The following is a 115,343-nucleotide window of genomic DNA, read 5'->3' as shown; positions in this document are numbered from 1 at the left end:
GAACAACAACCTGAACGCATGAAGCGTTTAGATGCGACCCAAACGCCAGAACAAGTCTTTGCTCAAGCTTTGTCATATTTGGTCTAGGGGTTGATCGAATTTCCTAGTGTCGATCATTCCATAATCTTTTATAGTGATGATCGTATAGGGAATACGGATAACAATACGCAATGAATATGCAAAGTAAACAAGCTGAAATTATTCAGTTTTTGATGCAACATTTTCCACAAAGTTTAGAAAAATGTGACATTGAATCCGTGATGGATCGCGGAGCAACGGTTCTATATCACATAGATGAACGTGATTTACGTCCAGGCGTGACGGTGTCGGGACCGACCATGATGACGGTTGCAGATTATGCCTTGTATATTGCGATACTGGGCGAGATCGGTATTGTCGGGCTAACCGTTACCACCAATTTGAATATCAATTTTTTGCGTAAACCCGCAGCTTCACAAGATTTGCGCGGCGTCTGCAAACTGATGAAAGTGGGCAAAGCCTTAATCGTGGGTGAGGTTTGGATTTATTCAGTCAATGAAGATGAACCCGTGGCGCATGTCACAGGAACTTATTCAGTACCACCGCAGCGCACGGTCATATAACGACACATTGGGTTAATTGTTTTAATCTTCAATGGAATTACTTAAAACACAGGTATAGTCGATGAAAGACTGTACCTGTGTTGTTTTGATTTAAACATTGACCAGTGGTGTTTCAACTTGGAAGTTAGGCGGTGTGAGTACGGTTTTACGTAATTCAGGTGCTAATTCTGGATAATCCAAGGTGAAATGCAAACCACGCGATTCTTTGCGTTCCATCGCGCAGCGCACAATCATTTCCGAGACTAAGACCAGGTTACGCAATTCAATCAGGTTTTTGCTGACTTGGTAATCTTCATAGTATTCGGTAATTTCACGCTTGAGCATTTCAATACGGTGTAGTGCACGTTGTAAACGCTTAGTCGTGCGAACAATGCCGACATAGTTCCACATGGTTTGACGTAATTCATCCCAGTTTTGCAGAATAACGACATCTTCATCAGGGTTCATGACCTGAGAATCATCCCATTCTGGTACTGCTGGTGAATGGTAGTCGGCGATATATTGCGATTTGATATGCTCCGCGGCACTCATGCCATACACGAAACATTCAAGTAGGGAGTTACTCGCCATACGGTTTGCACCATGCAGTCCTGTATAGGATGTTTCACCCACAGCATATAAGCCCTGAATATCGGTTTGGCTATGCTCATCTACCACGACACCACCACAGGTGTAATGTGCGGCAGGGACTACTGGAATCATTTCCTTGGTAATGTCGATGCCTAATTCGAGCAATCGTGCATATAAAGTCGGGAAGTGTTCTTTCACAAAAGCTTCTGGCTTATGCGTAATGTCTAACCAGACATGGCGTATCCCTAAACGTTTGATTTCATAGTCAATTGCACGTGCGACAATATCACGAGGTGCTAATTCAGCACGTTCATCAAAACGTAGCATAAAGCGTTCGCCATCAGGCAGTCTTAAATATGCACCTTCACCACGCATGGCTTCGGTAATCAGGAAAGAGCGAGCTTGTGGGTGGTATAAACAGGTTGGATGGAATTGGTTAAATTCCATATTTGCCACGCGGCAACCTGCACGATATGCCATGGCAATACCGTCACCTGTAGCAATGTCAGGGTTTGAGGTATAAAGATAAGCCTTCATTGCACCGCCGCAAGCCAGTGCAGTAAACGGTGCTAAAAAGGTATGAACTTGTTCGGTTTTTTCATCCAGCGCATACAGACCGAGTGCTCGATTATGGCTTTCTTCTAGACCAAGTTTTTGCGAGGTAATCAGATCAATCGCAATGAAATTTTCAAAAATCGTAATATTGTCTTTTTCTTGTGCACGTTGTACCAGTGTGGTCGAAATGGCACGACCTGTGGCATCGGCTGCGTGAATAATACGACGCTGCGAATGACCACCTTCACGGGTTAAATGTAACTGCGATTGTTCATCTAAAGTGAACTGTACGCCGTTATTGAGTAGGAAATCGACAGAAGGTTTGCCGCCTTCGACGGTTTGTTTGACTGCATCAAGTTCACATAATTGTGCACCTGCAATCATGGTGTCATCAATGTGCTGTTGAATGGAATCCGTTTCATCCAAAACAGCGGCAACCCCACCTTGTGCATAGTAAGTACTGGCATCCGTCAGGGTCGATTTTGCTAAAACTGCAATGTTGAAATGATGAGGTAATGACAGTGCTAAACTTAAACCTGCGCCACCACTGCCCACAATAATCACATCAAATTGATGCGTTGAGCTTAAATTAGACATTTCCATCAGCTAATTTTAAAAAAAGTTTGGTAATGACAACGCTTTTTGCGATAAAAGGCAAGTGTAAAATAGTCGAGTCTTAATCAGAAAAAGCAATCAAGGTGCACAAACATTATCTAAAAATAAGTACTTGTTTTGCTAAAACATAATTGAACATATTATTACGCAAGAATAACAAGTTTTATGATAAAAATTTTTTTGTCAAAGACGTAACAATAATTGAGTGAATGAGTTTTATGAATAGTGGCTATCTACAAAAAGGAATGTATGCTGCGGTATTTACGATGGCGGCAGTACAAACACAAGCCGCACCTGCCGTAGATTTTTCAAATTTAGTTGAGCAAGTCAGTCCTGCGGTTGTGAGTGTGAATGTGGTCAAAAAAATGACCCAAGAAGAAATCATGCAACAACAAGTCCCTGAAATCCTGAAGCGTTTTTTTGGTAATCAGGTCATCATTCCACAGCAACAGGTTCCGCAAGAAAAAACTGCTTATGGAAGTGCTTTCTTTATTAGTAAAGATGGTTATCTGTTGACCAATCATCATGTGGTAGAGAATGCTTCAAAGGTCACCATTATGTTGAATGACCGTCGAGAACTGGATGCTACCGTTGTGGGGAGCGATGAACGTACCGATGTGGCGTTGCTGAAGGTCAAAGGTGATCAATTTCCGTCACTCAAAACGGGTAATGTAGATCAATTGAAAGTGGGCGAGCCTGTGTTGGCGATTGGTTCACCTTTCGGCTTTGACTATTCAGCTTCGGCGGGTATTGTCAGTGCCAAAATGCGTAACATGATGGGTGAAACATCCGTACCATTCATTCAAACCGATGTGGCGTTAAACCCGGGTAACTCAGGTGGTCCACTATTTAACCAGCGCGGGGAAGTGGTGGGTGTCAATTCGCGCATTTTCAGTGGAACAGGCGGATATATGGGCTTGTCGTTCTCTATTCCAATTGATGTCGCCATGGATATTGCAGATCAGTTGAAAAAGAATGGTAAAGTGACTCGCTCTTATCTTGGGGTGTCCATGCAGGATATCGACCGTAATTTGGCAGAATCCTACAATTTGCCAAAACCTGAAGGTGCCTTAATCACGGATGTAACAGCGAACTCGCCAGCTTCCAAAGCAGGCTTAAAGTCGGGTGATATTGTACTGAAATATAATGGCGCATCGATTTCACGCACATCTGAATTACTCAATTATTTAAACCGTTCAGCTCCAAATCAAACCATTCAGCTTGAAGTGTTGCGAGATGATAAAACACGAAATATTTCAGCAACTTTAACCACAGCACCTGATGATACACCAGCTAAAGCTCAGCAAGTGTCTGAAAGTACGGGGCCGAAAATTGGCGTTGCCATTCGTGATTTAACACCAACAGAATTGTCACAGATGAATATTCAGGGTGGCGTACTCATTCAGGATGTGATGCGTGGTGGCGTGGCATCACAGGCGCGTATTTTACCAGGAGATGTTATTACGCAATTGAATAGTACGACCATTAAGAATGCGAACGATTTTGTAAAAGCCGTTTCAGGGTTGAAGAAAGAGACCGTGGTGCGTGTGTCACTGATTCGTGAAGGACAGCGTGCCATTGTCGGTATGCGTATTTAAAGATCTGATTTTCAAGAGCGTGTTGAACTAGAAAATGCCAGTCTATTCAGTTTAGACTGGCATTTTATTTGGCTGATATACAATTCAGCAGACAACTTGATGGAAATAAAAACATGGTTTTTAAAACTCGAATGAAACCATGGAAAGGATGAGCGAATTAATGAGTGCGATTTTTGATTTAGATTTAACGGTTCAACCTGAGCATATCGATGCTTTGGGGCATGTCAATAATGTGGTGTATGTGCAGTGGATGCAAGATGTCGCAACAGCACATATTGACCAGTTAGGACTGGGGATCCAGCAATATTTAGAGTTGAAACATGCCATGGTTGCAGTGGAGCATCATGTGCAATATCGAAAAGCTGCATTATTGGAAGATCAAATTGTTCTGCGTACATGGTTAAGCGATATCAATAGCATGTATTTATTTCGTCAGTATGCGTTTTATCGTCCAGCCGATCAGGCCGTGTTATTTATGGGGCAAACCAAGTGGGCATGCGTAGAAATTGCGACAGGTCGGCCAAAACGTATTTCACCCACCTTCTCGCAGGCCTATCAACCGTTAAACGAGCAGATTAATCCGCTGGATTTTAGTATTTCTTATCTTGCTTAAGGGCTTAATAGCGTAATGTTTGAAAAATGTACAGTCTTAAAAACCTAAGCGTTTAAACGAATTTATCACTTTTTCATTTTTGCAATCTGTTATAATCGGCAGCAATTTGTTTAACCGCTTACGCTTAGTACCTCTGCTTTGTACTTGGCACTATTTTTTTCTTAAGGTAACTCATGGCGCAAGCTAAAAAATCCGTTGATATCAATAACATCCGAAATTTTTCGATTATTGCTCACATTGACCATGGTAAGTCGACTTTGGCTGACCGTTTTATTCAAATGTGTGGCGGTTTACAAGATCGTGAAATGCAAGCCCAAGTTTTGGACTCGATGGAGTTAGAACGCGAACGTGGGATTACCATTAAGGCAGCATCTGTAACGCTCTATTACACTCATCCAAATGGTCAAGAATATCAATTGAACTTCATTGATACACCAGGACACGTAGACTTTTCCTATGAAGTTTCGCGTTCATTGGCAGCGTGTGAAGGGGCATTATTGGTTGTGGATGCTGCACAGGGTGTAGAGGCACAGTCAGTTGCAAACTGCTATACCGCGATTGAGCAAGGTCTAGAAGTTCTACCAATTTTGAACAAAATTGACTTGCCGCAAGCTGAGCCTGAGCGTGTGATTCACGAAATTGAAGAAATTATCGGCATTGAAGCGACAGATGCGCCAACATGTTCTGCAAAAACAGGTCTGGGCGTTGAAGGTGTGCTTGAGCGTTTAGTGGATGTCATTCCTGCACCAGTAGGTGATCGTGAAGCACCTTTACAAGCCTTAATTATTGACTCATGGTTCGATAATTACCTTGGCGTTGTGTCTTTGGTCCGTATCAAGCAAGGTCGTATCCGTAAGGGCGACAAAATGTTGGTGAAATCAACTGGACAAACCCATCCTGTAACCTCTGTCGGTGTGTTTAATCCAAAACATACAGAAACTGACATGCTTGAAGCGGGTGAAGTTGGTTTTGTGATTGCAGGGATTAAAGACATTTTTGGTGCGCCAGTGGGTGATACCATTACGCTTGCAGCTACGCCTGAAGTAACGACTTTACCAGGTTTCAAAAAAGTGAAACCACAGGTTTACGCAGGTCTTTTCCCAATCGATTCGAGTGATTTCGAACCGTTCCGTGAAGCATTACAGAAATTACAAATTAACGATTCTGCTTTATTCTTCGAACCTGAAAGTTCAGATGCACTTGGTTTTGGTTTTCGTTGTGGCTTCTTGGGGATGCTACACATGGAGATCGTTCAAGAGCGTCTTGAGCGTGAATATGACCTTGATTTGATTAGCTCTGCACCTACAGTTGTATATGAAGCTTTGACTAAAAAAGGCGAAACGATTTATATCGACAGCCCATCGAAAATGCCTGATGGCTCGACGGTAGAAGATTTACGTGAACCAATTGCAGAATGTCATATTCTCGTACCGCAAGAATACTTGGGTAACGTGATGACCTTATGTATCGAGCGTCGCGGTGTACAAAAGGACATGAAGTTCTTGGGTAATCAAGTGTCTGTGACTTTTGAAATTCCAATGGCAGAAGTGGTGATGGACTTCTTCGATCGATTGAAGTCTTGCTCACGTGGTTTTGCCTCTTTGGACTACAACTTTGTGCGTTTTGAAAGCTCATCTTTGGTTAAAGTTGATGTCTTAATTAACAGTGAAAAAGTGGATGCCTTGGCGATGATTTGTCACCGTCAAGATGCTCGCCATCGTGGTATTGCACTGGTTGAAAAGATGAAAGATTTGATTCCACGTCAAATGTTCGATGTGGCAATTCAGGCAGCCATTGGCGCACAAATTATCGCGCGTTCAACCGTCAAGGCAATGCGTAAAAACGTCTTGGCGAAATGTTATGGCGGTGACGTTTCACGTAAGAAGAAACTCCTTGCTAAACAGAAAGAAGGTAAGAAACGCATGAAGCAAGTGGGTAGCGTTGAAATCCCGCAAGAAGCGTTCTTGGCTGTGTTGAAAGTAGAAAGATAAGAATTAGAGGTCGTTTAGCTCATGGATTTTGATTTTAATTTAATACTCGTGCCTGCCACGCTGATTTTTTTCTTGGTGTGGTTGCTGGATAAGTTTGTATTTAAACAAAGACAAACCAAAGGCAGGGGAAATGAAAATTTCATTATCACATGGGCATATGACTTCTGGCCAGTTCTGGCGGTAGTTCTGGTATTGCGTTCATTCCTGTACGAGCCATTTAATATTCCATCGGATTCTATGGTGCCAACCTTGGAAACGGGTGACTTTATTTTGGTGAATAAGTTTAACTATGGTGTACGCTTACCGATCGTCAATAAAAAAATTATTGATGTAGGTGAGCCTGAGCGTGGAGATGTGATTGTATTCCGTTATCCACCTCAGCCAACCATTAGCTATATCAAGCGTGTTGTTGGTCTACCAGGGGATCATATTATTTATGATCATGGGCAATTGACGATTAATGGTCAAAAGGTTGCGAAAGTACCTGTTGAATTTAGTCGTGAGAAGGATGCATTAGATACACCAACTTCGATCTATCATAAAGAGACTTTAGGTCAGCATACATTTACGATGCGTGAACTAGAAGGGGTGAATGTTGCTCGCCAAGCACCATTCATTAATTATGTTGAAAATGGTAAATACTCAACTGAAAATGGTTTATATTGGGAAGTGAAAGTTCCAGCAGGGCACTATTTTGCGATGGGGGATAACCGCGATCAAAGTGCGGACAGTCGTTTTTGGGGATTTGTGCCTGAGGAAAACTTAACTGGGCGAGCATTTTATGTGTGGATGCATAAAGAGCCTGGATTCAAACTACCGTCATTTAGCCGTAACGGTAAAATTGATTAATTGACCAAAATGGAAAATAAAAAATGCGTCGAAATCAAAAAGGTGCGTCTTATATTGGATTTTTAATTGCAATTATTGGTTTTGCTTTCTTAGCAAAAGTCGCCATTGCAGTGTGGGCTCCCTATTGGGATGATCGTGTGATTGATACTCAAATCACAGAGTTATTGCAAAGTAGCCCCAAAGAGATTGGTTCGGATGAATTTAATACTCAGATGGAGCAGCGTCTGACAATGAATAATATTCGAGATGTCAATTTTAAAGATATTGCACAAGTAACCAATACTGATGGGATACAAGTGAAAAAGAGTTATGAGGTAAGAAAGCCGTTCTTACTGAATATTGATTTAGTGTTAAAGTTTGAGAAAAGTTTTGATCAAAGGTCAGTCCAAACTAAGTGATATGCGCTTAGCGAGTCGTATCGGTTACCAGTTTAAGCAAGCTGAATTATTACAGCTTGCATTGACACACCGTTCGGTGAGCCACAAGTATAATTACGAACGCCTTGAGTTTTTAGGTGATTCGTTGTTAGGAATGATCATCGCCAATTATTTATATCATGCCTATCCACAGGAAAATGAGGGGCGTTTAACTCGAATGCGTGCCACTTTAGTTAGGCAAGAGGCGTTGGGTAAAATTGCCAATGACTTGAAGCTCAGCACCAGTTTGATTTTGAGTACGGGTGAGTTAAAGTCAGGTGGTCATCATCGTGAATCCATTTTGGCAGATACTGTAGAAGCAATTATCGGTGCAATTTATGTAGATTGCGCTGATTTAACTGTCCTACAAGCAATCGTGTTAAAATGGTATGAACCGTATTTGGATCATATAGAGCCAACCGATCAGCTCAAAGATCCGAAATCGAGATTGCAAGAATATTTGCAAGCGCGTAAAAAGCCGTTGCCGCTCTACGAGGTAGTCGATATCCAAGGCGATGCACCGAATCAACATTTCAAAGTGCATTGCACGGTAGATGGATTACCTTTATTTAAGGGCGAAGGCTCAAGTCGTCGTTTTGCAGAACAAGCTGCAGCGGCGGATATTTTAAAACTATTGGAGCAGTAAACTGCATGACCATGAATTCCGATCACATTGATGCTGATCACGAGTCGCCAAGCGACAATAATGATTTAATTAGCCAGTTTTTCAGTGAACAAGGCACAACCATTCCTGCTGATTTTAGAAGTGGTTTTGTTGCGATTGTCGGTCGTCCTAATGTGGGTAAATCGACCTTAATGAATCACTTACTGGGTCAAAAGCTTTCTATTACTTCACGTAAACCACAAACGACACGCCATAAAATTGTCGGAATTGATTCACGTGAAAAATCTCAGGCGGTGTTTGTGGATACCCCAGGGATGCATAAAAAAGAAGTGCGTGCCATCAATAAAATGATGAACCGTGCTGCACATTCGGCTTTGCGCGATGTTAACTTGGTGCTTTTTGTGGTGGATGCGCAAAAGTGGACACAAAACGATGAACTGGTTTTAGAAAAGCTGAAAAATGCTGAAATGCCTGTGATTCTTGTGATCAATAAATTAGATACACTAGAAAATAAAAATCAGGCATTACCACTCATTCAAGAGCGCGCAAAACTGATGAATTTCGCTGAGATTGTTCCAGTTTCTGCACTTCGTGGTGCGAACCTTGAGCATTTGCGCAATACCATTGAACAGTATTTGCCATTCCAACCACCGTTGTATTCACTTGATCAGATTACAGACCGTTCAGAGCGTTTCTTGGCATCTGAAATTATTCGTGAAAAGATCATGCGTCAATTGGGTGAAGAATTACCTTACGATTTAACGGTACAAATTGAATCATTCCGTACCGAAGATTCGGTGATTCATGAAAAAACAGGCAGACTCAAACCTGCTTGTACCTATATTGATGCGACGATTTTTGTTGATCGTCCAGGGCAAAAAGCCATTGTGATTGGTGAAAAAGGGACCAAGTTGAAGAAAATTGGTATGGATGCGCGTACCGATATGGAAAAGATGTTTGAACAGAAAATCATGCTGACACTTTGGGTGAAAGTGAAAGGTGGTTGGTCTGATGATGAACGTGCACTGAAAAGTCTTGGGTATAGCGATATCTAAGATTTAACTGCGAACAGGAATTGTAATGCTAAAGGCTTGGTTAATTGTGGCGAGTGTATTTTGTTTACAAGGCTGTATTTATAAAGTCGTTACAGTTCCTGTGAAAGTGGCTTACAAAACTACAAAAGGTGTGGTGAAAGGCACGGTTGCAGTTGTGGGTGCTGTGATCCCTGATGGGGATGATAAGGCTGATGAAACTCATCAAGATCAGTAGGATTAATGTTGATTCATGCGTAATGAAGTTCTACATGGCTATTTGATTCACCACCGTAAGTATCGTGAGCGGAGTCACATCGTCCATTTATTCACTCAAGAATACGGCCGTGTAGATGGTATCTTGCGTCAAACACCCCCTCCACAATATCAGCCGCTGCGTTTACAGGCATCGGGCAAATCTGAATTGAAAAACTTCAGTAAGTTAGAAATTATGCATCATCCGATTTTTTTCTTCGGTGATGCATTTTTTTCAGGCTTCTACCTCAATGAAATTCTATTGCGCCTGTGTCCATTAGAAGTTGAAATGCCAGAGACCTTTGCTCAGTATGCGTCGACAATTCAGTCATTACAGATCCTGAACGAACAAGCGCATCCTGCGCTGTTTCTAAGACAAATCCTGCGCCAATTCGAATATGCTTTGCTGGAAGAGCTGGGTTATCCACTTGATTTCACAACAGATGCGAATCAAGCAGAAATACAGGATCAGCAAAATTATACCTTTCAATTAAGTGATGGATTTATTCCCACTATTCGTGCTTCATCTTCAACCTTGGTGGGTGCACAGATTCTATCGATGCAGCACTATGAAAAGGGTAGGGAATTTAATCCAGAACAGCTACAATTATTGTCAAAGCTGTATCGGCAAATGATCACATCCTTGTTGGGAGATCGACCGCTTAAAAGTCGCCAACTGTGGATTCAAAACACTCAATCTAAAACATGATTAGGAAAAAATAATGGCTGCTTTACTTGGTGTAAATATTGACCATGTTGCAACATTGCGTCAAGCGCGTGGGACAAGTTATCCAGACCCTGTTAATGCTGCTTTAATTTGTGAGCAGGCTGGTGCAGAAGGGATCACTTTACATTTACGTGAAGATCGTCGTCATATTCAGGATGATGATGTACGTCGTATGCGTCCAGCCCTAAAGACACGAATGAATTTGGAGCTTGCAGTCACAGCGGAAATGATTGCCTTTGCCAAAGAAATTCAACCACAGCATGTGTGCTTTGTACCTGAAAAGCGTCAGGAAGTGACGACTGAAGGTGGATTGGATGTGGTGGGGCATTTTGAGGATGTTAAAGCTGCAACGCAAGAATTGATGGCTATCGGGTGTGATGTCTCGTTGTTTATTGATGCTGATTTTGCCCAAATTGACGCAGCTGTGGCTTGTGGCGCACCAACCATTGAAATTCATACAGGTGCTTATGCAGATGCTGAAACGGCTGAAGCGCAGCAGCATGAGTTGGACCGAATTGTAAAAGCCGCACGTTACGCTGCGGAAAAAGGTTTGGTGGTCAATGCGGGGCATGGTTTGAACCTTGAAAATGTCACACCGATTGCTCAAATTCCTGAGATTTATGAATTAAATATTGGACATTCTTTAATTGCAGATGCTGTGTTTGTGGGCTTGGCGCAAGCTGTGCAGCAAATGAAAGCTGTCATTAAAGCTGCGCGTTAATACTGAGTTTAGCTTAAATTATGTCAACAATCGATTATGATGACTTGATGAAGCCTGTATTGGGTTTCTTGGGTTGTACTACGCCACAAGCTTGGTTAGATGAAGCATTAAATCATCTTGATATTTTGATGCAAGATCATGCCAACTGTGAAAAGAAAGCCGCAGGGACAGCAATGAACCTGATGTTTCGCTACAGTTTTTTTACGGATTTACAGGTGAAATTAGCTCAACTTGTCCGTGAAGAAATGCTGCACTACGAGCAAGTTCTTGAGTTGATGAACAAACGTGGTCAAGCGTGGTCAAATTTGAGTGCAGGTCGCTATGCGGGTGGATTGCGTAAAGAAGTGCGTACTTATGAGCCAGAAGCTTTAATTGATATTTTGATTATAGGTGCATTTGTTGAAGCACGTTCGTGTGAGCGTTTCCATGCGCTTGCGCCGCTCGTAGATGAAGAGTTGGGTCGTTATTACCGCTACTTGCTTAAATCCGAATCACGCCATTTTGAAGACTATCTATCTTTGGCTTTGGATGTTGCGCGGACAGGAAAATTGAAAAATCCTGAAGAGGATATTCAGCAGAGAATTGAACATATTCGTGAAGTGGAAAAAAATCTGATTTTATCTCCAGATGAGACTTTTCGTTTTCATAGTGGAATACCTGTGCAAGCAGCGTAAACTGAAGAAGGTGCTTAAGAAATTAAGCGCCTTTTTTAATTTTTATAAACCTAATTTTTCGTCCGAAATGATTTAACGTTAAAGCGTATACCGTAGTGCCTAGAGTTTCATATCGCATAGAAAATGAAAAACAATAGGCATAAAAAAGCCCGCTTTAATGCTGCGGGCTTTTTTGTATTTGGCTCTCCAACCTGGGCTCGAACCAGGGACCTGCGGATTAACAGTCCGTCGCTCTACCGACTGAGCTATTGGAGAATCTGAGTGCGATTATAAGCAGATTTTAAAATGGGTCAAGCCTTAAGAACAGAAAAAAGTGGATTTAGAGTGTGTGTGTCGCATATTTAGGCAAACAATTCAAAATTTAGGAAAAATAGGAAAATGAGCTTGTGCTTTGAAAAAAGCATTGTTAGATTAATTACAGAAAGTTGTTGAGGTGAAAAACTTCAACAGTGTGGATTTAAACCAACTTGCCAGCACTAAAATGGCTAAACGGAGTAAGCGAATGAATACGCTCAGCATCCCTGAAATTTTTTCTCAATTCTCATACTATCAAGACAACTACCTGTCGCTTATTCAACAGCCAGAGTTATATTACACTGCAGTTGAAGGTGCTTTTATCTCTGTGCGTCCTTTTGCGCCTGTGCAACTTTATCTAGGTGATTTACTACAACTCTGGTTTTCAGAAAAATGGTTGGTTGAATCTGAACGTCAAAGTTGGATTGCATCTTATTTTTCTAGCGAAACTGAAGTAAAAGAGCGTGTTTACGTCTATGCCTTAGACGGTCAGCTTTGGTCTAAGCCATTACAAGCTCAAGCGTGGTCTCAATCCCGTAATGCTGCATGTACGATTCAGCTCGAGCGAACATTAAAATACTATTGTTATTACAAAGCTTTAACTGCGCCACAATTTAAATTGGATGCTGCTCAAAAGAACTATCACCATGCCTAATTCATTGTATATGCACGACACATTCCAGTGTTGTGCTTATACATTTAAGCGCGAATAATCATACAGGTTGCAGTGGCATGGGCATAAAGTTTGCCATCTTCATCCACTATTTTACCTTCAGAAATTCCTAAATTTTTACTCATATTAATTACGGTGCCAATTGCAATCAGTTCCTTATCTTGAGGAATTGGACGGCACATTTTAATATTGAGATCAATGGTGCCATAGCCTACACCTGCTTCTAACATGCTATGAACAGCACAACCTGTGACTGAGTCCAGTACGGTTGCGGCAAAGCCTCCATGGACTCCACCCAGTGGGTTTAAATGTCGCTGATCTGCCTTGGCTTTAAAGTGAATACTTCCGAGCGTGACCTGATACGGTTGCATAGGAATGGTCGCACTAATACTCGGTGCAGGAATTTTCCCAGCACACATAGCTTCGAGTAATTGTAATCCTGTCATTTCTTTTACGTTCATTGCTTATCCTTTAATTAGAGAGTTCCAAAAAGGAACTTAATAATTAAGTTAATATGGATAACGAAATGAAGTCAAATAAAGATGAGAACTGGTGCGTTAGGCATCAAGCTCGTAAATTTTATCTAGGCTGTCTGCGCCCGTTAAAATATTTAAGCAAATACGTTCACCTGTAGCCCATGTCGCCTGATCGGAGTTAAGATCAACATCGACGATGTCGATGTCACGACAAAGGGTGAGGGCACTTTCAATCACGATAAATTGAGGAGAGCGGGCTTTTAAGCATTTAGCAATGTAACGTTTAATATTCTGTTGTCGGTATACATCGATAATCTTATAGCGCATGATGGACTCATAGGCATTCAGCTGTGTGTGAGCGTATCTTAGAAGATCGAAGCTTGGGTTGCCATGCCGAATATGTTGCGAAATGTATGATTCATAAAAATAAATAAGAATTACATTTATTTATACAATGTAGAAGGTGATCTATTTCTCGATATTGTTTCATTGGGATACAGCAAATATACAAACAATTTGCTAGAGAAAAATATATTGATCTGATGAATGACCAAGTCCATGTTTGTCACGGTTCACTTTGTTGATGTTAGGATAATAATGTGCCGATGATGAATGATATGAGCTGAACAGCTTGGGCTTTCAGTCGCGAGAACACAGGGGTATTCCAAACTTCAAAATGGGGGGATATGCGGCTTTAGAGCAATGCGGGACGGTATTTTTCAGGCGTTAGTAGGATCATCGTTTTGGTCATATGAAAATGTTTAGATTAGATGAATTTGCTTAAGCGTTAGTTTTGGCGATGTGAGGTTATATGGATCATCAACCCGATTTTTATGTGCTGCGCCAGCCAATAGATGCATTAACCGAGGAAAAGGCGGTTGAGATGTTTAATAAATAATAATAGCCATAGCTTTTCACAGCGTATAAAAAAAGAGCTCAAACCAAGTTGAGCTCTTTTTTTTAATAAACTGCTAAATTATTGAGCCGCTTTTTCAGCTTCAATCGAGGCAATTGCAGCGTCAACGCCTTCAATTGAGTCAGCCGCTTTCTTGATACGTGCAAGCGCATCTACAAGGACTTCGTCAGCAGTTGCGTAAGAGATACGCATGAAGCCGCCAAGGCCAAACGCATCACCAGGAACTACGGCTACGCCAGTTTCTTCTAATAACCATTCAGAGAATTCTGTGCAAGATTTCAAACCTTTAGCGCGAATCAATGGGCGGATGTTTGCATACGCGTAGAATGCGCCATCAGCTGGTAAGCAAGAAATCCCTTTGATTTCATTCAAACCATTTACCACTAAGTCGTGACGACGTTTGAATGCTTCAATCATTGGCTCAAGTACATCTTGAGGACCATTCAATGCAGCTTCAGCAGCAACTTGCGAAATAGAAGTTGGGTTAGAAGTTGATTGAGATTGGATTTTTTTCATTGCGCCGATGATTTTTGCAGGGCCCGCTGCATAGCCGATACGCCAGCCAGTCATTGCATAGGCTTTAGATACACCATTCAATACGATTGTACGATCATATAAGTCTGGTGCAACAGTTGCGATGTTGTAGAACTCATCATCCCAACGGATTGGTTCGTACATGTCATCAGATGCAACAAAGACTTGTGGGTGACGACGTAATACTTCAGCCAAAGCTTCAAGTTCAGCTTTGGTATAGATCATACCTGTAGGGTTTGAAGGGCTATTCAATACCACCAAACGTGTATTTTCAGTGATTGCCGCTTCTAATTGTTCTGGTGTGATTTTGAAACGTTGTTCTTCACCACATTTCACAATAACAGGTGTACCTTCAGCGATGATCACCATATCTGGATAGCTTACCCAGAACGGTGCAGGAATAATCACTTCATCACCTTTGTTTAACAAAGCTAACGCCAAGTTAAAGAACGATTGTTTACCACCACAAGAAACCAAAATTTGGTTCGCTTGGTAGTCAAGGTTATTGTCGCGTTTAAGTTTTGCAATAATTGCTTTTTTAAGGCCTGGCGTACCATCTACAGCGGTATATTTTGTAAAACCGTTGTTAATTGCTGCGATAGCAGCATCTTTGATGTGTTGCGGGGTGTCGAAATCTGGTTCACCAGCTCCCAAACCAATGACATTTTTACCAGCAGCTTTAAGTTCAGCAGCTTTGTTTGTCACAGCTAATGTAGGGGACGGTTTGATGGCATTTACACGATCAGATAGACGTACGTCCACGGCGGAATTCCTTCTTATGGGGATAAAAAATTAAAAGCACACTATCTTAGCTTAAAATCTAGGGCTAGTTTGTTTAAAATGCGTCCAAATTAATAAAAAATTGACCGTATTATTTGGGGAGAGCTATTTGCTGGGAAAAGGTTAGTTTAATGAAGTGCTCGCTATGTGGCATAAAAAACTTTAAAATAGTTGCAATTAAATTTGAGTCATCGTTATGAGTAAGCAACAGCCTACTTCCAAAAAGCCATTGGTAAAACTCCCATTTCCAATGCCGTCTCAGGAACAAGTGCAAGACGATGTTGCCCATAATCAGGTTCGTCCTAAGCCAGAGCAATACGCAGATCGTACGTGGATGCCACCGCGTGGTACACGTCGCTCCATGGGTAAACGTTAAAAAAAAGAAGTGCAAATGCACTTCTTTTTTTATCTGAAAAATTTAACGTGCACGGCGATCATATTGTGCATAGTACTGCTGTTTCTGCTGATACATCATGTGATCGGCACGTTTCAGCATCTCTTCTATACGTTCATTTTCTTTAACGGTGGCATAGCCTATTGCCAGACTAATCGGTTGGCTGGCATAAAATTGATTATCGACATGCAATAGCTCTTGCAGGCTGTGCAAGCAGTTTTGTAATGCTGCTTCATCGGCACCCGGAAGAAGTACCACCAACTCATCGCCCCCAATTCGGGAAGCCGAATATAGGGTATTTTGAATGAGTTGATTTAAAATTCCGCCCATGCGACGCAATAAGCCATCACCGACATCATGCCCGAAGTTGTCGTTGACTTCTTTGAGTCCATTCATATCGAGAAAAATACAAGAAGCAGGTCGTAAAGGGTTACGTTCTAAACGGTTCATTTCTTCGGTATAGAAAGAACGATTATAGAGTTTGGTGAGCACGTCGTGTTTGCCCAGATATTCCAAATAATTTTCGGCTTTCTTGCGGGCAGTGATATCGGTTAAGGCAACCTGAACCATGCTCCAGTCATCTTTATAATCAGGGAAAACCGTAAACTGTAGTAAGACATGCCGAATACTGCCATCAAGGGCATAATTCACGGCTTCACGTTGATGATGAATATTCCCATTCCATAATTCAATCAACTGTTCGCGGAAGGTTTGCAGCATTTCTTTGGAAAATATCTTATGGGTGTTTTTAAGCAGGGTTTCCTTATCTGCCGCACCAAATAAATCCAACGTGGCTTGGTTGACATCAATAATCACAATGTCCTGAATACATTGCAAAATAAAATCATTATGCACATCTAAAAAGGTCTGAAAGTCCTGAATACCCATGTGTTTCAGTTGATCTAGACGGTATTTAATCCGACTAAAATCTTCCACCCATAACGAGGTTGGAGAGTATTTAAAACGGGATTCCGCGAGTAAGCGGTTTTTTTCTTCAAGGCGACACGCTGTTTTATAAGGAGTGATATCTTCTGTGGTAATGAGTAATAAGGACAAATCATGTTCATGTTCTGGAATCACGGTGCCACGCAATTGAATATCTAAGCGTTGCCCAGAAATAGTGTAGTTCACGGTGCTACTCAGAAACTCGGTTTGACCATCCCATAAACTTAATAACTCTTGAATATGGGTTTTTGCCATATCTTGTTTAAAGATCAAATCCAAATTTTGTTGCAAGTGTTCGAGGTCGCGTGCCTGAAATAGCGCTAGGGTTTTGGTATTCACTTTCAGGATTTTAATTTTACGTGCACATGCTAAAACACGTGCTTCATCTTCAAGTAAAAATTGTTCTAAGTTTTGAATGCCTTGTGCGCGCCACAGATCAAACTGTTTTTTGACCTCACTGAAATCTTCAAGCCACATGGCAATAGGGGATAAATCAAAAATTGAGGAATCTAATAATTCCATGTGTTGCTCGTATTTATTTTTAAGTCGCGTCTAGTATAGGCACAATTTATTTGTTTTTAAATCATGTGATCAATAAAAGCATTAAATTGGGTTTTGTGATCATTCTGGCATTAAATTTGCCTAAATTTGAGGTTGTCTACCCATGCAGATAGACAACACTTCGTATGATAAGCTTGATTTAGCGGGTCGATTTACGGGCTTTATTTTCCGCTTTGGGAGCCGAGATTTCACGTTGATGATTCCAAACTTCCATGAAATCTTGCTCGTTGATGTTGTAAAGTTCCAACAGGGCAAGCACGACGCCACCAATCACCATGCGGCTCTCTACCGGCGAGTCAACGCGAAAACCTTTTTCATCTAAACGATGCACAATATCTTCGATTTCAAAAATACGGTCACGACCATTGCTATCGGTTGGATACATTGGTGTATTCAGGATGATTTTAGCCAGACTTTTTTCATTGTCTGCCAAATCAAGTCGTTCAATCACCTGATCCAGTGGTTCGTTCGGGAAAATGACCTGATCTTGCAACACGGCTTTTAAGAAGGCTTGGCGAAGTTTCGGTAAAGGTTGTTCAACAAAAGGTCGGAATGACACAGGGAAAATGACGTTGTGTGAAATGCCTTTAAACATCGGTGCGATTTCTTCGACTTTATAGCCTGCAACGCCACAACCAATAGAGGTAATGAAATATTTAGTTTTAGGGTGATGCTTGGTATAGATTTTAAAATCATCAATATAATGCTGAATTTGCGACAGCGGCATTTGTTGTAAATGCTCATTCATGGTCGGAATGGCATAACTTTGACCTGCCCAGCCACGACCAGCACCTTTCATGGCGCCAAAATGTAATAAAGCAATTTTGGCAGCGCCTCCCGCATGCGTACCCGCCATATTACTGCCAAAAACAAACACGGTATCTTCAGGTAAACTTTTAACAATGGTTTCGTCGTGGTAATGGTAGCGCATAAGTCATTTATCTAATCATCATTATTGATTCATGTTGCAACTGAATAGGGCATGGGTCAAGTAGCAGGCTGTGCTTTTTTAGTTGGATGCGTTGTACAGAATATTTGTTGATAGGCAGGTTGATCAATCTGATTAATGTGAAATGTACATGAAAGCTTATTGTATGTTGTCAAATTGCCCCCATACTATGTAGGTCAGAATGTGTCGAAGATGGAAACCATGCAAGAGCATCAAAAACCTGTGCAAGACAGTCAACAACCTTTTGAGTTGGTGACTCAATTTCAACCTGCGGGAGATCAACCGCAAGCGATTGAAAAACTAGTGCATGGTGTTGAGCACGGTTATCGCAATCAATTGTTATTGGGAGTAACGGGCTCAGGTAAGACCTACACCATGGCGAATGTGATTGCTCAGACGCAACGCCCAACCATTATCATGGCGCACAACAAGACGCTTGCGGCCCAGCTGTATGGTGAATTCAAGGCATTTTTCCCGAATAATGCGGTTGAGTATTTCGTCAGTTATTATGACTATTATCAACCCGAAGCTTATGTGCCATCTTCAGATACCTTTATTGAGAAAGATGCGGCCATTAATGACCATATTGACCAGATGCGCCTGTCTGCAACGCGAGCTTTGCTCGAACGCCGCGATGCGATTATTGTGGCTTCGGTTTCAGCCATTTATGGTTTGGGTGATCCGAATGCCTACATGAGTATGCTGTTGCATATTGTGCAGGGGGATCGCATTAACCGCGATGAAATTATTCGTCGTCTGGTGGAAATGCAATATAGTCGTAATGAATTGGAATTTTTACGCGCAACTTATCGTATCCGTGGCGAAATCATTGATATTTTCCCTGCCGAATCAGACCAGCACGCCATTCGTATTGAACTGTTTGATGATGAAGTCGATTCGATTCGCTGGTTTGACCCGCTGACAGGGAAAATGATTCGCAAAGTTCCACGTGTCACGATTTATCCGAAAAGCCATTATGTGACTCCCAAAGATAACTTGGAGCGTGCGATTGGTACGATTCGAGAAGAGCTGAAGGAACGATTGGTCTTCTTTCGTGAAAATGACAAATTGCTGGAAGCGCAGCGGATTGAACAGCGCACGCGTTACGATTTGGAAATGATGCAGCAGTTGGGATACACCAACGGCATTGAAAACTATTCCCGTCATTTATCAGGGCGTCCAGCAGGCGAAGCACCTCCGACCTTATTTGACTATGTGCCTGATGATGCCTTGCTGATTATTGATGAATCACATGTGACTGTACCGCAGATTGGCGCTATGTATAAAGGTGACCGTTCGCGTAAAGAAAACTTGGTGAATTATGGTTTCCGTTTGCCGAGCGCTTTAGATAACCGCCCAATGAAATTCGAGGAATGGGAGCGCATTGTTCCAAGTACCATTTATGTCAGTGCAACACCTGCACGCTATGAATTGGAAAAATCGGAACAAGTGGTGGAACAGGTGGTACGTCCGACAGGATTGGTTGATCCGGAAATTGAAATTCGTCCAGTGCTGACGCAAGTGGACGATGTACTGTCGGAAATTAATATTCGTAAAGAGTTGAATGAGCGTGTATTGGTTACCACCTTAACCAAACGGATGGCAGAGGATCTGACGTCTTACTTAAAAGAATATGGCGTCAAAGTCGCGTATCTGCATTCCGATATTGATACGGTAGAACGGGTGAAAATCATTCATGAATTGCGCTCAGGCATTCATGATGTGCTGGTCGGTATTAATTTGCTGCGTGAAGGTTTGGATATGCCAGAAGTGTCGTTGGTGGCCATTCTGGATGCGGACAAAGAAGGCTTCTTACGTTCAGAGCGTTCGCTGATTCAAACCATTGGTCGTGCTGCACGTAACTTAAAAGGCAAAGCGATTTTGTATGCCGATCGAATGACCGATTCCATGCAAAAGGCGATTGATGAAACTGAGCGCCGTCGTGCTAAGCAAATTGAGTTTAATCTGGAACATGGCATCACACCACGGAGTGCAGTGCGTCAAGTCGTTAAGGAAATTGACATGGGCGAAGTCCTGAATGATGATCAAATTGATGCCAAGCTTGCTGATCAGGCACAAGCCTTGTCTGCGGATGAGCAACATCTCTTGTCGAATCCAAAACTGTTTAGCAAACACATCGCTAAACTGGAAAAAGAGATGTTGAAAGCTTCGAAAGAATTACAGTTTGAGCAAGCTGCACGTTTAAGAGATGAAATTGTGCGTTTGAAAGCGCAGCTGTTGCAATAAAGTCGCAAACTTTTTACTGCAAAATCATTACATAACGCTACAGTGTGTGGGGTCAAAGCCCGTTATTTTTTTAAGAAATTACATTCGGGCTTGGTCCAAATCAATCTTTTAAAGGATGTTGTTATGAGTGAAAGTAATCTTCCTAAAGCAAGTTGGCGTATAACAAAAATAGTCATTGGTGGGGCAATTTTAGTGGGCTTGGGTGCTGCGACTTTGGCGTATGCACAAACCAAACCCATGCCTGTGGTTGAAAAAGTTGAATTAGACCGTTATTTGGGAGTGTGGTACGAGATTGCTCGGAAGCCCATGTACTTTCAAAATAAATGTGCACGTGATGTCTCTGCGACGTATACCTTAAATGAAAATGGCAATGTGAGTGTGGATAACCGTTGTTATTCTCAAGAAGGAGTATTGCAGCAAGCCATCGGTGAAGCCTTTGTGCAAAATCCGCCCTTTAATTCGAAGCTACAAGTCAGCTTTTTACCCGAAGCTGTGCGCTGGCTGCCAGTAGCGCGAGGGGATTACTGGATTTTAAAACTGGATGATGATTATCAAACCGTATTGGTTGGCGAGCCACGCCGTAAATACATGTGGGTACTCTCGCGTACCCCAGAAGCTAAGCCAGAAGTGGTGAATGAATATTTGGAGTATGCCAAATCGCTCGGCTATGACCTTGGGGATCTCATTCGAACACAACACAGCAAAGCAAAATCTGAAGAGTAACTCAGCTAGAAACTAGATTAATCGATAGACGCTGTGTGCTGTCGAAAATTTAAATTTGCGTGAAAGTTATTTTAATCCTGAAGTATTTTATTTCACGAATCGGTATACTAAGCCCGACAAAAAGTTAGGGTGAAAACATGTATAAAGGCGTAGCACTGTCGGTATTGGCATCCGTCACCTTTGGCGTGCTTTACGGCTATACAGAATTTTTAAAACCCTTAGACAGTGAACAGACTTTCGCATGGCGTATGTTAGCGACGCTGCCATTTTTGACTTTGTTTATGTGGTGGTCGGGTGAGCTAAAGCTGATTACTGAACTGTTCAAAAAAGTCATTCAAAAACCTATCTATTTGTTGTGGCTGTTGATTAGCTCGGTATTGTGTACCTCCCAATTGTGGCTGTTCCTATGGGGGCCGATCAATGGTCGAGGCTTGGAGGTGTCCTTAGGGTATTTCCTGTTGCCTTTGGTCATGGTACTGATCGGCTGCGTACTGCATAAAGAAAAATTGTCCCGCTGGCAGCTGGTTGCTGTGATCCTAGCTGCGCTCGGTGTAGGGCATGAGATTTGGCGAATTGGCGGTGTGGCATGGGAAACGGTCTATGTCGCCTTGGCTTATCCCCTGTATTTTTATCTCAGACGATTATTCAAGTCCGATCATTTGGGCGGTTTTTGGTGGGATTTGTTCCTGATTTTGCCTGTTGCTTTCTATTTATTATCGACGTCAGAGTCTTTAAGCTTGATTGCTCAATACCCACATTTAATTTGGGCAATTGTCGGTTTGGGTTTTTTAAGTGCGCTGGGCTTGGGAAGTTATATTCTCGCGAGTCGTTTTTTACCCTTTGTACTGTTTGGTCTGCTGAGTTACCTCGAACCCGTGTTATTGGCAGCAGCATCTATCGCCTTGGGTGAACAGGTGAAGCCTGATGAATGGCTGACCTATATTCCAATTTGGTTTGCCGTATTGGTTTTGGTGGTGGAAGGCTGCTTACATTTATATAAACAGCAGCGCCTGAAACAAAACTTGGCACGCAATATTGAAAAAGCAGAAGCTCGCTTAAACGATCAAGATTAGCCTTGCTAATATAAATGTTTAGGCAGAGCGAAGAATCAACAGCATGAGTTGATTCTCGTGTTCAATTGGGGGATTGAAGGCCAATCCCTTTTTTAAAAAATTTGGTAGAAAAAGTACAATCACCACAAAAATTACAACTATTTTGTAAATTTATAATGAATATGTAGGAAAATAGCAGCGACTGAACCAGCTTTTGATTCAATCTTGCCGACAATTCCTTTACAATTGTTGGGTTTTGAAATTTATGCCTAGATATACAATTTAATTAGAGGACGTATCTGTGAGCAAAGAGACTATTATCGCCCTACACGCAGAGCACCAAGGTCGCTGGAAAAACCGTGAAGAAATCGCGGAACAAATGATTGCTTTAATCGGTAAACTTTACCGTGAGCAAAACATCGTGACTTCAGTTTACGGTCGTTCTTTAGTTAACCGTTCTGTTATTCAGATTTTGAAAGCTCACCGTCGTACGCGTATGATGGATGTAGAACTTTCAGTTGTTCATACTTTCCCAATCCTTCAAGCATTGGCGAAAATCCAGAATATCGGTACTGCTGAAATTGATCTAGGTAAACTTGCTGTTGAATACAAAGCGCAAGGCGGCGATGTTGACGCTTTTGTTGCGAATGCAGTGAAATCATTGGAAGGTCGTCAAACTTCTGTAGAAGGTAAAGACGTTGTTCTTTACGGTTTCGGTCGTATTGGTCGTATCCTTGCACGTTTAATGATTGGTCAATCTGGTTTAGGTCGTGGTTTAAACCTTAAAGCAATCGTTGTACGTAAATCATCTGATGGTGATTTGGCTAAACGTGCTTCTTTATTACGTCGTGATTCTATTCACGGTACATTCTCAGGCACAATTTCTATTGATGAAGAAAACGAAGCAATCATTGCAAACGGTCAATTCATCAAAGTCATTTATGCGTCTAGCCCATCAGAAGTAGACTACACTGCTTATGGTATTCAAGATGCGCTTGTGATTGACAACACTGGTAAATGGCGTGATGCAGAAGGTCTTGCTCAACACCTTAAATGCCCAGGCGCTGCACGCGTAATTTTGACTGCACCTGGTAAAGGTGACATGAAAAACGTGGTGTTCGGTGTTAACCAAGCAGACATTCTTGATGAAGATCAAATCATTTCTGCTGCAAGCTGTACAACCAATGCGATTACACCAACATTGAAAGTATTGCATGACAAATACACAGTGTTAAATGGTCACGTTGAAACAGTTCACTCGTTCACAAACGACCAGAACTTAATCGACAACTACCATAAAGCAGATCGTCGTGGTCGTGCCGCAACTCTGAACATGGTTATTACTGAAACTGGTGCGGCTAAAGCAGTTGCGAAAGCGCTTCCAGCACTTCAAGGTAAATTAACAGGTAACTCTGTACGTGTTCCTACACCAAACGTTTCACTTGCTATTCTTAACTTGACGCTTGATAAAGAAGTTGATCGTGAAGAAGTGAACGAATACATCCGTCAAATCTCAATCAGTTCTAACCTTCAAGGTCAAATTGGTTATACCAATTCAACTGAAGTTGTATCTTCTGACTTTATTGGTTCTCGTACTGCGGGTGTGTTTGATGCGCAAGCAACAATCACTTCTGGTAACCGCTTAACTGCATACGTATGGTATGACAACGAAGTGGGTTATAGCTGCCAAGTATTGCGTATTGCTGAACAAATGGGCGGCTTAAGCTATCCAAAAGTTCCTGCTGAAACAAATGCATAATTTGTTCAGTTAAGAAAAAAGGGCTTCAGAAATGAAGCTCTTTTTTTGTCTTTAAAATTCTTAAGCTTGTTACATTCATTATTTAGTTGACCTAAATAACTGCAAACATTCAAATTGGGTCAATGTCATAATTCCGACAAAATTAGTAGTATTAAATTTATTGCGCTATGCTGGTGCAATGATCTAACGATGTTGGCCCATAACGGGCTTAGCAATTTCTATCTCGTCAATGCAGATTAAAGATAAAACAATGACTCAAATGAATTGAGTAAATCAAAAACGAACTTAAAGGATTAAGTCATTGCAATTAAAAAGAGTGTTTGCTGGTTTGGCATTTTTAGGCTTAGCCACGTTGAGTGGAGTTTTACTCGCCATTTGGGTTTTTCAACATTTCAATATTTATATTCCATTGCATAATCAGGCGGTGAATATTGATTTGCAAGAGCCGTTGCAGGCAAAGGTTAAAATACACGATGCCTTGGATGTTGGTGTTTCAGGACGAATTCATGCTGAAATTCCCATTCAAGAACAGTTAGAGATTCCTCTTGCTCAAACGCTGACTCCCCGTGTGTATTTTGATAATCAAGTCCCGATTAAGACCACCATTCCTGTACAGGAAACCTTGAAGGTACAGCAAAACTTGCCCATTGATACACGCGTGAATGTTGTGGTGATGGGCAAAAATATCAGTTTGCCGCTCAAAGGCTCGATACCTATCAATCTTGATGTACCGATTCATATTAATGTGCCCTTGGAGCAGAATGTACACCTGAAATTTGATGCTCCTGTTAAAACAGTCCTTAAAGAAAATTTGCATATACCTTTGCATGCGATATTAAAGACCGAGATCCCTGTGCAAGGTCAGTTAAATGTTCCGATCAAGACGGCTTTAAAAGCCACAGTCGATGTACAAAATACCTTGCCAGTCAAAATTCAGAGAGGGGAATTAAAAGTACCTTTGAATACCTTAAAGCTCTCATCGCCACAGTTTGAACAACCGCAATTGGTTCGAGCGGAATAGGAGGGTGAGTAGATGTTTTCTTCCTATCGATTTTTATTGGTCAGTTTTGTGGGATTGGTTCTCGCGATTGCGATTTCATTCTGGCTCTATCTCAATGTAATCGCATCTATGCAAATTTCGGCACAGCATTCTGAAATCCTGTTGCCAGATGCTTTAGCAACCAAAATTCATGTGGGTAACTATTTAGATATTCATTCAAAAGGCAAGCTGAACACGCAAATCGATATTGATCGTCAGTTGAATCTGCCTTTACAAGGAAAATATCTTGCAGATTTGCAGTTTGAAGTTGAAACGCCCATTACAGTAAATATTGACTATCAAACCATGATCCAGATTGATCAATTGATGCCTGTCGAAACCACAACTGATTTGATTTATCAGAATCAATTATTGCCCAAGTTTCCTTTAAAGCTCGAGATTCCTGTTCAGTTAGATGTGCCGTTTCAGCTTAAACGTGCATACACCATTCCTGTGAAGATTCTATTCAATGGACCTGTCCACTTCGAATTTGATGAACATGTTGGCTTGCATGTAGTGCATCATTTTGCACCCCAGTTAAATTTGAATGATCCGATGAAAATGGAGCGCATTGCCAGTTTCGATGCCACGATGATGAATGCTATACGTCAAACATCTGCAAATTTACAGATGAACATGCATTTACCAGTAAGCAATATTCATCCCTAAGTAAAACATTGTTTATTTAATGCTGAATTGAACGTACTGAAATTGAGGACTTAGCAGGTTAGGAAAGAATGAATCAGTTTCTTGATGGTTAAAGATTAATCTGATAGCTTACCGAATGAAAGTACAGATAAGAAAAGTAAGCAGCATCTGAGCAGGGGGAGTTTATGAGTACATATGCAACAAGTCATTTATTGGGGCAAGTTTTATCGACAGCTTGTCCTTCTCGCGAAATCCTTGAACATCTGTCCAGTAAGTGGTCGCTATTGGTACTGCATTGCTTAAGTGAAGGCGTACACCGCTTTAGTGAACTAAAAGTGAAAATTGAAGGGATTAGTGAAAAAATGTTGTCACAAACCCTGAAAACCATGGAGCAAGATGGTTTGGTGCTACGTACAGTTTATCCAATTGTGCCACCGAAAGTGGAATATCAACTGACAATTTTGGGTTCACAGGCGGCAACCAAGGTAAATGAGCTTATTTCTTGGATTGAAAGAAATATTCCTGAAATTTTGGCGAACAAGCCGAAGATCAATCTTTAAATTATTAGATCAGTAGCATTCTTATATTGAATTCCCTACCAGTAGCTGCGTACTCGGAACGTGACTTAAAATGCGGAAGGATTCACTTTGATTTATCCTCTCAAATAATATGAAGCTATAAAAAAGCTAAAACAACAATAAAAATAGGATGATACAGAACAATAATGAGCAATTTTAATATTTAGTTGAATAATTCTATTCGAGAAATGCTTTAAAATGTGGCAGAATAAGCGGTTTTAAAGATTTTAGAGGATTGGCAGTATGCGCTTTGTTGATGAAGCAGTCATTACCGTAGAGGCTGGCGACGGTGGCAATGGCGTAGCCAGTTTTCGCCGTGAAAAATTTGTACCCTTTGGTGGGCCAGATGGTGGTGACGGTGGTCGTGGTGGCAGCATTTATATTCAAGCCGATGACGACACTAGCACACTGGTAGATTATCGTTATACCCGTAAATTCCGTGCAGAACGTGGTAAAAATGGTGCAGGCGCAAACTGTGCTGGTCGTGGCGGTGAATCCGTTATTTTAAAAGTTCCTGTAGGTACAACCATTGTTGATACCGACTCTGGCGATATTATTGCGGACTTGGTTGAAGATGGTCAGCAAGTTCTTGTGGCTAAAGGGGGCGATGGTGGTTTAGGCAATACGCATTTCAAATCATCGACTAACCGTACGCCACGTAAATGTACCCATGGTTTTAAAGGCGAATTCCGTGAAATTCGTTTAGAACTTAAAGTATTGGCAGATGTAGGTCTGTTGGGTATGCCAAATGCGGGTAAATCAACCTTTATTCGTGCCGTTTCAGCAGCGAAACCAAAAGTTGCAGACTATCCGTTTACCACTATGGTGCCAAACTTAGGCGTGGTCGATGCTGACCGTCACCGTTCATTCGTTATGGCGGATATTCCAGGTCTGATCGAAGGTGCTGCAGAAGGTGCAGGTCTAGGGATTCGTTTCTTAAAGCACTTGGCTCGTACCCGTATTTTATTACACATTGTAGATGTACAGCCAATTGATGGTTCTGACCCTGCTTATAATGCCAAAGCCATTATGAATGAGCTGAAGAAATTCTCTCCAACTTTGGCAAAACTACCTGTGGTCTTGGTACTGAACAAATTAGACCAACTTTCACCTGAAACCAGTGAAGAATGGTGTAACCACATTCTTGAAGAATTAGATTGGAAAGGTCCAGTATTTAAAACTTCAGGTTTGTTGGCAGAAGGAACCAAACCTGTTGTGTACTACCTCATGGATCAAATTGAACAACAACGCGAACGCGAAGTTGAAGATCCTGATTATGCTGCAGAAGTGAAAGCATTCCGTGAGCAGTTAGAAGCTGAAACACGTGAACAAACCATTGCCGCGAAAGAAGCTTATCGTGAAATGCGTCGTCAACAGCGTCTCGCTGGTCTATTGGCAGATGATGATGAAGACGATGATGATGGCGACGACGGCGAAATGGAAGTGTATTACGTTCGCTAATTCCTGAGCGAACAACATGTAACTGAGGACAAGATGATAGAAGTGGTAGATGGGCAACGTCAGCTCAAGGCTTTAAAACGTATCGTTGTTAAAATCGGATCATCTTTACTCACAGCAAATGGGCAAGGTTTAGATTTAGAGGCAATTTCGCATTGGGCGAAACAAATCGCGGATCTACACAAAGCAGGGCATGAAATTATCCTTGTTTCGTCTGGTGCTGTGGCTGAAGGTATGGTTCGTATGAAGCTAGAGCATCGACCCACCGATCTACCCAGTCTTCAGGCATGTGCTGCCATTGGTCAAATGGGTCTTATCCATACATGGTCAAGTGTCTTAGAGCAACACAACATTCAAACTGCACAGGTTTTATTAACGCATGACGATCTTGCAGATCGTCGTCGTTATTTAAACTCGTGTGATGCGTTGCAAAATTTAATCGATTGGCATGTCATTCCAGTCATTAATGAGAATGATACGGTTTCTACCGATGAAATTCGTTTTGGTGACAATGACACACTGGCAGCAATGGTTGCAGGTCAGGTGCAGGCAGATTTGTTGATCATTTTGACAGATCAGCAAGGCATGTTTGATTCTGATCCACGTTCGAATCCTGATGCAAAACTGTTCCATACCGTGCGAGCTTTGGATGAGAGCCTGTTTGATATGGCTGGTGGTGGTGGCAAGTTTGGTCGTGGTGGTATGTTGACCAAAGTCCGTGCTGCACGTTTAGCTGCTAAGTCGGGCTGTCCAACCTTGATTGCCAGTGGTGAAAGTGATCATGTGCTTGCACGCTTAATGGCGGGTGAAATGCTCGGGACATTGTTTATTACTGACAATGATCGCATTACTGCACATCAGCAATGGTTGGCGGCACATTTGCAAACCGCGGGTCGTTTGGTTCTGGACGATGGTGCAGTCAAAGCCATTAAAGACAATCACCGTAGTTTGTTACCTGTGGGTGTCAAAGCGGTTGAAGGTCATTTTGATCGTGGTGATGTGGTGGAATGCGTTGACCCAACAGGTTATCGTGTTGCAGTCGGGCGTGTGAATTTCAGTTCACGTTCAGCCGAATTGGTGAAAGGCTTATCTTCGGATAAGGTTTACCAAGTTTTGGGTGAAGCACGTTCACTAGAAATGATTCATCGCAACAACATGGCGATTTACTAAATTGCTGCATAAAAAAATCCCGCTTTAAAGCGGGATTTTTTATTATGGAATGAACTACTTAATATAGCCTCGTTGAATTAAAGGCTTAAATAGATAGAAGTGAATGGTCAGCACCCATTGCATCAGTTTCTCTTTGTAATGGTTCCAGACGGTGAGCCCGAATAAATTGAGCGCACAGGCAATCATAAATGCGCCAAGCATATCTAAGGGGAAGTGTACCCCAACATAAATGCGTGACCATGCCACCAGCCAAGCCATCATGAGCATTAAAATACCAAGTTTGCGTTGTGTTGAGAAAAAGTATGAAAAGGCGATGCTGCTAAAGATCAGCATGTGGTCGCTGGGGAATGAGCCATTGGGTGCATGCTCAATCAGTGTTCGACCAATCTCCATGACAAATGGACGTGGGTGATAAAAAATATGGGAAATACACTGACTAATCAAAAGGGCAATGCTGGTAAAGATGAATGCCTTTAAGATTTGTTTTTTAATTTCATAGTTACCACGCAGCCAGAACCATGCAAAAACTGCAATCATGCAATACAGCAAATCATTGGCAATAAAAATCGCAAAGTGAATGGTGCTGTTACTGGCATCAGGAGAAGCATTGATCAAAGAAAAAAGGGTGAGATTGAATTCAGAAAGAGACATGAAGGCGGTTTATGTATACAAAGTGCATAGAGTGTAATAATTCTGTCATCTGGTTGAAATAAAAAAAGACTACGGAATTGTAGTCTTTTTTTAAGTCTAGAGTGAAGCGTGATTTACACGATATTCATCTTAGAAATCAAACGAGGTTTGTACGTAGAAGGTACGTGGTTGACCAACATATTTGCCAGCAGTTGCTGGATCGGTAGAACGAGTGAAATATTGCTTATCAAATACATTCTTGATACCACCGCCAATTTTTAAACCATGGAATTGCTCGCCAAAGTCATAGGCTGTACGCACTGCAAATGTTGAGTAACCTGGAATATCTCCATATATACCATTACTAGTTTCTTCTGTTTGGTAATAACCTTTAGGTTGATCTGGATTATTCGGGGAATGTTGTTTGGATTGTGCAAACATATCGGCATTGATGGTCCATTGATTCACTTTATAGCCTAAACCAAGATTGGCAGTATGGCGTGAATAGAAAGGTAAGTCTTTTCCTTTGAGTTCTCCCGCTTCAGCGACAGCTTTGGTGAAGGTATAGTTGCTATAGATTTTGAGTCCTTCTAGGGTGTCCATAAGGTAACCAAAGTCATATGCCAGACCTAGTTCGACACCCTTATGACTGGTTGCACCTAAGTCTGTCCAAATATTGTTATTTTGAGTGCCTGGTACTAAGCTAAGTTCTTTATCGAAATCTAAATAGAATGTCGTTAATTCAGCATTTAAACCATTGCCTAGATATTTGGTGCCGATTTCATAGTTGTTTGACTTTTCAGGATGTAAACCATCCGTTGTACTTACTGCTACGCCATTTTCAAAGCGAGCCAATTGGTTGTATTGCTGTGGACCAAAAGAAACGCCCGCATTGGCAAAAATATTCCAGTTGTCTGTGGCTTTATAAAGTATCGATAAGCTTGGTAAAAACTCATCAGAATCAATTTTAGGAGAAACGGTATTGACGTACACGCCTTGGTTGTAGGCAGTAAAGTTATTGTACGTTTCGATGGATTCGAAACGTAGCCCAGGCGTAATCACCCAACTACCTAAATCGAAACGGTTGTCGGCATAAATAGCATGAGCTTTGGTGCCGCCTTCACTTGATGAACGTGCTTTAATTTCAGAAACCGCTGCAGTTGAAGCATAGTTAGAAGATCGACCTGCATATTCAGAGCTGTCTTCTTCTAAATAGCGATAACCAATGGTAAACTCACTATTGGTATTACCGAGTTGGTAAGCACGAGAGAAGCGTGGCTCAATGGCAAAAACTTGGTATTCACGAGGTGAAATGTCCATGCGCTTGGTGGTGCTACTCAGGTCAGTTTCTAAATTACTGGTACGGAAAGAGTCAATATAATAGGTCAGTAACTCAAAATTATTTTGCTCATCTTGATGGGTGTAGCGCAAAGATACATCTGAACGACGACCCGCAAAATAATTGCGTGATTGATTGGATTGGTAAGGGTTTTCTGCATATTGTGCAGCAGTTAATCCCTCAGGCATTTCGCCACGACCTTCGTAGTGATGTAGGTTTAGGGCAATAGCATCGGCATCTGTCAATTGATAAGCCGTTTTTAACATGACATCGTCAATGTCAGTTTGGTTATTGGCTTCGCGATAGCCATTGCCTTTAGTTCCTGAATACAGCAGGGCAAGACCTAAGCCATTATCTAAGGTGCCACCGACAAACAAACTCGGGCTGAGTTTGGTTTGATCTGTGCCTGAAGCATATTCCGTGGTTAAGCTGACATTGCCTGCAAAATCTTTCGGAATAGCACGTGTTGCAAAGTTGATAATCCCGCCCACGTTTTGTGGACCAAAGCGTACAGAACCCGCACCACGGACCACGTCAACAGATTCGATATTACCCAATGAAACTGGGGCAAGTGAAAGTTGCGGCTGACCATAAGGTGCTACGGATAACGGTACGCCATCCAGTAATACGGTTGAACGTGGAGAAAGGCGTGAATTTAAACCACGCACACCAATATTCAGTGATACATCACTGCCGCCAGTACCATTGTTTTCTTGGACTTGTACCCCAGGAACTTGCTTAAGCGCATCTTTGATGGAGGTGGCTGCAACTTCATCAAGGCGGTTACGGTCAACAATAGTTCGCGCGCCAGCATGTTTTTGTACTTTTTCTACATTGGCATTTTCCAACCAGTTGCCTTCAGCTTGTAAGGTAATGGTTTGTAGGGTGCTGACCGTGTTGCTATCAGGCTCTGCTGCGAATGCAGTTTGCGTAGCAAGGCAAGTTAATGCAAGCTGAACGGCTACAGTTAATGGTGAGATTTTAGTGGGCTTGGAAATGCCAGATTGAATCAAGTGTTTTGACATGGATAATAAGATTTGCGAATTTCGCGGTATCTTATCGGGTCAATGCGTATTGTTGAATAATAATGGTTATCATTAATTACCATGATTTTTTAATATTATTATAATATTTCGATCTTAAATATGACCTAAATCAAAATAGAAATTAAAAAACCGTGCTTAGAACACGGTTTTAATGCTTACTACTACAAATTATTTAAACTGTACAGTTCCGTTCGCATTCACGGTAATTTTAGATTCGCCAGCAGCAACATCAGGAACTGGCGCAGCCTCAACATCGGCAAATTTCGCCATAGCGCCACGCATCATTACAGGTTGAGGATAAAAGTTACTGGTGTTGAGGTTAAGGTTGACGAGGTTATATCCAGATTTATTCCAAGACTGGCTGAGCAACTGTGCGCGTTGTTGGAAGTTTTTAGAAGCTTCAATCATAAGCTCATTTTCAACTTTTTTACGTTGCGCATCAGAAACAGTGAAGTTGATGGATTGAGTTTGGAAATTCTGTTGCAATTCACTGATGAGCTGGCTTGCCGCTTTAAAGTCGGTACTTTCAATTTGAATTTCTGCACGTCCACGCCATTCTTTCAATTTACGGCTGTCATTGTCATAAATGGGGTAAGTGCTTTGTGAACCTGTTTCCACTTTGACATTTAGGTATTTACGTGAAGTGGCAAGTGCCTGATTCATCAGTTGAGTCATTTGGCTCGCCAGTTCAGAAGGTTGTTTATTGCTCTTTTCAATATAAAGAACGGCATGCATTTCATCATTGGAAACCTGACGTGTTGCTTCCGCTTGAACGTTCACTAAATTGTAGTTTAAAGCTTCGGTTTGCTGTGCAAAAACGTTGCCGCTGAATAAGCCACTTAAAAGCAGGGAAGAAAGGACAAAATGACGCATAAGAAGTAACCTTTATTTGAATTTTCAAATTAATTTAATTCTGCTTATGGTAAAGGGGCTTCATGTGAAACTTTTGCAGAAATTGTGGTGAGTTTGTAATTTTTAAGCCTGAAACTGCATCAGACATAATTAAATTAAAATTCATTAAATCAGTAAGTTAATTTTAAAATGATTGACTGGGGCGCGAGGGGATACAGGAAATCTAAAAAAAGTTAAAAAAATCATATTTTCTTTCGCTTGTCACAATGTAAGATGATAATTGATGAACAAGTTAACAGTAGATTTTTTTTCGATAAAATTAGGGCGGAAATTTGCTAAAAGTTGTTTATTTTCCTGAAAAATTCGGTATCATGCCGCTCCTAGTTCTTAAATAGATACATACTGTCTAACTAGATTCTATAAAGCACCGAGTCAAAGGACCGCAAGTCACCAGACTTATTTCTTTCAACCCATATCAGAGATGGTAATTCGATATGAGCGTTTCTTCTGTAAACCCTGCCACTAATTCTACTAACGAATACTATTTGACTCGCCAAAGTCAGATGGAATCCAATGTTCGTAGCTATCCACGTAAATTACCGTTAGCGATAGCCAAAGCATTAGGTTGTTGGGTTACCGATGTTGAAGGTACAGAGTACCTTGATTGTTTAGCTGGGGCAGGAACATTGGCATTGGGCCATAATCATCCTGCGGTCGTTCAAAGTATTCAAGATACACTTACTAGTGGTATTCCATTACATACTTTAGATTTAACTACACCGTTGAAAGATGCTTTCACGGAAGCGTTGCTTTCGTATCTTCCAGGTGGAAAAGAAGAGTACTGCTTACAGTTCTGTGGTCCATCTGGTGCAGATGCAACTGAAGCGGCGATTAAATTGGCGAAGACATATACAGGTCGTAGCTCAGTGATCAGCTTCTCTGGTGGTTATCATGGTATGACTCACGGTTCTTTAGCAATGACAGGTAACTTGTCTGCTAAAAACGCGGTGAACAGTTTAATGCCAGGCGTACAGTTCATGCCGTATCCGCATGAATACCGTTGCCCACTTGGTCTAGGTGGTGAAGCAGGTGTTGACGCGTTAACGTATTTCTTCGAAAACTTCATTGAAGATGTTGAAAGCGGTGTAACGAAGCCTGCTGCGGTGATTCTTGAAGCAATTCAAGGTGAAGGTGGTGTCGTGACTGCTCCAACCAAATGGTTGAAGAAAATCCGTGAAGTGACTGAAAAGCACAACATCGTGTTAATTCTTGACGAAGTTCAAGCGGGCTTTGCACGTTCAGGTAAAATGTTTGCCTTTGAACATGCGGGTATCGAGCCAGATGTTGTCGTAATGTCTAAAGCAGTTGGTGGTGGCTTACCACTTGCTGTATTGGGTATTAAACGTAAGTTTGATGCATGGCAGCCAGCAGGTCACACGGGTACTTTCCGTGGTAACCAATTGGCAATGGGTACTGGTCTAGTGGTATTAAAAACCATTACTGAACAGAACTTGGCACAAAATGCGCAAGAGCGTGGTGATTTCTTACAAGCTGAATTTAAAAAATTAGCGCAAGAATTCCCATGTATCGGTAACGTTCGTGGTCGTGGCTTAATGATCGGCGTAGAAATCGTTGATGAGCGTAAACCAGCAGATCACATGGGTTCTTTACCTGCTGATGGTCAATTGGCTGCAGCGATCCAAGCGGCATGTTTTGATAACAAATTATTGTTAGAAAAAGGTGGTCGTAACGGTACGGTGATTCGTTTACTTTGCCCATTAATCATCACTCAAGATGAATGTGTGGAAGTGGTTGCTCGCTTTAAGAAAGCAATTGCAGAAGCGCTTGTTGCTGTGCGAGGCGCTCAATAATGGTTGATTTTGCAGAACACCGTAAAGCGTTACTCTGCAATGATGCCCAGTCTATTGCTGACTATGAGTCAGCAATGGAGCAAGCTACCAAAGCGGTAGCGGCATGGTTGCAAAATGACAAAATGTACACAGGTGGCAGCATCAAAGAATTACGTGATGCGATTGCTTTTAACCCGACCAAAGACGGTTTAGGTGTACAAAAGTCATTAGATCGTATGGTTGAGCTTTTCTTAAATAAAAGCTTGAAAGTACATCACCCTCACTCTTTAGCACATTTGCATTGCCCAACTATGGTTGCAAGCCAAATTGCTGAAGTTTTGATTAATGCAACCAACCAATCTATGGACTCATGGGATCAAAGCCCAGCGGGTTCTTTGATGGAAGTCCAATTGATTGATTGGCTTCGTCAAAAAGTCGGTTATGGCGCAGGTCAAGCTGGTGTGTTCACTTCAGGTGGCACGCAATCTAACTTGATGGGTGTACTCCTTGCACGTGATGCTTGCATCTCGAAAAACTGGAAAGACGAAAACGGTAATCCGTGGTCTGTTCAGCGTGATGGTATTCCTGCGGAAGCCATGAAAAACGTTAAAGTCATTTGTTCTGAAAATGCGCATTTCTCTGTGCAAAAGAACATGGCGATGATGGGTATGGGCTTCCAGTCAGTCGTTACTGTGCCTGTGAACGAAAATGCTCAAATGGATGTTGATGCCCTAGAAAAAACTATGGCGCATTTACAGTCAGAAGGCAAAATCGTGGCATGTGTAGTTGCAACTGCGGGTACAACCGATGCGGGTGCAATTGATCCATTGAAGAAAATTCGTGAAATCACCAACAAGTTTGGCGCGTGGATGCATATCGATGCGGCATGGGGTGGTGCACTGATTTTATCGAACGATTACCGTTCGATGCTTGATGGCATTGAGTTGTCTGACTCGATCACGCTGGATTTCCATAAGCACTATTTCCAAACCATTTCATGTGGTGCGTTCTTGTTGAAAGATGAAGCGAACTATCGTTTCATGCACTATGAAGCTGAATACTTAAACTCAGCTTATGATGAAGAACATGGTGTTCCAAACCTTGTATCGAAGTCTTTACAAACTACGCGTCGTTTTGATGCGTTGAAATTGTGGATGACTGTAGAAGCATTGGGTGAAGAGCTTTATGGTTCAATGATCGATCACGGTGTGAAATTGACACGTGATGTTGCGGATTATATTAAAGCAGCAGATGGTCTTGAGCTTTTGGTTGAGCCTCAATTTGCTTCGGTCTTGTTCCGTGTTGTACCAGCAGGCTACCCAGTAGAGTTGTTGGATACATTGAATCAAAACGTTGCAGATGAATTGTTTGCACGTGGTGAAGCGAATATTGGTGTAACCAAGGTTGGTCAAGTGCAATCATTGAAAATGACGACACTGAGCCCTGTGGCTACATTAGAAAACGTAAAGAACTTGTTGTCGCTTGTTCTTGCTGAAGCAGACCGTATTAAAGGTCCAATTCAAGCGGGTACTTATACGCCAGCAATTGACTAATCGTCATGTTGTTCGAAAAAGCCTGGAATTTTCCAGGCTTTTTTTATGGTTGAATGTTAATGGGGGAAATAATTAAGCGGAATGTGCGTGATGATAGTTAAAACCTTTGGGCTTTAGCAAAAAATGATTCTGTTCCTTCACTTTTTTCAAAACGATGTAAGATTTAATATGTCCAATAAATGGGTAGGTCAGTAGACGTTCCGTTACAAAATGCGAAAGCTGTTCTAAGTTTTCAGCCACCACTTTCAAAATAAAATCTGCATCGCCGCTGATGGAAAAAGCATCCTGAATATTGTCCTCTGCTTCAATGAGCTCTTGAAATGCTGTTTGCGAGGTTGCTTCATGGGTTCTTAAGTTAATGTGAATCATCGCGGTGACTTCCATACCTAAGGCTTGCTGTTGAATGCGTGCGGTATAACCTAAGATGATGCCTTTTTGTTCCAACAGTTGGCGTCTTCTAGAACATTGTGAAGCCGATAAACCAATTAAATCTCCAATCTCCTGATTGGTCAGCCGTCCATTTTTTTGTAGTGCCTGTATGATTTGCCAGTCAAACTTATCCATGCATAAAATCCTTTTGTGATACACAAATCTTGTATTTTTAATCAAATCCGTTTTCATTATGCACGAAATTCACCCGTTAAATGAAATATTATTTTTTCTATGGAATAAAAATTGGTCTCAAAGGATATCGAGCAATGTTCATGGAAATTGGTGAATTTTTAAATCTTCGTTTAAAACAAATGGGTATACAGCATCTGTTTGGTGTCCCGGGTGATTTTAACCTCTCTTATCTTGAGCAAGTCGAAGCAGATACGCAGTTAGAATTCATTGGTAATTGTAATGAGTTAAATGCGGCTTATGCTGCCGATGGTTATGCACGTATTAACGGTTTTGCGGCATTGGCAACCACCTATGGTGTAGGTGATTTAAGTGCGATTAACGGTATTGCAGGAGCCTATGCGGAAAATGTGCCGATGGTACATATTTCAGGCATTCCACCTTTGCATGTGGTGCAAAAGGGCATTCTGGTGCATCACACGCTGGTGGATGGTAACTACGATAACATTATGAACTGCATGAAAGAGTTCACGGTTGCACAGACACGTCTAACGCCAGCCAATGCAGCTGCTGAAATTGATCGTGTGTTACGTCAGTGCTTTATCGAGCGTCGTCCTGTGCATATTCAGCTGGCATCGGATATTACCCATGTGAAAATTCAGGTCGATGCACGTCCACTCGATTTAAGTTATCCAGTAGTTGAGCCTGAATTGCTGCATAGTGTGGTCGATCAACTGTGTGGCATTCTTGCTAAAGCCAAAAGCCCAGCATTGTTGGTTGATAACGAAGCTGCAGTGTTTGGTGTGACTTCTTTACTGCATGATCTCTCTATCAAATGCTCGATGCCTTTTGCCAGTATGAATACTGCAAAAAACATTATGGATGAGGGTTCGCCACGTTATATCGGAACCTATGTAGGGAGCGCGAGTCAGCCACATGTCAAAAATGTGATTGAACAGTCGGACTGTTTAATTGGTGTTGGGGTGCGCTTTACCGATGTAGGCTCCGCCGTTTTTACCCATCAAATTGCAACTGAAAACTATATTGAAATTAAGCCTTATGGTTTAAACATTTTTGGACAGGATGTACCAGGTATTGCCATCGGGCAATTATTGGCTGAATTAAATAAAAAGGTTGCTCCACGCAAAGCGCCGCAACCCGTTTTAAATCATCAGCCTGTGCAACGTATCGAAGTACCTGAACAACAGAAACTGAGTCAGGAACTGCTTTGGAATGCGATTGCAGGATTTTTCAAAGAGGATGATGTGATTATTGGGGAAGTAGGAACCTCAAATTCTGCATTATCGGGTTTGAAGCTGCCTGCGACTGCAAAATATATTGCTCAACCACTCTGGGGTTCGATCGGCTATACCTTGCCAGCCTTACTCGGAAGCCTGCTGGCTGCACCTGAGCGTCGACAAATCCTGTTTATTGGGGATGGCTCATTCCAGTTAACGGTACAGGAACTCTCGACCATTATCCGTCATGAGTTAAAGCCAATTATCTTCTTGTTGAATAATGGTGGTTATACCATTGAACGTTTAATTATGGGGGAAAATGCGGCGTATAACGATATTCAAAACTGGAACTATGCTCAAATTCCAGCAGTGTTCAATGGAAGAAAAGCTTATCAATCCCATGTGGTTGAAACGATTGGGCAGCTGAAACAGTTGTTGGAAAATGTGGAGCAACAAGATGGGCTGACTTTTGTGGAATTAAAACTCCCAGCCATGGATGCCCCGATGAGTTTGAAAAAATTTGCCAATGTGATTGCTCGTTTTGACTATGGCGATCGTGGTTATGAAATTTTAACGCAGCGTTCCCAAGCCATTGAATGTAAGAATGCAAGTTCATTTTAAGCAGTAACAGGATTTATCTGCTTAAAAGATAAAAGGAATGAATTAAAGAAAATTGAGTCTGAAGGTCGATGGCGACCTTCAGTGCTGTTGCTGAATAAAGGTGTACAGGAAGTGACACCAATAACGGAGAAAATGTATGGATGAACACAATCAGCATGCTTTGAAGCAGGGCTTGTCCAATCGGCATATTCAGCTGATCGCCTTGGGTGGTGCAATTGGAACAGGATTATTTCTAGGTCTTTCACAAACCATTAAACTCGCAGGTCCCTCAATCTTGTTGGGCTATGCCATTGCAGGTATTATCGCGTTTTTAATTATGCGCCAGTTGGGCGAGATGGTGGTGGAAGAGCCTGTCAGTGGTTCATTTAGCCATTTTGCCAATAAGTATTGGGGCAAAATGGCAGGCTTTATGTCGGGCTGGAACTATTGGGTACTGTATGTACTGGTCAGTATGGCGGAATTAAGTGCGATCGGGACCTTTATTCAGTTCTGGTGGCCTGAAATTCCGACATGGATGACAGCACTGTTTTTTTTCATCTTAATGAACGGCATTAATTTAGTGAATGTCCGCTTTTTTGGTGAATCAGAGTTTATCTTTTCCTGTATTAAAATCATTGCCATTCTGAGCATGATTGGTTTTGGTGCCTATTTGCTGTTTTCAGGTTCAGCAGGTCCACAAGCTGGTATTGCTAACTTATGGCAGCACGGTGGCTTTTTCCCACATGGTCTGCATGGTTTTGTCATGGCATTGGCTGTGATTATGTTTGCCTTTGGTGGTCTGGAACTGATCGGGATTACCGCGGCTGAAACCAAGCAACCTGAAACCACTATTCCGAAAGCAGTCAATCAAATCGTGTATCGTATTTTGATTTTCTATATCGGTGCGATTGGTATTTTACTGTGTCTTTATCCGTGGAATATGGTGGCAGAAGGCGGAAGCCCATTTGTGTTAATTTTCCAGTCCTTGAACAGTAATGGTGTTGCCAATGTCTTGAACTTTGTGGTGTTGATTGCAGCCATTTCGGTTTATAACAGCTGTATTTACTGTAATAGCCGTATGCTACATGGCTTGGCAGAACAGGGGAATGCACCTGCAATTTTGAAAAAGGTCAACAGTCGCGGTATTCCAGTGACTGCTGCAATGGTTTCGGCAGGCATTACTGCGGTGTGTGTATTGGTGAATTATCTTATTCCAGGACAAGCCTTCCAGTTATTTATGATGCTGGTGGTTGCTGCATTGGTGATTAACTGGTTGATGATTTCGGTCACACATTTGAAATTTAGCAAAGCGATGAAATTACAAGGCCGTCAGACCAAGTTTCAAAGCATTTTAAGTCCGTGGACCAACTACTTAACCATCGCTTTTGTCTGCATGATTTTGATTATCATGGCACTGACACCAGACATGCGTTTGGCTGTGATTTTAGGTCCAATCTGGATGGTGGCTTTAGCCATTCTGTATGTGCTCAAATATCGGAAAAAAATGCTGGTATTGCCTGAAGCTCAGTCCAATTAATCGCTTAAAAGTTTCATGATTTGGGGGCTACCTGACGAAAGTGAGGTAGCCTTTTTGCATTAAAGATTGGTTCCTTAAAATAAAAGCTGAAGTCTTTGCTACAGGGAAGCCTATCATTTGATATAGAAAATCAGGCTTAAAATACAAAGTATTTGGGGTAAAAGACTAATGTTTAAACGATAGCAAAGCGTAGGTTGGTGCGCTTTATAGCGTATTAAAATGACATCAGGATGAATTGTTACACTTTAGCGCTAGGAATCAAATCAGAAAAATAAGAATATATTTTGTGTTACATATTGAATCTAAAAGAATTTTAAATAAATCATCATTCAATCTTCAAATATCATAAAAGCGTCATATTGCTGTAACTTATTTGTCATATTTTAAAATCAAAATGCACATATCGAAAAAAGTACAAAACTGAATAAAAAAGTGGCGTACTTCACATTGCACACATTAAGAGAGATGAGCATGCGCTTAAACCACATCGCACTTGCATTGGCAGTAACTGGGGCAGCTGTAGCAACAACTGCAAATGCAGCACGTGACACAATCCAAATCGCTGGTTCTTCAACAGTATTGCCATATGCAAGTATTGTAGCTGAAGAGTTTGGTAATACATTCCCGCAATTCAAAACTCCAGTTGTGGGTTCTGGTGGTACTTCTGGTGGTTTAAAACAGTTCTGTGCGGGTGTAGGTGACAATACAATTGATGTAGCAAATGCATCGCGTAAAATTAAAGATACAGAATTAGCTGCTTGTAAAAAAGCAGGCGTAAACAAAATTCATGAAATTAAAATTGGTTATGACGGTATTGTATTTGCATCAAATGCAAACAAATCAGCTTATAAATTAAAGCCATACCATGTATTTGCGGCTTTGGCTGAAAAATTACCTTCTAACGGTAAATTAGTTCCAAACCCATATACACGTTGGAACCAAATTGACAAAACTCTTCCAAACGAACCAATCACTCTAGTCATCCCAGCATCTAACCACGGTACACGTGAAGTGTTCCAAGAGAAAATGGTTGAAGCGGGTTGTGAATCTTACGATTACTTCAAAAAGTTAGACAAAGATGCTCAGAAGAAAGCATGTTCGGCTTTCCGTAAAGACGGTAAAGTAATTGAAATTGCAGGCGATTATACTGAAACTTTAGCTCGCTTGAAAACTTCTCCAAGTGCTGTAGGTGTATTCGGCTTAGGTTTCTATGACCAAAACCGTGACAAATTACGTGTAGCAACAGTAAACAACGTAGCACCATCTGAGAAAACAATTCTGAATGGTTCTTACCCTGTATCACGTCCATTGTTCTTCTACGTGAAAGGCGAACACCTTCAGTCAATCAAAGGTCTACAACAATACACAGAATACTTCTTGAGCAAGAAAGTATCTGGTAAAGGCTCTAAGTTAGAAAAAGCAGGCTTGATCTCTATGTCAGACAAAGAGCGTGCAAAAATCCTTGCTGATTTTAAAGCAGGCAAAGCGGTTAAGTAATTCGGTGAATTAGGCAAATGGTGGGATCTCCCACCATTGGCTTTTTGTACTTAGTGAGTTTTTTCAAAGAATGAAAATTGAAAAAACGGTGGAGAATACATGAATCTGCTACTTATAGGCGTGTTACTGGCGTTAATTGCGATAGCCTACCAAATTGGTCTCGCAAAAAGTCGTAACTTAGCAGGTAAGGGAAATAACTCAGCAATGTTGCACTCGCGCCCAGGTTATTATGGGGCATTGGTTGCGCTGTGGTGTGGTATCCCTGCTTTTTTAATTTTGATTGTTTGGAATATTGTTGAGCCAAATATTTTGCGCCACATTGTGATGAATAATGTTCCTGCAAATGTGATGAATGGCTTAGATGCTGCTGGTGTTGAAGTTCTCCTAGATCGTGTTCAGGCAATTGCTTCAGGGTTTGGGGTAAGCGACCAAGCTGCACCTTATGAAATTGCAGCAGCACAGCAATTGGCAAAAGTAGAAAGCATTGGTTCTTTTGCAAAACTGGCGGTCGTAATTTGTGCGGCATTGGTTGGTTTAGTTTGGGCAAAGCAACGAGTACAAGGTCAGTATCGTGCGCGTAACCAAGTTGAAAAAATTATCAATATTGGTTTGGCATTGTGTTCGGGTGTGGCAATTCTGACGACAGTCGGTATTGTGATGTCAATGTTCACTGAGGCAATGCATTTCTTCCGTTTCGTAAGTCCAATGGATTTCTTCTTTGGAACCGAATGGAACCCTGGTTTCAGTACCTCGGGCAATGCAGAAGGCAGTTATGGTTTACTTCCATTAATTTGGGGAACCTTGATGGTCAGTGGTATTGCACTACTGGTCGCAGTGCCTTTGGGTTTAATGATCGCCATTTACTTAGCAGAGTATGCTTCTTCGGGTTTCCGTTCTTGGGCAAAACCTGCCATTGAAGTCCTCGCAGGGATCCCGACCATCGTTTATGGTGTATTCGCGATGATGATCATTGGTCCATTTTTCAGAATGCTCGGTGAACAAGTTGGCGTGAACATTAATGCGACCAGTGCGCTGACCGCAGGATTCGTAATGGGGATTATGATTATTCCTTTCGTATCTTCACTTTCAGATGACATTATTACTCAGGTACCTCGTGCTTTGCGTGATGGCTCTTTAGGTTTGGGAGCAACCAAGTCTGAAACGATCCGAAAAGTGGTGTTACCTGCAGCTTTACCTGGTATTACAGGTGCCTTCTTGTTAGCAGTTTCACGCGCAGTGGGTGAAACGATGATTGTGGTTTTAGCCGCAGGAAATAGTCCATTACTACATGCAAATCCACTTGAAGCAGTGTCTACCGTTACCGTAACGATTGTAAAGCAATTGACAGGGGATACAGATTTTGCGAGTCCACAAGCATTGGTTGCTTTTGCACTGGGTCTGACCTTATTTGTGATTACTTTGGGTCTGAACATTATTGCACTCTATATCGTGCGTAAATATCGCGAGCAATACGAATGAGCACATCAAATTCTTCTCCTATGGATCAATCAATTGATTCGCAATCGGCTGCTGCATTACGTGAAAAACGTAAGAAGACCATTGAAAACTCTTTGTCTAAACGTCATCGCAAAGAAAAGATCTTTCGTAGTTTTGGTTTGGCAGCAGTAATTTCTGGCTTATTCTTCGTGGTTTTACTGTTTGGCAGTATTTTAGCGAAAGGTTTACCTGCTTTTTGGCAAACTAGTATGACAGTTCCTGTGTATTTTGATCCAACTATCGTGAATGCAGGTGCTAAACCTGTACAGCGTGCTGGTGAGTCACCAGCACAGTTTCAAGAGCGTTATGTGGCTTGGCAAACTGAAATGGGTATGGTGGATTGGGATGCACTGATTGTAAATGGTCTGATTAAGAAAGACCCTTCACTGGCAACTGATCGTGACGAGTTAACCAGTATTTATACTGACTCCGAATCGTATCGTTTACGTGATATGGTGTTGGCTGATCCAACGTTGATTGGTAAAACTGAAGACATTAAGTTGTTAACAGAAGCTAACGTCGATGTGTGGTTGGCAGGGAACATTGATCGTGATCTTCCTGATGATCAACAACAATTAAGCCCAGAAGTTCGTCAGTTGGCGGATTCTATGGAGGCTAAAGGGGTGATTGAAAACACCTTTAATACCAATATTTTCACCAATCCTGACTCGCGCAGTGCGCCAGCAACTTCAGGTTTAGCGGGTGCGTTCATGGGCTCGTTGTTCATGATGTTGATTGTGATCTTTATCTCGATTCCAATTGGTGTAGCATCAGCAATCTATCTTGAAGAATTTGCACCAAAAAATCTTATTACCGATATTATTGAAGTCAACATTAACAACCTTGCGGCTGTTCCTTCGATTGTATTTGGTTTGTTGGGTGCAGCAATCTTTATCGGCTGGATGCAATTACCATTGTCTGCACCATTGGTGGGTGGTTTAGTGTTAAGTCTAATGACTTTACCTACCGTAATTATTACCACACGTGCTTCTTTAAAAGCTGTACCGCCCTCGATTCGTCAAGCGGCATTGGGCTTAGGTGCATCACGCATTCAAACTGTTTTCCATCATGTTCTTCCTTTAGCACTCCCAGGGATCATGACAGGTTCAATCATTGGTGTTGCGCATGCCTTGGGTGAAACGGCTCCACTATTATTAATTGGAATGAGCGCCTTTGTTGCCAGTATTCCAACTACACCGTTAGATCAAGCCACAGCATTACCTGTACAAGTTTATTTATGGCAGGGTAATGAGTTACGTAACTTCTTTGAAGGGCGTACTGCGGCAGCCATTATCGTACTTCTTGCATTAATGATTGGATTAAACAGTCTTGCAATTTGGTTACGTAAGAAATTTGAAGTCCGCTGGTAATTGAGGGCAATATATGAATACTGTAGTAAATAACTCTTTAGAGCAGGACAAGTCAGTGAATCCACAACAGACTCAATTTACATCTCCTGAAGCTGATTCCAAGCGCCAAACTTCGTTTATTTCACAGTTTGATACGCAGGCTTCTGCAAAAAAAGAAAACGAAACCGCCAAAGTAAAACTCAGCACTTCTGATGTTCATGTCTATTATGGTGAAGCTGAAGCGATTAAAGGGATTGATTTAGAAATTTACCAAAATGAAGTGATCGCGTTTATTGGTCCTTCGGGTTGCGGTAAATCAACCTTTTTGCGTACCTTAAACCGAATGAATGACACCATTGATTCGTGTCGTGTGACGGGCAAAGTCTTGCTTGATAATCAAGACATTTACGATCCGAACCTTGATGTGGTTTTGCTACGTGCACAAGTGGGTATGGTGTTCCAAAAGCCAAACCCATTCCCAAAGTCTATTTTCGACAACGTTGCCTATGGTCCAAAATTGCATGGCTTGGCACGTGATAAATATGACTTGGAAGAAATTGTTGAAAACAGCTTGCGTAAAGCAGGTCTTTGGGATGAAGTCAAAGACCGTTTAAATCAACCAGGTACTGGTTTATCAGGTGGTCAGCAACAACGTTTATGTATTGCACGTACCATTGCGGTGAGTCCAGAAGTGATCCTGATGGATGAACCATGTTCAGCGCTTGATCCAATTGCGACGGCAAAAGTAGAAGAATTGATTTCAGAGCTTTCAACGCAATATACCATTGCGATTGTGACTCACTCAATGCAACAAGCAGCGCGTGTATCAGACCGCACCGCTTACTTCCATTTGGGTGATTTGATTGAAGTGAACTCGACTGAAAAAGTCTTCACGCAGCCTGATCATCAGTTAACAGAAGCGTATATTACAGGTCGTTTTGGTTAATCAAAGCGACTGTACGCCAACCGCAAATTTGAATTTGCGGTTTTTTTTGCCTTGAATGATTTATGCTGGTTTTAAATGTAGAAAGTGGATGATTTTAAGGCAATTTTTTATCGTGATATTCTTGCAAAAACAACATTGAATTTTTGCTATAAAAGCCTCATCTTATAGTCAGTCCAAACAAAATTGAGAATTACTTACATATGTTATTTCAATTGCCGAAGTTGCCTGCGGAAATACGAGTTAGTCACTTAAACGCACGCGTAAATGAACAAAGAAAAAAAATTGCGCAAACCACCGCTTCAAAGTTAGAGTTTTTACAGCTCACGCAACAATTGGCGAAAGAAGCTCGCGCACGTAAAAAGAACAATCAAAAAGTCTATGTCTTGGACTTTAAAGGGGATACCGCAGCATCTGCTGTCGACAATATCCGTGAAGAAATTACCCTGATTTTAGCAACTGCGAAGGCAGGGCGTGACCGTGTTGTGGTTCGTTTGGAAAGCCCAGGTGGCATGGTACATGGTTATGGTCTGGCTGCTGCACAATTGGTGCGTCTACGCGATGCAGGCTTTCAATTGACCATTTGTGTCGACAAAGTGGCTGCAAGCGGTGGCTATATGATGGCTTGTATTGGCAGTGAAATTATTGCTGCGCCATTTGCGGTGGTTGGTTCTATTGGTGTGGTGGCACAAGTTCCGAATTTTAACCGTTTGTTGAAAGAACACCATGTTGATTTTGAACTGTATACCGCAGGTCAATTCAAACGCACTGTGACTATGTTTGGTGAAAATACCCCTGAAGGTAAAGCGAAATTTGAAGAAGAGCTGCAACAAACGCATGAATTGTTTAAGCACTTTGTCGAGAAATACCGCCCACAACTGAATATGGAAAAGGTTGCGACAGGTGAGCACTGGTACGGTCGTGATGCGCTAGATTTGAATCTGGTGGATAAGCTCCAGACTTCAGATGAATATTTATTGGGTTTGTTGCCACAGCATGATGTCTATGTGATTCAAACACGCCGTAAACCGACTTTGGGCGAGAAAATTGGCTTACAGGCAGCGCATATTGCAGACCAACTGGTTCCAACCGTGATGCATAAGGTAATGGAAAGTCTCAGCAAGGCAAATGCGAATCTCGTACAAATGCGTGATCCTAAATTATAAGATTATAGAAAGATCTGCATGGATAAGCTCACTTCGGTGGGCTTTTTAATTTCTGTGAAATGTTATAGTACTTTTAACTTATAAAAACACAGCATAATTTACATAGAGATGAGTATATTTTTAGGATTTCTCGGATTTTTAATTTTAATCATTTGTCCTGCATATTTTGCTTTGTATATGGAAGCAAAAGGAGGGAACGAAGATAAGAAAAAGATTATATTCATTCTGGCTTTTCTTCCAGGTGTTCTTGTTTTGGCTTTGGCTGCCTATTTAAAAGAAGATAAGCCAATAGAATTATCTCAAGCCTGCGGTGTGGTGAAGTTCTATAAAACCTATGCGGTTAAACGTGATCATTTTGAACGTATCACCATCCAATTTGAACATTCAAAATATAATAGACATCTAAGATTTGATGAGAAACTGCTCAGAAAATCTAAAGGGGAATATGTCTGTTTTGAATATTTGGATAAGTTTAAATATTCAGATTTAGCGGAGTCTAAAATTTTAAGATGGATTAATGAATAGAAAATATTACTCTTATATTTGCCTTAAGGTTGGGAGTGACTGATTCTATTGGGTGCTAAAATCAATTAGCAGTTATGAGTTTTAAACACTTGTCGTAGATATATGCCACCAGTAATTATGGCACCCACTGTTGCCAGTAGCATATCCATGTGTGCATCCCAAATATCACCTTGCTGTCCATTGTAATTCTCAGCATCTTCAGGGGAAAGTTGAATGGCAATCAACCATTCCACCCATTCATATATAAGACTGGTTGCCATTACAAACTGAATGACCAATAGGAACAGTACATAGGGTTTGAGCTTGGGGAGCCAAACTTGAAAGAGGCGATAGAAAAAAGGGTATAAGCATAGTCCATAGACCAAATGAACCAATCGATCATACATGTTACGTGTCCAACCCAAGGATTGGTTTAAATCAAAATTGAAAAGTTGCAGTATCCATTCGTTATAAGGTACATAAGAATATAAATAATGTGCCCCTAGAATATGAACCAACAAGAAGCCTAAATAGAGGCTAAAAGAAATAAAATCGAGTCCAATTTTTTTTAGTGTCAGGATCAGTGCAAGTAGCATAAATACAGTGCCTGCTTGGTGTAACAGATAAGACTCGAACTCTAAAGGTTGAATACTGGCGATGAAGATGGCGACTGCAATCAGTGCAAGACAAGTCCAGTGTTTAAACGTCAGTTGATATTCAATCATGTTGTTCTATTCGTATCTATTATTAAGCAGGGCACAAAAAAGCGAAGCCTGAGCTTCGCTTTTCAAATTAACAGCTAATTAGATTTTAGCAATTAAATCTTTAATTTGTTTTGCTTGGTCTGCTGCATTACCAGTGTAGCTTGCAGGTGTCATTTCAGCTAAACGCGCACGATCAGCCGCTGGTACAGCTTCAAGTTCAGTACCATTAACGAAGTCAACCATCATGTCACGCGTCATTGCTTGACCGCGAGTAAGGGCTTTTAATTTTTCGTAAGGTTTTTCGACGTTGTAACGACGCATAACAGTTTGAATTGGTTCAGCAAGTACTTCTTGAGCATTGTCTAAATCTTCAAGAATACGGGCAGCATTCAGTTCAAGTTTACCAACACCTTTTAAGCAAGCTTCAAAAGCAATCAAACTTTGCGCAAAACCAACACCCATGTTACGAAGAACAGTTGAGTCAGTTAAGTCACGCTGCCAGCGAGAAATTGGTAATTTTTCGCCCAAGTGTGCCAATACTGCATTCGCAATACCCAAGTTACCTTCAGAGTTTTCGAAGTCAATTGGGTTAACCTTGTGCGGCATTGTTGAAGAACCCACTTCGCCTTCTTTAAGTTTTTGCTTGAAGAAACCTAAGGAGATGTAGCCCCATACGTCACGGTTAAAATCGATTAAAATGGTGTTGTAACGACGTAACGCATCAAAAAGTTCCGCCATATAGTCATGTGGCTCAATTTGCGTGGTGTACGGGTTAAAGTCTAAACCTAAAGATTCAACAAATGCTTGTGAATGTGCAGGCCAGTCGATGTCTGGATAAGCTGACAAGTGTGCATTGTAGTTACCTACAGCACCATTGATTTTGCCCAGTAATTCTACATTTTGAAATTGTTTGATTTGGCGTGCTAGACGGTAAGCCACGTTCGCCATTTCTTTACCCAAAGTGGTAGGGCTTGCAGTTTGACCGTGGGTACGAGAAAGCATTGGTTGGTCAGCATGCTTTTCAGCCAATACTACAATCGCATCAATAATTTGCTGCATAGAAGCAACCAATACATCACGACCATTTTTCAACATTAATGCATGAGACAAGTTGTTGATGTCTTCAGATGTACAAGCAAAGTGAATGAATTCACCTGCATTTTTAAGTTCATCAATATTGGCAATTTTTTCTTTTAAGAAATATTCAACCGCTTTTACGTCATGGTTGGTTGTGCGTTCAATTTCTTTAATGCGGTTTGCATCTTCTTCAGAAAATTGAGCAACGATAGCATCTAAAGCTGCATTTGTTTCAGCAGTAAATGCTGGAACTTCAACAATTTCAGGGTGGTTCGCAAGCGCTTGCAACCAACGCACTTCAACAGTCACACGAGCATGGATTAAACCAAACTCAGAGAGGAAAGGACGCAAAGCATCACATTTGCTAGCGTAACGTCCATCTAATGGAGAAAGTGCAGTTAAAGCGTTCATGGTGATTCCTTAAACTTTGGAATAAAACGTAAAACGAAAATTTCGTGCAACATCAGGTTAGACCACCTGATACTGTAAACGAGCGAGATCTTGAATATCTTGGAGCAGTTTGCGTTTGCTAAAAATCATGCCCCAAGAGCTTCCACCCAGCTGACGCCACAAATGTGCCATTTGTAGACCAGTAAAGAGGGCAGCGCGAATTCGGTTGGTGTGTGCTGCATCCTTAAATGCTTCTGCATTGCCACGCACCATAATCCGAGGATTAATTTGTCCTGCAGTATCGACATAGGTTTGGGCTAAGTTGGCAAGAATGCTTGGATGCGTATAGTTATTATCGAAAAATGAGAGCTGTTTTAAGATTTTTTGTTGTGATTTTTCAATGATTTCTACAAATTTTGGATTGCTATACACTTTCTTTTCTAATTGTAATAACGCCATGGCATAGGACATTGGCAGTTTGGCATTGGAAAGTTTCGGTAAGCGAGATTTGGGTGCTGGATTAAACGGTTGGGTAATGCTGCTTTCCAGTGCTTTTAATCCAAGCGAGATATCAGCGAGTTGATTGAAAAAATCTAGAGTCTGGCAGGACTGGTTGGAGGTCGGACGAATATTCAGGCTGGCTTTAATGAGCTGCTCTAAATAGAAATTCCCGCTATCTCCGATGCTCTGTCGTCCAGAAATAGCGGTCATATGGGTGAGTTGCGTTGCCTGAAACACAGCCGCAAGCGCCAATGCTCGATTTTGACGTTGACTTAAAGTTTGAGGCTGTTGAAACGGTAACTCACCCATACCGAACAATCCTTTTATTCAATAAAATCTGGTTTAGGGGCATTGGTATGATGAATCACGCCACCACCTAAACACACATCATCTAGATAAAACACAACACTTTGACCAGGGGTAACAGCACGTTGCGCTTCATCAAACTCAACTCGAACACCATTTGGCATCGAGTCATCTTTATATAATACGCAAGCTTGGTCGGGTTGGCGATAACGGGTCTTTGCCGTACAGCGGAAACCTGTCTCAGGAATCGCTTGTTCACCTGCAACCCAATCAATTGCTTCACTCCAAAGCACCGTGCTTTGCATGAGTGGGTGATCATGACCTTGACCGACCACAAGGCGGTTATTTGCAATATCTTTGTATAATACGAACCAAGCACCTTCTTCAGCGCCTTTCATACCACCAATACCAATACCGCCACGCTGACCGAGCGTATAGTACATTAAGCCGTGATGTTCACCAACCTCTTTCCCGTTATCGAGGACAATTTTTCCAGGTTGAGCGGGCAAGTATTGTTTCAAGAAGTCATTAAAACGACGTTCGCCAATAAAACAAATGCCTGTTGAATCTTTTTTCTTCGCGGTGACTAAACCCAGTTCTTCTGCAATGCGGCGAACTTCAGGTTTTTCAATTTCACCCACAGGGAACAAGGTTTTATTAATTTCACGCCCATGCACGGCATGTAAGAAATAAGTCTGGTCTTTATTCTTGTCTAAACCACGCAGGAGTGGTGCATATTCTTCGCCACGAGAATTGGTCATGGTTTCACCATGACGGCAATAATGACCTGTCGCAATAAAGTCCGCGCCTAAATTTACCGCATGGTCGAGGAAAGCACGGAATTTAATTTCTTTATTACACAGGATGTCTGGGTTTGGGGTACGACCTGCGGCATATTCGGCAAGGAAGTGTTCAAATACACGATCCCAATATTCCATGGCAAAATTGGCGGTGTGTAATTTAATTCCAATTTTATCGCAAACAGCTTGTGCATCGGCAAGATCTTCCATTGCCGTACAGTATTCCGTGCCATCATCTTCTTCCCAATTTTTCATGAAAAGTCCTTCAACTTGATATCCTTGTTGAAGAAGAAGTGCTGCAGATACAGAAGAGTCTACACCACCAGACATACCGACGATGACACGTTGTTGCATAGGATTAAGCATCCAGATTTGAGATAAAAGGAGAGTTTTGATGCTCGTAAATGAGCGATAAAGGGTATTGCTGTCCTGCAAGCGCATCTTTGACCGCTTTAATGACTAAAGGGCTACGTGCACGAGCAGTTTCTTGAAGTTCGTCCAAGGTCATCCATTTAGGGCCGACAATTCCTCGATCGAGTTCAGCTTCAGGAAAATACTCTAAGACATGCGCTAAAAAACAAAATCTAAAATAAGTACGGTCTGGGAACATCGGTGGGGTGTAAGTATAAATACCTAACAAGGCATCCACTTCAACCGCATGACCTGTTTCTTCCATGGTTTCACGAACAGCCGCTTGAATAATGCTTTCACCACATTCGACATGCCCAGCAGGTTGATTAAACACGGTGTGTGTAATGCCTTCACTGTGCTCTTCAACAAACAGAAACTTTCCGTCTTTTTCAACGACAGTGGCTACGGTGACATGAGCTGCCCAAGCGGTCATAAAAAAGTACCATGGAATAAAAGGAGTATTCTACAAAATTTAGGGGGGGATGGCTATGTTGATAGGCAGTTTTCTTTAGGAGTAATTATTTCGCTATTGTTAAATCATAAGATTTATTTCTTTTAAGCGGTATTGTGTTAATTTTAGGAAAATTAAACAGATTTAGACTTAAAAATAAAATTTATTAAAGAGAAGAATAATGCAGAAAAAAATACTGCTTTCATTGTGTTTGATTTTCCTCACAGGATGTTTCCAGCGAGAGAATCCAGTGCTTCCCAAAGAGGGGGATATTGTGACATGGAAACAAAATGATCATTTGATTGTTAAAGCTATATTAGGTGAAAGACGAAAACATATAGTTAATACACATTGTAGACGATGTGAGGTTGAATTTTATCGTCCAGAGAGAGAGCATTTTTTAGGGCAATTTCCTATAGATTATATTCCTGAAAAATTTTCTAAGATTAATAAGCTAGAAGCAAATAGTCTGCCAAATCCTTATTCAAACTATCAACTTGAATTTAACTTTATGCTGAATGGATCAACCGGAACTGCTACAGATAAATCTATTTATAGTCAAGATGGTATGGACCATCCAGACCAAGTTAAAGTTATTGTAAATAATCGAGATATAAAAAAAACAACAGGTGAAATATTTAAAATTTTTTTAGAAAACAATAAAGATATTTTTGATGAAAAAATGTTTATAGAGTATGGGTTGTATTGTTACCCCAGAAAAGACATTAAAAATATTTGGTGTTTTGGTGAATCTGATAATAATAGGGTTTCAGGTTTGATGGTTGCATTTATGGGTAATAATAGGGTGGTTGTTCAGTCTAGAGAGAGTGTTTATGGGGGAGTTGAAGTTTATTGGGTTGTTAATAGGAAGAATCTAAAATATTGGAAAAAAATAGATGCTAAGATATGGGATCTTCTTGATGTATGGAATGTATCTCCACTTTCGGATTCAAGTCAGTGAATTAGTTAATTAAAAAGCCATGCCAATGTGCAAAATTATGAGTCTTTTTCTTTGAAAGATATTAGGGTGTGAAATTTAAAGCTCTTAAATCGACATATGGTATTGATTTAAAAAATAAATTTATGAAAGAAAAAGTTGTTGATTCTTGGGGAAGTGACTGGCGTTATATTCACTAAATTTGTATCTGCTAGCAAAGCTATTCGAGAATTTAACGCTCTTGCTATTTCTAGATACTTGGTCTATTTTAATTGTATGAATTATTCTTCTTTACCGAAACGACCTCGCGGCAGACCAACCAAACATGGTGGGAACTATGCCGACACGAAAGATGTGTTAATCCGCAGAGGGATCGAGTTACTGACTGAACGTGGTATGAACGCCATGAGCTTGGACGATCTGATGAAATCAGTCCAAGTGCCTAAAGGGTCTTTCTACCATTATTTTGCAAATAAAGAGGCCTTTATTATAGAAGTCTTAAATGCTTATGAGCTTTATTTTGTGAAGCGATTAAATCTGTTCTTAAGCCCACCCCATCTTTCTCCATTAGAAAGGCTGCAAAATTTTGTAAAAGATGCTGGTGAAAAACTGCAAAAATACGATTTTAAACGCGGTTGTATTTTAGGCAACTTAGGGCAAGAAGTTTCGTATTTACCACCTGAGATTATCGCTCGAATCGAAAGTATCTTTAAGGTCTGGGAGAAATTAGTTTCAGATTGTTTGTATCAGTCAGAGGCACAATATAGCGTTGTTGAGTGTGATGAAGCAGCTTATCAGTTTTGGATTGGGTGGGAAGGTGCGGTATTGAGAGCACGTTTGGTCAAATCTACCAGTCCTTTAGATGCCTTTTATCGCTTGTTTGCGGTCGGTGTAGAACAGCTAAATCGTGTTCAAAATTAAGTAAAAAATAAATGCAGATGTATGCATTTATTTTTTACTTAATTCTAGACACATAGTCTAATTAAATAAAGAGGAAGTTTTATGTACAAAGGTATTCAAATCACTAAAGATGATGCAGGTTACAGCTCAGAAATTACAGAGATAGCCGCAAAACCTTTGCAAGAAGGAGAGGTTAGAGTCGAGGTAAAGTATTCAACCTTAAATTATAAAGATGCGTTGGCGATTACTGGACGTTCTCCAGTGGTACGTAGCTTTCCGTTGACCCCAGGCATCGATTGTTCAGGTGTCGTGATTGAATCAAAACATTCAGCATGGACAGAGGGAGATGAGGTTGTACTAAATGGCTGGGGCGTGGGTGAAAAATATTCTGGAGGACTGGCTGAGCAAGTGACGGTCTCAGGGAATTGGCTCATCAGAAAACCTTCAGCCTTTTCTTTTAAAGATACGATGATCATTGGTACAGCAGGTTATACCGCTATGTTGTGTGTCATGGCTTTGCAAAAGCACGGGATCCAGCCGAGTGATGGAAAAATTTTAGTGACGGGTGCAAATGGCGGCGTGGGTAGTATCGCCATTATGCTTTTGAAGCATCTGGGTTATGAGATAACCGCCTCAACAGGTCGACCTCAAGAATCAGAATATTTAACCTATTTGGGTGCGAGTGAAATTATTGATCGTACTGAATTATCTTCGCCAGGAAAGCCATTAAGCAAAGAAGTTTGGGCAGGTGTGATTGATACTGTCGGTAGCCATACTTTGGCAAATGCATGTGCTGGAACCCAATATCGTGGTGCTGTTGCTGCGTGTGGTTTGGCAGGGGGGATGGATTTTCCAGCTACAGTTGCTCCCTTTATTTTGAGAGGAATCACGTTGTATGGAATTGATAGTGTGATGGCACCCATCGAATTAAGAATAGAAGCTTGGCAGCGTTTGGCTACAGAATTAGATCAAAGCAAATTGGAAACTGTAACGACTGAAATTCAGTTAACGGATGTTATAAATATTTCTAATGATATTTTAGATGGAAAAGTCAGAGGTCGAGTTGTTGTAAAACTATAGTCTGACACACTCATCCATAAGTGCTTATTCATCAAATGCCCCTCAGATGAATGAGCACTTATACTAAAGAATCAATATTTTAGTCCTCTAGAGCCATCTTTCTTAAACATACTAATTCATCTACAAAGTATTAAAAAAAGCCCCAGACTCTGGGGCTTTTTAATTAATCTTGTTCTCGGTAATTATTCGCCACTTTCACATAATGGCGCGCAGAATATGTGAGAAACTCTTTTTCTTTATCAGTTAATGGACGTACCTGCTGTACTGGACTGCCAACATACAGATAACCACTTTCCAGTCGTTTACGTGGTGGAACAAGACTGCCCGCACCAATCATCACGTCATCTTCAATAATGACATCATCTAATACAATCGTGTTAATCCCAACCAAAACACGATTGCCAATCGTACAACCATGCAAAGTGACATGATGCCCAATGGTGACATCTTCACCAATAATAAGGGGAGAACCATTCGGTTTAGCCTCATTTTTATGGCTGACATGCAGCATACAGTGATCTTGCACATTGCTGTATTTACCAATGCGAATGCTATTTACATCACCACGAATCACGGCAAAAGGCCACACGGAAACATGGTCAGCCAGTACGACGTCTCCAATGACAACTGAGGCATCATCCACATAACAACTAGCATCAATCTTGGGTTTGCTATCGAGGTAAGGACGAATATTTTTTTTCATGGGGTTACAGCTTCATTCAGCAATTTACATCTGAGTATAAAAGAAAAAAGCACTCGTATTTGCATACGAATGCTTTAACTTTAGTTTAAGCAGTTAAGGCTTAAAATAAGTTTGCGAAGAATTGTTTAATATGGTCGATTAAACGTGAGAAGAAACCAGCTTCTTCAACCGCTTGTAATGCAACCAATGGTTTTTCAGAAATCACTTTACCATCTAAGCTTGCAACGTATTTACCAATCACTTGACCTTTTTGTAATGGCGCAGTGAGTTTAGGCTGAACGACCAATTGAGTTTTAATGGCATCAGCTTTGCCTTTAGGCATAGTCACGTTGAAGTTTTCAGCCAAGCCAATTTGAACTTCGTTTTCTTTACCAAAGTAAACTTTCGCTTTCGCTAAAACTTGGTTCGCAGGTTGAACTTTAACAGTTTCGAAGTTTGCAAAGCCCCACGCCAATAAGGTACGTGTTTGGGTTGCACGCTCTTGGATAGTTGGTGTGCCAAATACCACAGAAATCAAACGCATTGGACCACGTTTTGAAGAGGTTGTGATACAGTAACCTGCTTCTTCGGTATGACCAGTTTTTAAACCGTCAACACTTGGGTCTGTATACAACAGGGCATTACGGTTGCCTTGTTTAATGCCATTGAAGGTAAATTCTTTTTCAGAATAGATTGGGTAGTATTTTGAACTGTCATGAATGATATGTTGCGCAAGCATTGCCATATCTTTAGCAGTTGAATAGTGACCGTCTGCAGGCATACCTGTTGAGTTAATGAAGTGGGTGTTGGTCATCCCCATACGTTTCGCTTCTTCATTCATCATGTAAGCGAAAGTACCTTCATTGCCTGCAATATGTTCAGCCATTGCTTTAGAAGCATCATTACCTGACTGAATAATAATACCGCGCAACATTTCTAAAGCAGTTGCAGTACCATTTAAAGGAACATACATACATGATTCTGTGCTACTGCCACGACACCATGCAGATTCGTTCATACGAACTTTTTCATCTTCAGTCAGCTCGCCCTTCAACAGTTTTTGTTCAATGATGTAACTGGTCATCATTTTTGTCATTGAAGCAGGTGCTAACTTTTCATTTTCATTTTTTGCTGCGAGGATTTGCCCCGTCTCATAGTCCATCAAAACATAAGATTTATTATTGAGTTCTGGTGGCGTAGATAAGACAGTTGCTGCGAAAGAGAAACTTGGTAATAGTAATGTTGCAGCAAGGGCGCTTTTACGGATCATTTCTAGCGGGTTCCAATATCTTGATGTAAGCACAAAGAGCTTAGCATTCTAGGATAAAGCATAGCCGACTTCTACCTGTGAAATCGGCTTATTTCAAAAGTATTGTAACCAATTTGTTTCAATTGCTATAGGTGGTCAATTCTTGACAGATTTCTTTATTTTTATCGTCGCCAGCACTTTTAGCATCAGATTCTGCTTCGGCTAAAATCGGTTTAAAACTTTTAGATTTGCTCAATTTCATTAAAGCACTTACAGCATCTTTTTCTTCAGGAAGATGTTCTTGTGCCAACTTGCTATAGCCTTGTTCAAAGCCATCTTTATTGTCGACTAACTTCGGGCAAATCTCTGAAAGTACATAAATCGCAGCCAGCTCTTGTTGAGTAACTGTTTGGTTTGGCGTGACTTCAATATTTTCGTCTTTGCTTTCTTCAGCATGCGTGAAGGAAAAAGTTAAAGCAGTTAGTAAAGCTAATGATGTTGTTTTTAACGCAGCAAATTTCATAAACAATAAACTCAAAAAAGATAAATCGACTTGAGCTTAGGTTAACCCGATTGAGCAGAAATGGAAGAGGGGAAATGTATATAAATGGTTGAAAGGATGGAGAAGAAATGAAAGATGTAATTGTCGGTTTTATGCTTACGAATGACTCAAGTACAAGTCATTCGTAAGATTTTTAGATTAAGCTTGATATTCAGCTACATCCATACACACAGCATGCTGTTCTTCTTTACTGGTTTCTTGAGCAGCTTTGCGTGTTTCTTGCAAAATTGATTTGTATTCAGGATCGGCTTGTAATTTATCTAAAGTCATTGACGCATCAGAATATTCTTTTAAATACATCTTCGTGAGTGTTTGTACATTTGCATCGAGTTTGGCATTATTTCCAATCACGGCAGGGCATACTTCAGCCATAATTTGGGTAGAGGCAATATCTTCTTTGACAATGCTGTTGGCTTCTTCTTGAGTTAAGCCTTCGTTGGCACTGATTGCTTGAGCAAATAAAACTGCAAAACCCAACCCCAAAACACGACGAAATGATAAAGTTTTAATCATTGTAAGACACTCATTTAATGATAGATATTGTGCGCTAATATATATAATTTCACATATAATTCAATGAAATGTTCTAGTCAGTCACGTTAAAAAGCGAGTTTTTTGTGAATATTCTAATTGCCAATGATGACGGTGTTTTTGCGCCAGGGATACAAGCTTTAGCACGAGCGTTAAAACCATTAGGTCGTGTTGTCATTGTGGCGCCTGAAAGTGAGCGAAGTGGTTTTTCCAGTGCTTTAACTTTAGACCGTCCATTAAGACCTATCTCGATTGCGCCAGATGTCTGGGCGGTCAATGGCACGCCAGCAGATTGTGTTTATCTGTCTATGAATGGACTGTTTGATTTTGAGTTTGATTTGGTCGTTAGCGGGATTAATAGCGGTGCGAACTTGGGAGATGACGTACTGTATTCGGGTACCGTGGGTGCCGCATTTGAAGGTCGACTCATGAAACAGCCTGCAATTGCGGTATCTTTAGCAGGTAGTAATGTACGTAGCTATGATCACCCTGATGATTATGCAGCGGCAGCACAATGGGTACATGATTTTATTCAAGCAGGACTACCAGAATTACCGCCACGTCATATTTTGAATATTAATATTCCAGATGTTGCAGAACTTCAGGGACAGAAAATTACCTATCAAGGTCGCCGTCATCAATCTAAACCGATTACCAGTCATGTCGATCCGCGTGGTCGCCAAGTTTATTGGATCGGACTTTCTGGAGAAGCTGTAGCCGAACCTAAACAGGGCATGACAGGCATTGAATCAGATTTTTTTGCAGTCGCGAATGGTTTTGTCAGCATCACGCCCATTCAAATGGATGCGACCAATTATGAAATCTTGCAGAGTTTGCATGAACAGTGCCGCTAAAAGCCTTGTAAATGTTGTAACTTTGTGAAAAAGTCCGTGAATGCGGATTTTTTCAAAATATTTTTGCTACTCTTACGCGCATGAAAACCAATAAAGACATATAGAGAGGAAGATTAATGCCTGCGATGTCGCAAAATCGGATCTTTGCTACGCCAACAGCATTGTTGAAAACCCTAGTGATCTCAACTGCTATTGTTACCACTGCCATTTTAAGTGGATGTGCATCCAAACCTCAAATTAATAATCCGACCCGTTACGCGACGGCACCTGACTATTACACTGTTCGTTCAGGGGATACCTTAAGTGGAATCGCGGCACGTTATGGGCTAAGTTATATCAGCATTGCCGATATGAATGATATTGCGCCGCCGTATCGTATCTATGTCGGGCAGTCACTAAAACTAAGAGGTTCTGGGAATAAACGTACAGCAACCACGCAGGCAGTGACCCAAACTGCACCGATTCAACGTCAGGCGATTACTTTACCAAGTAATCCTCCACCAGTAACAACGACGACCACAACCAAAACAGCCCCAGTCCCAGTTACTCCGCCCCAAGTCAGTGCATTACGTTGGGTGAAGCCGTCGAATGGCGCTGTGATTGAAAACTTCAATTTGACCAATAATGTCAAAGGTATTCGTTATGGCGGCAATGTGGGTGATGCAATTTATGCTGCTGCCAATGGACAGGTGGTCTATGCCGCGGATGGACTGAAAGAATATGGCAACTTGATTCTCGTGAAACATATCGATGGCTATATCACTGCATATGCACATAACAGCAAGATGCTGGTGAAAAGCGGAGAAAATGTAACGGCCGGTCAAAAAATTGCGGAGATGGGTTCATCGGGTACAAGCCGCACCATGCTTGAGTTTCAGGTACGCTTAAATGGTAAACCAATAAATCCGACTAATGTTTTACCAATAAATTAAATTAAGATCATTACAACATTTGAATTTCACCGTATAATCCAATGAGTTGCTTTTATCGAAAGGTAGGAGCATCTCATAAGTTTAGAGGGAAATTTATGTTAGATCAACTTCGAGCAATGGGAGTGTTTGCTTGTGTTGTGGAAAAATGTTCGTTTAGCGGAGCCGCACGAGAGTTAGGAATTACTACAAGTGCTGTAAGCCAGCAGATTCGTTCTTTAGAACAAGAGATGGAAGTGATCCTTCTGCATCGTTCGACACGAAAGTTGAGTTTGACTGAAGCTGGACAAGCTTTTTTTCATAGCTGCCAAGAGATGCTAGCTGCTGCAGAGCGTGGGAAAATTCGTATTAACGAATTACGCGATGACCTAGTCGGGGAGTTGCGTATTGCAACGACACCAGAGTTAGGTGCAAATCACGTTATTCCTGCATTATCACATTGGATGTCGGCCCATCGAGGTTTAGCTGTTCATTTGGAAGCGGACAATCATTATATTGATTTGATTGAAGGTCGAATTGATATTGCGTTACGCATGAGTCCGAAAATTGAAGATCAGAGTTTATATGCGGTTCCACTGGCCCGCGTTGAACAAGTGTTAGTTGCTTCACCGAGTTATTTAAATCAGACGGCACCTATTTCGCGTCCTGAAGATTTAAAGAATCATGATCTGATTCCCGTTAACTTAATGAAAAACTATGAAAGTTTTGCTTTCCAACATGGCATGTCTGGTGAAACAGTGAGTATAGAAATGAACTCGCGTTTAACCACCAATAATGTGTTGGTTGCCAAGTCTTTATGTCTGCAAGGACATGGAATTTCTCGAATTTTATATCTTGATGTTCAAAAAGATTTAGTCAATGGTGCATTGGTAGAAGTCTTACCAGAGTGGAAATTACCTAATTTCTATTTATATGCGATTACATCTAAGCGTGAACAACAGCCGATGAAAATTCACCGCTGTTTAGATGCATTGAAACAATATTTTTGCCAATTACCCGGTGGCAGGATATATCAAGAAGCTTCATAAAAAGCTGAAATAAAAAAGCCGCTAAACGCGGCTTTTTTTGTAGGTGGATGATTAAGCGAGATAAGCTTGAATCATCGTCACTAAACGTTGAATCAATTGATCTGCTTGCTCTTGAGTGATGTTTAACGGTGGTAATAAACGAACCACTGAACCCGCAGTGACATTAATAATCAACTGATGTTCATCACGTGCAATGTGAACCAATTCAGCACACGGTTTTGGTAAATCAATACCAATCATCAAGCCAAAGCCACGAACTGCGACTTTTTGATCGGATAATTTCTGCGCCAATTGCTGCACAATATAGTTCCCCATTTTCGCAGCATTTTCGACTAGATTTTCTTTCTGAATGACGTCAATCACTGTGTAGACCACACGTGAACCTAAAGCAGTACCACTATAGGTTGAACCGTGGTTCCCCGCAGTAAGCACACCCACAGCACGACCTTGAGTCATGACAGCACCAATCGGAAAGCCATTGCCCAAGCCTTTTGCTGTAGTGAGTACATCAGGCACAATGTTGGTATGTTGATAAGCAAAGAACTGACCTGTACGACCATTACCTGTTTGTACTTCATCCAGCATCATTAACCAGTTGTGTTGGTTACATAGGCGACGGATATCTTCTAGATAGCTAAAGCCTTGAGGTGCAGTGTTGACACCACCTTCACCTTGAATCGGTTCAACCAAAATAGCTACAATATCAGGGTGTTGAATCGCTGCTTCTTCAATCGCTTCAATGTCACCAAAAGGTACGCGAATAAAACCTTCAACCAACGGTTCAAAGCCTTCTTGGACCTTTTTATTGCCAGTTGCCGAGAGCGTCGCTAAGGTACGACCATGGAAAGAGTGATCGGCTACGATAATTTTTGGTGTGCTAATCCCTTGCAAATGCGCGAATTTACGTGCAATTTTAATTGCACCTTCATTTGATTCCGCACCACTATTGGAGAAGAAAACTTCTTCCATACCTGCAACTTGCGCCAATTTTTGCGCTGCAGCCGTTTGCCAAGGCACTTCAAATAAGTTGCTGGTGTGAATCAACGTACCCGCTTGCTCAGCAATGGCTTGAGTGATTTCTGGATGTGAATGTCCCAAACCACAAACCGCAATTCCTGTTAACGCATCTAAATATTCAGTTCCATCTGCGGTATATAAATACGCTCCTCGGCCTCGGACAAAGCTGATCGGCTGACGGCCAAACACAGGCATCAAATGAGATGGTTGATCAGTTTGTATAGGGGCTTGAGTAAAGGTATTCATAACTAACTCGTATTTGAAAAGAAATAATAGACTTCACTAGCATCGGCTTACCGAAAGTAGGGAGACGATAGTGGATTGGTTTTCCAATTCTGGACAGAACTGCAAAACAAACCCTATATAAGCAAAATCTCATCTAGAATTAAAGCCTGAATGTAAATAAAACTGGAAATATTGCTTTAAGCATACTGTTTTGTTGTGTTTTGGGTATAATGCAAGGCAGATTAGTTGAGGATTCATCAATGACTGAACAAACACGCGATACAGAAGCGTTAATTCGTGACCAGATTGCTAAACACGCAGTTCTTCTTTACATGAAAGGCACGCCGCAATTTCCACAGTGTGGTTTTTCTGCTCGTGCGGTAGAAGCACTCAGTCAAATTGGTCGTCCGTTTGCTTACGTTAATATTCTAGAAAATCCAGATATTCGTGCAACATTACCGCGTATTGCGAACTGGCCAACTTTCCCGCAATTGTGGATTAACGGTGAGTTAATCGGTGGTAGCGATATCATGCTTGATATGTTCCAAAAAGGTGAGTTAAAGCCTTTAGTTGAACAATACAGCCCAGCACCAGAAGCTTAATTTATTTCTGTTGTAAGTAAAAAGCCAACATGATGTTGGCTTTTTTTTTATGCTTGAAAATTAAAACTGATATTAGTCCTTAAGCCATTTTTAAATGTGCTGGCAAAGCTGGGAGTTTCTGGTCTCGTCCTACCATATAGGTGTATTGGGCAAGGCTAAACATTTCAAGATCTTCTTCACTATTGCCATAGGCATAAATGCTTGCATATTCAGCTATAGGATATTGCTGAGAAATTCGTTTTTTCTTTTCCATTCGGCTACAGTCGGCAGATTGATAATGTCCTGTAAGTCGACTTTCACGAACTTCTGTTTCAGTACAAATCAGATCAATTCCCAATAACTGGCACAGCGGTTTAAGATATAAATCAACGGAGGCTGAAACCAAAACCACATCATGCCCAAGTGCTTGATGCAGTTGTAACTGCTGCATGAATTTAGGATCCAATTCTTGAATCAGATGCTGCGCATATTCCTCAGCAATTTTTTGGATTTCAGCATAATCCGTGTCTTTAAACATACCATAAAACAGTTTTGGTCGCATGGCATGCGCTGGATAAACATTGAGGTAATAGGCTTGAATCCATGGCAGGAGCTTCAAGCCCTGTTTGACAATATGTCGCTTTGACAGCGCGTAAAAAATGAAGCCTGTAAAACTGTCTTTTTTACACAAAGTGCCATCAAAGTCGAATAATGCTAGATTTTTATGCGTTTCGCCCGTTGCATACATGTTTCATAACGTCCATTCACGCGGCTGGCAAACCAGTTGGTATTATAATCACGACTTAATTTAGGTCCTGAAATGACCACTTGAGGCATCATGGCATAGAATGCCTTTTTGCCTGATTTTTCTTCATAGAGTTTTGTGACTGCACGATAAGTTGCCGTGTCTTCAAAATCTTTCTCTTTTTCTTTCTTCAAGTCACTGCGAATTTGGCGTGGAGTGACTAAAACATTATTCTGAGCAAATACATTAATTAATTCGCGTTCAGACTCGCTCTTCGCAGAACGAATTGAGCCATCCTTATTATAAAGCAGCAAGTCACCATCAAGGCTAAGATCAGCAGTGGTCAAATCATTGAGCATGCTTTGGAAAGCCGCATTACGGCTTGAATACATGCCTGAGTTGTAGTCTGCAAAACGATAAATTGCTTTGTCATAATCGGCTGGGTACATCATTAAACGGTGTATGCCGTAATACAAACCACCATATTGACTATATAAATCGGTTCGTAATTCGGCAATACTGCCACCTTGACGTTTATGCGCTTTGGCATAGCCAATATGCACTTGCATCGAGCCCAAAGTGGTAATCGGATTCATTTTTTCACCGACATCTTGCCCAACCAGTTTAGCCGCACCTGTTAATGCACTGACATGGTAATGCTGCGACATATAGTCGAAAATTTCACGGTAAAGCTCATCCAATTGTCGTTCAGTTTTTACGCGACGCATTTGGCTTAAGTAGTTATCTTCTGGACTCGGTTGGGTTTTGAGTACTTCCTCAAAATAACCAGCTACTGTACCGCCAATCGTTTCACCTAATTTATCAGTAAATTTTTCAGTTAGACGATCTTGGACTTCCTTAACTGCTTTTTCACCCAAGCCTGGGACTGTTGGATCGGCTACAAAATTCGATTCTTGATCCACAACAGCCACAATACTGCAAATATTTTCTTTGCTTTGCGGAATACCGAGTTGCTCAGTAATGTCAAAAATATCTTTTGCCCATGAGCCACGATCATTCACGCGGGACGGAATAACGCGTTTAATTTGATCACTGTCTAAGGTTGGCTCATCATCTTTCCACCACGAATGATCCCCACACGCCGCAAGGCTGAATGAGAGTGCTAATACGCTTAATGGTTTGAGTGATTGAATTAGGGATGCAGGAAAAGCAGTTTTTCTCATAGTCTCGGGGCAATCGGTAAAGGATGAGCAAATAGAGCAGATGCAGTATACTATGCTGGTGATTAAAAGTTATGAATATATATGTATATTGGTCCCTATCAACTGTCAAATAATTTAATCGTCGCACCTATGGCAGGTGTGACGGATCGTCCATTTCGTACTCTGTGTAAATACTTTGGCGCAGGACACGCGGTCAGTGAAATGATGACGGCAGATAAAACCTTGCGTATGAGCAAAAAAAGCTTGTATCGGGCAAATTTTGATGGGGAACTGGCACCAATATCGGCACAAATTGCGGGCTCAGATCCGAAAGATTTGGCTGAGGCAGCACGATATCAAGTCGCCAATGGGGCACAAATTGTTGATATTAATATGGGCTGTCCTGCCAAGAAAGTCTGTAATAAGCTCGCTGGCTCGGCGTTGCTACAAGATGAAGATTTGGTTGCACGGATTTTAGATGAAGTTGTTGCAGCAGTTGATGTGCCTGTCACGCTGAAAACACGTTTAGGTTTCTTAAACGGTCATGAAAATATTATGCGTGTGGCACAAAGAGCTGAGCAGGCGGGAATTGCAGCTTTGGCTTTACATGGTCGTACCCGTGAAGACATGTATTTAAATACTGCACGGTATGGCTTAATTAAAGAAGTTAAACAGTTACTCAGCATTCCAGTCATTGCCAATGGCGACATTGATAGTCCTGAGAAAGCACAATACGTGTTGGACTATACTGGTGCCGATGCGATTATGATTGGACGTGCTGCGCAGGGACGACCTTGGATTTTTAGAGAAATCGCACATTATTTAAAAACTGGACAGCACATGGCTGCGCCACAAATTGCTGAAGTGAAAGATGTTCTACTCGGGCACCTCACCGAGTTGTATCAATTTTATGGGGAATATTCGGGTTGTCGAATCGCACGTAAACACATCGCTTGGTACACCAAGGGTCTACGCGCGAGCAATGAGTTTCGTCAAAATATGTATAAAGTTGAAACCACAGCAGCACAGGCTAAAGTAGTTGAAGAGTATTTTAATCTGCTCTTAAACGAAGGACAAACCATACATGATGTGCAAGTCGAGCAAATTAACTTACTTGATGTTTAAAAGTCATCACATATTCAAAGCCCAGCGATTGCTGGGCTTTTCTTTATCAAGTTTGGCTCAATTCTAAGACCAGTTGGTTGATGAGATCAGCCGCTTCCAGTTCACGAATTTGCGCCACATTAGAGCCTGCCCAAAATGCGCCATAGCCATGTTCGCCATGTTGGCTGGCAGCAGCATGTAATTGTTTCGCGAGATCATAAGTATAGGGATAGGCAGGTACAGCAGGGCGTAGTGGTAGATCAATTTTGGTATGCCATTGATTAATTAGGCCACGTGCGGGACGTCCCGAAATACTGTCTGTGATTTGGGTAATTGGTGAGTCAAATAAAGCTTTGCGATACACAGCATTGGCATTTGAGCTTTTACATTGTACAAAGGCCGTGCCCAATTGTACGGCTTGGGCACCGAGTTGTAGCATTTGGCGGGCTTGTTGGCCTTTCATAATGCCACCCGCGGCAATAATGGGAATACCACAATTTTTGTTGAGCAATTGAACCAGATCGGAAGTTTTAATTGCACTATCAATATGCTGATTGAATATCCCACGATGTCCACCTGCCTCAATGCCTTGGGCAATAATCATGTCTATACCAGCAGCTTCAATGGCTTGTGCCTCAGGTAAGTTGGTGGCAGAGACCATGGTCAGAATCCCTGCCGCTTTTAAGGCAGCAATTTGATGTGCATGCGGAATTCCAAAATGGAAACTCACTGCTTTGGGGCGAGTTTCCAGTACAAGATTTAAAAAATCATCATGGTCTAAAAAACTTGGATATATACATTCTAGTTTTTCTGGAACAGGCGCATTGAAGTGCTCAAATTGTGGTGCTAAGTAGTTGAGCCATTCTATTGTAATCTCAGGATTTAGTTTTTCACTGCGATGACAGAAAAAATTGACTTGGAACGGTGCATCAGTCAAAGCTTGAGTGGCGAGTATTTGCGCGCGTGCAGCAGAAATGCTACTCGCACCTAAGCCTAAAGAACCTAATCCACCTTGATTAGAAACTTCAGCTGCGAGTGCTGGTGTGGAAACGCCTGCCATAGGGGCTAAAAAAATAGGATGTTTAATTTCTAGTCGTTCTAATAAAGACATGATCAGGCTCCTTATGTTTATTTCACTGTGCCTAAGCGCTTCAAAATATGCAAATAATATTCATTATTTAATCGAGAAATATGAATCAGGGTAATTAATATTCAAGTAATGAGTTTGTTCTGGCTTAGGTTTCTTTTGATTATTCTTCTGCAAGTATTAACGATTCATCATAAAAAAAAACACCCTATAAAAGGGTGTTTTTGGAGTTCAGTCAGTTTACTGCTGTGCTTTTTCTTTCACATCACCAGCACCTTGTTCAACTGCACCCGCTACATGAGCGGTTGCATCTTTGGCAGCATCTTTTACATCATTCGCAGCAGCTTCAGTTTTAGCAGCAGCTTCGTCTGTTGCGGCATCAATTTTGTTTGCAGCATCATTTGCCGCAGCTTCAGTCTGCGCAGCAGCCTCACTTGCAGCATTTTGCATGTCATGACCTGCTTGTTCAGCGGCATTTTCTAAATGTTCACCTGTGGTGGCACCCGTTTCAGGTGGTTTTTCTTTACTACATCCAACCAAAGTAACAGCAGCAGCAAGACCTAAAGCAACAAGTAATTTATTCATAAGAAGTTTCCTTTTAGTTGTTTTATCCGCATAGGGATAGACAAAATATAAAGTAAAAATGACGAAATAATGATCTAAAAATGTTAAGTATATGTAATTGTTAGTAAAAAAATATAAGAAAATGCAAATTAGACTTGATCGTTAAAAGTAGGAAAATATGAGTATTCCAACCTATTTAAAATACGGCTCAATGATGGTCTGGATTCGATATGATGTAATAAAAGTCGATAATACAGTTAAATGATTATTAAATAGGATTAAATAAACCTATTTAAAATTTAATTAAACTAATAAATACAGTGATTTATGTTGAAAAAATGATGTTTATTGGGGTGAGCAAAAATGCCAATCCAATATAAAATTTATGGAATAAAGTGATTTTATTAAAATATATTAAAAAACATATATTTATTTAAATTTAGGAGAATTTATCTTCAAATAACGAAGATAAAAACCCTATAAAAAATAAGGGAATATGTAACAAAAAATTTAATAAAAGTTTGATTGATGATGTTTTATGCAAATCATTTTCTATATAATGTGAGATAAATCACATTTTAATAATTGAGCTGATTCATGATCTTGCAACAGTACAAAATTGTTTTTGGCGGGACGATGGGAGCAGGGAAGTCGGCTGCAATTAAGGCCATCTCTGACGTAAATGTCATTAGCACTGAAGCGGTCAATACCGATATTGAAGCACACTCCAAGCTTTTGACGACGGTCGGCATCGATTATGGCGAAATTGCTTTAGAGGATGGCACCCTGATAGGTCTCTATGGCACCCCAGGGCAAGACCGTTTCGATTTTATGTGGTCAATTGTCTGTAAAGGTGCGATTGGCATTGTGGTGTTAATTGACCATAGTCGTGCAGAACGATTGCTAGATCTCGAATTCTATTTAAGTGCATTTGAAAAATATGGTTCCAATATTGTGATTGGGATTACTCATATGGATCAGGTCGATGACTTAAAGCTCAAGGTTTATCGAGACTGGATGCAGATCCATCATAAAAACTATCCTGTTTTTGCAGTAGATGCACGTGTAAAAGATGATGTTTTGCTGCTAATCGAATCCTTGATTGCCATGCTTGAATGTCAAACGCTGGCTGTGAATTAAGGGGAGTAGTCATGTCGTTTTCACGTGAAATACCGCAAGCAATGAAAGAGCGAAGCCGTGTGCAAGTGCAAAACTTCTTGCATGAAATCAGTGGAATTGAATTTGTCATGCTGTGTTCTTCCTATGGCTTTGAGTTGGCAACAGCTTCAAAAAAGAACTTGGATAATCACGGCAAAATTGCAGCAGTCAGTAGTTCCATTATGGCGATGGTTGCAGCGTTTATTTCTGAAATTCAATTGGTCGGTTGTCAAGCCATCACGCTGGATGCGGAAAATGGAAAAGTGTTTCTATCTACGGTGAACCATCCTCAATTTCCAATGGTGTTAATTGCAGTGACGGACAATGATTTGTTAATTGGGCAAATGCGCTATCACTTCCAAAAATTAAGTGAAGCGTTGGCTCAAATGGATTTCGCACTGGCATCTATTTGAATGAGATGAAAGATGTACCCATAGATGGGTTCAGTAGTGCATGGATGTGTTTTTAAATCTTGAAAATTATGGTTAATTGGCAATGAAGAACATCTTAAATATTGCAGTATTCGGATTAAGTCTAAGTACATTAGATCAGATTAAAACGCAGGTATTACTCGCACTTCCGTCTTCAATTCAGGTGAAATGGGTCAATCTGGCAGAAAATAAAATTGATTTATTGCTGGTCAATGATGTGTTCTTCAATGCACCAGGCATTCAAAAGGTGCTCAATGATCAACGCATTGCGTATTTGCGTCTCGTCAAAAAAGTTGAACATGCGGGGCGTATTATTGGTGATCAGTTATTTTACCCTTTTTCAGATTTAGAACATTTACATGAATGGTTGTCTGATAAGTTATTGCCTGAAGGCGCTATGAAGTTTGCCATGCCGAAGATAGAGCCGAGTAGAACAGTCATATCACCGTCCTATAAGCCCCAAGCCGAAGTTTCGCTTGAACGGGTGATGACTGAAATTTTCACACCTCGAAATGGATTTATTCAGTTGTATGATGCACAAGGCTTTCTGGCATTGATTGATACGCGGACTGAGCGTGTTTGGGTAGAAGCGGGTAAAAGCATTCAATTTAATGCAACGCTGAATCAGACTTATGCGACCGCTCAATTTGTGCAAGAAGTCATGCAGAACAAAGAAGTATATGATTTAAGAGCATGGTTATGGAAAGTGGTCAATCAATCTACCGCTTTGGAATTACCTCATGTAGCGCTGAAGCAAAATTTTAAACTAGAGATTTGGCCACAATTTGAACGTGATCTGAAGCGTAAAGAATACCTAAAAATGGCAGCTTGTTTCTCGCATGGTGCAAAAATAAACGATGTAAAACAGTTTTTGGATTTAAGTCATGATCGGATATTGAATTTTGTATCTTGTGCTGTTCTACTGCAATTGGGGCGTTTTGTAGATCAAAATGAAGTGAAGTTTCAGGAAGATACAAAACAAGTAGAATCTGGTCAAGGTCACAAATTGCGTAGCTTTATTGGAAAATTACGTAAAAAACTTGGCCTATAAAAAATCTGCACCTTGCAATAATTTTAACGGGGTAATTCCCATATCAAGAGGAAACAAGAAATGGCACGTGTTAGTCTAGATGCTTTAACAAGTTTAGATGGTTTTGTAGCAGCAGCGCTGGTAGACAGCGACAGTGGTCTTGCTTTAGCTACTCAGGGGAATGGCGTAGATTTAGAACTTGCTGCGGCTGGTAATACAGAAGTAATTCGTTCTAAGCGCAAAGTGGCGAAAGCTTTGCAACTTAATGACGATATTGAAGATATTTTGATTACTTTAGGCAAGCAATACCACTTGATCCGTCCATTAGATACCAATGAGACTTTATTCTTGTATTTGGTTCTTGATCGCTCTAAATCAAACTTGGCGATGGCGCGTTATGAATTAAAAGGTTTTGAAAAAGGTCTCGATTTTTCTTAATAAAATCTGAACTTTTTAAATGCCAATGTGATTTCACATTGGCATTTTTATTTGTAGCTTAAGTCTTGGAATAGTAGGTTTCATATGCTGTTTTAAAGGTACTGACATGCAGTTCGACCAACTCAGGCAAAGCCTGATAGCCACCCGCTAAGACAAACATCAAGGGAATATTGTTCTTTTTTGCCAGTCGAAAAATCATTTCATCGCGCTTTTCTATCAGTTCAGTACTAAACCAAGAAGATCCACAAGGATCATCCTGATGACAATCCATGCCCGCTTGATAGACAATCAGATCCGCATTCCATTCCATAGCGCGTTTGAACGCATCATGAATCGCTAAAATATACTGGCTAAAGTTCCCTCTATGTTTATGTACGTGACTTGTCTCGGCACGTTCATAGGTCGGGCAACCAAAGGCAAGCCCATAAATACTGTAGTTAAATAGATTGTCATAGCGTTTGGTGAATTCCGCCGTACCATTTCCACCGTGTTGATCACAATCCAAGATAAAGATGCGTTTTTCTGGAAATTGCTCTGCAATCAGGGCTAAACCATTAAAGGTGCAAAATGAGCTGCCAAACTCATACACGGCATGATGAAATCCTTGAGCAATATTGGCTGAAATTTGGTGTTTCCATGCCAGTTCAGCAGCAAGAATTTGCCCCGAATTGATTTGATAAACTGCATCACGGAGTTGCGTATTCCAAGGTTTGAAGCCTTGAAAAGTTGCCATTTTTTCAGGTGTACCCGTATGAAAGGCATCGACATATTCAGGCGCATGCAACTGCTTAAAAATCTCTAACGGTAAATGCTCAGGGACATGAAACTGGGCAATGCCCAAAGGTTTCAATGCTTCAGCAACCGCAGTTAATTTTTCCATACTGTTGGTATGCGTTTGTGCATAGTACTGAGGAGAGTAACAGACCTGAAGCATGAGGTTAACCTTGGATTTGCATTAAAGCAATATCCTGTAATTGTTGAAGTTGGGTTGTTCCTGGGCTAAACAATCCATTGTCGACTTGTTGTTGATAATGGGTGGTAAATGCGCGTGCGCGGTTTTCTGGAGATACTGCAAGCGTGGTCAGGCGTAAAAACCAGAAACCATTAATCGCAGAATAGGGCATTACAAAACCTTTAAACTTCTGGTTTGGTGTCTTGTCTGTAATCAAGTCACGGTCGTAATCCACAGAAAACAAAGAACCCGCAGGTAAACAAACGCCATTCATTAATACAGGTTTTAAACTGATACAGGAGTGGTTATCCCCCATATTCAGTTTTTCCAATATAATAGGCTGCTGTTGTTCATCGACAAAAATATTGATTTCACCTTGTCTGAGCATACGACCATGGGCAATTTTCAGGAAAAAATTTTCCGCCATCGGGCATGAACCCACCTTCGGCTTCTCGGGGAGGGAGGTTAGGGTAACCAAGCCCGTTTGAGTGGTACTTCTTGGTAAAATAATATCGCTAATCAGGTCGCACAATAGTTTGCTTTCTTCCAGTTGTGCATGAGCAGAGATGTTACGCAGTTGTTGCTGTAGCGCAATGTGCTGTTGGACTTCAGTTTTAAGTTCCGAGGTTGTTGAGTCAGGCAGTGCTTGAGCTGCTGGGTTTTGATCGAGATTATGCCAATCTGAGATTTGAAACTGTGATTGTTCTAAGAGAGTTTTCAGGGTTTTGCTATCAAACTGGTCAAATAATTTTAAATCGCTAAAGTCCTGAGCGAGTCTGGCCGTATTGATATAGTCAGCCAGTACGCGGGTTGACTGGGTATAGCCACAACCTCTGCGTTCCGTTTGATGGGAAAAATGTTCATTCAACATATCAGTCAATTTAGATGATAGAGGATGAACATGTTGTTTGAATAATTGAATAATTTCGTGATCAGTTTCGCGCATCCTTGCCCCATTTTATGCATTCATATGTTGGTGATGTGCATTTTTAGCTGTATTCATGCACATTTTATTTTCAAGTTTCATTCGGATTTTTCGCATTCTACAATAACAAAAAAATGTTTAAATAAAATAGCTTATCAATTGTATATTACTTGTTTGCATATTTTGTAGTCGCTCTTTTAAAAACACAAAACCAGCCACGAGGGCTGGTTTCATATTCAACATGGTTACGAATTAACGATTCAGATTGGGTTGACTTGCCGACACTTCGACTACTTCACTCCCTTCTTTCAAGAGTTCATCGGTTAATTCCGCGGGTGCTTTGACTTTTTTCTTGTCCTTTTTGGATTTTTTCTTTTTCTTCTTTGGCTCTTCTTCAATTTCCGCACCATCTTCGATGGCTTGCCAGTATTCAAGTTGTTCCATGACGCCAGCGTAAATAGAGCCTTTGCTATAACGACCTTTTTTATCCAGTGTTCCAACTGGGCGTGCCATTAAGATTTCAAGCGCTTGATCAATGGTTTCGATCGCATGAATGTGGAATTGGCCTTGTTCTACCGCTTCACGAACATCTTGACGTAACATCAGGTGTTGCATGTTTTGGCGCGGAATAATGACTCCTTGCTTGCCTGTAAGACCTTGTAATTTACAGGCATCAAAGAAGCCTTCAATTTTGGCATTTACACCACCAATCGGTTGTACCTGACCCAATTGGTTCATCGAACCTGTGATGGCCCATGACTGATCGATTGGTAATTGGCTAATTGCAGAAATGAGTGCAGAGAGTTCAGCCACCGTTGCACTGTCGCCATCAACCTGACCATAGCTTTGTTCAAAGGCAAGTGCTGCGGAGAAATGTAGAATTTGCTCACGACCAAAATGTGCTTTTAAGAAGCTCGACATTAACAACACGCCTTTGGCATGTAATGAACCACCAAGTTCTACGCTACGTTCAATATCGAGAATATCACCACCGCCTTGGTATACAGAGGCAGTCAGGCGAGAAGGCAAACCAAACTCGACATCGGCATAGTGAATGACAGACAGGGCATTAATTTGACCTAGGCGATGACCACGGGTTTCAATCAGTTGTGTACCGCGTGAAAGATCTTGCCAATACAACTCACGCAAATATCCCAAACGATATTGGCGATGCTGTAGCGCAGTATTAATGTGCTTGTCTGCCACCATTTTGTCACCAGCTTGTGCAGCATGATGATGTGCTTCGCGGATCAAGTCACCCAAAGTTAAGGCATGTAGAGACAATGAACTCTGGTCTTCCGCTTGGCGGCTAGAATCCGTGAGTAGTGCAGCTAAGGCAGAGCGGTCAAAGGGTAACAATTTGTCAGCTTGTACGTAGTCGGCAATGAGCTGCATATAAGCTTGTTCATTATCGTCATTACGTTGCAATGTATCGGTAAAGTCTGCACGAATTTTAAACACGCTGCCCAGTTCTGGCTCGAGTTCCAGAATTTCGTAATAGACTTCTGGCTCAGCCAGTAAAATGACCTTGATATTCAGCGGAATGGATTCAGGCTCAATCGAAATGCTGCCTGTAAGGGTCAGCATATGCTCTAAAGAGGAAAGTTTTAATTTTCCAGATTTCAGCGCACGTTTCAAACCTTGCCAAGCATAGGGCTGTTCAAGCAATTGTTCCGCTTCTAGCATCAAGAAGCCGCCATTGGCTTTATGCAGTGCACCTGGGCGAATCAGGGTGAAGTCTGTGGTGATGGTGCCATTTTGTGTCAGTTGTTCGACATGTCCCAACAAGTTGTAATGGGTTGGGAAGTCTTCAAAAATAACAGGGGCACCACTGTTGGGTTTGTAGGTGACAATAATATTGGCTTGATAGCGTGCAGGCACTCGACTGAACAGACCTGGGCTAAAATCATCTTCTTCTTGTTCAAGCACAATTTCGACATTGTTAATAATGTCTTCGGCATAATATTTCAGGTAATCCGCCAGACCTTCAACTTTTGAAAACTTATTCAAAAGCAGATCAATACGTGGTATCACCACTTGATTGGCGATTTCGCGATTCAGTTCTTGAACCTTGTCACGTGCATCATCTTCCAGATCGCCCAAATGCAATCCTAAACGCTCAAGTTTTTTATCCATATAGCGCATATGGGAGACAATTTCAGCGCGTTGCTTACTGCTCAAGGCATCAATGTCTTGTTGCGACATCTCTACCAGTTGATCATCTTTGATATGAACAGGAATAAAGCAGTGCTCATCGTTACGCGTCACCAGTTTAAGGTCGAGTTCTGCACCTTCTTTGGTTAAGTCGACCAAGGCTTGTTGTTGTTCATCACCTGTTTGTTGCTGAATCAGCTCAATACGATTGTGATAAGTTTCCGCCGTAAAGCGACGTTCCAGTTGCTTCAAGATGGTTTGCCATGTTTGATGCAACATGGTTTGGAATTTTGGTGCTTGTCCTGCAGGGAGTTGCAGTGCAATCGGTTGGCGTGGTGACTTAAAATTATTGACATAAATCCAGTCATTTGGCGTCGGCATTGTCTTGGCATGTTGTTGTAACAAGCGTTTGACCATGGTGCGTTTACCTAAGCCCGCAGTGCCGACCGCAAAAATATTATAGCCAGAATAAGGCAAGGCAATCCCAGCTTCAACGGAAGCACGTGCACGGTCTTGACCCAGAAAATTATTCAGCGGCTTAATGCGTTTGGTTGATGTTGGAATATTGGTTAAATTCGGGATATGCGTGAGTTGTTCTGGTTTTAGACGTGTTTGATTCAGGGTATTTTGAATTTCTGTTTGTTCGAAGGCGGTAATCAAGTGGTTTTGCGGATCTCGTGAATTATTATTTGAAAGGTTGGTGGATAAAGAAGAATTCATCTGTTCAAGTTTTTGGGTCACTGTGAAATCCAAAACAAAATATTGCGGTAGAGATTTAAGGTATACAGGTTTGACATAAAAATTCAAGCAATGCCGCTGTTTTTCTCATCAAAATAGCGCAATGATTTCATAAATACTGTTGAAACCCGAGTACTTAAACGGTTGAATAGCACACATGATTTTTTTGTAGAAAATAATAACCGAATGACAACTCAAGCAAATGGATGGAAAGCTGCATTTCAGGCATTTCTAGATCGGCGAGCGGCAATTATGCTGTTCCTCGGTTTTTCTGCGGGTATCCCAATCTTGCTCATCTTTTCCAGCCTTTCATTGTGGTTAGGTGAAGCGGGTATTGATAAAAGTGCGGTGACTTTTTTTAGTTGGGCAGCACTTGGCTATTCCTTTAAGTTTGTTTGGGCACCTTTAATTGATGAATTGCCCGTTCCCTTTTTGACTCAGCGTTTGGGACGCCGTCGCGCGTGGTTGTTGATCGCGCAGTGTCTGATTATTTGTGCCATTTGTATCATGGCTTTTTCAGATCCTGCTTTAGGTCAGAGCTATTTATATCAAATGGCAGCAGGGGCAGTGTTATTAGGTTTTTCTGCCGCAACGCAAGATATTGTGATTGATGCCTACCGGATTGAATTGGCGGAAACCGAAATGCAGACGGTTTTGGCATCCACCTATAATGCAGGCTATCGGATCGGCATGATTGTGGCAGGTGCTGGGGCATTGTTTCTGGCAGCCTCATTAGGTACAGCAAAAGGCAATTATATCTACAGCGCTTGGAAAACCACTTATCTCGCAATGGCGGCAGTGATGTTGGTGGGTATTGTTACTACCTTGATCATTCGGGAGCCGAAGGTCAATCGAGTCTACAAAGAGTATCAACGTTCGGATTACTACCGTTTAGTCATGGTGTTTTTTGTCGCGGTAATCAGTTTTGTACTTTCGTATATTTATTCAGGGACCTTGATTGACGCTTTAAAAGCATCCTTAGCTATAAAAGACTCATTTTTGCTGTTTTGCTTTGAGGCATTGCGCTTTATCGCTTCAGCTGCGATTGCTCTGTTGATGGGGTCGCTGTTGGTAAAAATGGGTGCCGTGAATAAGCAAATGGCGTTTGAGACTTGGGTTAATCCTATTGCAGATTTCTTTAAACGCTATGGGGTGAAGCTGGCTTTAGTACTGCTGTTGCTGATCGGTTTTTATCGTATTTCTGACATCATCGCGGGTGTAATCTCTAATGTTTTCTATCAGGACTTAAACTTTACCAAAGAACAGATTGCAGAAGCTGTCAAAATTTACGGGGTGATTTTTAGTCTTTTAGGTGGATTCTTAGGTGGTTTGCTGGCGCAGCGGATGAACATCATGAAACTGATGTTTGTCGGTGCCATTCTTGCCAGTTCGACTAACTTGATCTTCATTGGCTTGGTGAAATCAGGTCAGCCGTTGCAGTCCGTTGACGTCGCTATTGGGACACAACACTATCAGGTAAAGGCAGATGAAGTGGGGTATTGGAAGCTGCATGTTCCTGCTCAGGTGCTGAATCAGTCCAATCAAGTTCAGGCTTCGGTTGCGTATACTGACCAGCCTGAAGAAAAATCATCAGTGGATATGCCTTATTTAACGGGTTCTACTGCTAAGTCAATGATCTTATTCCCTTTAACCGCAGATAATGCCTTAAGTCCGAAAGAAGCGCAGCAATCGGTGGTGGTCAAAGGTCAAGTTCAGGGTGTTGATGTTGCTCAATTACAGGCAGATCAACCTGTCAGTGTTTGGTTAGATGGTCAATCTTATCCAGCTAAACTTGATGCGCAGGGCATTTTTAGTGCTGCGATAGATGGGAAATTATTGCAAAATGCAAAAAATAAACAACTTACAGCCCAATTAAATGAACTGCATGCGGATTCGTCGCTCAAAGTCAGCCATGTGTATCAGGTGTTTGACCAACAGTCTGCTCTTGAGTTGATGGTTGATCCAATTAGCGCACCTACTGATGCTCAACAAGACGTATTGATTACAGGTAAGGTGATTAAGCCATACAGTTCTTTGTGGTTATATTTTGCGATTATTGTGGATAATCTGGCATCTGGTTTGGCAGGTGCAGCTTTTATTGCATTCTTATCGAGTCTGACCAGCGTTTCATTTACCGCAGTACAGTATGCTATTTTTAGTTCATTGATGACCCTGACACCTAAAATATTAGGCGGTTATTCGGGTACGATAGTGACCAATATTGGTTATCCAAACTTTTTCCTTATGACCACTTTAATTGGAATTCCGATTTTAATTTTGGTGGTTTGGGTCGCGAAATTACTCCGTGATCATCAACACACACAACTTCAACAGAAGGATGAATAATATGCGAATGCTCCATACCATGCTACGTGTAGGCAATTTAGAACAATCTTTAAAGTTCTATACCGAAGTGCTGGGTATGACTTTGCTTCGTAAACGTGATTATGAAGAAGGTCGTTTTACATTGGCTTTTGTTGGTTATGGTGATGAAGACAGCACCACTGTGCTTGAATTGACGCATAACTGGGATACAAATCAGTATGATTTAGGCAATGCTTATGGTCATATCGCGATTGGTGTAGAAGATGCCTACAAAGCTTGTGAAGAGATTAAAGCACGTGGGGGTAAGGTAGTACGTGAAGCAGGACCTATGAAAGGCGGTGTTACCGTTATTGCTTTTGTAGAAGATCCAGATGGTTATAAAGTTGAGTTGATTCAGCAAGATTCAAATGCACGCAATAACTAAGCCTCGTGTTATTGATTAACTAAATATTGAATATAGCCCTTGAAAAGCTAGCAATATTTGAACAGCCCAGTAAGATGAAGTTGACCTGCGGGTAAAATTTCTCTACTGGGTTTTATTTCATCTTTACTTTTTTAAAATATATATAACAGGATGTTAAGCAATGAACATGCTCAAGCTTCTTGCCTTGGATCGCTTTACTTTACTCTTAGTTGCCATGGTTCTATTGGCATCTTTTCTCCCTGTCTCTGGTTCTGCTGCACATGCCTTCAATGTCATCACCACCATTGCGATTGCCATTCTCTTCTTCTTACACGGTGCGAAATTGTCCCGTGAAGCAATTGTTCAGGGGATTATGCACTGGAAATTTCATGTACTGGTTTTTGCCTTTACCTTTGCAGTATTTCCAATTTTAGGCTTGTTAGCAAAACCTGTACTGTTACCCATGCTGGGGCAAGAGCTTTATTGGGGCTTCTTGTTCATGTGTTTTTTACCGTCTACAGTACAATCTTCCATTGCATTTACCTCAGTTGCCAAAGGTAATGTTGCCAGTGCGGTGTGTAGTGCCTCATTCTCCAATATCATTGGGATGTTTATTACCCCAGTCTTAGTGAGTGTATTTATTCTGGGTAAATCGGAACATGGGTTTGATCCAACATCCTCGATTATTCAAATTACCTTACTGTTATTGTTGCCGTTTGTGTTAGGGCAATTGTTTCGTCCGCTGGTTTACCCACACATGATGAAAGTGCCACGCTTGGTTAAAAGTTTTGATCAAGGCTCTATTTTGATGGTGGTTTATGGTGCTTTTAGTAGCGCCGTTGTTGCGGGGTTGTGGAATGAAGTGAGTTGGCAGACTCTATTGCTTTTGGTGCTGGCATGTTCGGTCTTTTTAACAGTGATTATGCTATTGGCATATTATCTTCCGAAGTTATTTGGCTTTAACCGTAAAGATCAAATCGCGATTTTTTTCTGTAGTTCTAAGAAAACACTTGCTAGTGGTGTGCCAATGGCACAGATTTTATTTATTGGTCAGCCTTTAGGAATGATTGTTTTACCGATTATGATCTTCCACCAAATCCAGTTGATGGTGTGTGGCATCATTGCAAATCGTTGGTCGAAACAAAATCCAGAGGAATGAACAGAATAGTTCGCTATCTTGATTTATTTGACGTATAATAACGCCCACTTGTTGTGCTTAGCTCTGACGGTATCCGTCTCGGTGGGCCAAAAGAATGGTCTGTTGTGGTGTTGACCTGCTTAATAGCGTTCCTTGCAATTTGCAAGAGTGGTCAATTGCGATGACAGCATAAGCCCTTCTTACACTTAGGAGTAATCGACGATGCGCGCCGATATTCACCCAAAATATGAAAAATTAGTAGCTACTTGTTCTTGCGGTAACGTAATCGAAACTCGTTCAGCTGTTGGTAAAGAAACTCTTTACCTAGACGTATGTTCTGCATGCCACCCATTCTACACTGGTAAGCAAAAGAACGTTGACACAGGTGGTCGTATCGACAAATTCAAACAACGTTTCTCTGGTATGTCTCGTTCTATCAAACGCGACTAATACCCCAGTTGTTAAAAAACGAGCCATTGGCTCGTTTTTTTATATCTTTAGATGCTTAAAAGTAGCAATTTTTAGCAGTGTACAAGACCTATTGGTCTTGTACATCAATCAAATGATCCAGTTTCTTCTGGAAATAATCCCCTTGAAGATAGCGTGCTTCAACGTTCCAAGCATTCGCAAACATGGTCATATTGTTCAGTTCACGTAATAACATCTGCATTGGCTTGATTTCATGGAAGTGATTAATCCGTTCCTGTAAATCTTCCGTCGATTTGTCTGAATCCAGCATTTTTGCTAGCTGTGAGTGCAGGGTGACTTGATGGACATTCAATTGATTCAAAATAGACTCGCTATAGATCGAATGACCAAAATCACGTAAAGAAATTTCTGCACCACTCTGAATTAATTGAGCGGTAAATTTCTGTGCATCATTCAAATTCTTGGAAATATCTTCTTCCGAGAACTGGAGTACTAAAGGATGAGCTTGCTTACTGCCCACAATCGTAATTAATTTGGCAATAAACTCAGGGAAGCTACGGTCAGAGTAGAGGACTTCTTTGTTTAAATTGACAATAATTTTGGCATCTGGATATTGAGTAATAAAGTTATGCAATTGTTTACATGCTTCAACCAAAATCCAGCGATCTAGTTTAATTGAAAACTCAGGATCGTCAGCTAACTCTCGAATTGCTGTAATATCTTGCCATGTATTCTTGTAAATGAAGCCGCTGGTGACTTCGTAAGTGTATAAGTTGCTGTCTTGCTTGTCATAGAGCTGTTGATATTTTAGATGAATCTCACCACGTTCCAAGCTTTTCTGTAAGGCATTGAGCAGGCTAGTCTCTCCTTGAGGGGTGAGATCTAGACTATGATCGACCAGCTCTATCTTGCTTGCTGAAGATGCAGCTAGTTCAATACTATTTTCTTGCTGTTCAGGTAAAGGTGTGTTGTATGCACGTTCCGTATATTGCTCAAATTGCTGCTCATCTTTAATTTCTTTATTGATGAGGGTGTAGCCAATGCGCAAATTTAATGGAAACGTTTGCTGATTGACACCTAATAATTGCGGTTTACTCAATGGGCTTAAGCCGATCAGTTTAGATTGAAGCACATCTTCACTTGCACCTTGGAATAGTCCTACATACAAGGCATGGTTGATTTTAAATAATGGAACATTGGTTTGTTCTTTAAGGAAGTTTTGAATATTCGCAAAATAGGCATTGGACGTAGACCAATCTTGCTGGAAGACTGATTCAGGGCAAGCAGCGAGCGAGAACAAAACCAAGGCATTAAAATCAGAAGGTTGCTTCGCAATAGTGCGGTTGATCTGTTGATAGGTATTGGGTTTTTGAGGAGTTGTTTCGGCTACTGGTGTGCTGACCAACGGCGATGCAATGACTTCATTTGCTGCTAACTCAATGGTGATTTGTAAAGCATCATCTTCACTTGCAGGTAAAAATTCAATTTTAAGTGGATTCAGTTTTACATGATCATTCAGCGTCGTGATTTCTAAACGTGCTTGATCAAATTGACCTTGCGAGATTTTTTTGAAGCGTACTTTAAAATCATTCAAATCTTTGGGTTGTAATAGATCGAGTAAAGGCAAGCCAATAATCTCATCTTCACTTTTTAAGCCAAATAAGTCGAGATAATCCTGATTGGCTTCAATATGAATACCTTCTTGGATAATCGCAACCGCTTTATTGCTTTCAGCAACTAGAGCCTGCGCTTGCGTTTGTACATTTTCCAATTCCTGCATTAAATGCTGTTGCCCTTGGTTTAGGCGGCTAAAGGAAAGTGCACGTAATAAAGATAGATAGAAGCGGTCAGGATAATCTAAGTTAGTGACATCGTAAATTCCTTTGCGAATATACGTTACATATTGATCTGGTTCATAATCATCAGGTTTGAGCAAAATCAGTGGAAGTTCGGGCTGTTTAGATAAGCGAATTAAACTTAATGCTTGCTCATACTTTAAATCGTAAGCACGACCAAAAATGACTAGGTCCCAATTTAAATGCAATTGTTTTTCGAAGGTCTGAAGATCATCCAGCAAAAATGCATGGACTTGATGTTCACTTGCGGTTAAAAGCTCACAAATTTTATTAAAACGAATTTGGTTATCATCGATAATGAGTAAACGAGTTTCCGTACGTTTTAACTTTTTGGACAATAGTGGATTTCTCACTTCAATGCTTCCCATAAATCATGATTTTTTATTTCATTGGACTGTTTTTGAATATAGTTTTCGACCAGATGCTCTTGCTGATCATTCAATAATTCAAAATCAAATCGCATAAAACTTTGTGTTATTAAATGTGCTTTTAGTAGATAAACTTTTAGTTCGTCTTGTCCTAAACGTAAATGGATGGTTTGTTTTTCTCTAAATAAATGTGAGCCTGGTAGGATCAGTGTTGTTGATACCTCATTGAGTTCCGAAGTCTGAACAAGTAAAGCAGGGTAGTAATTGCCTGTATTACGGTCATTTTTGACATAAACTGCACAAGGGAAAATATCCTGAGCGAGCATTTCCAAACCAAGTTCGAGACTTTTTTCGGTAGATTGCTTGATCCAGCGCACTACGCCACCACGCCACTCACTTTGTGCATTTTCTTGCACCAGAATGAATTCACCCGTTTTTAGATGTTTTGGTGTATTGCCTGACCACTTAATACGATAACCATTGACACTAATATCGAGTACTTCCGCAGGGTAAATTTGCTTGGCTTCTCGATCTAGGGTTTTAATGTTATTGGTACTGAGTAAATTATTGTCACTCATAGAGCTGAAAATATTACTCTCAGACTGCAAACCATAGTGGGCATCTAGCGCTAAGGTCTCGTTAAAGTTCCGTCCCTTAGACAAATAAAAGTGAGCCACGCTTAGACCAAAGCAAATATGCAATTGAGCCGAGTATTCATAACGTTCATGACGACGTTCTGCATTACTGGTCAGTAGGCTATGAATATGGAAATGTAAGGCAGGCGTTAGAAAAATTTTCTCATTGCGAGACAGATATTCGCCATGTTTACCTTGTGCTTCAGTAAGATGGTCTAATAAATTTTGGGTGGAGATATAAATCGATGGCTTAAAACTACTATTCTGATGCGCATTAAATACAGGAGGTAAATCCAAAGAAGTATCTACAACATAGCGCGATAAAGTGGTTTCTTTAGGCAGAATTTGAATCAGTTTTGCCCAATCATTGCTGCATAGAAACAGCCCTTGAATTTCAGAAGGTCGAATCTGATGTGGGTTCAAAATATCCAACAGAATAATTTGTGCATAGACCTGACTGATTGTCTGAAGTTGGTGTTGTGTGCCTTGCAATTGATTGATATTGGTCTGGCTGAAGTTGTGCTGTATGGCACTTTGCATCAGCTGGTGGGTTACTAGCCATTGACCCGATAAAGGGTTGGTATAAAGGATTTGCTGTTGATATAACAGTTGAGAAAGTTGTTGCAATCCATAGTAACTTGCCAGAATACGAGCAGTTTGCAGATTTTTCTTTTGATTAAAGGCAAAGATTGAAAACTTCTGCTGATTAAGTAACTGATCGCATCGTTTTGCAATATCAATATACGTTTTGGCAAAGCAGCTCCGCAACAACATCGCCAATTCAATAATATGATCATTACGATCCGTGGTAATGAGCCCCTGATTGAAAAAATGTTTTTCTAAACTGGTTAATACATTTTCAATGGTCGGATGAATGGCATGAATAAGATCAAAACGTAAAGTTTCACTGCATTGCAATTCAGAAATTTCGAGTAGGGCATTGAAAAGCGCGCGGGAAGAATCACCTAATTGCAAAATAGATAAATTGGACACCCAATCCTGAATGTCCGTCACCGTGCTTTGGCAAAAGCTCAATTTATCCAACTTTAATTCAGTTGGTGTTTGAAACATTTCTGCGGTGCTCATATTCATAATTGTTATTTAACTCAGAAAGTTGAAACTCCAAAAAGCGGTGTTTTGTTTTTTTCGCCCGCAATTTCCCTGACAAGTTTAGGTACCAAATATCCTGGCAAGTTCGCTAAAACCTCTTTGTAAATTTCATCAATTTCATTTGAAGCCAAATCAAAGTGCTGTGCACCTTTGACCTTGTCGAGAACATGCAAATAGTAAGGCATGACACCAGCTTCAAACAGTCGATAACTTAGATCGACTAAAACTTGTGCAGAATTATTAACCCCATTTAATAAGACTGACTGATTTAAAACGGTGATTTGATTTTGAACCAAAATTGCAAGTTTGGCGCAAGTAAAATCATCCAATTCTGCTGCGTGATTTGAGTGTACCACCAGAATAATGCGTAGCCTACTGTTTTTTAATAAAGAAACAAGCTCTTCATCGACACGGTTGGGGATTACGATAGGAACCCGTGAATGAATTCTCAAAAATTTAATTTGAGGTAATGACTCTAAACGTTCAATCCAGAGTTTTAACTTGCGATTGGTGAGAGTCAGTGGATCTCCACCACTTAAAATCACCTCATTTACCTCTGGTTGACTTTCAATATAGTCTCGGATATTGAGCCAATCTTCGTTTTTCGGCAAGTTTTCTTGATAGGGAAAATGACGGCGGAAACAATAACGACAATGTATAGCACAGGCACCCGTCAGCGTTAGTAAAAAGCGAGATTTGTATTTATGTAATACACCAGGTTGCTGGTTGGCTTGTTCTTCACCCAAGGGGTCAGTCACAAATTCAGGATGATCATTTAATTCGAGATGATGCGGTAAAACTTGCAATAAAAGCGGGTCAAAGCTATCGCCAATGTTCATTTTTCCGACGAACGCACGTGGAACACGCAATTTGAACTGTTCAGAAGCCAAGATTGCCCCTGATAATAATTGCTCTGGTGATAACTGGAGCGTTTCAAGCAACTCTAAAGGGTCTGTTATTAAGTCACTCAGTTGAGATTGCCAGTTTTGCTCTTGATACAAATAGTTTATCATGCCACGTGTTAAAAATAGTGCTAGTCTAGCATTAATCGACTATTCTAGCATGAACAGATTTTAAGTTAGCAAGTTTGGAGTGTGCCAGTCATGGCCAATTATTCTACAAATGATTTCAAGCAAGGCCTTAAGGTAATGCTTGACGGTAACCCATGTTCAATCATGGAAAACGAATACGTTAAACCAGGTAAAGGTCAAGCGTTTAACCGTGTTAAATTACGTAACCTTAAAACAGGTAAAGTATTAGAAAAAACCTTCAAGTCTGGTGACTCTCTTGAGGGTGCTGACATTGTAGAAGTAGAAATGAACTACTTGTACAACGATGGTGAGTTGTGGAACTTTATGGATCCTGTAACTTTTGAGCAAATCGCGGCAGACAAAAATGCAATGGGCGATGCTGCAAAATGGTTAAAAGACGATTCTAACGAACTTTGCACAATCATGTTATTCAATGGCGTGCCATTAAACGTGAATGCACCGAACTTCGTAGTATTAAAGATCGTTGAAACTGATCCAGGTGTTCGTGGTGATACTTCTGGCGGTGGCGGTAAGCCTGCGAAGTTGGAAACAGGTGCTGTTGTACGTGTTCCATTATTCGTTCAGCAAGAAGAAAGCGTTCGTGTAGATACTCGTACGGGTGAATACTTAGAACGTGCATAATAGTTTTGTTCAAAACTATTATCGAAGGGATGATCATCAATCATCCCTTTTTTTTGATCTGTAGAATTAAAAAAGTTTAATTATTTTGGTCGCTTATATTTATTTACATTGTGAAAGATATTCTACAAATACGGCATAAATAGTCAAAAATGCTTTCTATAATCCTCAAATGGTTTTGTATATCTTCCTTCTTTAATCCGAGCATCAAGTTTTAGATTCTATGTTGGGCATCTTTGTAAATACATAAAGAGATAAGCACTTAACTAAGAATAATGATGATCCGAATCGTAAACGCATATCAAAATGCTGAAGAGCTTTGTATCATGACTTACTAGACAATAGGCTATGACTCATTTAAAACAAGCTGCTTAATCTTCACGGCTTTTTCAAAGTGATCTAGTTTATGCTGCATGATCCACCAATGTGCTGCTTCCATCAACAGTTCAGGATTGTCATTTTTATTTTTAAAAAAAGCATAAAAAGATAAACCCACGTTGTCGCCTTTTTTCTCAATCTTTTCATTGCAGCCGCGAATAAAAATTTGTTTTAGTTCATCTCTCATATTTTGATTAGTTTCATATTATTGATAAGAATGGAGTACATCTTAACAAAAGCCCTCAGGTGAGGGCTTTTGTTCAATCAATTAATGCGCTTTGCTGTTTTCACCGTCAGGAGTAACTGCATGAGATTCCGTGGTTGGCTCTGCTGGGGGCACCGCCGCTGGCTGCGTTGCAACTTTCGGTTCACGGTTAGGCATATACTCTGGATCGCTAGACATCGCCAAATATAAAAAAGTAAAAAAGATGGTCGTGATAATTCCGACAATAACAACAAATTTCCAACCCAATACGGTTGATTCAGTGTCATTAGAAGATGATGTATTTTTCATAAAAAGCCCAGATGGCAAAAAAGTAAAAAAAGCGCCTACCTTATAGCATAAAATTGCATCAATTGAAAAATGATCGAAAACGGATTACTTGAGATTTCTAGGATTGGTTTCAAGTAATGGATTTTGTTTTGCATCATCAATGCACGCTTTGAGGTGATCAATACTTGCTAGTTTTACACTGGCATCTGCATTGGAGAATTTGTTATCTAAAATATGATCGACATAATGGAGTAACAGTTGATCTAGATCATAACCATCTAATTTTAATAAATTTACAAGAGCAGCTAAGGTTGTTTCTGCAAGTTCTTGTTTGGAATACGTCTCGACTGACATGATGTTCTCGTTGTAATTATATAATTATTAATATTAACAACTTTATTCCGCAAAAACCTCAGCATCCCGCCAAAATTCCCCATGTTTTCTTGCCAAATAGCCTTGAGTACTGAATCGATCCATAAATGTCATAGCATGTGTAGGATCTTTCACTCATGTATAACGTGTCATAAATTGAGCATCAATCTCTGAAGACTCTCAATGATCATCCTGATAGACCATGTTTCGACTCGATAAATATAGGCCTTTCTTTTTGATATACCACATAAAAATTATCCATGAATAGGTTAGATTGCTAGGTTTAAGAAGTCTTGGGGAAGAGCATTAGAATAAAATAATCATTGTTGTACTTTTTATAAAGTCACTGGCTCTTCACTGTATTTGTTTACACTTTTAAGGATTAAAAGCTTAGACGCTTCCAAGATTGTCCTGTTCAACAGCCTGATAGATTTCCTCAAAAATATTTGGGAATGCGGACTGCACTCTATTCCAACTTGGAATGAAGGGTTGATCGTTCGGTCTATCTATAAATGCTTGACCGGCTTCTAAAATGGACTGGGTAAATAACTCAACGGCAATCTCTTCAATATTTTGATCGAATGTCAGCCCATTCATTACGGCATCATGATGATAAATTTCGATCATATCTAGCGCACTACGATAATAGGTTGCTTTCAAGACGCGAAAGGAGTCGCTGGTTATATTTACACCCAATATCGCCAATTTACGTAATAACGATAAAATGATGTCCTGACTCATGCGTTTTAAGCCATCGCTTCCATCCTCGTGTGTTAAGAGTTGATGCTTATGTTCATAGTTATCTAGAATTTCGATTTGGCAGCTGCGTTTGGGGCTGTAGTTTCGATAGATTTCCGACAATATTCCAATCTCCAGCCCCCAGTCTGAAGGGATTTTAATGTTGTTTAGGACGCGGGTGCGCATTGCGAACTCCCCAGATAAGGCATAGCGAAAATGGGACAAATACGCCAGGAAATCATGATGACCATATACCAGTTGCAAAGAGTGTAATAAAGGACCCACAAGCAGTCGGCAAACACGGCCATTGAGTTTATCTTGTGCTATACGACAATAATAACCCTTGCAAAAAATGTACTGGAAAGAAGGATTGGCAACAGGGTAAATCAGCCGAGCCAGTAAAGAGCGGTCATAGGTTAAAATGTCACAGTCATGCAAAGCGACGCAGTCAGTTCGATCTGATGCTAAGTTGTAGCCCATACAAAACCAGACGTTGCGTCCTTTACCTGCTTCTAAGGGAGCAAGACCTTTCTCCTTTAATTTTTCATCAATGGCTTTTAAACGAGGACCATCATTCCATAAAATACGATGGCGTTGCGGTAGTCGTCCAAAAAACTCTTTTGCATATAAAAATTGCTCTCGATCCGCTTGATCAAGCCCAATCACAATTTCTTCTAAATAAGGGACTTTGGTGAGTTCATTAATAATGTGATTTAAAGCGGGTCCTTCAAGTTCGCTAAATAAGGAAGGTAAAATTAAGCCCATTTTTCGGCGTTTGGAAAAAGTCAGTAATTCTTGTTCTAAGTCTTCTACAGGTCGACGGGTAAGATTGTGAAAGTTAGTAAACATTCCATTTTGATGAAAATCAGACATATAGCCCTCCTTTTTTAAAGTACATTGCTATAGTAAAAAATGTCGAATACCTTCACACCATCCTTGGGGACCTTGATATTGACTATGATAAATATTGTGCATGTCTTTACGTTTTAAGCGCATCGTTGTGTCTAAGGCAGAACGAATAATGACTGCATAATCAGTCAGTTCTAAAAAAGATAAGTCATTCGGACTGTCACCTAGACCGATTGTTTTCCACGCTCTCTGTTGTTGTAGCTCGTGTTGCATAAATGCGTTGAATGCTGCACCTTTATGACTGCCAGCATTCATCACATGCCAAAAGCGACTACCTTGAATCAAATCTAGTTGTTTAGAAGCTAATAATTGCTGAAAAAGCGCAAAATTCTCAGTGGTGTCTTTCCATAAAATGGGTTCAGATGCGATACGGTCTTGCGAAAATCGTGCCTGTTCAAGGCTTAACCCTGTTAACTGTACAACTTGAGTAGTGTTAACATCATGAAATCCAAGGAATTGAAAGCCATAAGATGTTCTAATCTGAGTTAATATTTCTGTAATTTGAGGATAGCTTAGACCAGTCGCTGCCTCAGAAATAATCTGGATCTCATGATTTACAGACAATATTGCACCATTTTCAGCAATATAGGGCTGACCCAGTAAGCCCATTTGCCTTTGCAAGGTTTCAATCTCGGATTGGGTTTTACTGGTACAGAACACAATCGGAATGGCTTTATTTTTTAACTGACTCAAACAGGGTTCTGCCGCAACCCAATCATAATGACGATGATCGAGTAATGAACCATCTAGATCAGTGATGATCATGAATGCTGTTTCATGTCGACGGGTCGTTTTTATAATGTAAATCCTCTTTTAAGACATTTTTTTTGATCGAATCGTATTAACATTTTTATTCATAGAATGCCTGATCCAATTTCTAAAAAGTACGCCCTTTAGGTAACTCAGTTGTTGCTGATGCGTTTTGTAGAAATCATCAGGGCTATCAAACAATCCAAAATCTTGATTAATCCCTTTGTCCTGAATGTAGGTATTGCTGAGATTCCAGTCGATAGGTGGATGATCAAAATTCTCCGTGAAAACACCAAAACCACAAAATACGTTTGAGGTACTTTTATTCATTTTTTGAAGTTGCGCTAAGTATGGCTGATCTAGAATGACACCTTCTAGAATGTACCAATTGTCATGCAACAAGACTTCGACCCAGCTATGCAAAATATTATCTGGCGATAGTGCATACCAAATCCCATCAAGCGCACCTTTTTGTAATTTCTTATCGATAGTGAAGCCGTGTAGACGATTAGGAATACCTACAGCTCTTAATAGTGCCATCAATAGGGTGGCTTTGGTATTACATTGTCCATAGCCATCCGTTAATACTTCGGATGCGTTGATTACGTCACTGGTGTTGTAGCCGAACTTAATATCATCCCGTACAAAGTTGTAAATCTGTTTGACTTTCTCCACCTCATTCAGTCGATTCCAATCTTTTTGATGAATAAGCTCTTTTATTCGTGGATGATCAAAGTCCAATAAGGGAGTCGCTTTCAGGTATTTTTCCATCGTGATTTCTCATTCTAAAGTCAGTCCCTAGATTAAAAACCATGGAGTAAGACTCAGGTCAACATGCAAAGTAGAATGAGAATTTATGCGAGACTATTCGCAATCTGAATCTTTTTATGTAGGGCAATGGCTCAAAGCAGTTACATTAGAAATTAAGGGAAGAGCATTTTATGGCAAAGGCTCTCAATGAGAGCCTTAAAATACTCATGACTCGCAAAGTTCTGTACATGCACAGCCTATCGCATCGACAAAATGCCAGAAACATATATCTGCTGTGAGGTTTTGTGGCTTGTTGACAATCGTGATGTCAAATAATCGAGTGGAATTGATTTCTATGCCATTGTCATCACCGCCTAGAAATTTAACTTTTCCTTCGGTAGCAACATCGATTGAAACAACGGATGGGGAGCCATAACCTAAGTCATTGAGTGCAGCAAAGGGTTCAAAGATATGTATTATTTTTTTATTTCGATCGACTTGAACCGATATAGAATCATTACTACTACTGTCTATTAATCCATTAATTACATGTTTTAAATATAAGAAATCATTCTCTTCAAATGATTTTGCCCATGTAATTGAGTTTAAAGCTGTAATTCTGTCTTGATCTATAATTTCAGGCATTGTAATTCCTTATACCATTCTGAAAGCGATGAAGTAATTATTTGGGGAGGGGGTGTTCTATAGTTCTTATTCATGACACCAATCTAGGTGTACTTGTTATATTTGTGATTCTTGTCATCATCTGATCATCATTTTTCTCCTTTGTTGCCTTAGCGTCGTGACAGAATCCTCCATGTTTTTTTGCTAAGTCATCTCTTGAATTCATTCAATCTAATAAAAGATAAGAAACCTCCAGAGTATGGAGTCCAACCATAACGTGTTGCTGCCTGAGCGTCAATTTCAAAAATGTTCAAATAAGCATCTATAAGGGAGCAGGTCTAAGCCACCATAATTTTTGATTCTTACAAATGTGAAACGATCTATATAGTGATGATTTTTTAGCCGATTTATTGGTTTTTTACTTTTATCTCAGGGGTGGTTTCATGAAAGGCTTAATCAAAAGTACCTTGGCAATTTTGCCAGTTTTATTCATTTCAACGCATGTATTTGCACAAGAAGCGTGTCAAATTGCCTACATCACTAATCAAGAACTGGACAATATGATTATAGATAGAGGGCTTGAGCTAGAAGATTACGACAAGACATGCGCATTGTTGAAAGCAGCCAATGCCACAATTGATATTCAGTATGCTTATCAAATTACACCCCATCAAACTTCTGCTTCAGCATCCACTCGTTTACTGGCGAATGAGTTTTTGGAGCAAGATGTCGCTGTATATTCTACAGCAGATAACTGGATGACTTATGATGCTGAACGTACTTCTAAGGCTCAAAAAGATGTTTTATATGATGTTGCCATGATTGGAATTGATGATATTAAACAAGATGCGGTAGATAGCTTAAATGAGCAACGTGCTAAATTTAAGGCTTACCAAGTAAAGAAATAAATCACATTTAAGCCGAAGTGGATTGCACTTCGGCGATCATCATAACTTAAAAAATAGGTTGATTATTGAGGAGAGCTAGCCATTAAACCTCAAATATATATGATCATGTTGTTGAGTTTTAGCATTTTTGCACTTGCGCTGTATTTTACGTTGAAGCCCTTAAATAAAAAGACTTACCTTAAAGATTTTGTTCCTGCTGAAATAATAACTTTACACAGTCCACAACAAAGTCCTCGTGAAATACAGGGTGATGAGAGAATTGTGATATTACTGGATCGGTTTATGCGACAGTGTCAGGCAGTAACTTATTTAGAGACAAAGGCGCAGCCAAATTTTCACTTTGTCTTTGAAAATGACGCACGGATCGTCTCATATATGATTTATCAGATTGATGAAGACAATTTTCAGATGCAGATTAACCAGCAAGTGAAAGACTCAGTCTGGAGTAGTGTGAAAGCGCATTTTTATGAGTGTGATCAGAAGCCTTTATTTAGTTGATAAATTTCAATGCTTTTAACGCTTACGGGATGTTTAGATGGTAAAAATATAGAGATACGTTTTACTCTATAAATACTTCTAGTGGATGGTGTGCAACTAACCAAAGCATAATAATAGAGAGATGATCTGAAAACATAGCCTCTAAGATTGCTTTGACTGTCCATGACCATTGTATCAATGGTGCTATCGCCGTAGAGTGGTTCAAAGAAGAGTCAGAGAAGCGAAGCAGTCTGAAACTTATCAATAGAATCGAAGAGAGCATGAGTGATTGGAATCAACCTATATTTCATCACTTATCACGATCTATGGAATATCAATGATTTCTGCAATTCAATTAGAAGTTCTTTAAGTTCAGATCATTTATTATGAATCATTTTCAGATACTAAAACCTAGTAATACAACAGTAATCAAGGCGATTAAACCACATAGAATCCATAAGCCAAGAGCCAGAAATAACGATATAAAAACCTTCCTGAAATTTGAGAGCTTATAGTGTTCTAAGCTCCATACTACCGATATGTAAATGAAGATAAAACAAACGAGTCCAATTAATCTTGAATATGTGGAACTAAGGTCCTTAATTTTATTTAGATCAGTCGTGAGATAGGCAATATTGAGAATGATCCAGCCAATAGAAAGAACAATAAATAGGAGTAAAAATCTGAAACATTTTTTGTGAATTAAGGTCATTCTAAGCTTCTCTTTTCTTTAATTATTATGCTCTATCTAACATGTGATTAGCTTAACTCTATATCGAGAATTCATAAAATCATCTACGGTATTCTCTGGAAAAAAAGCAGGTTAAAGCGACTGATAAGAGAAATCTATTTTTTTATTAATGTATTACGTATGATTTGAGTTCGTTGGCTGATGAAATGGCTCTTACATCTTTATAGCCTATACATTTATAAGCATTGTAAATGCAACTTGTCTAAAATTACACAGAATACAGGTGAGATTGGTCAGCCATTTTTACCTTGATAGACTCCTGAATAACCCGCTTAAAAGTATTTGTACAAGTATTTTTAGCCCCCACTTTTTTTTCTGCACAATGAGTGATAGGGTAAATGTAATCAATACGCAAAGCCTTTGCTTCATCACGCTTTTTTTATAGCTTCAGCTCATCTGATGAGGGGATATTGACCAAGTGTAAGTATCTTTGGCATGGCTCAAGATCAGTAACGATAGTACCTACATTTCTTCCCAGTTAATTGTAGTTCTAAGCACGCGTCATCTGATCACGCTACATCTTTTCAGTTGGCTTTAAGGAGCAAAGTTTAGAATCACTCAGTATGATAACAATGAGTCTGAATGGAAGTACTCGCAAGATATGGTTTTACTAGGTTTGGTTAAAATTCTTCCAATTAACTAAACTGTTGCTTTATAAGAATAGAAGATCATAAGAGTTTTTAAAGGGTGATCTGGATTTACTTTAAAAATAATATGATTAATCAACCTTTTTTATCCCAAAGTCGTAGAGGAATACGAAAGTATAAGGAGTAGAGTGAATAAGGAATTCGGCAGACAACGCGAATAAGAATACAAACTGCTTAACGAATCTGAATGAGGTCATGAATGGATACGATTCAACAAAAATCTACGCTCCCCTCAAAACTTGTCTGGAGTTTAGTCGCGATTATAGGCGCGGTGTCTTTTGGAATATTAGCGGTTAGTCGTGGAGAGCATGTCAATGCAGTATGGCTGGTTTTAGCTGCCATCTGTGTATATAGCATAGCTTATCGCTTTTACAGTCTTTTTATTGCAACCAAAATCTTTGAACTGAATCCGAAGCGATTAACGCCAGCACATCGTTTAGCGGATGGTTTGGATTATGTGCCGACCAATAAATATGTATTGTTCGGACATCATTTTGCAGCTATTGCAGGTGCAGGTCCCTTGGTGGGTCCAATCCTCGCTGCACAAATGGGTTATCTGCCTGGTACACTCTGGTTACTGATCGGGGTGGTTTTTGCGGGTGCGGTACAAGATTTCTTGGTGTTGTTCATTTCTACACGTAGAGATGGGCGTTCACTGGGGGAAATGGCAAAACAGGAACTCGGTGCTTTCGCGGGCATTGTGGTCATGCTTGGGGCACTAGGCGTAATGATCATTATCCTAGCGGTACTGGCGCTGGTCGTTGTGAAGGCATTAGCTCATAGCCCGTGGGGTGTGTTTAGTATTGCAGCTACCATCCCAATCGCCCTGTTTATGGGTGTTTACATGCGTTACCTGCGCCCGGGTAAAATTGCAGAAGTCTCGATCATTGGTTTTGTGCTGATGATGATGGCAATTGTCTATGGCGGTCAGGTTGCAGCAGATCCGTATTGGGGGCCGTTCTTTACCCTGACAGGGACGCAACTTACATGGTGTTTAATCATCTACGGTTTTATCGCCTCTGTATTGCCAGTATGGTTATTGCTTGCGCCGCGTGATTATCTGTCGACCTTCCTTAAAATTGGGGTGATTGCAGGCTTAGCTGTCGGAATCATGGTCGCTATGCCAATGCTGAAAATGCCATCCGTAACGCACTTTATTGATGGGACAGGTCCAGTATTTTCAGGCAGTTTATTTCCATTCTTATTTATTACCATTGCCTGCGGTGCAATTTCAGGTTTCCATGCTTTAGTATCGAGTGGTACATCACCGAAACTGGTCGAGAATGAAGTCGATATTCGCATGATTGGTTATGGTGGTATGTTGATGGAGTCATTCGTCGCGATTATGGCGATGATCTGCGCCACGGTCCTTGATCCAGGTATTTACTTTGCGATTAATGCGCCATCTGCGGTATTAGGTACTACGGTTGAATCTGCCGCCGAAGCCGTGCGTAATCTTGGTTTTGTGGTTACGCCTGAAACGCTAAGCTTATTGGCACAAGAGGTTGGTGAATCAACCATCTTATCCCGTACAGGCGGTGCGCCAACCTTCGCGATTGGTATGGCACACATCATTTCGGAAATTTTTAATAACCGTTCGATGATGGCGTTCTGGTATCACTTTGCCATTCTGTTTGAAGCATTATTCATCTTAACTGCGGTGGATGCAGGTACACGTGCTTGCCGCTTCATGGTGCAAGATACGGTTGGTATCGTAATTCCAGCCATCAAAAAATCAGGTTCATTTTTTGGGAATGTCGTGGGTACAGTCGTAGCCGTTGGTGGTTGGGGCTTCTTCGTCTATCAAGGTGTGGTGGATCCACTCGGTGGGGTCAATTCATTATGGCCGCTGTTTGGTGTCGGTAACCAGATGTTAGCTGCGATGGCCTTGATTTTAGGTACGGTCATCCTGTTTAAAATGAAGAAAGAAAAATATGTTTGGGTGACTATCATCCCAACGATTTTCTTACTGATTACCTGTATGGTTGCAGGCTGGCAAAAGATTTTCCATGAAAATCCAAAAATAGGCTTCTTGGCACAAGCCAATCGTTTCTCGGATGCGATGGCACGTAATGAAATTTTAGCACCTGCAAAAACTGTATCAGAAATGCAAACTGTGATTCTTTCCAATCACATTAATGCAGCCTTATGTGGTTTCTTCATGATTGTTGCCGTGGTGATGGTAATTGCATCCATTGGGATTATTCGTCGCGCATTGGCAAGCCCAGTTCCGACTGTGCATGAAGCGCCAGCAGTGTATGCGGAAGAAAATGTTTCAACAGCAACTTCAAGAGGTGAGTAATCATGGAGTTGAAAATTGCTAAGAATGGTAAATCCATGATCGTGAAAATCATCAAGATGACCATCATGTCGCAGAAGGACTTGATTCTAAATCCAAAAAATTGGTCTCGAATCGCAACCTTGTGGCAGCGCTTACAGCAGAGTTTTCGCTTGATGGTGGGGGTGCCTGATTACAATCACTATCTGGAGCACATGAAAAAGCATCATCCAGATTTAACACCAATGGATGCTAAGACCTTTTATCGCCATTGTGTGGATGCTCGTTATCCTACTGCGGGCGGGAATTTGAAGAAGTGTCCGTGTTGAGTGTTTTTTAGAAAGTTACTGATTCCTTTGGAAAAAGTAGAAAACGGTGTATGTTAAGCATGCGCCGTTTTTTATTGGGGACGATTTGTGACTTGGGCAAAACAGAAAACTGAACAGCACCTTGCAGAAGATACACGAAAAATCGAGGCTGCAATTCAAGCCAATGCCACTAAGATTCAGGCATTTTTGACTCAAATTAATCAAATTATTCTCGATAAACAACAACAGACCAAATTGGCGCTGAGTTGCTTACTGGCTGGTGGACATGTCCTGTTTGAAGATTTACCCGGTTTAGGCAAGACCACACTCTCCAGTGCTTTGGCACACATTGCGGGATTACAATTTCAACGTATTCAGTTTACCAACGACATGCTGGCCAGTGATGTGATTGGTGTGAATATGTTTAACCAAAAAGAACATTCGTTTGAGTTTAAACAAGGTCCGATTTTTACTCAGATTTTACTGGCGGATGAAATCAATCGCTGTAGCCCCAAAACCCAGAGTGCTTTACTTGAGGCTATGGAAGAAGGTGCGGTGACGGTAGATGGCGTGCGTTATATTTTACCGCAGCCATTTTGGGTCATTGCTACACAAAATCCGTTATTCCAGAGCGGAACTTATGCTTTGCCAGAATCACAGCTAGACCGCTTCCTCATGCGTTTATCATTGGGTTATCCTTCACGCTCGGCTGAAAAGCTCTTATTACAGCAAGATTCAAGACAGGTTCTAATTTCAACCTTGGCGCAAGTCTTCCAGCAAGATGAAATTTTGCAATTACAACATCTGGTGCAGCAAGTCTATGTGGGTGATGTGGTGATGGATTATTTACTAGATTTGGCACAAGAAAGTCGTAAAGGGCGGCATGGTTTGTCGACCCGCGGGCTGCTGGCATTGAAAAAAGCTGCGCAAGCACATGCTTTAATTGAGCAGCGTAGTTTTGTCACGGCAGATGATGTACAGGCTGTTTTTGTTGCAGTGACTGCACATCGAATTGGATTAAGTGAATCTGAAACTGCTCAACTGATGCGACAGATTCGTATCAGTTAATGGCAAGGAAACTTAAAGTGATTCAGTCATTTTGGTCAAAATGGACGAAAAAAAGGTTTAGTTTTACCCGTCAAAAAACACTGATGCAAAAGGATGTATTGGTTTTTATCTATCAGCAAGGCTACTTATATCTGGTGCTGATTTTAATCACCTTTATTGCAGGGGTGAATTATGCCAATAACCTGATTCTGGGTTTTTGCTTTCTGATTAGTGCCATTTTATGTATCAGTTTTTACATTACTTTTAAACAATTACACGGCTTAGAGATTGAAGTTTGTTATGCAAAGCTGGGGCAAGTAGGGCAGCCTTTACTGTTAGACTTTTATTTCAAACAAAGCCAACCGCAAGCGCGTTATCTGTGGGTTCAGGTGGATGAGCGGATTGATCGTATTCAGTTGAGTGATCTACAGCATCGTTATACGCTCGAATTGCATCCTGATTCACGTGGGCTTTTTATCTATCCGACAGTCAAGCTATTTTCAGTCTATCCGTTTGGACTGGTGCGGGCATGGACGTATCTGTATTTAACAGGCCAGTCATGGATTGCACCGCGTGCTGAATATCCTACTACGGAACAACAGCGCAGCCAGCAAAAACAGGAACTTGAGATTGATGAGTTTCGTGAGCTACGTAATTTCAGACAAGGAGATTCGATCCAAGCCGTTTCTTGGAAACAGGTGGCGTGGGGACAAGGTCTTTATGTGAAAGTGTTTGAACAGCACGATGATCAACATAGTGTCGAGATTGACTACCAACATATGCCTAGCAGCGATCATGAGGAAAAGTTACGTTTGATGATGGGATTGGTTGAACAATGTGAGCAACAACAATGCGCTTATCGCTTGCTTTTACCCCATGCCGAACTACCAAAAGGGATCGGGGAGCAGCAATTACTGCAAGCTAAACGATTGTTGGCGCAGGCTTAAAGTATGAAAAATACCATTACTGCATCAGTCAAATTCGCTATTTTACTCAGCTTGAGTTTAATTCTACTGGCTCAAGTTCTGTATTTACCCATCGTGCTTTCAGGTCTATTTTTCATCACGATTGCCGCTTTATACCTGCATTTTCGTCAAACAGAATTACACCTATTTTCTAAGTTATGGATAGGTTTGGGTGTGGTGGCTGCACTTGCCAGTATTTATCTGAGTTATCAAACATTGATTGGCGTAGAAGCTGGGGTTGCCATATTAACCACCTTCTTATTTGCCAAGGCTTTAGAAATTAAAAATCGTCGTGATGTGATCATTATTTTTAATTTTGCTTTGTTTGTTGCTGCAAGCTCATTTCTGTTCAGTCAATCGTTTGGGATGGCGGTGATTGTGCTGGCGTGTTTAGTCAGTAGTTTGATGGGCTTGTATCGGCTACAAACTTCAGGATTTCATCATCAAGAAAAAATGACTGCTGGACTGAGACAGGATCTCAAGCACGTCACAAAATTTATCGGTCTGGCTTTACCCTTTTTTATCTTGCTATTTCTATTTTTTCCACGATTACCGCCCTTATGGCATATCCCGATTCCTGAAAATAAAGCTGTCACTGGTATGAGTGATCGCATGTCACCCGGGGATATCGCGGAATTATCGCAGTCCAGCGCACTGGCTTTCCGTATTTTAGGAGATATGTCGAAATTGCCACCACGTTCGAAAATGTATTGGCGGGCGATGGTATTAGATCACTATGATGGTCAAACATGGACCAGTAGTCCGAGAAATCAGCAAAATTACCGACCTGAAAATCAGGAATTTTTATTACAGCAGAGCAAGTTTGCTTATCAATATTTATCGGCAAATCCACAAAACAGTTGGGTGATGGGGCTGGATCAATCAATTCCAAATAATAACCAATACTCATTAAAAGTGGATGGCAGCATAATGCCTAATCGGGTTGTTCAGTCGAATCAACCTATAACACTACAATGGTTAGGACAGTCGAGCCTAAATGACCATACCAATAATACCCAAATAGTATTCAAAACCACGACGAATTTTCCTGAAAAATTCGATCTGCGTTCGCAACAGCTAGCACAGCAATTATTTGAACAATCGTCTCGTGATCCTGAGCAATATATCCAGCATTTGATTGATTGGTATCAGCAGCAACAATTTGCTTATACGCTACAACCTGGCTTGCTAGGACAGAACCGTATAGATGAGTTCCTATTTCAGTCTAAACAAGGTTTTTGTGAACATTATGCGTCTAGCTTTGCCTTGTTGATGCGTTATGTTGGAATTCCTGCTCGAATTGTTGTGGGTTATCAAGGCGGGGAGTTAGCGCCTGATGGGCAAAGTTGGGAAGTCCGACAGCTGGATGCTCATGCTTGGACAGAAGTGAAAGTAAAAGAGCAGTGGGTCAGGATTGATCCAACCGCCATTATTGCACCACAGCGTATTGATTCGGGGATGCAAAACTATATGCAAGCTGATCAAAATGTATGGGGAGCACAACGTTCCAGTATGAGTTATCAGCAATATGCTTTACTCAAAAAAATGCGGATTTGGAGTGATTACGCAAGCTATCAATGGCAAAGTAAAGTGGTTGGCTATAATACTGAATCTCAACAAAGTTGGTTAACCAAGTTTGGTATTCGCTCTACTTATTCCATGGTCATGGTTTTATTTGTTGGTATTGCATTTCTTGTCGCAGGCTATTTTTTCTATATTTTTTATCGTAAATGGAAAAATACGTCTGAGATTGATCGCTTCATGGCGCATTTTTCTAAAGGATTGCAGCCCAATTGGCGGAAGCAAGAAGCTGAAACGGTTAGCATGTGGATGCATCGGCTGGCTGATCAAATTGATACGAATGAAGCTCATACCTTTGAAAAGGTTGCTTATTTACATCAGAAAATTAAGTATGCTCCGCAACATAATCTGCAAGATATCGATGAGCTCAAGCAAATGCTTAAAACTTGTGCATCTGTATTGAAAAATAAAAGAAAGTTCTTGTCTAAGTGAAAAAAACTGAATATGATGCGTGGCATATAGGCGTATAGCTCAGTTGGTTAGAGCGCTACGTTGACATCGTAGAGGTCTCCAGTTCGAGTCTGGATATGCCTACCAAGACAAATAAAGGGTTTACAAGCAATTTCAACGACTTGTAAGCCCTTTTTTATGGTTTGAGTTTTGTTGTTTTGCCTAGATATTTTAAAAAAATTAGAGTCTAAAATTACCACTAGAGAAGAGTAAGGCATTAGGCTCAAATTTCCCTTTAGAGAATTGATTGATCACTATTGCGAACATATTGGGCAATATAATGAGTCTAGCCTATCAATAGAAGATAAAATTTTAGGTCGAAAGGATTAAGGAAAATTCACAAAAATGATCAAGTAAAACCAACACGTCCTTTTAGATACAACTATTACAATATGATCGCGAATTCTTATAAGAAAAAATATATCAAATAGTAAAATTAAAAAATAAATTGAAACAATGTTGTGTGTGAAATGTGATCAAATTTGCTTTACAGCCTAATATCAGGATGCTAATAATCATATTGATTTATTTAGAATAAATTAATCACTTAATGGAGACCTAAAGTGATAAATAGAATAGATTTAAAATTAATAAAAAACGGTACAGAAGAAGAGTTAGTTTTAAAAAGTTGTATCGTCGATTCAATAATGATCACCAGTAAAGATGTCAAAACACCTGTAGAGGAGGGGGATTTTCTTCACCATTCATTGCCCGATGGAATTGTTGAAAAGTACCTAGTAGATGAAGTAATTTCAAATAAGAATGAACATCCTCATTACGAGATTTATGTTTCAAAACTGAATTAAATTACTGCATAAAACTGCCCATAATGCTCAGATGATGAAAATTATCTGAGCATTATTTTTTTAGAAGAATTTAAAAAGCTTAAAGTTTTGGCTTTAAAAAATTATATGCACCATATTAGTCTCAGAACTCTTAAACTTCTGGGTAAAATTATCCATTGGCATGCAAAAGGCTGTCAATCAGGGCATAAAGCTATAGCTAAAACACCTTCAAATGAAATTAATTATGTGAAAAGTGAATCATAAAAGTCAGTTAATTATTGAGAAAAACTTGCATTTAAATGAGGGATGATTAATATGTCTTAGGAGTGATTGAAGTATGATTGAAGAAATTTTGGCGCAATGGACTTCAAACTCTGCATTTCGGCCAAGAAATTATTGAGGGTCGATGTTCTGAGAAGACCACATACTGGTGGGCTTTTATTTATAAAACTATTACAAAAGGGATTGTTATGTATTTTTTACTGAAAGAAGATTCGCTTCAGGAAGATAGAAAAATATTTGTGACTGGTGGTCTTGGAGCCGATTATCGAGATCCATCAATAACGACCAGATACGTTACGCATAAAATTGAGGAGGCATTGAATTTTAAATCTTCTGAAGATGCGGCCCAGTTCTTATGTGAAGGTTATGTCATTGCAAAACGTGAAAATGATATTTTTATACCCGTCTAACCAATAAAAAAAGCTCATCGAAAGATGAGTTTTTTTTATTTTAAAATTAGCATTACATGAGTTTTAATTATCTAAACTTCTAGGATTTCTAGTTAAATAAATATAGTTAATTATCTTTATTTGAGAAATGAATGGGTTTTTAACTTGCGTGAATATTCATATTTATGCAAAATTGCGACAAATTCGACGCGCTGATAGTTTTTTCAGAGTTTGGTCTGCTTTGGTCCGTAGAGCAGGCCTTTTTTTATGTCGATACTCTTATACCTAGTGTTTAAATTGAATCTCCACCGTATACGTCATTAGCATAGTGGGAAAGAAGATTAAACTTAAGAATAAGATTACAGGCTCGTATCCTGTATGGGCATTTCAGATGATGATATAAAATATTTTAAATGACTGCATAACGAGAAGAAGACAATGTTTTATAAACATGATGATCATTTAATTAATACCGATTTAATCACAAATTTATATGTCAATAGAAGTGAATGCTGCGTGTCGATCTGCTTTATGGGGAGATCAGAGGAATTAATTTTAAATTTTGGCACACAAGCTGGCTTGGATCACTTTTTGCAAGAATTACAGAAATTGAAATGAAACTGTAAGTGTTAAAGTTTGACCAATGGGATCGGCTTTATAGAATGGGAAAGTTACAAGCAAATAAATCTAGTATGGTGTGATCGTCGTATAATATAGAAGATATGAGCTAACAATTCGAGAACCAAAAATGACGACTAAAAAATTACATTGGTACATGCTTAATCTGAATTTCTTACAAGATAGCAATCCGATTCCTAAGAATCATGTGGTCTACCTTCCTATGGAAGAAAAGTATGAAAATATTAATGCATCCTTGGTTAAGCAATTTTCAATGTTAGGCAAAGAATGGTTAGAGAATAATGGTCATCCACACATCATGGACATCTTTACTACCAGTATTACTTACTTAGGTTTTATGTCAAATGAAGAGTTTTACGCGGAATAAGATCCTTATTTACAACCATATACAACTTTAGGATGGTCCTTATTGGATGAAATGATCAAAAATGACTTATTTTTTGTAAGTATTTGGTCTTGAGTGATGGATTGAGATATGGATATATATGAATATTAGTATATATTGTTGAATATCTAAAATAACAGACCGTACTGATATGTTCTTAAAGGTAAACGACATCATAGTGAATACAGATCTCATTCAATATATGGAAGTGAAGAGTGATGGTCCTTTTAGTGTAATGATTCACTTTAATGTAGGTAGTGTAAAAAGAATAAAATTCAAGGATCTACAAGAACTCAATGTGTTCTTAGGGAAATTAAATGAAGTAGATCCATCAGGTTTCGTTTATGCAAATGCTGTATAGAGCTGGTAGAAAAAAGCCCACCTATTTCTGATGGGCATTCTGAATGCATCAAGTCTAGTTCGTTAGCATTTTAGGTTTGAGAAATAGACAGGTGCTTCATTTGGTCATTTCACAAGTATTGCTAAATATACATGAGGCAGAGTGACTTGTGTAAAAAGTAAATAATAAAAATTGACGGTTGATAGGTCAAAACATATGAAATGTGTTTACCAATCTTGAAATGAATAAAATGGAATTTTTAGATTAATTTGCAACTTTGATCAGGTGCTAGAGTGAATATCAATATTTTCTATATAGTTTGTTGAAAAGCCCTGCAAAAGCGAGGGCTATGAACTATCAATCTTATTTTCACAGTAACCAACTATCTTTTATATTGGTATCTATGTACTCCCAAGTTTGCTTAAGCCCTTTTTCATGAAATTTAAGTGTAAATGGTTTGTCTGTAATTATTTCAGTAATATCATTTTTATACGAAATAATAACTTTTGCCATAATCTCTTTTTGATCATTTAAATAAAAGTTAATTTCAGGCTTAGGTTCTTCTACAAAGTAACAATTTTCTGGGAGGAAGACCATGGCTTTGGCTGCATCAATTGCATTCATTCGGTCTCGCTCAGAAAAGAATGTATCAAAATTCATACTGATTACCCCCGATTTTTATCGTTTTCTTTATTTTAAATGATTATTTGAAAAATGATACTTAATTAACATATTTAGGTAAAAAAGTTATACATGTAACAAATATAACTTATTATGTTAAGTTAATTTTTTTGAATATTTGTTTATTTATCAATGAAATTTTCTATACGCTTATGCTGCTAACTTTACTAAGTTTTACTACCTTAAGTTGAGGAAAATTTGAAAGCTGGTTGTTACAAAAATTTGGAATGGCCACTGTTACAATTAATTTATTGTGACATGAATCACGTTTTTGTATTATTCGAACATGTTTTTCTGGTTCATATGGGTGGATTATGATCATTTCTGATGGCGAACATGTATTCCCTGAGCGTGCGAATAGTTTTAAAGCTTTCCTCAAGAAATACCTATTTGAACTGGATGGTGAGCATTTGCTAGAAGAAAAAACTTTTGTGTATGACATTCAGGGTGATGAATTTCTTGAATCTGAGATTCAGGCCTTTTATACACTTTGGTCGCCAAACTAAGTAACCTGCATTAAACCGCCTATAGGCGGTTTTTTAATAAAAGATATGAACTCATATAATGAAATATAAAGAGTCACTTAGAATTTTAATTGGGATGCTAAAGCGCTTTAGTAGGTCTTGTTGTAAGGAATTGACTTATATTTTTGCATTAAGTCTGAAAAATAAACCAGATCATTTCTTAGCTTGCAATGAAAACTCTAGGGCTTATCTCATTTAAGTTTAAAGCTCCATATAATTGAACTCATTTTTAAATGAAATCATAAGAACTCTTTAGATTACTCCATCAATAAAAAAATAAAATATTGTCTTGTGCTATATAGAATTTTTTATCTAACAGACTGATTTCTAGATTATTCCTTTGCTATACTCCCGAAGCTTTTTTATACATGACAATTTTATGAAATTTAAGATTTTATTTGCTTCGACGATCTTGTTTGGTTCAACCCAATTTGTAGCAGCTATGCCTGTAGATCCCTTATTGGGTTCTTGGAAGGCGATAGATGATAAAACGGGACATTACATTTCAGAAGTTGCTATTCGTAAAAATTCAAAAACTCAACTGTATAGTGCTTCAATTACGAAATCATATGCATTACCAGGTACAGCAGCTTCAGAAGTTTGCAATAAGTGTTCAGGCACCATGAGAAATAAGTCTCTTTTTGGTCTGGAGATTATGACCAATTTGCAAGAGTCAACAAAGAATAAATTTAATAGTGGAACTTGGGTGAATCCACAGAATGGTGTGGTGTATACCATCGGTGCCGATTTGAGTAATACAGGCGACCAGATGAAAGTATTTGGAAAGTCTAAAAGTGATAATTCCACCACGAGTATGACGTGGAAGAAGTTTTAAGAAATCACAATGTATAAGAAGTTGCAGCTCATATGGGCTGCTTCTTTAAGCATTATTTCCGTAAGTTTTGGTATTACTGTTTGCAACAAGAGCGTTGTGAAATGTAGGGCGTAGTAAGATAAGGTCACTCTGTGTCTATACTGAGATTATATTGCTCACTTTCATCGAAGAATCGTTGTAGTACGAGTGATCAATTTCATAACTTCTAAAAATAAAATTAAAAATGACCAGCTTTATAACATTGCCTTTTATGCAACAAAGTTGTTGAGCAGTTCCCGTACTTTACGTATGCGATGATCTTGAAAATCTGCAAGCTCCAAACGAAAATTCAAAATGTTGATGGATTGAGTATTAAAAATACCTTGTCCACTATATTGAATCTCAATGATATATTCATTTTCGTCGCGATCTACAAAAAAGATTTTAGTCGATAGGACGCGTAAACCAGGTAGATAGAAATTATAGATTCGCTCTAGAATTTTTTTAAAATCTATCAAATGGCAGTCGCAAGGTTGTAATTTACCCTCATAAGACTTTAAAGTTGGCTCAGTCAATACAATCCAAGTTTCTAAATAGTGATGTGGATGCCAAATGTGGGCATTGATATTGAACATGAAGTTTGAATCATATTGATATTCAAGTGGAATGGTCATTATTGACTCTCAATTTTTATAAAGTACGGCGGACGTTATATCATAATCATTACGGTTCTCTGTAGGCAGAAATATTTTTTCTTTTAATACCTTAGTCTGTGGTGATGTATGCATCACTCAATCGAGTTCAAATTTTTTCTTTAGAACAAGCATAGATCGAATGATGGATTTCGCCTATTTAGAACAAATCAAAATTTAAGATGAAGAGCTGCTAAATAAGATGAAAGTCCTTCAATCGTTGGAAAACATTGTGGCTGATTCTTTATTTCCTGTTCAAGCTTTATCAACTTTTTAAATTACTGCTGTTTAAAAGGAACACACAAGGATGCGGCTATCAAGTTGTGCCTAGAATTAATGAGGTCAAAGATTTCGTAAATATTAACGAGAGATTTTGACTGCTGGTACATTTTTGAAACGATGAGAATGATCAATTTTTCTGTCTTCATATGAGCTTGGAAATTCTGCTTTAGAAGTATTGTTCGGCAGGATATCTCGCTGAAATGCTTGAAAGTCGTTGGATTATTTTTGTTCACTTTGTTAGATTAGCAAATACGCATAACAACAAGGTCATATGATGAAACAATTATTTTTATTTGGGGTCTTGGGTTTGATGATGGGGGCAGCAAATGCAAACCAAACTCAGGAAAATTCGTTACCAATTCAATATGTTGAACCTGTACAGATGGGAGAGTCTGTTCAAGCTCAACCAGTCAAATTAGAGCAAACAAAATACAATACACAACTTCATCAAAGAGGGGTAATTTATCTAGGTTATGCAGGTTCCAATATCGACTCAATTTACCTAGATGAAGATAAAAACCACCATGGTGTAGATATTGGCTATGCTGCTGAATATATTGATAACGTCAATTACGGCGTAGGTTACACCTACCAAGCGTCTTCAGATTGGGAGTATTCCGAAGTTTATGCCAAATTAGGTTATCGTTTTTTTGAACGTAACGCGAATTATGGGGCAACATCTTTAGGGGTTGGTTATGTCTGGGGCGATGCTAAAGATTATGATCTCGATACTGAATACTTCTCAGTCCCAATAGAACTTGAGTTTGGGCATTATGTACAGCCTAACTTCGCTATATATGGGACATTAGGTTACAAATGGTTATTCAATCAGGATGTAGACCTGTGTGCGAGCGGAGAGTGTGCATCTGCTGATGGTTTAGATGAATTAGACCTTGATGGTCTGACCTATAAATTAGGGATGAAATATCATTTCTAATAGGCTATCGCATCCTCTACGAAACCCTGCATGTGCAGGGTTTTTGTTTTATTGCATGCTTAGGTCTTAGGGTAATCGTAAGGTGAAGATATTTGGGTAAAAATATAATTATTCAAAAGCCTATGTTTTTATTTCTAGAATAGAATCTCAATTAAAAGATGAAATTTATTCATGTTAAGCGTTCTTATGCAATTTAATGTGAACCATGAATCATTTTAGTGTATATTTTATCAATAAGTAAAAACTGTACTTTATAATAATGAACAAGCTACTCATCCCATTTTTTATCGTGATGGTTTGCATCTTGGGTTTTAGTGTGTACCATGAATCTGAAACTAGACAAAAGCAGGAGATTGATCGTTTAGTGAGCGAAGCACATACTTCACTTCAACAGATTGAAGCCGATGCACATGCAAAAAAAATTTTAATAAAAAAAGATCAATAGCTGTATGAATTCATTTTTGTAATTAAAGATTTAAATTTACTTTTTCTCAATTTTTGAGCGCTAAGTCTCTGTAGTTCAAAAAATCTAGAAACAATGAGAAAATCAATATGTTATAATTCCGATCGAATTCAATGAAATGTTTATGTTTTTTATTTAAGTTATTGATTTAAAGAGTATAAATGGTAAGGCTGCATATTATATGCAGCTTTTTTCGTTTACTCATTGGCTGTATTCCATGTTTCATGTCATGGACTCCCATATTTAGCTTAGAAAAAAGCATCAGATATTTGGCATACCCATTGCTTTAAATTTCGATATTTAAATGGCGAAAAGTTTATTTTTTAGCCTAAGCTCGAATTTTAGCATCATGTTTTTTTACAGGGGCTAGGTCATGACGACTCCTAATCCAGCTTCAGAAAATGTGCTTGAGCGCTTATTTAAGTTAAGCGAAAACAAGACGACATTCCGTACTGAAGTACTTGCAGGTGTAACCACCTTTTTAACCATGTGTTACATCATTATTGTTAATCCAATGATTTTATCCGAAACAGGGATGGATCATGGAGCTGTCTTTGTCGCAACCTGTCTTGCTGCAGCTATTGGCTGTTTAGTGATGGGGATTATTGCGAACTATCCAATTGCTTTAGCACCTGGTATGGGACTTAACGCCTATTTTACCTATTCAGTGTGTATGGGGATGGGCGTGCCATGGCAAACGGCTTTGGCTGCGGTCTTTATGTCTGGCTTAATCTTCATTGCCATTAGCATGTTTAAAATCCGTGAAGCGATTGTGAACGCAATTCCAATGTCACTTAAGCTTGCAATTGGTGGTGGTATTGGTCTGTTCTTGGCACTGATTGCATTAAAGAACTCAGGCATTATTGTTGATAATCCAGCAACATTGGTCGGTTTAGGCGATCTTAAGCAACCAACTGTATTGTTAACCTTGTTTGGTTTCTTAATGATTGTGGTGTTGCATCATTTTAAAGTACGCGGTGCGATTATCATCAGTATTTTGGTGTTAACTGCAATTTCGACCTTTATGGGGTTGAGTGAGTTTAAAGGTGTGGTTGGTGAAATTCCTTCAATTGCGCCAACATTCTTACAGATGGACTTTGAGGGTTTATTCACGGCCAGCCTAGTTGGTGTCATTTTTGTCTTCTTCTTGGTGGACTTATTTGACTCTACAGGTACCTTGGTTGGTGTCGCACACCGTGCAGGTTTACTTCAAGACGGTAAATTACCACGTTTGAAGAAAGCATTATTTGCTGACTCAACTGCGATTGTTGCTGGTGCTGCCTTAGGTACATCTTCCACTACGCCGTATATTGAATCTTCAGCGGGTGTTGCCGCAGGTGGTCGTACAGGTTTAACTGCCGTTGTGGTTGGCGTGTTATTTATCTTGTGTTTATTTTTAGCACCTTTGGCGCAATCTGTACCTGGTTTTGCTACTGCACCAGCACTCTTATTCGTGGGTGTGTTGATGATTCAGGGTATTACTCATATTGAATGGGATGATATTACTGAAGCTGTTCCAGCATTTTTAACGATCGTATTTATGCCTTTTGCTTACTCAATTGCAGATGGTATTGCGATGGGCTTTATCAGCTACGCATTAATTAAATTATGTACAGGCAAAGCTTCAACTGTTCCATACATGGTGTGGATTGTTGCAGTGCTTTGGGCAATTAAATTTGCATTTTTTGGTGGTTAATACCCACACCAATTTTAAGGGTGTAAACTTGTTTACACCCTTTTTTCTTTCTGAGGATAAGGTATGAATCAACTTGAGCTCATCCGTGCTTTACCAAAAGCGGAATTACACGTCCATATTGAAGGGACTTTTGAGCCAGAACTGATGTTTGCAATTGCACAACGTAATCAGATTGAAATTCCATACAAATCGGTTGAAGAAGTTAAGCAAGCTTATAATTTTCATAATCTGCAATCATTCCTAGATATTTATTATGCAGGTGCTAATGTATTGGTACATGAGCAGGACTTTTACGATCTTGCTTGGGCATATTTTGAAAAATGTCATGAAGATCATGTCATGCATACCGAAATGTTCTTCGATCCGCAAACACATACCGATCGCGGTATTGCATTTGAAACCGTAATTAACGGTTTACAGCGTGCTTGTAATGACGCTAAAGCCAAATATGGTATTAGTTCACATTTGATTATGTGTTTCTTGCGTCATTTAAGTGAAGAAGCAGCATTTGAAACTTTGGCCCAAGCGATGCCATTTAAAGAGCAAATTATTGGCGTAGGACTGGATTCAAGCGAAGTGGGGCATCCACCTTCAAAGTTTGAACGAGTGTTTGCTCAAGCGCGTGAAGCAGGCTTCTTGGTGGTTGCACATGCAGGCGAAGAAGGTCCCGCAGAATACGTATGGGAAGCTTTAGACTTGCTGAAAGTGAACCGTATTGACCATGGTGTACGTTCGGAAGAAGATTCTGTATTAATGCAGCGTTTAATTGCAGAGAAAATGCCATTAACCGTTTGCCCACTCAGCAACTTAAAGCTGTGTGTAGTGGATGATATGGCACAACACAATATCCGTCGTTTATTACAACAGGGCGTGCATGTCACGGTGAATTCAGATGATCCATCCTATTTTGGTGGTTATATGAATGACAACTTTGTTGCGATTACTGAAGCCTTGGCATTGACCAATGAAGAGCTGAAAACGCTCGCACAAAATTCGTTTGAAGCATCCTTTATTAGTGATGCTGAAAAACAAAAATGGATTGCTGAAATTCAGGCGCTGTAAAATTAGGTTGAAAAAAACCGCACTATAATGTGCGGTTTTTTTATTTATATGGGGAATTAAAAGAAGTGTCAAAGGTTAACTTTGAAATTATTTCGGCTGTCGCGTCATGCTAGTCAGCACAGTATCTTTATCAATAAAATGATGTTTTAAGGCAGCGGCCAGATGTCCAACCACCAACAAGCCTGCTGCCCAAGAAAGATAGATATGCAGCGGTTTTACAATCTCGAGTACATCATAATTTTCTTCAATCAGAGTCGGTAGATTAAACAGATAAAGCACAGGGGCAGGGTGACCCGCACTCCAACTGAATAAACAGCCCGTGATGGGTAAGGCAAGTAACATTAAATATAAAGCCAAATGCCCAGCATGCGCCAATCCTTTCATCATTGGTGACATGCTATCAGGTAAAGATGGCGCAGGATGTGTATAGCGCCAGAAAATACGAATTACGACCAAAAAGATAATGGTGGTCGCAATATTTTTGTGTAGGGTAATGACATCGCCTTTAAAGCTGCCATCAGTTTCATAGCTTAAAAAATTTCCGCTATAAAAACCAATCAGCCATGCAGCAATAAAAATAATTGCCATGAGCCAGTGTAGAACTTGAGCAGTACGCGTGTAATAGGGTGTTGTATTTTTCATAAAGTATGAAGAAACGGGTCAGAAATTTCCATCATCTTACTGAATTGGAAATAACAAAAATACGCGGAATCTGCAACGAAGCGTATATTTGTTGCAACGCTGAGCCGAAGCGAAAGGTCTTTGTTTTTTATTTGTGCAAAGAGCAATGTCTTTAAGCAATTTGGGCTTTTTATTTAGGGTTGATGCGGCACAATAGCGCTACTTCAAACCAAGATAAGGGAAACCCTGTGAAAAACCGTTTAGCTGTCTTAGTTCCTGTTGTTTTAGCACTTACAGCATGTGCCACGACTGAAACGACCAATACCACGGCAACAACAACGCAGCAAGTGGGCATGACTGCCATGAAGATTGCCATTAATGCAAAATGTACGACTGAATTAAATAACACGCCTGCATGGAAGACGGCGACACAAGTAATGACAGCTGAACAGAAGCAAAGCATTCAAACGGATATTTGTGGTTGTGTCAGTGACAAAGCACCGCAAAATGTAACGACTGTCGATTTGGCGACAGCTGCGTTAGACCCTGCTGCACGTGCAACGATTGTCACCAATGTAGTAACCAAAACCATTCAGAGCTGTGTGGCTGAAGCAGTCAATAAATAAGTGCGAAAAGCTAGGGATCTCCTAGCTTTTTTCTTGAATATTTTTTTTGTACATTTTGCAAAATTTGCTCTATATTGAATTGAATAATAAATAACCTTCACAAATGATGAACTAAAGAAAAGGGTTGCATAATGATGAAAAAACTTAAATTTTTGATGTGTTTATCTGGAGTGGTGCTGTTGTCGGCATGTGCATCTTCCCCAATGTCTGGCTCAGATTCAGATGGTATTTCTGTGATTCGAATGGCATCCAACCAAAAGTGTATGGATGAAATTGAAAATAATCCAACTTGGATAGTCAGTAGTAAATTACTCTCTGAAGATCAAAAGCAGAAGAAAAAACGAGAAGTCTGCAAATGTGTAGGCGATAATGCGCCTAAAATGCTGTCCAAAGAACAGTTAGCATTGGCTGCCATCGACTCTAAAGCCAAAGATGCTTATGCGGCTTTAGCAACTACAAAAACTTCAGCAGTGTGTGCATCTGAAATGTTAAACTAAATAGATTAGATTAATGATGATTTTTAAAATGGCTGATAATTCAGCCATTTTTTATGAGAGTAAGACATGCGAGTAGCTGGTGTAGATGAAGCAGGGCGTGGCCCTTTGGTGGGTTCAGTTGTTGCTGCTGCCGTAATCCTAGATCCCAACAACCTAATCGAAGGTTTAAATGACTCCAAGAAACTGACTGAGAAAAAGCGTGAAAAGCTTTTCTTGGAAATTCAGGAAAAGGCTTTGGCATGGTCGATTGCAGAAGCCAGTCACGAAGAAATTGATGACATTAATATTCTGCAAGCGTCATTGTTGGCAATGCGTCGTGCCGTAGAAGCATTACGCCTTCAACCCGAGCATGTCTTGGTGGATGGCAATAAAATTCCTCAGGGTCTAACGGTGAGCTGCGATGCTGTTGTTGGCGGAGATGCGCTACATGCTGAAATCTCAGCGGCAAGTATCTTGGCCAAAGTGACGCGTGATCGTGAAATGGTTGCGCTGGATCAGAAGTATCCGCAGTATGGATTTGCCAAGCATAAAGGCTATCCAACCAAAGCACATTTTGAAGCCATTGCCGAACATGGTGTCATTGCTGAGCATCGCCGTAGTTATGCGCCTGTAAAGAAAGCATTAGAACAATTGGCTTAAGCCTTAAAAATTTAAAGCGGCTTAGAAAAGCCGCTTTAGGAGATAACGTTTAATTTTAACGATTAAAGTTATTCTGGGAGTAATTATCTTCTTCAAATGAAGGCTGATAATCTTGATCGAGATGTTGAAGGTGTTCGTGCATCGCACGTTCATGTTGAATGCGCTGATAGATTTCTTCGCGATGAACTGATACTTCTTTTGGAGCATTCACGCCAATACGAACTTGGTTGCCTTTAACGCCAAGCACAGTAACACTGACTTGATCCCCAATCATTAATGTTTCTCCGACACGTCGGGTCAGAATCAGCATGTTTATCTCCTTGCAAAATGCTAAACCTGCATTGATTAAAAAGTTAAAAAAACACAACCTTGGTAATAAAGAAAATTTCAACAGAACTTATAGGCTTATAAATTGAGTACTTATAGAATTCTGTGGAAATTTACCAAAACGCCTCTAGGCTAATATAACAGAGCCACTATAGAAAAAACTATAGTGGCTCTGTATTTTTGTTGGAATTTGAAAAATTATCTATTGAAAAATTTTCAACTTTCCGAATTAAGCACGCGCGCTTGATTCACCGTGTTCACGGTCTAAGCCAAATGCTGTGTGTAAACAACGCACTGCAAGCTCTAAATAGTTTTCTTCAATCAGTACAGAAATCTTAATTTCTGATGTTGAAATCATCAAAATATTAATGCTTTCATCTGCCAATGCAGTGAACATTTTGCTCGCTACACCTGCATGTGAGCGCATACCTACACCCACGATTGAAACTTTAACGATATCATCACGAGTTACAACTTCACAGCCTTCAATGCTGCTTGCTGTTTGCTCTAAAATTGCTTTTGCTTTAGCCAAGTCAGTACGGTTTACTGTAAAAGTAAAATCAGTCGTACCATCTTCTTCTACGTTTTGGATAATCATATCCACTTCGATGTTGGCATTGCTGATAGGCGATAAGATTTTAGATGCGATTCCTGGTTCATCAGGAACACCCAAGATAGTGAGTTTTGCTTCGTCGCGGTTAAATGCAATACCTGCAATGATTGGTTGTTCCATATCGTCTTCTGCCTCAGTCGTAATTAATGTGCCTACGTTTTGTTTGAAATCTTCATCAAATGCACCATCATCGTCATTATCAAAACTTGATAATACGCGTAGAGGAACTTGATATTTACCAGCGAATTCAACAGAGCGGATTTGTAAAACTTTTGAGCCTAAAGATGCCATTTCTAGCATTTCTTCAAAAGAGATACGGTCAACTTTTTTCGCTTTTGGTGCAACGCGTGGGTCAGTGGTATAAACGCCATCTACATCAGTATAGATTTGGCATTCATCTGCTTTCAGCGCAGCTGCCAGTGCTACCCCAGAAGTATCTGAGCCACCACGGCCTAAAGTTGTGGTGTTGCCATCGGCATCAAAGCCTTGGAAACCAGCAACGACAATGACACGACCTGCATCTAAGTGCTCAGTCATTACGTCAGTATCAATCGATTCAATACGTGCTTTGGTAAACGCACTGTCCGTTTTAATACCAACTTGGCGACCCGTGAGTGACTTAGCTTCAACGCCAATTGAATTGAGCGCCATCGCTAACATGGAAATCGTTACTTGTTCACCCGTTGAAACCATTTGGTCAAGTTCGCGTGGGTCAGGGGTGTCCGTAATGGCTTTCGCGAGAGCTAATAAGCGGTTTGTTTCACCACTCATTGCTGATACGACAACCACTACCTTGTGGCCGTGGTCATGCCAGCGCTTCACACGACGAGCAACATTTAAAATGCGCTCGGGGGTACCCATAGAAGTACCGCCATATTTTTGAACGATTAATGCCATCTTACCTAAACCCTTAATATTAAACAGGTAAAGTTTGTTCTTGCTTTTCTGAATTTAGATTATGTACACCAATCTGTACACAATTAAAATTTCCATGCTATTGCGCAAGCCCTCAAATTTGCCCAAGTATATAGCAAGGGGTATATACGGACAATCATAAATATCCATTAAAACCATTGAGTTTCATGATTTTCAGCATCACTACTATTTATATAGGTTTTACTGAGCGCTCAACTTCTTTCTTATATTGTGCAGAGTTTTGGCACTTCTGTTCCCACGCTTCAATATCTTCTGCCAAATATCGTTTCATGGTACCGCCAGAAGAATCAAAAGCGGGGGCAGAGAAAGGTGTATCCGATTCAAAATGATTTTGTTGAGTAGGGTAAACAGCGATTCTCTGAAATCGAGATCCAAGAATTGATTTCCATGTTTACAAGCTTCGGTGATTTCGTTTCAGCGAAAGGTGATGAATCCAAAAATACGCCAAGCCTATGGTTGGTGAAATGGTTTACATGGATTCAAAACAACAAGGATGCCACTAAGCGTCAACGTGAAGCACAGAGCATCTCTCAAAAACAAATAAACTTATGCTAATTCGAGCAATCGAACTCAATGTGAAGTGAGTGAAAGCCAGAGTTTTATCAGTAGGCGTTGATGTGTTGTTGGCGATAAAAAATACAGGGATTGCTACAGTATCAGAGGTTCAGCAACAAGCTATGCAGACAGAGGGTATTTGATGAGTTCAGCGCTACTTGAATAGCATGGTTCAGGCTGGGCTTCTGTATGCAGGCAAGTCAAAGTTTGGAGAAGCAAAGCGTTACTACTTGACTGGCAAATCTAAACAGTTATTTGGGGTGAAAGTTTGAGGGAGTTTGCAAGTAGAGATGACTTCGAGCTTTTAGGCTTTAAAGAAGTTCCTCATTTTACTATTGGGAACAACATGGCCCTTGAGCTGTCTGGAGGTAGATTTTTAACTGCCACATGTATTGGTCAAGGTCATGAATCTATAGGGTTGGGTCATAAAGATAAATCCAGTGAAGTTACAGATTTAATCTGTATTCACAATCGTGATTACGATGGATTTATTAAGTGGGGGCGACTCCAAGAATTAGTTGGATGGTTTGGAGTGTCTGAATGATTTCAATCAGTGTTGCTCAGTACCGCGAAATGTTCCCGAAACCAAAGCAAGCAAGGAGTAAAGGAAACAAATATAAAGCCATGAAGGTTGAGTTAGATGGAATGACCTTTGATAGCAAGAAAGAGCTTCAACGGTACATCGAACTTAAAGCAATGCAGCAACGTGGTGAGATCCGAGACCTAAAGTACCATACTAAATTTGAATTGGCACCGAAGATAAAGATTGAGGGGTAGAAAAGGGCAAAACCAGCATTACGATATTTTGCTGATTTCACGTATTACCGCAGTACTGGAGAGTTTTTAGTGGAGGATGTGAAGTCAGTAGCGACAAGAAAATTAGCGAGTTATCGCAACAAGAGACACTTGATGAAAACAGTGCACAACATAGACGTAAGAGAAGTTTGAGGATAGGGCATGAATGCAGCAGTGACAATTTTACAATCTACAGATTGGGCAAGATTCAGTACCGAAGACTGGTTTCGTCAATTTGGTGCTTGGATGAATGGGGATACAGAAACAGTTCGAGTAATGTTGAAATCAATACCCACAAAGAAACTGACTCAAAAACAGAGAGAGGAGTTGATTTCCCAGTACATGAATGATTTTTCGATAAAAGAGCGAGTTCATCGTAAAGGTGTTGTTTGTCAGATTACAGATAATGCAGCAAGAGCTTTTCAGCGCATTATTCTTGATATTCGAGCTATGGATAGTGAAATATTACAGGACTGGATGTATGTCCTCTGGTCTCATT

General features: G+C 40.3%; 113 protein-coding genes, 2 tRNA genes and 1 pseudogene (1 of these 116 running past the window's edge). 73 read left to right on the top strand and 43 right to left on the bottom strand.

The window, feature by feature from the left end; genetic code table 11:
* Together tmk and GWK51_RS08780 are read left to right on the top strand one after the other, a co-directional pair.
* Positions 1-87, top strand: the 3' end of a protein-coding gene (gene tmk / locus GWK51_RS08785; RefSeq protein ID WP_161933416.1) for a dTMP kinase. It extends 513 nt beyond the left edge of the window; the window shows 87 of its 600 coding nt (coding positions 514-600); the start codon falls outside the window, past its left edge; its stop codon occupies positions 85-87.
* Positions 88-176: 89 nt separating this feature from the next.
* Positions 177-602 carry a PaaI family thioesterase gene (locus GWK51_RS08780; RefSeq protein ID WP_161933704.1) on the top strand — a complete coding sequence of 142 codons (426 nt, stop codon included), beginning with the start codon at positions 177-179 and terminating at the stop codon, positions 600-602.
* Between the two features lie 90 nt (positions 603-692).
* Here GWK51_RS08780 and nadB read toward each other — a convergent pair whose 3' ends face one another.
* Entirely contained in the window at positions 693-2,330 is a 1,638-nt protein-coding gene (gene nadB, locus GWK51_RS08775) for an L-aspartate oxidase (RefSeq protein WP_161933415.1), read from the bottom strand.
* Positions 2,331-2,560: 230 nt separating this feature from the next.
* On the opposite strand from nadB, the gene GWK51_RS08770 reads away from it, so the two are divergent.
* From GWK51_RS08770 to miaE, 11 genes are all read left to right on the top strand, one after another.
* A complete protein-coding gene (locus GWK51_RS08770) occupies positions 2,561-3,940 on the top strand; it encodes a Do family serine endopeptidase (protein ID WP_161933414.1) in 1,380 nt (459 codons plus the stop codon).
* A gap of 160 nt (positions 3,941-4,100) precedes the next feature.
* Complete coding sequence (locus GWK51_RS08765; RefSeq protein ID WP_161933413.1) at positions 4,101-4,553, top strand: acyl-CoA thioesterase; 453 nt, start codon at positions 4,101-4,103, stop codon at positions 4,551-4,553.
* Between the two features lie 173 nt (positions 4,554-4,726).
* Positions 4,727-6,544 (top strand): translation elongation factor 4, encoded by a 1,818-nt coding sequence (lepA, locus tag GWK51_RS08760; protein WP_142768218.1) that lies wholly within the window; start codon positions 4,727-4,729, stop codon positions 6,542-6,544.
* A gap of 21 nt (positions 6,545-6,565) precedes the next feature.
* On the top strand, positions 6,566-7,393 hold the full coding sequence (gene lepB / locus GWK51_RS08755; RefSeq protein ID WP_100241315.1) for a signal peptidase I: 828 nt from the start codon (positions 6,566-6,568) through the stop codon (positions 7,391-7,393).
* Between the two features lie 23 nt (positions 7,394-7,416).
* Positions 7,417-7,791: a DUF4845 domain-containing protein gene (locus tag GWK51_RS08750; RefSeq protein WP_161933412.1), complete on the top strand. Its 375-nt coding sequence runs from the start codon at positions 7,417-7,419 to the stop codon at positions 7,789-7,791.
* A complete protein-coding gene (gene rnc / locus GWK51_RS08745) occupies positions 7,763-8,455 on the top strand; it encodes a ribonuclease III (protein WP_100241313.1) in 693 nt (230 codons plus the stop codon). Before GWK51_RS08750 ends, rnc begins: the two co-directional genes overlap by 29 nt.
* A gap of 11 nt (positions 8,456-8,466) precedes the next feature.
* On the top strand, positions 8,467-9,489 hold the full coding sequence (gene era / locus GWK51_RS08740) for a GTPase Era (RefSeq protein WP_407925976.1): 1,023 nt from the start codon (positions 8,467-8,469) through the stop codon (positions 9,487-9,489).
* 25 nt (positions 9,490-9,514) lie between these two features.
* The gene (locus tag GWK51_RS08735) at positions 9,515-9,703 is read left to right on the top strand and encodes an NF038104 family lipoprotein (RefSeq protein ID WP_161933411.1); all 189 of its coding nucleotides are present in this window, start codon (positions 9,515-9,517) and stop codon (positions 9,701-9,703) included.
* 15 nt (positions 9,704-9,718) lie between these two features.
* Positions 9,719-10,429: a DNA repair protein RecO gene (gene recO, locus GWK51_RS08730; protein ID WP_161933410.1), complete on the top strand. Its 711-nt coding sequence runs from the start codon at positions 9,719-9,721 to the stop codon at positions 10,427-10,429.
* A 13-nt stretch (positions 10,430-10,442) separates the two neighbouring features.
* Positions 10,443-11,168 (top strand): pyridoxine 5'-phosphate synthase, encoded by a 726-nt coding sequence (pdxJ, locus tag GWK51_RS08725; protein WP_161933409.1) that lies wholly within the window; start codon positions 10,443-10,445, stop codon positions 11,166-11,168.
* 20 nt (positions 11,169-11,188) lie between these two features.
* Positions 11,189-11,842 (top strand): tRNA-(ms[2]io[6]A)-hydroxylase, encoded by a 654-nt coding sequence (gene miaE / locus GWK51_RS08720; protein ID WP_161933408.1) that lies wholly within the window; start codon positions 11,189-11,191, stop codon positions 11,840-11,842.
* Between the two features lie 179 nt (positions 11,843-12,021).
* Here miaE and GWK51_RS08715 read toward each other — a convergent pair.
* Positions 12,022-12,097 (bottom strand) — tRNA-Asn (locus GWK51_RS08715).
* 247 nt (positions 12,098-12,344) lie between these two features.
* Between GWK51_RS08715 and GWK51_RS08710 the strand changes: the two genes are divergently transcribed.
* Positions 12,345-12,791 (top strand): hypothetical protein, encoded by a 447-nt coding sequence (locus tag GWK51_RS08710; RefSeq protein ID WP_161933407.1) that lies wholly within the window; start codon positions 12,345-12,347, stop codon positions 12,789-12,791.
* 44 nt (positions 12,792-12,835) lie between these two features.
* On the opposite strand, the gene GWK51_RS08705 is transcribed toward GWK51_RS08710, so the two are convergent.
* The 3 genes from GWK51_RS08705 to GWK51_RS08695 all read right to left on the bottom strand — a co-directional run bounded on the left by GWK51_RS08705 (position 12,836) and on the right by GWK51_RS08695 (position 15,497).
* The gene (locus GWK51_RS08705; RefSeq protein ID WP_161933406.1) at positions 12,836-13,270 is read right to left on the bottom strand and encodes a PaaI family thioesterase; all 435 of its coding nucleotides are present in this window, start codon (positions 13,268-13,270) and stop codon (positions 12,836-12,838) included.
* A 96-nt stretch (positions 13,271-13,366) separates the two neighbouring features.
* Positions 13,367-13,612 (bottom strand): hypothetical protein, encoded by a 246-nt coding sequence (locus GWK51_RS08700; protein WP_100241305.1) that lies wholly within the window; start codon positions 13,610-13,612, stop codon positions 13,367-13,369.
* Positions 13,613-14,261: 649 nt separating this feature from the next.
* Positions 14,262-15,497 carry a pyridoxal phosphate-dependent aminotransferase gene (locus tag GWK51_RS08695; protein ID WP_100241304.1) on the bottom strand — a complete coding sequence of 412 codons (1,236 nt, stop codon included), beginning with the start codon at positions 15,495-15,497 and terminating at the stop codon, positions 14,262-14,264.
* Positions 15,498-15,711: 214 nt separating this feature from the next.
* Between GWK51_RS08695 and GWK51_RS08690 the strand changes: the two genes are divergently transcribed.
* Positions 15,712-15,891 carry a hypothetical protein gene (locus tag GWK51_RS08690; RefSeq protein ID WP_100241303.1) on the top strand — a complete coding sequence of 60 codons (180 nt, stop codon included), beginning with the start codon at positions 15,712-15,714 and terminating at the stop codon, positions 15,889-15,891.
* A 42-nt stretch (positions 15,892-15,933) separates the two neighbouring features.
* On the opposite strand, the gene GWK51_RS08685 is transcribed toward GWK51_RS08690, so the two are convergent.
* Both GWK51_RS08685 and GWK51_RS08680 read right to left on the bottom strand, forming a co-directional pair.
* Entirely contained in the window at positions 15,934-17,376 is a 1,443-nt protein-coding gene (locus tag GWK51_RS08685; protein WP_161933405.1) for a sensor domain-containing diguanylate cyclase, read from the bottom strand.
* 178 nt (positions 17,377-17,554) lie between these two features.
* A complete protein-coding gene (locus GWK51_RS08680) occupies positions 17,555-18,346 on the bottom strand; it encodes an A1S_2505 family phage non-structural protein (protein ID WP_161933404.1) in 792 nt (263 codons plus the stop codon).
* A 219-nt stretch (positions 18,347-18,565) separates the two neighbouring features.
* On the opposite strand from GWK51_RS08680, the gene uvrB reads away from it, so the two are divergent.
* The 9 genes from uvrB (at position 18,566) to proB (ending at position 29,038) form a co-directional block, all read left to right on the top strand.
* Positions 18,566-20,611: an excinuclease ABC subunit UvrB gene (uvrB, locus tag GWK51_RS08675; RefSeq protein ID WP_161933703.1), complete on the top strand. Its 2,046-nt coding sequence runs from the start codon at positions 18,566-18,568 to the stop codon at positions 20,609-20,611.
* A 123-nt stretch (positions 20,612-20,734) separates the two neighbouring features.
* The gene (locus tag GWK51_RS08670; RefSeq protein WP_161933403.1) at positions 20,735-21,334 is read left to right on the top strand and encodes a lipocalin family protein; all 600 of its coding nucleotides are present in this window, start codon (positions 20,735-20,737) and stop codon (positions 21,332-21,334) included.
* Positions 21,335-21,471: 137 nt separating this feature from the next.
* Positions 21,472-22,407, top strand: coding sequence for an EamA family transporter RarD (rarD, locus tag GWK51_RS08665; protein WP_161933402.1), 936 nt, complete (start codon positions 21,472-21,474; stop codon positions 22,405-22,407).
* Positions 22,408-22,687: 280 nt separating this feature from the next.
* On the top strand, positions 22,688-24,145 hold the full coding sequence (locus GWK51_RS08660) for a glyceraldehyde-3-phosphate dehydrogenase (RefSeq protein ID WP_142768234.1): 1,458 nt from the start codon (positions 22,688-22,690) through the stop codon (positions 24,143-24,145).
* Between the two features lie 301 nt (positions 24,146-24,446).
* Positions 24,447-25,166 carry an MFS transporter gene (locus GWK51_RS08655; RefSeq protein WP_161933401.1) on the top strand — a complete coding sequence of 240 codons (720 nt, stop codon included), beginning with the start codon at positions 24,447-24,449 and terminating at the stop codon, positions 25,164-25,166.
* Between the two features lie 12 nt (positions 25,167-25,178).
* Positions 25,179-25,853 (top strand): hypothetical protein, encoded by a 675-nt coding sequence (locus GWK51_RS08650; protein ID WP_161933400.1) that lies wholly within the window; start codon positions 25,179-25,181, stop codon positions 25,851-25,853.
* A gap of 164 nt (positions 25,854-26,017) precedes the next feature.
* Positions 26,018-26,392, top strand: coding sequence for a winged helix-turn-helix transcriptional regulator (locus GWK51_RS08645; RefSeq protein ID WP_161933399.1), 375 nt, complete (start codon positions 26,018-26,020; stop codon positions 26,390-26,392).
* A gap of 261 nt (positions 26,393-26,653) precedes the next feature.
* The gene (cgtA, locus tag GWK51_RS08640; protein ID WP_100241295.1) at positions 26,654-27,871 is read left to right on the top strand and encodes an Obg family GTPase CgtA; all 1,218 of its coding nucleotides are present in this window, start codon (positions 26,654-26,656) and stop codon (positions 27,869-27,871) included.
* Positions 27,872-27,904: 33 nt separating this feature from the next.
* Positions 27,905-29,038 carry a glutamate 5-kinase gene (gene proB / locus GWK51_RS08635; protein ID WP_100241294.1) on the top strand — a complete coding sequence of 378 codons (1,134 nt, stop codon included), beginning with the start codon at positions 27,905-27,907 and terminating at the stop codon, positions 29,036-29,038.
* Positions 29,039-29,092: 54 nt separating this feature from the next.
* Here the strand turns inward: proB and GWK51_RS08630 are convergent, their stop codons facing one another.
* The 3 genes from GWK51_RS08630 to GWK51_RS08620 all read right to left on the bottom strand — a co-directional run bounded on the left by GWK51_RS08630 (position 29,093) and on the right by GWK51_RS08620 (position 32,926).
* A complete protein-coding gene (locus GWK51_RS08630) occupies positions 29,093-29,689 on the bottom strand; it encodes a phosphatase PAP2 family protein (protein ID WP_161933398.1) in 597 nt (198 codons plus the stop codon).
* Between the two features lie 129 nt (positions 29,690-29,818).
* Positions 29,819-32,032, bottom strand: coding sequence for a TonB-dependent receptor family protein (locus tag GWK51_RS08625; RefSeq protein WP_161933397.1), 2,214 nt, complete (start codon positions 32,030-32,032; stop codon positions 29,819-29,821).
* 189 nt (positions 32,033-32,221) lie between these two features.
* Complete coding sequence (locus GWK51_RS08620; protein WP_161933396.1) at positions 32,222-32,926, bottom strand: SIMPL domain-containing protein; 705 nt, start codon at positions 32,924-32,926, stop codon at positions 32,222-32,224.
* Between the two features lie 473 nt (positions 32,927-33,399).
* On the opposite strand from GWK51_RS08620, the gene GWK51_RS08615 reads away from it, so the two are divergent.
* Entirely contained in the window at positions 33,400-34,776 is a 1,377-nt protein-coding gene (locus GWK51_RS08615) for a diaminobutyrate--2-oxoglutarate transaminase (protein ID WP_100241291.1), read from the top strand.
* Positions 34,776-36,308, top strand: a complete 1,533-nt coding sequence (locus GWK51_RS08610) for a pyridoxal phosphate-dependent decarboxylase family protein (protein WP_161933395.1) — start codon at positions 34,776-34,778, stop codon at positions 36,306-36,308. Before GWK51_RS08615 ends, GWK51_RS08610 begins: the two co-directional genes overlap by 1 nt.
* Positions 36,309-36,380: 72 nt before the next feature.
* Here the strand turns inward: GWK51_RS08610 and GWK51_RS08605 are convergent, their stop codons facing one another.
* A complete protein-coding gene (locus GWK51_RS08605; protein ID WP_100241289.1) occupies positions 36,381-36,872 on the bottom strand; it encodes an Lrp/AsnC family transcriptional regulator in 492 nt (163 codons plus the stop codon).
* A 134-nt stretch (positions 36,873-37,006) separates the two neighbouring features.
* On the opposite strand from GWK51_RS08605, the gene GWK51_RS08600 reads away from it, so the two are divergent.
* From GWK51_RS08600 to GWK51_RS08565, 8 genes are all read left to right on the top strand, one after another.
* The gene (locus tag GWK51_RS08600; RefSeq protein WP_161933394.1) at positions 37,007-38,728 is read left to right on the top strand and encodes an alpha-keto acid decarboxylase family protein; all 1,722 of its coding nucleotides are present in this window, start codon (positions 37,007-37,009) and stop codon (positions 38,726-38,728) included.
* 136 nt (positions 38,729-38,864) lie between these two features.
* Positions 38,865-40,244: an amino acid permease gene (locus tag GWK51_RS08595; protein ID WP_142768244.1), complete on the top strand. Its 1,380-nt coding sequence runs from the start codon at positions 38,865-38,867 to the stop codon at positions 40,242-40,244.
* Positions 40,245-40,715: 471 nt separating this feature from the next.
* Positions 40,716-41,741 carry a substrate-binding domain-containing protein gene (locus GWK51_RS08590; protein WP_161933393.1) on the top strand — a complete coding sequence of 342 codons (1,026 nt, stop codon included), beginning with the start codon at positions 40,716-40,718 and terminating at the stop codon, positions 41,739-41,741.
* A 99-nt stretch (positions 41,742-41,840) separates the two neighbouring features.
* Positions 41,841-43,220: a phosphate ABC transporter permease subunit PstC gene (pstC, locus tag GWK51_RS08585; RefSeq protein ID WP_161933392.1), complete on the top strand. Its 1,380-nt coding sequence runs from the start codon at positions 41,841-41,843 to the stop codon at positions 43,218-43,220.
* Positions 43,217-44,608, top strand: coding sequence for a phosphate ABC transporter permease PstA (pstA, locus tag GWK51_RS08580; protein ID WP_161933391.1), 1,392 nt, complete (start codon positions 43,217-43,219; stop codon positions 44,606-44,608). The genes pstC and pstA overlap by 4 nt, the downstream gene beginning before the upstream one ends.
* 13 nt (positions 44,609-44,621) lie before the next feature.
* Entirely contained in the window at positions 44,622-45,533 is a 912-nt protein-coding gene (gene pstB / locus GWK51_RS08575) for a phosphate ABC transporter ATP-binding protein PstB (protein WP_100241283.1), read from the top strand.
* Between the two features lie 200 nt (positions 45,534-45,733).
* A complete protein-coding gene (gene sohB / locus GWK51_RS08570; protein ID WP_142768246.1) occupies positions 45,734-46,696 on the top strand; it encodes a protease SohB in 963 nt (320 codons plus the stop codon).
* 108 nt (positions 46,697-46,804) lie between these two features.
* Entirely contained in the window at positions 46,805-47,221 is a 417-nt protein-coding gene (locus tag GWK51_RS08565; protein ID WP_161933390.1) for a hypothetical protein, read from the top strand.
* Positions 47,222-47,286: 65 nt separating this feature from the next.
* Here the strand turns inward: GWK51_RS08565 and GWK51_RS08560 are convergent, their stop codons facing one another.
* From GWK51_RS08560 to GWK51_RS08540, 5 genes are all read right to left on the bottom strand, one after another.
* Positions 47,287-47,925 (bottom strand): DUF2238 domain-containing protein, encoded by a 639-nt coding sequence (locus GWK51_RS08560; protein ID WP_161933389.1) that lies wholly within the window; start codon positions 47,923-47,925, stop codon positions 47,287-47,289.
* 78 nt (positions 47,926-48,003) lie between these two features.
* Positions 48,004-49,392 (bottom strand): adenylosuccinate lyase, encoded by a 1,389-nt coding sequence (gene purB, locus GWK51_RS08555; protein WP_161933388.1) that lies wholly within the window; start codon positions 49,390-49,392, stop codon positions 48,004-48,006.
* Between the two features lie 57 nt (positions 49,393-49,449).
* Positions 49,450-50,181, bottom strand: coding sequence for a high frequency lysogenization protein HflD (gene hflD, locus GWK51_RS08550; RefSeq protein WP_161933387.1), 732 nt, complete (start codon positions 50,179-50,181; stop codon positions 49,450-49,452).
* Between the two features lie 14 nt (positions 50,182-50,195).
* Entirely contained in the window at positions 50,196-51,332 is a 1,137-nt protein-coding gene (gene mnmA, locus GWK51_RS08545) for a tRNA 2-thiouridine(34) synthase MnmA (protein ID WP_161933386.1), read from the bottom strand.
* A 4-nt stretch (positions 51,333-51,336) separates the two neighbouring features.
* Positions 51,337-51,822 (bottom strand): NUDIX hydrolase, encoded by a 486-nt coding sequence (locus tag GWK51_RS08540; RefSeq protein ID WP_100241278.1) that lies wholly within the window; start codon positions 51,820-51,822, stop codon positions 51,337-51,339.
* 199 nt (positions 51,823-52,021) lie between these two features.
* Between GWK51_RS08540 and GWK51_RS08535 the strand changes: the two genes are divergently transcribed.
* The 3 genes from GWK51_RS08535 (at position 52,022) to acuI (ending at position 54,757) form a co-directional block, all read left to right on the top strand.
* Positions 52,022-52,801, top strand: coding sequence for a hypothetical protein (locus GWK51_RS08535; RefSeq protein ID WP_161933385.1), 780 nt, complete (start codon positions 52,022-52,024; stop codon positions 52,799-52,801).
* Positions 52,802-53,053: 252 nt separating this feature from the next.
* Complete coding sequence (locus GWK51_RS08530; protein ID WP_161933384.1) at positions 53,054-53,698, top strand: TetR/AcrR family transcriptional regulator; 645 nt, start codon at positions 53,054-53,056, stop codon at positions 53,696-53,698.
* A gap of 81 nt (positions 53,699-53,779) precedes the next feature.
* Positions 53,780-54,757, top strand: a complete 978-nt coding sequence (acuI, locus tag GWK51_RS08525; protein WP_161933383.1) for an acrylyl-CoA reductase (NADPH) — start codon at positions 53,780-53,782, stop codon at positions 54,755-54,757.
* Between the two features lie 163 nt (positions 54,758-54,920).
* Here acuI and GWK51_RS08520 read toward each other — a convergent pair whose 3' ends face one another.
* The 4 genes from GWK51_RS08520 to GWK51_RS08505 all read right to left on the bottom strand — a co-directional run bounded on the left by GWK51_RS08520 (position 54,921) and on the right by GWK51_RS08505 (position 57,763).
* A complete protein-coding gene (locus GWK51_RS08520) occupies positions 54,921-55,460 on the bottom strand; it encodes a gamma carbonic anhydrase family protein (protein ID WP_161933382.1) in 540 nt (179 codons plus the stop codon).
* Positions 55,461-55,560: 100 nt separating this feature from the next.
* Positions 55,561-56,709 (bottom strand): D-alanyl-D-alanine carboxypeptidase PBP5/6, encoded by a 1,149-nt coding sequence (gene dacC, locus GWK51_RS08515; RefSeq protein WP_161933381.1) that lies wholly within the window; start codon positions 56,707-56,709, stop codon positions 55,561-55,563.
* 118 nt (positions 56,710-56,827) lie between these two features.
* Positions 56,828-57,211: an MCR_0457 family protein gene (locus tag GWK51_RS08510; RefSeq protein WP_100242917.1), complete on the bottom strand. Its 384-nt coding sequence runs from the start codon at positions 57,209-57,211 to the stop codon at positions 56,828-56,830.
* Positions 57,212-57,388: 177 nt separating this feature from the next.
* Positions 57,389-57,763: an MCR_0457 family protein gene (locus GWK51_RS08505; protein ID WP_161933380.1), complete on the bottom strand. Its 375-nt coding sequence runs from the start codon at positions 57,761-57,763 to the stop codon at positions 57,389-57,391.
* Between the two features lie 104 nt (positions 57,764-57,867).
* On the opposite strand from GWK51_RS08505, the gene surE reads away from it, so the two are divergent.
* The 3 genes from surE (at position 57,868) to GWK51_RS08490 (ending at position 60,592) form a co-directional block, all read left to right on the top strand.
* Positions 57,868-58,635: a 5'/3'-nucleotidase SurE gene (gene surE, locus GWK51_RS08500; protein ID WP_100242915.1), complete on the top strand. Its 768-nt coding sequence runs from the start codon at positions 57,868-57,870 to the stop codon at positions 58,633-58,635.
* 116 nt (positions 58,636-58,751) lie between these two features.
* The gene (locus GWK51_RS08495) at positions 58,752-59,567 is read left to right on the top strand and encodes a peptidoglycan DD-metalloendopeptidase family protein (protein WP_161933379.1); all 816 of its coding nucleotides are present in this window, start codon (positions 58,752-58,754) and stop codon (positions 59,565-59,567) included.
* Positions 59,568-59,662: 95 nt separating this feature from the next.
* Positions 59,663-60,592 carry a LysR family transcriptional regulator gene (locus tag GWK51_RS08490; protein WP_100242913.1) on the top strand — a complete coding sequence of 310 codons (930 nt, stop codon included), beginning with the start codon at positions 59,663-59,665 and terminating at the stop codon, positions 60,590-60,592.
* Between the two features lie 51 nt (positions 60,593-60,643).
* Here GWK51_RS08490 and GWK51_RS08485 read toward each other — a convergent pair whose 3' ends face one another.
* On the bottom strand, positions 60,644-61,855 hold the full coding sequence (locus tag GWK51_RS08485; protein ID WP_161933378.1) for an aspartate aminotransferase family protein: 1,212 nt from the start codon (positions 61,853-61,855) through the stop codon (positions 60,644-60,646).
* Between the two features lie 239 nt (positions 61,856-62,094).
* Here GWK51_RS08485 and grxD point away from each other — a divergent pair, with 239 nt between their 5' ends.
* A complete protein-coding gene (gene grxD, locus GWK51_RS08480) occupies positions 62,095-62,436 on the top strand; it encodes a Grx4 family monothiol glutaredoxin (RefSeq protein ID WP_016166729.1) in 342 nt (113 codons plus the stop codon).
* A gap of 79 nt (positions 62,437-62,515) precedes the next feature.
* Here grxD and GWK51_RS08475 read toward each other — a convergent pair whose 3' ends face one another.
* Positions 62,516-63,163, bottom strand: a complete 648-nt coding sequence (locus GWK51_RS08475; protein ID WP_161933377.1) for an HAD family hydrolase — start codon at positions 63,161-63,163, stop codon at positions 62,516-62,518.
* Positions 63,130-64,344: a DUF1615 family protein gene (locus GWK51_RS08470; RefSeq protein ID WP_161933376.1), complete on the bottom strand. Its 1,215-nt coding sequence runs from the start codon at positions 64,342-64,344 to the stop codon at positions 63,130-63,132. Before GWK51_RS08470 ends, GWK51_RS08475 begins: the two co-directional genes overlap by 34 nt.
* Positions 64,345-64,425: 81 nt before the next feature.
* Here GWK51_RS08470 and dusB point away from each other — a divergent pair, with 81 nt between their 5' ends.
* Positions 64,426-65,448 (top strand): tRNA dihydrouridine synthase DusB, encoded by a 1,023-nt coding sequence (dusB, locus tag GWK51_RS08465; RefSeq protein WP_161933375.1) that lies wholly within the window; start codon positions 64,426-64,428, stop codon positions 65,446-65,448.
* 46 nt (positions 65,449-65,494) lie between these two features.
* Here dusB and GWK51_RS08460 read toward each other — a convergent pair whose 3' ends face one another.
* Positions 65,495-66,538, bottom strand: a complete 1,044-nt coding sequence (locus tag GWK51_RS08460) for an NAD(P)H-dependent flavin oxidoreductase (protein WP_161933374.1) — start codon at positions 66,536-66,538, stop codon at positions 65,495-65,497.
* Positions 66,539-66,754: 216 nt separating this feature from the next.
* Complete coding sequence (locus GWK51_RS08455; protein WP_100242907.1) at positions 66,755-67,099, bottom strand: hypothetical protein; 345 nt, start codon at positions 67,097-67,099, stop codon at positions 66,755-66,757.
* 576 nt (positions 67,100-67,675) lie between these two features.
* Here GWK51_RS08455 and GWK51_RS08450 point away from each other — a divergent pair.
* From GWK51_RS08450 to GWK51_RS08435, 4 genes are all read left to right on the top strand, one after another.
* Positions 67,676-68,218, top strand: a complete 543-nt coding sequence (locus GWK51_RS08450; RefSeq protein WP_142768263.1) for a GTP-binding protein — start codon at positions 67,676-67,678, stop codon at positions 68,216-68,218.
* An 11-nt stretch (positions 68,219-68,229) separates the two neighbouring features.
* Entirely contained in the window at positions 68,230-68,649 is a 420-nt protein-coding gene (locus tag GWK51_RS08445; protein ID WP_161933373.1) for a roadblock/LC7 domain-containing protein, read from the top strand.
* A gap of 82 nt (positions 68,650-68,731) precedes the next feature.
* A complete protein-coding gene (locus GWK51_RS08440; RefSeq protein ID WP_161933372.1) occupies positions 68,732-69,718 on the top strand; it encodes a hypothetical protein in 987 nt (328 codons plus the stop codon).
* Positions 69,719-69,778: 60 nt separating this feature from the next.
* Positions 69,779-70,135 (top strand): roadblock/LC7 domain-containing protein, encoded by a 357-nt coding sequence (locus GWK51_RS08435; protein ID WP_100242903.1) that lies wholly within the window; start codon positions 69,779-69,781, stop codon positions 70,133-70,135.
* Positions 70,136-70,193: 58 nt separating this feature from the next.
* On the opposite strand, the gene GWK51_RS08430 is transcribed toward GWK51_RS08435, so the two are convergent.
* From GWK51_RS08430 to GWK51_RS08420, 3 genes are all read right to left on the bottom strand, one after another.
* Complete coding sequence (locus GWK51_RS08430) at positions 70,194-71,069, bottom strand: arginase family protein (protein ID WP_161933371.1); 876 nt, start codon at positions 71,067-71,069, stop codon at positions 70,194-70,196.
* Between the two features lie 4 nt (positions 71,070-71,073).
* Positions 71,074-72,033 (bottom strand): hypothetical protein, encoded by a 960-nt coding sequence (locus tag GWK51_RS08425; protein ID WP_161933370.1) that lies wholly within the window; start codon positions 72,031-72,033, stop codon positions 71,074-71,076.
* A gap of 231 nt (positions 72,034-72,264) precedes the next feature.
* Complete coding sequence (locus tag GWK51_RS08420) at positions 72,265-74,907, bottom strand: Lon protease family protein (protein WP_328703735.1); 2,643 nt, start codon at positions 74,905-74,907, stop codon at positions 72,265-72,267.
* Positions 74,908-75,090: 183 nt separating this feature from the next.
* Here GWK51_RS08420 and GWK51_RS08415 point away from each other — a divergent pair, with 183 nt between their 5' ends.
* The 4 genes from GWK51_RS08415 to rpmE all read left to right on the top strand — a co-directional run bounded on the left by GWK51_RS08415 (position 75,091) and on the right by rpmE (position 79,220).
* The gene (locus tag GWK51_RS08415; RefSeq protein ID WP_161933369.1) at positions 75,091-77,250 is read left to right on the top strand and encodes an AmpG family muropeptide MFS transporter; all 2,160 of its coding nucleotides are present in this window, start codon (positions 75,091-75,093) and stop codon (positions 77,248-77,250) included.
* Position 77,251: 1 nt separating this feature from the next.
* Positions 77,252-77,653: a lactoylglutathione lyase gene (gloA, locus tag GWK51_RS08410; protein ID WP_161933368.1), complete on the top strand. Its 402-nt coding sequence runs from the start codon at positions 77,252-77,254 to the stop codon at positions 77,651-77,653.
* A gap of 160 nt (positions 77,654-77,813) precedes the next feature.
* Entirely contained in the window at positions 77,814-78,791 is a 978-nt protein-coding gene (locus GWK51_RS08405) for a bile acid:sodium symporter family protein (protein ID WP_161933367.1), read from the top strand.
* Positions 78,792-78,992: 201 nt separating this feature from the next.
* The gene (gene rpmE, locus GWK51_RS08400; RefSeq protein WP_100242896.1) at positions 78,993-79,220 is read left to right on the top strand and encodes a 50S ribosomal protein L31; all 228 of its coding nucleotides are present in this window, start codon (positions 78,993-78,995) and stop codon (positions 79,218-79,220) included.
* Between the two features lie 88 nt (positions 79,221-79,308).
* On the opposite strand, the gene GWK51_RS08395 is transcribed toward rpmE, so the two are convergent.
* From GWK51_RS08395 to epmB, 3 genes are read right to left on the bottom strand one after another with little or no spacing between them, the layout of a single operon-like run.
* Positions 79,309-81,423 carry an EAL domain-containing protein gene (locus GWK51_RS08395; RefSeq protein ID WP_161933366.1) on the bottom strand — a complete coding sequence of 705 codons (2,115 nt, stop codon included), beginning with the start codon at positions 81,421-81,423 and terminating at the stop codon, positions 79,309-79,311.
* Complete coding sequence (locus tag GWK51_RS08390; RefSeq protein WP_142768272.1) at positions 81,405-83,150, bottom strand: GTPase; 1,746 nt, start codon at positions 83,148-83,150, stop codon at positions 81,405-81,407. Before GWK51_RS08390 ends, GWK51_RS08395 begins: the two co-directional genes overlap by 19 nt.
* 14 nt (positions 83,151-83,164) lie before the next feature.
* Positions 83,165-84,181, bottom strand: coding sequence for an EF-P beta-lysylation protein EpmB (gene epmB / locus GWK51_RS08385; RefSeq protein WP_161933365.1), 1,017 nt, complete (start codon positions 84,179-84,181; stop codon positions 83,165-83,167).
* A 90-nt stretch (positions 84,182-84,271) separates the two neighbouring features.
* On the opposite strand from epmB, the gene efp reads away from it, so the two are divergent.
* Positions 84,272-84,841 carry an elongation factor P gene (efp, locus tag GWK51_RS08380; protein ID WP_100242892.1) on the top strand — a complete coding sequence of 190 codons (570 nt, stop codon included), beginning with the start codon at positions 84,272-84,274 and terminating at the stop codon, positions 84,839-84,841.
* 343 nt (positions 84,842-85,184) lie between these two features.
* Here efp and GWK51_RS08375 read toward each other — a convergent pair whose 3' ends face one another.
* From GWK51_RS08375 to GWK51_RS08350, 7 genes are all read right to left on the bottom strand, one after another.
* The gene (locus tag GWK51_RS08375) at positions 85,185-85,403 is read right to left on the bottom strand and encodes a DUF6500 family protein (RefSeq protein ID WP_161933364.1); all 219 of its coding nucleotides are present in this window, start codon (positions 85,401-85,403) and stop codon (positions 85,185-85,187) included.
* An 81-nt stretch (positions 85,404-85,484) separates the two neighbouring features.
* Positions 85,485-85,730 carry a hypothetical protein gene (locus GWK51_RS16460; RefSeq protein WP_171519164.1) on the bottom strand — a complete coding sequence of 82 codons (246 nt, stop codon included), beginning with the start codon at positions 85,728-85,730 and terminating at the stop codon, positions 85,485-85,487.
* Positions 85,731-85,814: 84 nt separating this feature from the next.
* Positions 85,815-86,063, bottom strand: coding sequence for a hypothetical protein (locus GWK51_RS08370; protein ID WP_161933363.1), 249 nt, complete (start codon positions 86,061-86,063; stop codon positions 85,815-85,817).
* 408 nt (positions 86,064-86,471) lie between these two features.
* Complete coding sequence (locus GWK51_RS08365; protein ID WP_161933362.1) at positions 86,472-87,692, bottom strand: glycosyltransferase family protein; 1,221 nt, start codon at positions 87,690-87,692, stop codon at positions 86,472-86,474.
* A 27-nt stretch (positions 87,693-87,719) separates the two neighbouring features.
* Positions 87,720-88,493, bottom strand: coding sequence for an HAD-IIB family hydrolase (locus GWK51_RS08360; RefSeq protein ID WP_161933361.1), 774 nt, complete (start codon positions 88,491-88,493; stop codon positions 87,720-87,722).
* A gap of 48 nt (positions 88,494-88,541) precedes the next feature.
* The gene (locus GWK51_RS08355; protein ID WP_161933360.1) at positions 88,542-89,249 is read right to left on the bottom strand and encodes a transglutaminase-like domain-containing protein; all 708 of its coding nucleotides are present in this window, start codon (positions 89,247-89,249) and stop codon (positions 88,542-88,544) included.
* Between the two features lie 204 nt (positions 89,250-89,453).
* Positions 89,454-89,873, bottom strand: coding sequence for a hypothetical protein (locus GWK51_RS08350; RefSeq protein WP_161933359.1), 420 nt, complete (start codon positions 89,871-89,873; stop codon positions 89,454-89,456).
* 422 nt (positions 89,874-90,295) lie between these two features.
* Here GWK51_RS08350 and GWK51_RS08345 point away from each other — a divergent pair, with 422 nt between their 5' ends.
* The 10 genes from GWK51_RS08345 to GWK51_RS08300 all read left to right on the top strand — a co-directional run bounded on the left by GWK51_RS08345 (position 90,296) and on the right by GWK51_RS08300 (position 101,726).
* On the top strand, positions 90,296-90,760 hold the full coding sequence (locus tag GWK51_RS08345) for a hypothetical protein (RefSeq protein WP_161933358.1): 465 nt from the start codon (positions 90,296-90,298) through the stop codon (positions 90,758-90,760).
* A 2,074-nt stretch (positions 90,761-92,834) separates the two neighbouring features.
* Entirely contained in the window at positions 92,835-94,937 is a 2,103-nt protein-coding gene (locus tag GWK51_RS08340) for a carbon starvation CstA family protein (protein WP_100242880.1), read from the top strand.
* On the top strand, positions 94,937-95,242 hold the full coding sequence (locus GWK51_RS08335; RefSeq protein ID WP_171479175.1) for a YbdD/YjiX family protein: 306 nt from the start codon (positions 94,937-94,939) through the stop codon (positions 95,240-95,242). The genes GWK51_RS08340 and GWK51_RS08335 overlap by 1 nt, the downstream gene beginning before the upstream one ends.
* A gap of 87 nt (positions 95,243-95,329) precedes the next feature.
* On the top strand, positions 95,330-96,289 hold the full coding sequence (locus GWK51_RS08330; protein WP_161933357.1) for an AAA family ATPase: 960 nt from the start codon (positions 95,330-95,332) through the stop codon (positions 96,287-96,289).
* A 20-nt stretch (positions 96,290-96,309) separates the two neighbouring features.
* On the top strand, positions 96,310-97,215 hold the full coding sequence (locus GWK51_RS08325; RefSeq protein ID WP_407925975.1) for a DUF58 domain-containing protein: 906 nt from the start codon (positions 96,310-96,312) through the stop codon (positions 97,213-97,215).
* 3 nt (positions 97,216-97,218) lie between these two features.
* Positions 97,219-99,246, top strand: a complete 2,028-nt coding sequence (locus tag GWK51_RS08320; protein ID WP_161933355.1) for a transglutaminase family protein — start codon at positions 97,219-97,221, stop codon at positions 99,244-99,246.
* Positions 99,247-99,274: 28 nt separating this feature from the next.
* A tRNA-Val gene (locus tag GWK51_RS08315) sits at positions 99,275-99,351 on the top strand.
* Positions 99,352-99,827: 476 nt separating this feature from the next.
* Positions 99,828-100,070 (top strand): hypothetical protein, encoded by a 243-nt coding sequence (locus GWK51_RS08310; protein WP_161933354.1) that lies wholly within the window; start codon positions 99,828-99,830, stop codon positions 100,068-100,070.
* Between the two features lie 320 nt (positions 100,071-100,390).
* Positions 100,391-100,741 (top strand): hypothetical protein, encoded by a 351-nt coding sequence (locus GWK51_RS08305; protein WP_161933353.1) that lies wholly within the window; start codon positions 100,391-100,393, stop codon positions 100,739-100,741.
* A gap of 727 nt (positions 100,742-101,468) precedes the next feature.
* The gene (locus GWK51_RS08300; protein ID WP_100242872.1) at positions 101,469-101,726 is read left to right on the top strand and encodes a hypothetical protein; all 258 of its coding nucleotides are present in this window, start codon (positions 101,469-101,471) and stop codon (positions 101,724-101,726) included.
* Positions 101,727-102,453: 727 nt separating this feature from the next.
* On the opposite strand, the gene GWK51_RS08295 is transcribed toward GWK51_RS08300, so the two are convergent.
* The gene (locus tag GWK51_RS08295) at positions 102,454-102,744 is read right to left on the bottom strand and encodes a hypothetical protein (RefSeq protein ID WP_158293841.1); all 291 of its coding nucleotides are present in this window, start codon (positions 102,742-102,744) and stop codon (positions 102,454-102,456) included.
* A gap of 335 nt (positions 102,745-103,079) precedes the next feature.
* Here GWK51_RS08295 and GWK51_RS08290 point away from each other — a divergent pair, with 335 nt between their 5' ends.
* Positions 103,080-103,271, top strand: coding sequence for a hypothetical protein (locus tag GWK51_RS08290; RefSeq protein WP_171519166.1), 192 nt, complete (start codon positions 103,080-103,082; stop codon positions 103,269-103,271).
* 397 nt (positions 103,272-103,668) lie between these two features.
* Positions 103,669-104,124 carry a DUF2147 domain-containing protein gene (locus tag GWK51_RS08285; RefSeq protein ID WP_161933352.1) on the top strand — a complete coding sequence of 152 codons (456 nt, stop codon included), beginning with the start codon at positions 103,669-103,671 and terminating at the stop codon, positions 104,122-104,124.
* Positions 104,125-104,372: 248 nt separating this feature from the next.
* On the opposite strand, the gene GWK51_RS08280 is transcribed toward GWK51_RS08285, so the two are convergent.
* A complete protein-coding gene (locus tag GWK51_RS08280) occupies positions 104,373-104,777 on the bottom strand; it encodes a hypothetical protein (protein ID WP_161933351.1) in 405 nt (134 codons plus the stop codon).
* 574 nt (positions 104,778-105,351) lie between these two features.
* Here GWK51_RS08280 and GWK51_RS08275 point away from each other — a divergent pair.
* From GWK51_RS08275 to GWK51_RS08265, 3 genes are all read left to right on the top strand, one after another.
* Complete coding sequence (locus tag GWK51_RS08275) at positions 105,352-106,014, top strand: hypothetical protein (RefSeq protein ID WP_161933350.1); 663 nt, start codon at positions 105,352-105,354, stop codon at positions 106,012-106,014.
* 836 nt (positions 106,015-106,850) lie between these two features.
* Positions 106,851-108,173, top strand: a complete 1,323-nt coding sequence (locus tag GWK51_RS08270; protein ID WP_100242682.1) for an NCS2 family permease — start codon at positions 106,851-106,853, stop codon at positions 108,171-108,173.
* A gap of 63 nt (positions 108,174-108,236) precedes the next feature.
* Positions 108,237-109,235: an adenosine deaminase gene (locus GWK51_RS08265; protein ID WP_161933349.1), complete on the top strand. Its 999-nt coding sequence runs from the start codon at positions 108,237-108,239 to the stop codon at positions 109,233-109,235.
* 87 nt (positions 109,236-109,322) lie between these two features.
* On the opposite strand, the gene GWK51_RS08260 is transcribed toward GWK51_RS08265, so the two are convergent.
* Positions 109,323-109,877 (bottom strand): cytochrome b, encoded by a 555-nt coding sequence (locus tag GWK51_RS08260; protein WP_161933348.1) that lies wholly within the window; start codon positions 109,875-109,877, stop codon positions 109,323-109,325.
* Positions 109,878-110,104: 227 nt separating this feature from the next.
* Between GWK51_RS08260 and GWK51_RS08255 the strand changes: the two genes are divergently transcribed.
* From GWK51_RS08255 to rnhB, 3 genes are all read left to right on the top strand, one after another.
* Complete coding sequence (locus tag GWK51_RS08255) at positions 110,105-110,482, top strand: hypothetical protein (protein ID WP_142768344.1); 378 nt, start codon at positions 110,105-110,107, stop codon at positions 110,480-110,482.
* 131 nt (positions 110,483-110,613) lie between these two features.
* A complete protein-coding gene (locus GWK51_RS08250) occupies positions 110,614-110,979 on the top strand; it encodes a hypothetical protein (protein WP_228715328.1) in 366 nt (121 codons plus the stop codon).
* Between the two features lie 66 nt (positions 110,980-111,045).
* Positions 111,046-111,618, top strand: coding sequence for a ribonuclease HII (rnhB, locus tag GWK51_RS08245; RefSeq protein ID WP_161933347.1), 573 nt, complete (start codon positions 111,046-111,048; stop codon positions 111,616-111,618).
* Positions 111,619-111,673: 55 nt separating this feature from the next.
* Here rnhB and csrA read toward each other — a convergent pair whose 3' ends face one another.
* Together csrA and GWK51_RS08235 are read right to left on the bottom strand one after the other, a co-directional pair.
* Positions 111,674-111,928 carry a carbon storage regulator CsrA gene (gene csrA, locus GWK51_RS08240; RefSeq protein ID WP_016166582.1) on the bottom strand — a complete coding sequence of 85 codons (255 nt, stop codon included), beginning with the start codon at positions 111,926-111,928 and terminating at the stop codon, positions 111,674-111,676.
* Positions 111,929-112,174: 246 nt separating this feature from the next.
* The gene (locus GWK51_RS08235; protein ID WP_016166581.1) at positions 112,175-113,455 is read right to left on the bottom strand and encodes an aspartate kinase; all 1,281 of its coding nucleotides are present in this window, start codon (positions 113,453-113,455) and stop codon (positions 112,175-112,177) included.
* A gap of 426 nt (positions 113,456-113,881) precedes the next feature.
* Here GWK51_RS08235 and GWK51_RS16610 point away from each other — a divergent pair, with 426 nt between their 5' ends.
* The 4 genes and pseudogenes from GWK51_RS16610 to GWK51_RS08210 all read left to right on the top strand — a co-directional run.
* Entirely contained in the window at positions 113,882-114,049 is a 168-nt protein-coding gene (locus GWK51_RS16610) for a hypothetical protein (protein WP_161933346.1), read from the top strand.
* A gap of 268 nt (positions 114,050-114,317) precedes the next feature.
* Positions 114,318-114,593, top strand: a complete 276-nt coding sequence (locus GWK51_RS08220; protein WP_161933345.1) for a hypothetical protein — start codon at positions 114,318-114,320, stop codon at positions 114,591-114,593.
* A pseudogene (locus tag GWK51_RS08215) lies at positions 114,590-114,997 on the top strand (DUF1064 domain-containing protein). Before GWK51_RS08220 ends, GWK51_RS08215 begins: the two are co-directional and overlap by 4 nt.
* A gap of 9 nt (positions 114,998-115,006) precedes the next feature.
* The coding region (locus GWK51_RS08210; protein WP_161933344.1) for a hypothetical protein at positions 115,007-115,343 on the top strand (337 nt) is incomplete at its 3' end.

Origin of the sequence: Acinetobacter kanungonis (assembly GCF_009939195.1) — a bacterium.
Taxonomy (GTDB): Bacteria; Pseudomonadota; Gammaproteobacteria; order Pseudomonadales; family Moraxellaceae; genus Acinetobacter; species Acinetobacter kanungonis.
Note: the sequence above shows the minus strand (reverse complement) of the source record. Positions and strands in the feature narration are given on the sequence as shown.

Coding starts and splice junctions, on each gene's coding strand:
- GWK51_RS08450 (WP_142768263.1), top strand. CDS start 67,676: ATGATCTTGCAACAGTACAAAATTGTTTTTGGCGGGACGATGGGAGCA.
- lepB (WP_100241315.1), top strand. CDS start 6,566: ATGGATTTTGATTTTAATTTAATACTCGTGCCTGCCACGCTGATTTTT.
- uvrB (WP_161933703.1), top strand. CDS start 18,566: ATGCAAGAGCATCAAAAACCTGTGCAAGACAGTCAACAACCTTTTGAG.
- epmB (WP_161933365.1), bottom strand. CDS start 84,181: ATGATAAACTATTTGTATCAAGAGCAAAACTGGCAATCTCAACTGAGT.
- GWK51_RS08295 (WP_158293841.1), bottom strand. CDS start 102,744: ATGAATTTTGATACATTCTTTTCTGAGCGAGACCGAATGAATGCAATT.
- GWK51_RS08430 (WP_161933371.1), bottom strand. CDS start 71,069: ATGCTTCAGGTCTGTTACTCTCCTCAGTACTATGCACAAACGCATACC.
- GWK51_RS08265 (WP_161933349.1), top strand. CDS start 108,237: ATGAATCAACTTGAGCTCATCCGTGCTTTACCAAAAGCGGAATTACAC.
- GWK51_RS08250 (WP_228715328.1), top strand. CDS start 110,614: ATGATGAAAAAACTTAAATTTTTGATGTGTTTATCTGGAGTGGTGCTG.
- GWK51_RS08460 (WP_161933374.1), bottom strand. CDS start 66,538: ATGTCTTTATTAGAACGACTAGAAATTAAACATCCTATTTTTTTAGCC.
- rnhB (WP_161933347.1), top strand. CDS start 111,046: ATGCGAGTAGCTGGTGTAGATGAAGCAGGGCGTGGCCCTTTGGTGGGT.
- GWK51_RS08435 (WP_100242903.1), top strand. CDS start 69,779: ATGGCACGTGTTAGTCTAGATGCTTTAACAAGTTTAGATGGTTTTGTA.
- GWK51_RS08690 (WP_100241303.1), top strand. CDS start 15,712: ATGAGTAAGCAACAGCCTACTTCCAAAAAGCCATTGGTAAAACTCCCA.
- GWK51_RS08510 (WP_100242917.1), bottom strand. CDS start 57,211: ATGAAATTTGCTGCGTTAAAAACAACATCATTAGCTTTACTAACTGCT.
- GWK51_RS08620 (WP_161933396.1), bottom strand. CDS start 32,926: ATGCGTCATTTTGTCCTTTCTTCCCTGCTTTTAAGTGGCTTATTCAGC.
- GWK51_RS08405 (WP_161933367.1), top strand. CDS start 77,814: ATGAACATGCTCAAGCTTCTTGCCTTGGATCGCTTTACTTTACTCTTA.
- GWK51_RS08540 (WP_100241278.1), bottom strand. CDS start 51,822: ATGACCGCTTGGGCAGCTCATGTCACCGTAGCCACTGTCGTTGAAAAA.
- GWK51_RS08285 (WP_161933352.1), top strand. CDS start 103,669: ATGAAATTTAAGATTTTATTTGCTTCGACGATCTTGTTTGGTTCAACC.
- proB (WP_100241294.1), top strand. CDS start 27,905: ATGATAGAAGTGGTAGATGGGCAACGTCAGCTCAAGGCTTTAAAACGT.
- GWK51_RS08495 (WP_161933379.1), top strand. CDS start 58,752: ATGCCTGCGATGTCGCAAAATCGGATCTTTGCTACGCCAACAGCATTG.
- GWK51_RS08750 (WP_161933412.1), top strand. CDS start 7,417: ATGCGTCGAAATCAAAAAGGTGCGTCTTATATTGGATTTTTAATTGCA.
- sohB (WP_142768246.1), top strand. CDS start 45,734: ATGTTATTTCAATTGCCGAAGTTGCCTGCGGAAATACGAGTTAGTCAC.
- GWK51_RS08440 (WP_161933372.1), top strand. CDS start 68,732: ATGAAGAACATCTTAAATATTGCAGTATTCGGATTAAGTCTAAGTACA.
- recO (WP_161933410.1), top strand. CDS start 9,719: ATGCGTAATGAAGTTCTACATGGCTATTTGATTCACCACCGTAAGTAT.
- GWK51_RS08530 (WP_161933384.1), top strand. CDS start 53,054: ATGAATTATTCTTCTTTACCGAAACGACCTCGCGGCAGACCAACCAAA.
- GWK51_RS08605 (WP_100241289.1), bottom strand. CDS start 36,872: ATGGATAAGTTTGACTGGCAAATCATACAGGCACTACAAAAAAATGGA.
- GWK51_RS08280 (WP_161933351.1), bottom strand. CDS start 104,777: ATGACCATTCCACTTGAATATCAATATGATTCAAACTTCATGTTCAAT.
- purB (WP_161933388.1), bottom strand. CDS start 49,392: ATGAACGCTTTAACTGCACTTTCTCCATTAGATGGACGTTACGCTAGC.
- GWK51_RS08705 (WP_161933406.1), bottom strand. CDS start 13,270: ATGAACGTAAAAGAAATGACAGGATTACAATTACTCGAAGCTATGTGT.
- GWK51_RS08700 (WP_100241305.1), bottom strand. CDS start 13,612: ATGCGCTATAAGATTATCGATGTATACCGACAACAGAATATTAAACGT.
- GWK51_RS08505 (WP_161933380.1), bottom strand. CDS start 57,763: ATGATTAAAACTTTATCATTTCGTCGTGTTTTGGGGTTGGGTTTTGCA.
- pstC (WP_161933392.1), top strand. CDS start 41,841: ATGAATCTGCTACTTATAGGCGTGTTACTGGCGTTAATTGCGATAGCC.
- GWK51_RS08595 (WP_142768244.1), top strand. CDS start 38,865: ATGGATGAACACAATCAGCATGCTTTGAAGCAGGGCTTGTCCAATCGG.
- GWK51_RS08645 (WP_161933399.1), top strand. CDS start 26,018: ATGAGTACATATGCAACAAGTCATTTATTGGGGCAAGTTTTATCGACA.
- GWK51_RS08275 (WP_161933350.1), top strand. CDS start 105,352: ATGAAACAATTATTTTTATTTGGGGTCTTGGGTTTGATGATGGGGGCA.
- dacC (WP_161933381.1), bottom strand. CDS start 56,709: ATGATCCGTAAAAGCGCCCTTGCTGCAACATTACTATTACCAAGTTTC.
- GWK51_RS08415 (WP_161933369.1), top strand. CDS start 75,091: ATGACAACTCAAGCAAATGGATGGAAAGCTGCATTTCAGGCATTTCTA.
- GWK51_RS08650 (WP_161933400.1), top strand. CDS start 25,179: ATGTTTTCTTCCTATCGATTTTTATTGGTCAGTTTTGTGGGATTGGTT.
- cgtA (WP_100241295.1), top strand. CDS start 26,654: ATGCGCTTTGTTGATGAAGCAGTCATTACCGTAGAGGCTGGCGACGGT.
- GWK51_RS08680 (WP_161933404.1), bottom strand. CDS start 18,346: ATGCGCTACCATTACCACGACGAAACCATTGTTAAAAGTTTACCTGAA.
- GWK51_RS08290 (WP_171519166.1), top strand. CDS start 103,080: ATGATCATTTCTGATGGCGAACATGTATTCCCTGAGCGTGCGAATAGT.
- GWK51_RS08520 (WP_161933382.1), bottom strand. CDS start 55,460: ATGAAAAAAAATATTCGTCCTTACCTCGATAGCAAACCCAAGATTGAT.
- GWK51_RS08470 (WP_161933376.1), bottom strand. CDS start 64,344: ATGAGAAAAACTGCTTTTCCTGCATCCCTAATTCAATCACTCAAACCA.
- GWK51_RS08475 (WP_161933377.1), bottom strand. CDS start 63,163: ATGTATGCAACGGGCGAAACGCATAAAAATCTAGCATTATTCGACTTT.
- lepA (WP_142768218.1), top strand. CDS start 4,727: ATGGCGCAAGCTAAAAAATCCGTTGATATCAATAACATCCGAAATTTT.
- GWK51_RS08345 (WP_161933358.1), top strand. CDS start 90,296: ATGAAAGGCTTAATCAAAAGTACCTTGGCAATTTTGCCAGTTTTATTC.
- GWK51_RS08590 (WP_161933393.1), top strand. CDS start 40,716: ATGCGCTTAAACCACATCGCACTTGCATTGGCAGTAACTGGGGCAGCT.
- dusB (WP_161933375.1), top strand. CDS start 64,426: ATGTATATTGGTCCCTATCAACTGTCAAATAATTTAATCGTCGCACCT.
- GWK51_RS08365 (WP_161933362.1), bottom strand. CDS start 87,692: ATGTCTGATTTTCATCAAAATGGAATGTTTACTAACTTTCACAATCTT.
- GWK51_RS08300 (WP_100242872.1), top strand. CDS start 101,469: ATGACGACTAAAAAATTACATTGGTACATGCTTAATCTGAATTTCTTA.
- GWK51_RS08560 (WP_161933389.1), bottom strand. CDS start 47,925: ATGATTGAATATCAACTGACGTTTAAACACTGGACTTGTCTTGCACTG.
- GWK51_RS08630 (WP_161933398.1), bottom strand. CDS start 29,689: ATGTCTCTTTCTGAATTCAATCTCACCCTTTTTTCTTTGATCAATGCT.
- GWK51_RS08780 (WP_161933704.1), top strand. CDS start 177: ATGCAAAGTAAACAAGCTGAAATTATTCAGTTTTTGATGCAACATTTT.
- GWK51_RS16460 (WP_171519164.1), bottom strand. CDS start 85,730: ATGAAAAATACATCATCTTCTAATGACACTGAATCAACCGTATTGGGT.
- GWK51_RS08625 (WP_161933397.1), bottom strand. CDS start 32,032: ATGTCAAAACACTTGATTCAATCTGGCATTTCCAAGCCCACTAAAATC.
- mnmA (WP_161933386.1), bottom strand. CDS start 51,332: ATGCAACAACGTGTCATCGTCGGTATGTCTGGTGGTGTAGACTCTTCT.
- GWK51_RS08735 (WP_161933411.1), top strand. CDS start 9,515: ATGCTAAAGGCTTGGTTAATTGTGGCGAGTGTATTTTGTTTACAAGGC.
- GWK51_RS08565 (WP_161933390.1), top strand. CDS start 46,805: ATGAGTATATTTTTAGGATTTCTCGGATTTTTAATTTTAATCATTTGT.
- GWK51_RS16610 (WP_161933346.1), top strand. CDS start 113,882: ATGTTTACAAGCTTCGGTGATTTCGTTTCAGCGAAAGGTGATGAATCC.
- GWK51_RS08390 (WP_142768272.1), bottom strand. CDS start 83,150: ATGAATATGAGCACCGCAGAAATGTTTCAAACACCAACTGAATTAAAG.
- rpmE (WP_100242896.1), top strand. CDS start 78,993: ATGCGCGCCGATATTCACCCAAAATATGAAAAATTAGTAGCTACTTGT.
- miaE (WP_161933408.1), top strand. CDS start 11,189: ATGTCAACAATCGATTATGATGACTTGATGAAGCCTGTATTGGGTTTC.
- GWK51_RS08490 (WP_100242913.1), top strand. CDS start 59,663: ATGTTAGATCAACTTCGAGCAATGGGAGTGTTTGCTTGTGTTGTGGAA.
- GWK51_RS08765 (WP_161933413.1), top strand. CDS start 4,101: ATGAGTGCGATTTTTGATTTAGATTTAACGGTTCAACCTGAGCATATC.
- GWK51_RS08600 (WP_161933394.1), top strand. CDS start 37,007: ATGTTCATGGAAATTGGTGAATTTTTAAATCTTCGTTTAAAACAAATG.
- GWK51_RS08445 (WP_161933373.1), top strand. CDS start 68,230: ATGTCGTTTTCACGTGAAATACCGCAAGCAATGAAAGAGCGAAGCCGT.
- GWK51_RS08235 (WP_016166581.1), bottom strand. CDS start 113,455: ATGGCATTAATCGTTCAAAAATATGGCGGTACTTCTATGGGTACCCCC.
- gloA (WP_161933368.1), top strand. CDS start 77,252: ATGCGAATGCTCCATACCATGCTACGTGTAGGCAATTTAGAACAATCT.
- GWK51_RS08355 (WP_161933360.1), bottom strand. CDS start 89,249: ATGGAAAAATACCTGAAAGCGACTCCCTTATTGGACTTTGATCATCCA.
- GWK51_RS08455 (WP_100242907.1), bottom strand. CDS start 67,099: ATGAATAAATTACTTGTTGCTTTAGGTCTTGCTGCTGCTGTTACTTTG.
- pstB (WP_100241283.1), top strand. CDS start 44,622: ATGAATACTGTAGTAAATAACTCTTTAGAGCAGGACAAGTCAGTGAAT.
- grxD (WP_016166729.1), top strand. CDS start 62,095: ATGACTGAACAAACACGCGATACAGAAGCGTTAATTCGTGACCAGATT.
- GWK51_RS08710 (WP_161933407.1), top strand. CDS start 12,345: ATGAATACGCTCAGCATCCCTGAAATTTTTTCTCAATTCTCATACTAT.
- GWK51_RS08685 (WP_161933405.1), bottom strand. CDS start 17,376: ATGGAATTATTAGATTCCTCAATTTTTGATTTATCCCCTATTGCCATG.
- GWK51_RS08425 (WP_161933370.1), bottom strand. CDS start 72,033: ATGCGCGAAACTGATCACGAAATTATTCAATTATTCAAACAACATGTT.
- GWK51_RS08610 (WP_161933395.1), top strand. CDS start 34,776: ATGGTTGATTTTGCAGAACACCGTAAAGCGTTACTCTGCAATGATGCC.
- GWK51_RS08350 (WP_161933359.1), bottom strand. CDS start 89,873: ATGCCTGAAATTATAGATCAAGACAGAATTACAGCTTTAAACTCAATT.
- acuI (WP_161933383.1), top strand. CDS start 53,780: ATGTACAAAGGTATTCAAATCACTAAAGATGATGCAGGTTACAGCTCA.
- GWK51_RS08615 (WP_100241291.1), top strand. CDS start 33,400: ATGAGCGTTTCTTCTGTAAACCCTGCCACTAATTCTACTAACGAATAC.
- pdxJ (WP_161933409.1), top strand. CDS start 10,443: ATGGCTGCTTTACTTGGTGTAAATATTGACCATGTTGCAACATTGCGT.
- hflD (WP_161933387.1), bottom strand. CDS start 50,181: ATGGGTGAGTTACCGTTTCAACAGCCTCAAACTTTAAGTCAACGTCAA.
- csrA (WP_016166582.1), bottom strand. CDS start 111,928: ATGCTGATTCTGACCCGACGTGTCGGAGAAACATTAATGATTGGGGAT.
- efp (WP_100242892.1), top strand. CDS start 84,272: ATGGCCAATTATTCTACAAATGATTTCAAGCAAGGCCTTAAGGTAATG.
- GWK51_RS08270 (WP_100242682.1), top strand. CDS start 106,851: ATGACGACTCCTAATCCAGCTTCAGAAAATGTGCTTGAGCGCTTATTT.
- era (WP_407925976.1), top strand. CDS start 8,467: ATGAATTCCGATCACATTGATGCTGATCACGAGTCGCCAAGCGACAAT.
- pstA (WP_161933391.1), top strand. CDS start 43,217: ATGAGCACATCAAATTCTTCTCCTATGGATCAATCAATTGATTCGCAA.
- GWK51_RS08260 (WP_161933348.1), bottom strand. CDS start 109,877: ATGAAAAATACAACACCCTATTACACGCGTACTGCTCAAGTTCTACAC.
- GWK51_RS08770 (WP_161933414.1), top strand. CDS start 2,561: ATGAATAGTGGCTATCTACAAAAAGGAATGTATGCTGCGGTATTTACG.
- GWK51_RS08370 (WP_161933363.1), bottom strand. CDS start 86,063: ATGTCAGTCGAGACGTATTCCAAACAAGAACTTGCAGAAACAACCTTA.
- GWK51_RS08360 (WP_161933361.1), bottom strand. CDS start 88,493: ATGATCATCACTGATCTAGATGGTTCATTACTCGATCATCGTCATTAT.
- GWK51_RS08340 (WP_100242880.1), top strand. CDS start 92,835: ATGGATACGATTCAACAAAAATCTACGCTCCCCTCAAAACTTGTCTGG.
- rarD (WP_161933402.1), top strand. CDS start 21,472: ATGTATAAAGGCGTAGCACTGTCGGTATTGGCATCCGTCACCTTTGGC.
- GWK51_RS08670 (WP_161933403.1), top strand. CDS start 20,735: ATGAGTGAAAGTAATCTTCCTAAAGCAAGTTGGCGTATAACAAAAATA.
- GWK51_RS08485 (WP_161933378.1), bottom strand. CDS start 61,855: ATGAATACCTTTACTCAAGCCCCTATACAAACTGATCAACCATCTCAT.
- GWK51_RS08375 (WP_161933364.1), bottom strand. CDS start 85,403: ATGAGAGATGAACTAAAACAAATTTTTATTCGCGGCTGCAATGAAAAG.
- GWK51_RS08535 (WP_161933385.1), top strand. CDS start 52,022: ATGCAGAAAAAAATACTGCTTTCATTGTGTTTGATTTTCCTCACAGGA.
- nadB (WP_161933415.1), bottom strand. CDS start 2,330: ATGGAAATGTCTAATTTAAGCTCAACGCATCAATTTGATGTGATTATT.
- GWK51_RS08320 (WP_161933355.1), top strand. CDS start 97,219: ATGAAAAATACCATTACTGCATCAGTCAAATTCGCTATTTTACTCAGC.
- GWK51_RS08395 (WP_161933366.1), bottom strand. CDS start 81,423: ATGGGAAGCATTGAAGTGAGAAATCCACTATTGTCCAAAAAGTTAAAA.